The sequence below is a fragment of the Streptomyces sp. NPDC001068 genome, from assembly GCF_042897315.1.
Taxonomy (GTDB): domain Bacteria; phylum Actinomycetota; class Actinomycetes; order Streptomycetales; family Streptomycetaceae; genus Streptomyces.
The window spans coordinates 254,962-368,388 of the sequence record NZ_JBIAYD010000001.1 but is presented as its reverse complement, the minus strand read 5'-3'; the positions used below and the strand labels follow the sequence as shown (position 1 = coordinate 368,388).

Genomic DNA, 113,427 nt, shown 5'->3' with positions numbered 1-113,427 from the left:
CTTGCGGTTCGATCCGGCGCGGGAGCGACAACAGGGCGATCGTCTCTCGGCACGGCACCGGTCCATGGCGCGGTGGGTGTCATCACGGGGTGAGGCGGCCCTGGTGGATGCGGGTGCCCGCCTGCTTGAGGCGGTGCAGGACCGGGACGACGTCGACCCGGGTGACGGCGGACAGGGTGCCGACGGTGTCGGTGACGTAGGCGTAGAGGTCGTCCATGGTGCGGCAGGTGACGGTGACGAGGAGGTTCGCGGAGCCGGTGACGGCGGCGGCGAACGTGGTCCCGGGGTGGCGGGACAGCGCTTCCCCGGTGGCGTGGAGTTGCCCGGGGCCGACGGTGAGCCAGAGGTACGCGGTGGCGTGGAAACCGAAGCGGGCGTAGACCAGGTCGACGGCCAGGTGCAGGGCCTGTCCGCGGCGCAGTTCCTCCAGGCGGGCCGAGGCGCGGGCCTTGGACCAGCCGGTCGCGCGCGCCAGGTCGGCCACGCTGGTGCGTCCGTCGCGTGCCAGCGCCGCCAGCAGCGGGGCGTCGGCCTCGCCGAGCACCGCCTCGGTGCCGGAGCGGGGTTCTCGTGGCACGGGGGACCCGTCCCGGCGGTGCAGCAGGGCGATGTCGGCAGGGGTGAGGGGTTCGTCGAAGGCGCGCCATTTGGCGTCGGTGCCCAGGTGCATGTGGAGCACGGCGTACGCGTGGAAGCCCAGGACCTTGGCCGTCCGGGGGAGACGGTGCAGGACGGAGCCGTGGGGACGGGTGGGGTCGCTGCGGGTCTGGCAGACGATCTCGGATCCGCCGGAGGTGACGCTGACGTAGGCGGTGTCCTCGCGCGCGGCCAGAGCGTCGGCCAGGGCGTCGGCGGCGTCGGGCCGGCACTGGACCCGTACGAACCAGGTCTGGTCGCGTGTGCCGAGGTGCCCGGGCAGGGCGCGCACCCGGAGCGCTCCGTCGGCGACCAGGGCGCGGTAGCGCCGTGCGGCGGTCTGTTCCGAGACGCCCGCGACCTGGGCGACGGTACGGAACGAGGCGCGCCCGTCCTGGAGCAGGCATTGCACGATCCGCCGGTCCGTCTGGTCCATGGCGGAAGTATAGGTAGGTCTGGAAAGGTTCCATGGAAGTTCGTGCCGGATCCGCGGGCGTCTGCTGCCGGCTCAAGCGGACGCCCGGCACGGTGGGCGTCATGAGGCCGAGCGGGCCTGCGCCGAGGCGAGCGGCCCGGCGTCTTCCACGTTTCCTGCGAGGAGTTCGCGATGAGCGACGTACTTCCCGGCGGCACCCTGCGCCTGTCCGAGACCCTGACCGTGACCCGTGTCGGCTTCGGCGCCCTGCAACTGGCCGGACCGATGGCCTACGGGCCACCGCGCGACCGGGAGGAGGCGGTGGCCGTGCTGCGTGCGGTGGCCGAGGCGGGCGTCACGCACCTCGACACCAGCGACTACTACGGCCCGCACCTGGTGAACGGCCTGATCCGGGAGGCCCTGCACCCCTTCCGCGAAGACCTGCGCATCGCCACCAAGGTCGGGGCGCGCCGCACTCTGGACCGGGGGTGGCCGGCGGCGTTGTCGCGCCCGGAACTGGTGCGGGCCGTGCACGACAACCTCGATCACCTGGGCCTGGAGGTGCTGGACCTGGTGAACCTGCGCATGACCGACACCCTGGCGGCCGAGGACGTCGTCGAGCCGTTCACGGTGCTCGCCGAACTGCGCGAGCAGGGCCTGATCCGCAACCTGGGCGTCAGCAACGTCAGCGCGGAGCAGGTCCGCGCCGCCCGGCAGATCGCACCGGTGGTCGCGGTGCAGAACCACTACAACGTCGCGCACCGCGGGGACGACGCCTTGGTGGACTGGTGCGCCGAGCAGGGCATCGCGTTCGTCCCCTTCTGGCCGTTGGGCGGATTCCGGCCGCTGCAGGCCCAGGCCCTGGACCAGGTCGCGGACGAACTCGGCGCCACACCCCGTCAGATCGCGCTCGCCTGGCTGCTGCACCGCTCGCCCACGATGCTGCTGATTCCCGGCACCTCCACCCGCGCCCACCTCGCGCAGAACATCGACGCCGCGGCGATCCGGCTGCCGGAGCGGGCTCTGCGCACCCTCGACGCCATCGCCGCCGCGGCCCACTGACCACGGCCGCCGGGAGCCCGCGCGCGGTCGGCCGCCGATCTTCCGGAGAAGATGTTCGAGTACGGCTCCCGTGTTCGAGTGCGCGTGGCGGTCCCTTCACCCACAGGTGCGAGGGTCACCGCGTCTGCGGTGGTCACGGCATGGGTGGCCGTCCGGCCGGGCAGCACTGCGGCATCCGACGCCGTGTCCGCCATCGAGGGAGCGCACGTGAGCGATGTCGTCTTCACGGCCGATTTCACCTCCGCCCGCCAGTGGGTGGCCGGACGTTCCTGGGCCTATCCCGACGGCGGCCCCACCAACCCGGGCGACAACAAACTGGACCACCTCACCGCGGATCCGTCCTACTCCCGGACCGGGACGTTCCGTGCCACCCGCCGGAGCGACGGCTACTGGAACACCGGGCTGCTGACCACCGAGGGAAGCGTCGAGGGCTTCCAGGTCCGCACCGGTGACCAGCTCCGGGCCCGGGTCCTCCTGCCCACCGGGCTGGGCGCCTGGCCCGCGATCTGGACCTGGCGGGACGGCGGCAACGAGGTCGACGTCTTCGAGTACCACCCCGACAACCCCGACCTGCTGGAGCTCACCAACCACGTCCGCCAGGGACACACCTACCTCCACCATCCGGCGGTGCGTCCGGGCGGCGTCGTCGACCTGGGCGTGACCTTCGGCCGCCGCAGTGTCGTCTGGACGCTGAACGGCGCCCAGGTCTTCGCCGACGGACGGGGCGTCGGATCCGGCTGGTCCGCCTACCTCATCGTCAACCTCTCCGTCTGCGCGGGCCGCTACCACCCCCGCCCGGACCCCAAGGCCACCGAACTGTCCTACCGCGTGGAGAACCTGACGGTGCGGCGCTCCGTCGTCCCGCACGCGGCCGAATCCCTTGACGACGACGAGGCGGTGGACGGGACCGCCGACGAGACCGCGGCCGGGACGGGCGCGTAGCCGGAGCGGCCGACCCTCCCGACGGGGCCGAGCGCTGACTTCCCGACGGGGCCGAGAGCCGAGCCGCCGCAATGGGTCGAGTGTCGAGTCGCCGCACGGGGTCGAGTGCCCAGCCGCCGTCCGAGGTTGAGTACCGGCACGGGCGGAGCTGAGTAGCAGCGCGCACGCCCCGGCGCCCTCCGGTCCCCGAGGATGAGGACCATCCGCCGGGGATGAGGGCCATCCTCGTGGAGACCGGGAGACCCCATGCTCAGCCGCCTCGCCGCCGTCCTGCTGCCGACCGTCGGGAGACTCACCGTGACCGCCGACCCGGCCGCCGTCCTCGCGCCGGGCAGCATCATCGCCGTCAACCACACCTCCCTCGCCGATCCGGCCGTCGTGCTCGCCGCCCTGCGTCGCCTGGGCGCCGAGCCCGCCGTCATGGCGGCCGCCGGTCTGTGGCGGATCCCCCTGCTGGGCCGCGCGCTCACCCGCGAGGGGCACATCCCGGTGCACCGCGGCGACCGTCGAGCCGACCGCTGTCTCGACCTGTCCGCGGCCGCCCTGGGCGAGGGGCGCATGGTCCTCGTCTACGGCGAGGGCGGCCTCCCGCGCCGCACCGACTCCGCCGAGGCCGAGCCCGCCGCCTTCCGCGGCGGACTGGCGCGGCTGGCCGAACGCACCGGTGCCCCCGTCGTCCCGGTCGGCCAGGCCGGAGCCCGGCGCATCACCTCGGGCAGCACCGGCAAGCAGCTCGCCGGGCTGGTGACCGCACCGCTGCGCCGCCCGTCCCTGCACGTCCATGTCGGCGCGCCGATCACCCTGAGCGGCGGCCGGGCGGCGGGTACCGCGCAGGCCCACGGCGCGGTGACGGCCGCGTGGCGCACGGCGGCCGGACAACTCGCCTGAACCGTGCGCGTCCCCGTCGCGGTCAGCTCGTGGCCGCGGCCTCCCGCGCGATGTCCTCGAACCGGGCGTTCATGGCCTCGGCCAGTGCGTGGGCGGCGGTGAGCGGCCGCACCATCACCGTGAAGTCGTCGATCTTCCCGTTCTCGTCGAGGTGCAGGAAGTCGCAGCCCTGGAGTTTCCTGCCGGCCACCGTCGCCGTGAAGACGAGGGCGATGTCCCGGCCGTCGGGGTTCGCGATCTCCCGCACGTACGTGAAGTCCTCGAAGACCTGGGAGACCGCGCGCAGGATCGCCGCGGTGATCGCCTTGCCCGCGTACGGCTTGAAGGCGACCGGGCTGGTGAAGACGACGTCGTCGGCCAGCAGGGCGGCCGCGGCGTCCATGTCGTGGCTCTCGACGGCCTTGCGGAAGGGATGCATGGGTCCACCTCGCCTAGTCAAAAAATTGAGTAGGTGGATGGTAGCGTGCGGCCATGGCTCTGCGGAACGCTGTGATGGCCGCCCTCCTGGAGGGCGAGGCCTCCGGATACGACCTCGCGAAGGGATTCGACGCGACGGTCGCCAACTTCTGGGCGGCCACACCCCAGCAGCTCTACCGCGAACTGGACCGCATGGAGGCCGAGGGGCTGGTCACCGCGCGCGTCGTCGAACAGGAGCGGCGGCCCAACAAGCGGCTGTTCTCGCTGACGGAGGCGGGCCTGCGGGCGGTGCGCGCGTACATCGCCGAGCCGCCCGCCCGGCCCGCCGTGGTCCGGGACGAACTGCTGGTCAAGGTGCAGTGCGCGGACGCCGGTGACATCGAGGCGGTCCGTTCCGCCGTCGCCGGGCGGATGGACCTGGCCACCGCCAAACTGGCCCGCTACGAACGGATCCGCCGGCGGCTGCTCGCCGGACGCTCGGAGGAGGCGTACTTCGCGGAGGCGGAACGCGTCGGGCCGTACCTCACGCTGCTGCGCGGGATGTCCTTCGAGCGCGAGAACCTGCGCTGGGGCGAGCTGGCCCTGCGCAGACTGGAGGAACGGGCCGCCAGGAATGGACAACAAAGTGAGTAGCGGTCCGGACGGGACGCCCGGTACGCGGACGCCCCGTGCCGGAGCCGGGTTCAGCAGGTGGCGACCCCCGGCAGCCACGCCGGGCCCTTGATGTAGATGTTCGTCAGCCACGCCCCGTTGGTCAGCTTGGACCAGGCGTCGTTGGTGTAACCCTCGGCCGTGACCTTCTGGGCGTGCGACTGGCAGACCACGTTGACCGTCGTGGGCTGCGGGAAGTAGTCGACGACCCCGGCGTTCACGTTGGGCTCGCTGTGCGTGCGCACCCCGGTGCCCCAGGTCTGGAACGCCGTGCTGTCCCCGCTCGGCGGCGGCGGGGTGTCGCCGCCGCAGTCCGGGACACCGGGCAGTTCGGCCGGGCCCTTGATGTAGATGTTGGTCAGCCAGGAGCCGTCGGCGAGCTTGGACCAGATGTCGTTGGTGTAGCCCTCGGCGGTCACCGTCTCCGCGTGCTCCTGGCACTGCACCGAGACCTGCGTCGGCCCGGCGAAGGTGTCCACCGCGGACGAGTGCACGCTCGGCGTGGAGTGCGTGCGCACCCCCGTGCCCCAGGTCTCGAACGTCGTGCCGCCGTCGGCCGGCGGCGGCACCGGCGTACCCGAGGGGTTGACGCGGATCGCGCCCGCGTAGTCGCCGCCCGTGCGCACCGGGGCGACCCGGATGTGGGTGCCCGACTCGTACGCCTCGACCATCTGCCCGGCACCCAGGTACATGGCGACATGGTGGACGTGCCCGCTGCCCCAGAACATCAGGTCACCGGGGAGCAGCGGGGCGGTGCCCTGGGAGGCCGAGAAGCGGGCGACGGCCTGCGAGCTGTGGTACTGGTCGTCGGCCGTGCCGTTGAGCAGGTCCTGCCCGGTCGCCCGGTAGTACGCGTACCGCATCAGCCCCGAACAGTCGAAGCCCTTGCGCTCGCCGTCGTGCAGGCTGTCGGGGTCGGAACCGTCGTAGTAGCCGTACGTGGCACCGGGGGTGGCACCGTGCCCGCCGCCCCAGCTGTACCAGACGCCGATCTGCGAGCAGGCCGCGGCGACGGCGGCCTGCGCGGTTGCCGAGGCGCCGGAGGCCAGCACGCCGCAGGTCGTGTCCTGGGCGGTGCGCGGGGCGGCCGGGTGCGCGGTGGCCGCGTGTGCGGTGGCCGGGAGGAAGGAGATCAGGGCGATCGCCGCGGCGGCGGCGGACGCCCGGCCCGGTGTGGTGAGTTCGGAGATCCTCAAGGTGTACATCCTTGGTCGACGTGGAGCCGTGCGGGTGTACGGGGGTCCTGTGACCTGCCCGGGGCCGCGTCCCACCCCCGTCGGGACGCGGCCCCGGCGCTCAACCGGCCAGTAGGGCGCGCATCTTGGCCAGGGCCCGCATCCGGTTGCGCTGGACGGTGCCGCGATGCGCGCCGAGCCGTTCCCCGGCCGTGTCGTGGGTGAGGCCCTCCAGGTCGACGAGGATCACCGCGGCCGCCTCCTTCGGCGACAGCACGCTCAGCAGCGCGAGGGCGGTGGCCGAGGCCTCGTACGAGCCGAACCCGCCGTCCCAGCCCGCCTCGGGCAGCCGGTCGGTGGTCCGCTCCCGGCGGGAGGGGTGCAGCCAGGAGTCGCGCAACAGGTTCAGCGCGACCGCGCAGGTGTAGGCGTAGGGATGCGTCTGGTGCGCGAGGTTCTGGGCGCGGGCCCGCCGGGACAGGCGCAGGTAGGTCTCCTGCAGCAGGTCGTCGGCGTCGTGCGGGTTGCCGGTCAGGGCCAGCAGCCGCCTGCGCAGTCTGGGCATGTCGGCGGTGAAGGAGGCGTCGAAGTCGCCCGGGGACATGGCTGCCCGACCCGTCTCACCGGGCCCCTGCCCGGCCTTTCGCGTTCTCGGTACGGCTTCGCGTGGTTCCCGCGTACAGGTACCGCCGTGGCTTTCCATGGTCGTCCCCCGTCGGTCGTCCGTGGTCGTCGTGCTGGGTGCGGTGTTCGCGCTGAGTGTGGCGTTCGTGCCGGGTGCGGTGGCCGTGTCGAGTGCGGTGTTCGTCCCGGGCGCGGTGGTCGTGTCGAGCGAGCGGTTCGTGACGTCCGGCGTGTTCTCGGTGCCGGCACGCCGGTCACACGGGCCGGGCGCCGGGCGAGGCGGGCCCGTAACGGGCGGCCGGCGCGCCGCTCAGCAGGGCCCAGTACCGGTCGCCGTAGGACCAGTGCCACCACTCCGTGGGGTAGTTGACGAAACCGGCCGTGGTCAGGGCCCGTCCCATCAGCTCCCGGTTGGCGCGGGCCTCGGCGCCGATGCCCGCCGCCCCGGTACGGCAGGTGCCCGCGCTCTCCTCCGGGGTGGCGTTGACCTCCGTGCCCAGCGGCAGCTCGGTGCCGTCCGCGGTGCACAGGGTCACGTCCACCGCCCCGCCGCTGACGTGCGGCGCCACCTCGGGCGGGGAGATGTAGGCGCTGGCCAGCTCCCGGATCCGGTCCGGCGGGGCGTCGGGACGGGCCGCGCGCAGTGTCGCCGCGTACTCCTCGAAGTAGCGGCGCTGCAACTCGGGCGGCCGGTACCCCTCCACCACGAGGAACCTGATCCCGGTGGGCAGGAGCGACTGCGCCTCCAGCAGCCGGGCGAGGGCACCGGAGCGCAGGTGTGCGTAGCTGCCGTCCCGGTCCGCCTGGCGGCGGTCGAGCAGCAGGCCGGGACCGTCGCGCAGGTCGACCAGCGGTTCACCGCATTCCTGCTCGGCGACCGCCGCGACCCGGGGGTCGGAGAGCGTGATGATGTCCGTCACGCGGACAACGGTGCCCGGCGCCCCTGCAATTGCCCTGCAGGTTCTCTGCAAGCGCGCCACCAGGGCCTGCGTGGGACCGATCGGGCTACGACGGCCCGTCGGCCCGGTGCTCTTCGGCCTCCCGCGCGCCCGTCGACCGGAACACCTCCAGCGCCTGTGCCCGTGCCGCCCGCGCGGACTCCGGGTCGCCGTCCGCCGTCCACACCTCGGCCAGGTCCCACACGGTCCGCGCCCGCCACAATGGCAGCCCCAGCTCCGCCCAGAGGGCAGTCGCCCGCTCCAGCGGTTCCCGGGCCCCGTCGGTGTCCCCGGCCGCCAGCCTCGCCTGCCCGAGCGTGCGCAGCACCAGCGCCTCGCCGAAGCGGTCCTGCCGCTGCCGGGCCACCGCCAGGCAGCGCTCCAGCCGCGGCTCCGCCCGTTCCGTACGACCGGTGCGCAACTCGACTTTGGCCAACGACTGTTCGGTGTACATCGTGCCGAAGACGTCGTGCAGGCCGGTGAAGAGCCGCAGGGCGTCGTGCAACAGCCGTTCGGCCTCCGGGTACCGGCCCTCGGCCCGGTCGCACAGGGCCAGCGAACGCAGGGTGAGCCCCTCGCCGTGCCGGTCCTCGGCGGCCCGGTAGAGCGCCAGGCCGCGGGACAGGGCCGCCCGGGCCGGCCCGCCGCGCCCCTGCTCGCGGTGCACGTACCCGATGCCGTACAGCACGCGTGCCCTGGCACCGGTGTCGCCGTCGTCGCCGTACCGCTCCAGCGCGGCATCGAGGAGCTCCGACGCCTCGGCGTAGCGGGCCTGTTCGCGGCGTACGGTGCCCATCCCGGCCAGCGCCATCGCCGACCCCTCGGCCGAGCCCTCGCCGAACAGCCGCAGCGCGTCGGCGAAATAGGTGTAGGAGTCCTCGAACCTGTCCTGTTCGTAGCGGAGTTGGCCGAGACCGGCGAGCAGCCACGCCTCGCCCTCGACGTCCCCGCCGCGGCGCACCGCCGCCATGGCCGCGGTGTGCGAGCGGGACCAGGCGTCGAACTGGTTGTACAGCACCGCCGAACTCGCTATCAGAGCACCGGCGAGGTCCCGCGCTGCCCGTGCCATGCCGTGGTCGGCGCAGTGCGTCACGGCGGCCAGCAGCCCGGCCTGCTCGGCGGCGAACCAGGCCGCCGGCCGGGCGAGCAGCGCCTCCTCCGTCTCCGGGTCGAGGGGACGGACGGCCGCCGGTTCGGGGAAGTGCCGTACCGCACCGCCCGGGCCGCGGGCGGCCGCCTTGCGGGCCAGGTCCAGCCAGCAGCCGACGAGCCGCAGTACCGCGGCGGCACGCTCCTCGGCGCTCTCCTCGGACAGGCAGCGCTCGCGCGCGTGTTCGCGGGCGAGGTCGTGGATCCGGTAGCGGGCGAGCCCGGTGCCGTCCGTCCCGATCACGTCGACGAAGTGGCAGTCCACCAGCCGCTCGACGGCCTCCTCGGCCTCCTCGGTCCCCATGCCGAGCAGCGGCGCGGCGATCCAGGCCGCGAAGTCGGGCAGGTCCAGCAGTGCGAGGCGGCGCAGGGCCCGCTGCTCCTGAGGCCCGAGGTCGGCGTAGCCGAGTTCCAGGCTGGTGCGCAACTCCAGGTCCCCGGCGCTGAGTTCGTTGAGCCGGCGCTGCTCGTCGCGCAACCGTCCGGCGAGCCGGGCGGGCGCCCAGTGCGGGCGGGCGGCCAACCGGGCCCCGGCGATGCGTACGGCGAGCGGCAGCCGCCCGCACAGGGTGACGATCTCCGCGGCCCGCTCCGGATCCGCCCCGGCCCGCCCGGGGCCGGCCACCCGGCGGAACAGGTCGAGGGCCTCGGCCTCGTCCGGGACGGCGAGGTCCAGGTGGGCGGCGCCCTCCAGGGCCACCAGCCGGCGGCGGCTGGTGATCAGCACCGCGGAGCCGGGACCGGGCGGCAGCAGCGGCCTGACGGCCGCCTCGCCGGCCGCGTTGTCCAGGACGATCAGGACCCGCCGGTGCCCGATGTGGGTGCGGTACAGACCGGTCAGCTCCTCGACCCCGGAGGACACCGTGTCCGGGTCGACCCCCATCGCGCGCAGCAGCCGGGAGAGTGCGTCGGCGGGCGCCAGCGGCGTGGTGTCGGCGGCTCTCAGGTCCACGAACAGGCGTCCGTCGGGGAAGAGTTCGGCGGTGCGGTGACCGACGTGCACCGCGAGGGCGGTCTTGCCCATGCCGGAACGCCCGGAGATCACCCCGATCGGGGGCGCGGTCCGGCCGGGATCGCCGACGCTCCGCAGCAGTTCGGTGGCCCATCCGACCTGTTCGGCGCGGCCTACGAAGTCGGCGATGTCGGGCGGGAGATGGGAGGGCGCGGGCTCGGCCGCGCGCGGCGCGGGCGGAGTGCGGGCCGGCTGCCCGGTCCCCAGCACGCCCGTGTCACCGCTCAGCACCGCCTGGTGGACTGCGCGCAGCTCCGGGCCGGGGTCGATGCCCAGTTCGTCCCGGAGGACGGTTCGGCCCTCCTGGAAGACGCGCAGCGCGTCGGAGACCCGGCCGGCGCGGAACAGGGCGGTCATCAGCTGGCCGCGCGGCCGCTCCCGCAACGGGTGTTCGGCCACGTGCGCGAGGAGCGGGGCGATCGTGCCGTCCGCGCGGCCGAGCTCCAGCGCCAGCCCGAAGAACTCCTCCTGGGCGACCAGCCGCAACTCCCCGAGCCGGGCCGCCTCGATCCGCGCGAACGACTGGCCGAGACCTTCCAGCGCCTCCCGGCCCCGCCACAGCCCCAGCGCCTCCGCCAGCGCGTCGGAGGCCTCCTCGGGACGCCGGGCGGACCGCCCCGCCGCGAGGAGTTCCTCGAACCGGCGCGCGTCGACCCGGCCGGGGGCGAGGTCGGCGACGTAGCCCGGGGGCCGGGTGCGGATCACCTCGGCGCTGCCGACCCGGGCCAGCGCCCGGCGCACGGCCGAGACATGGGTGGCCACCAGGGCGCCCGCGGTCGCCGGGGCCTCCTCGTCCCAGACGAGGTCCACCAGGCGCTCGGTGGGGATCACCCGGCCCAGGTGCACGACGAGCGCGGCGAGGACGGCCAGCGGCCGGGAGCCGCCGAGCGGGGCCCGCCGGCCCCCTGCCCAGACCTCCACCGGGCCGAGCAGACGAACTTCGAACATCGGTCCCCGATCGCTCCTTGCGGATGCCGACAACGATATCGGCGGGGACCCTCCGGACCGGGCGGGGAACGGGTCGTCGTGACCGGATCCCGACGGCCCGTCAGATGACGCGGGACCCGCCGGGACGCCCGGTGGGCCGAACGGGCACCGGACCGCCGGGTCCGGCGGGGCGGGACCTGCCGGTTGCCGGAGTTGGCCGGTTTCTGTGCGTGTCCGCACCGGTCCCCGTACGTCAGACGGGTGCGCGGCAGCCCTCGTATGACCGTGCCCGCGGATCGGCCGCGAAATCCACCGCACCGGCGATCCGAGCGGGCCGCATGTCCTGCGGACACCCCGTCGGCGCGGTCGACGACCCGGGAACGCGACGCCGTTCAGCACAAGGCCGCCCCCTCGCGTTGCGCCGACTTTCACATCGGCGCCACCAGACCCTTCCCTGACGTTCGATGCCCTTGGAACACTCGCACCCGCGCACAATCCGCCCCGTTCCGGCCATCCCGCACGTCAGGATGAGAGGTCGCACACCCATGACCGAAGCAAACCGGCGCCGATTCCTCCAACTCGCTGGCGCCACGACGGCGTTCACCGCGCTGTCCGGCAGCATCCAGCGCGCCGCCGCGCTGCCCGCGAACCACCGCACCGGGTCGATCGAGGACGTCGAGCACATCGTCGTCCTGATGCAGGAGAACCGTTCGTTCGACCACTACTTCGGCACCCTCAGAGGCGTCCGCGGCTTCGGCGACCCGCGTCCGGTCACCCAGGGCGGCACGTCGGTGTGGCACCAGTCGAACGGCACCAAGGACATCCTGCCGTTCCACCCGGACGCCGACGACCTGGGCCTCGCCTTCATCCAGGACCTCCCGCACGGCTGGGCCGACACGCACACCGCCGTCAACAACGGCAAGTACGACAAGTGGGTCCCGGCCAAGGGCTCCACGACCATGGCGTACCTGAACCGGGACGACATCCCGTTCCACTACGCGCTCGCCGACGCCTTCACCATCTGCGACGCCTACCACTGCTCGTTCATGGGTTCCACCGACCCGAACCGCTACTACCTGTGGTCGGGGTACACCGGCAACGACGGCCAGGGCGGCGGCCCGGTCCTCGGCAACGACGAGGCCGGCTACTCCTGGACTACGTACCCCGAGCGGCTGGAGAAGGCGGGGGTCTCCTGGAAGATCTACCAGGACGTCGGCGACGGCCTGGACGCGGCCGGCGGCTGGGGCTGGATCCAGGACGCCTACCGGGGCAACTACGGCGACAACTCGCTGCTCTACTTCAAGCAGTACCAGAACGCCAAGCCCGGCGACCCGCTGTACGACAAGGCCCGCACCGGCACCGACGCCAGCAAGGGCGAGGGTTTCTTCGACCGGCTGAAGGCCGACGTCAAGTCCGGCAAGCTGCCCCAGATCTCCTGGGTGGTCGCCCCCGAGGCCTTCACCGAGCACCCCAACTGGCCCGCCAACTACGGCGCCTGGTACATCTCCCAGGTCCTGGACGCGCTCACCGCCGACCCCGAGGTGTGGGCGAGGACGGCCCTGTTCATCACCTACGACGAGAACGACGGCTTCTTCGACCACCTGATCCCGCCGTTCCCGCCGGCCTCCGCCGCGCAGGGCCGGTCCACGGTCGACCCGTCGCTGGACCTCTTCAAGGGCGACGCGAGCCACGCGGCCGGCGCCTACGGCCTCGGCCAGCGGGTCCCGATGATCGTCGTCTCCCCCTGGAGCAAGGGCGGTTACGTCTGCTCCGAGACGCTCGACCACACCTCGGTCATCCGGTTCATGGAGCGGCGCTTCGGCGTCCACGAGCCGAACATCTCACCCTGGCGGCGCACCGTCAGCGGTGACCTGACCGCCGCGTTCGACTTCTCCCGCAAGGACACCAAGCCGGTCAGGCTGCCGTCCACGGACGGCTACCGGCCGACGGACGGCGACCGCCACCCCGACTACGTGCCCACCCCGCCCGCCCACCCGGCGCTGCCCAGGCAGGAGCGCGGCTCGCGGCCCACCCGGCCGCTCAGGTACGCCCCCCAGGTGGACGCCTCACCGGACCCGGCGGACGGCCGGATCACCCTCACCTTCGCCTCGGGCGCACAGGCCGGGGCCGCCTTCCTCGTCACGTCCGACAGCCGCGCCGACGGGCCCTGGACCTACACCACCGAGGCCGGCAGGTCCGTCTCCGACACCTGGAACCCGGTGCGCCCGGACGGCTCGTACGACCTGACCGTGCACGGCCCGAACGGCTTCCTGCGCGCCTTCCGGGGCCGCGGCAAGGTGGCGGGACCGGAGGTCACCGCGCGGCAGCACGGCGACGACGTCGAGCTGACCCTCACCAACAGGGGCACCGGTACGGTCAGGCTGAGGGTGGCGGACGGGTACGGCGGCCGGGAGCGCACCTTCACGGTCCGCGCGGGCGCCACCGTCAAGCACATCGCCCACCTCAACCACAGCGACCAGTGGTACGACCTGACGGTCACCTCCGACACCGACGCGACCTTCCTGCGGCGGTTCGCGGGGCACGTGGAGAACGGACGCCCCGGGGTGAGCGATCCGGCGATCATCACCGAATGACAACAGGCTGGGAACGCATCGTGCGGACTGATCAGGTACCGGTCAGCCCGGGGTAATCTGCCCCGGTGACCACGCAATCGAACACACCTGCAGACTCGCACCCCGATCCGAACGGTGCGGCCCAGACACTCTTCACCGAGCCGGTCCTGGTGGTGAACCAGAAGGCCAAGCTGATCGAGCTGACCAACGAATACAAGGTCATGGACCAGCACGGCCGGGAGATCGGCTCGGTGGTCGAGGTCGGGCAGAGCGCGCTGAAGAAGATCCTGCGCTTCGTCTCCAGCCTCGACCAGTACATGACCCACCGGCTGGAGATCCGCGACGCGCAGGGACAGCCGCAGCTGCTGCTGACCCGGCCGGCGAAGATATTCAAGTCGCGGGTGATCGTGACGCGCCCGGACGGCTCGCAGGTCGGTGAGATCGTCCAGCAGAACATGATCGGGAAGATCAACTTCGCGATGATGGCCGGGGGCCAGAAGGTCGGCGCGATCAAGGCCGAGAACTGGCGCGCCTGGAACTTCGCGATCGTCGACCACGCCGACCAGGAGGTGGCCCGGATCACCAAGACCTGGGAGGGGCTCGCCAAGACGCTGTTCACCACGGCCGACAACTACGTGCTGCAGATCCACCACCAGCTGCCGGAGCCGCTGCGCAGCCTGGTCGTGGCGACCGCGCTGACCGTGGACACGGCGCTCAAGCAGGACTCGCGCGGCCTGGGCTGAGGTTCGGCGGGGGCAGGGGGCCGGGGGCGACCTGAGTGGCCCGCGGCGGTTCGGGCGGGCGCCGGGGCGGCCGCGGTTGCGTCTGCGTTGTGGCTGATCGCGCGGTTCCCCGCGCCCCTGACGGGATGATTCCCGTCAGGGGCCTCTTTCAGAGTGCCGTGAGGTGCTCGGTCCCCGGCTTCTGCCGGGGCAGCAGCGCCTGTTCCGCCGCCACCCGGGCCTCCTCCAGGGCCAGAACGGCGGCCACCGGGTGCTCGTCGTCGTCCGGTTCCACGATCCGGGCCGCCGCCGGGGTCACCCGGGTCAGCAGGATCACGCCGTAGGAGGCGAGGCCGGCGCCCGCCAGGGCGAGCAGGACGCCCGTCGCCCCGCCGTGCAGGCCCTGCCCCAGCAGGGTCAGGCCGATGACCGCCGCCGCCACCGGGTTGGCCAGGGTGACCACCGCCAGGGGCGCGCCCAGGCCGCCCCGGTAGGCCGTCTGGGAGAGCAGCAGGCCACCCACCGCGAACGCCGCCACCAGAAGCGTGACCACGATCACCTCGACGCTCAGCGCCGGTCCGGAGCGGTCCGTCGCCGCGACCGTCACCGTCTGGGTGAGGGCGGAGGCGACCCCCGACGCGAAGCCGGAGGCGGTCGCGTGCCGCAGGCCCGGACGGGCGCCGGGGCGCGAGAGGCCGCCGATCAGGACCGCGGTCGTACCGGCCACCGCGAGTGCCTCGGTGAGGCTCAGCACCCGATGGGGCGCCGGGCCGGACGCCGTGACCAGCAGGGCGGCCAGACCGAGCAGGGTCAGGGCGGTGCCCCGCCACTCCCGCGCGCTGACCCGGCGCCCGGCCACCCGCGCGCCCATCGGCACGGCCGCGACCAGGGTGAGTGCGCCCAGCGGCTGCACGAGGGTGAGCGGGCCGTATTTGAGGGCCACGACGTGCAGGAGGGCCGCGCCCGCGTTCAGGCCCACCGCCGCCCACCAGGCACCGGACCCGAGCAGTCGGACCAGACCCGTCCCGGCGCTCCTCGACGCGAGCCGCTCCTGGGCGACCGCGGCGGCCGCGTAGGCGACGGCCGACACCAGGGAGAGCAGGACGGCGAGCAGGGCCGCGGTGCTCATCGGCCCGCCCCTGCCAGTGCGGGCTCCTCGGAGACGAGCCGCGGGGTGCCGGTGCCGCGTCCGGCCGTGGTCGTCGTGCGGTGGGGCGGGTGGATGAGGGCCAGGGCGGCGCCGAGCATCACGGTGGCGGCGATCGCGTCCAGCCAGTAGTGGTTGGCGGTGCCCACGATCACCAGCAGGGTGACCGCCGGGTGCAGCAGCCACAGCCAGCGCCACCGGGAGCGGGTCGCCGCGATCAGGCCGATCGCCACCATCAGGGCCCAGCCGAAGTGCAGCGAGGGCATCGCCGCGAACTGGTTGGAGAGGTGGTCCCGGGCGGGCGGCCCGTAGACCGAGGGGCCGTACATCCGGGCGGTGTCGACCAGGCCGGTCGCGGCCAGCATCCGGGGCGGCGCCAGCGGGAAGGTGAAGGGGAGCACCAGGGCGGCCGCGGTGACCACGGCGAGGACCCGGCGGGCCCAGACGTAGTGCGCGGGCCGCTTCACGTAGAGCCAGACGAGGAAGCCCAGCGTGGCCGGGAAATGAATCGTCGCGTAGTAGGTGTTGGCGAGGTGGACGAGGGTGTCGCCGTGCAGCAGTGCGGACTGCACGCCGACCTCCGAGGGCAGGTCCAGCGTCCGTTCCAGGTCCCAGATCCGGTGGGCGTTGTGCAGTGCCTCGGTGGTGTGGCCGGTGGCCAGCTGCCGCCCGAACTTGTAGACGAGGAAGAGTCCCGCGACGAGCAGGAACTCACGGACCAGCGGTGGCCGGGCTATCGCCCCCGGCTCCGCTGCTGCCGGCTCGGACTGGGATCGCATCCCAGGCCCCCTCACTGACGGTGGTGCTGGAGCCCGGACGGTGGTCCGGACCCGTTTGGATCTCCTACGCGATACGCAAGCGTACCGATACGCGGCTGTACCGATACGCCACTGTACCGATACGGTCGAGTACCGGTACAGTGACGTATCGATAGACGTGGGCCACACTGGTTGTAGGTTTCCGCCCGGGCCGAACGGCGGGCGGGCAGCAGATGATCCGAACGTGATGCGCGAGTGAGGAGTAGGGCACATGACGTCGCAGGCCGCGGACGAACCGGAGACGGTCGCCGCCTCGCGCCGCTCCAAGATCACGCCGGAGCGTGAACGGGAGTTCTTCGACGCCGTGCTCGAACAGATCCGTGAGTGCGGCTACGACTCCGTGACCATGGAGGGCGTCGCCAGCAGCACCCGCTGCAGCAAGTCGACCCTCTACCGGCAGTGGAAGACGAAGCCGCAGTTCGTGGCGGCCGCGCTGCGGGCGACCCGCGACGTGCGCTTCGCCGGTGTCGACACCGGTTCGCTCGCCGGGGACCTGCGCGAGGTGGCGCGGGCCGCGGGGGACTGGTCGGGCAAGGACACCAAGCTGCTCTCGGCGCTCAGTCACGCCCTGCACTCCGACATGGAACTGGCCCTCGCGCTGCGCGAGGCGCTGGTCGGACCGGAGATCGCCGCGCTCCAGGAGATCCTGCGCCGCGGTGTCGACCGCGGCGAGGTGCCCGAGGGCCTGCCGGCGCTGGACTACGTGCCCGCCATGATGTTCGGCGTGCTGCGGGTACGGCCGGTGCTCACCGGCGAGTACGCCGACGCGGCCTACCTCGTCTGCTTCGTGGATGCCGTGGTGCTGCCCGCACTCGGACTCGCCCAGACCCAGGCCGCCGTCCACGGGATGACTGGACGGTGACCTGTTCGCGCCGCACCGTGGGGACGGGGGCGGCGCGCACCCCCCGGCCGGGTGGGGTTCCCCTTTGAGCGGAGGGGCGCTCCACCCGGCCGTTCGACGTCCCGGCGCCCCGACGGGTCAGACGGTCTGACCGTCGCCGCCGCCGGAGGACACCCTGATGCCCTGGGTGATCTCGTCGATGACCGACTGCTTCTGGCCGACGTCCACACCGAACCGCACGACCACGATCTGCCGGGCGTTCGAGGGCGACGGGAAGGCCAGCGACTCGACGTAGCCGTCCGAGCCCTTGCTGGTCACCGCCTTCCAGCGGACCAGGTAGCCCTTCTGCCCGGCCACGGTGACCGCCTTGGAGGCCAGCACCTCGTGCGAGGTGATCGAGCCGTACGTCTTGCCGCCGTACGACTCCGAGGCGTTGGCCGAGATGTCCGCCTTGGCGACCTCCTCGGCGGTGTCGCCCTTGGTGCCCAGCGCCAGCGCGGGCGCCGAGTAGGCACCGCCGGTGGTGCAGGACTGGGAGGTGTCGCCGGGGCACTTGTAGGAGTCGTCGGAGGTGATCTGGGCGCCGACGTTGATGACCTGCCCGGTCCAGCCCTTCGGTACCGGGATGCCGATGGCGTTGACGGAGTCGGACACCGTGCCGCCGCCCTGGACCTTGGGCGCCTCGGACTGACCCGGCGCCGGCGAGCCGCCGTCTCCGGAGCCGCCCGAGTCGGAACCGCCGGATCCCGAGCCGCCCGAGCCGCCGAAGGGGAAGCCCTGGCCGCCGTTCTGGCCCTCGGGGCCGCCCTGCCCGGAACCGCCGCTCTGCCCGCCCGGGTTCCGCTGCGAGGCCTGCCCGCCACCGTCGCCGTCGGCGGTGAGCGCCCACGCGCCCACCCCGATCGCGGCGAGGACCGCCACGGCGATCCCGACGGCCACGCCGGTGCGCAGCCCGCGCCTCCCGGTGGCCGGCGGCGCCGGGTAGCCGGGGTATCCCGGGTAGCCCTGGTATCCGGGAGGGCCCTGGTATCCGGCAGGCCCCGGGTACGCCGGGTATCCCGGATGCGTCTGGCGGGCCGCGTCGGCCGGGTCGGCGGTGCCGGCCGGGTCGGCCGTGTCTTCGGGGCGGGGCGAGGCCGGGTCGGGCGAGGCCGGGGGGTGCGTCGGGGGACCCCAGTCGGCACCCGACCCGGCGGGGCGGGTCCGCTCCGTCCACGCCTTGCCGTCCCACCAACGCTCACTGGCCGGACCGTCACTTGTCTGCCCGGGGTCGGGGTACCACCCGGGGGGAGTCACCTGCGTCATGCCCCCACCGTATGAGGCATCGGTGAAAGTCGGATGAGAGGATCCGGCGACTTTCGGATGAGTCACCTCGATGAACCGCCTCGGACCCGTCCCCCCTCACGTCCGCAAGGGGTGCCGTCCGGCGGTCGGTGCCGGTTCGCGGGCCGTGTGGGTCTCGGCGCGGGTGGTGTCCGGCGGTGTTTCGGTGACGCGGCTCGGCGACGGCGTCCCCGCGCCTGTCGTCGGTGTCCTCAGAGGGGGGTGATTCCGCCGCCGTGCCGCCCGAGTCCGTCAAGTCGGCTTATTTTGCCGGGTATTGACGGTCCGTTCGCTCGACAGAGGCAGGTCGGGGCCGTCACGCGTCGTTCCGGCGCACCCGCGGTCACCCGACACGGCAACAGCTGCCCGGACCGGCCGCCGGGCGGCCGACGAGGGGACTAGGCTCGTGGCCCGTACGTCGTTCGGGCGACTTGGGGAGGCAGCGGGATGACGGAGGACCAACTCCCGGAGGGCTCCGCCGCGCCACTCTGGGAGCGCGACACGGAGATCGCCGCCGTCACCGGCGCGCTCGACCTCCTGTGCGCGGACCGGACCACCTCCGGGCACGTGCTCGTCCTGCGCGGTGAGGCCGGGCTCGGCAAGACCGCGCTGCTGGCCGAGACGAGGCGCATCGCCGAGCGCCGTGGCTGCACCGTCTGGTCCGCCCGCGGCGGCGAGACCCTGCGCAGCGTCCCCTTCAACGTCGTACGGCAGCTGCTCCAGCCCGCGCTGGTCTCCCTGCACCCGGACGAGGCCCGCGAGTACCTCGGCGACTGGTACGACATCGCCGGCCCCGCTCTCGGCATAACCGACCCCGGCGGACGCCACGCCGACCCGCAGGGCGTCTGCGACGGATTGGTCGCCGCCGTCCGCCGGCTGGCCAGACGGGACTGGCCGCTGGTGCTGCTGATCGACGACGCGCACTGGGCCGACCAGGAGACCCTGGCCTGGCTGGCCGCCTTCGCGGAGCGCCTGGACGACCTGTCCGTGCTCGTCCTGGTCGCCCGCCGCCCCGGCGAGGTCAGCGGGGACAGCGCCCGCTACCTCGACACCGTGGCCGCCGCGGCCGCGACCCCGGTGCGCACGCTCAGCGCCCTCACCCCGGACGCCACCGCCGGACTCACCCTCGCCACCCTCGGCGCGCACGCCGACGCCCCGTTCTGCCGCGAGGTCTGGGCCGTCACCGGCGGCAACCCCTACGAGACCGTCGAACTCCTCGCCAAGGTCCAGGACAGCGAGGTCGAACCCGTCGAGGCCCGGGCCGGCGAACTGCGCGCCCTCAACCGGTCGGCCCGCGGCGGCGGACTCGTCACCCGCCTGGAGGGCCTCGGCATCGACGCGACCCGGTTCGCCTGGGCCGCCGCCATCCTGGGCACCGGCATCTCCGTCGACCTGGTCTCCCAGCTCGCCACCATGAGCGTGCCGGACGCCGAACGCTGCGCCGACCTGCTGCGCACCGCCCGCATCCTCACCGCACCCGACCCGGCCGGGTCCCGCCCGAACACCGGTGACCTGGAGTTCGTCCACCCGCTGATCGCCACCGCCGTCTACAACTCCATCCCCCCGGCGATGTGCACCGCCATGCACGGCATCGCCGCCCAGATCGTCATCGACGACGGCCGTGGCATCGCCGAGGCGTCCCGCCATCTGCTGAAGGTGCATCCGGACGACGACGAGGAACTCGTCCAGCAGTTGCGCGACGCGGCCAAGGAACACCTCGCCGTCGGCGCCCCGGACGCGGCCCGCCGCTGCCTCGAACGGGCCCTGGTGGAACCGCCGCTGCCCGAGGTCCACGCGCGCGTGCTCTACGAACTGGGTTGCGCCACCCTGCTCACCAAGCCCGCCGTCACCATCGGCCACCTGCGCAACGCGCTCGGCATGCCGGGCCTCGGCGGCGCCGAGCGCGTCGACGCCGTCTTCCGGCTCTCCCAGGCCCTCCTCCACAACGACCAGCTGGAGGAGGCCGTCCGCACGGTGGAGGCGGAGGCCGCCCGGCACGAGGAGGGCCCGGCCCGGCTCCGGCTCCAGGCCGTCCAGTTCATGTGGGAGGGGATCGCCGGCGAGCCCGTCTCCCCGCGCCGCTCCGAACGCCTCGGCGCGCTGGCCGACACCTGCACCGGCCGGGACAACTCCGAGCGAGCGCTCCTGATGCTGCGCGGCTTCGACCTCCTCGTCCAGGGCGAGAGCGCCGAGGAGGTCGTGGAACTGTGCGACCGCGCCCTGGTCAACGGCAGGCTCGCCCCAGGACTCGGCTGGACCGACACCGAGTGGGGCATCGAACTGCTGCTGATGCTCGCCAACGCCTACGTCTACACCGACCGTCTCGACCGCGCCGAGAGCCTCTACAACGAGGCCCTGCGCGCCTACGAGTCCGCCGGCTGGAGCGGCGGCCATCTCGCCCTCGCCCACGCCTACGTGGGCCTCGGACACCGCAGGCGCGGCCGGCTGCGGGACGCGGAGACGTCCCTGCGGGAGTCCCTGCGGATCGCCGAACGGGTCGGGCGCAGACTGCCCCTGTACTGGACCGCCACCTGCAACCTCATCGACACACTGCTCGCCCGCGGCCATGTCGATCAGGCCTGGGAGACGGCCGAACAGTACGGCTTCGCACCGCCGTACCCCTCCACGATCGTGATGCCGGACCCGCGGTCCGTGCGGGGCCGGCTGCTGCTCGCCGTCGGCCGTACGAAGGAGGCCGTCAACGAGCTGGAGGCCGCGGAGAAGGCTGCCGTCGCGCGCGGCCACTCCAACCCGGTGGTGGTGCCCTGGGCGCTCGATCTCGCCCGGGCCCTGGCGGTGGAGGACCCGACGCGGGCCGCGCGGCTGTCCACCGACGCCCGCCGGCAGGCCGAGCGGTTCGGCACGGACACGGCCATCGGAGAGGCGCTGCGGTGCGCCGCCGCGCTGGAGACCGGGCAGCGTCAGGTGCGGCTGGCCTCGCAGGCGGTGGCCTATCTGGAGGCGTCGCCGTGCCAGTACGAGCACGCGGCGGCGCGGGTGGAGTACGGGATCGCCGCGCGTTCGGTGGCCGAGCTGAACCGGGGTCTGTCGCTGGCCCGGTCGTGCGGGGCGGACGGGCTGGTCGCCCAGGCGCGGGAGATGCTGGACACGGGCCGCGGGCTGCGGTGAGGGGCGCGCCGCCCGGTCCGGGTGCCCGGGGGCTCCGTCGGGTTCACCCGTCGTCCTCCGCCAGCGCCCGCCGGGCCGTCGCGAACGCCGCGTTGGCCGCCGGGACCCCGCAGTACACGGCCGTCTGCAGCAGTACCGCACCGATCTCCTCCGGGGTGAGCCCGTTGCGCCGGGCGGCCCGCACGTGCATGGCCAGCTCGTCGTGGTGGCCGTACGCGACCAGCGCGGTCAGGGTGATCATGCTGCGCTCGCGGCGGGAGAGGGTGGGATCGGTCCAGATCTCGCCCCAGGCGTAGCGTGTGACGAAGTCCTGGAAGCGGGCCGTGAGCGGCGTCTGGCGGGCCTGTGCCCGGTCGACGTGCGCGTCGCCCAGCACCTCCCGGCGCACCGCCATGCCCAGCCCGGCCCCGCCGTCGAGATGCGGGCGGAGCGCGGTGAGGACGGCCTCGGGACACTGCGCGGGCGCCAGATGGGAGGAGTCGGGCAGTTCGACCAGCGTGGCCGTCGGCACCGCGTCCGCGATCTCCCGCAGATGCGGCGGCGGGGTCGCCGGGTCCTGACGGCCCGCGACCAGCAGGGTGGGTACGGCGATCTCGCCGAGCCGGTCCCGCAGGTCGAAGGCGCCCAGCGCGTCGCAGCAGGCGGCGTACGCCTCCGGGTCCGCCGTCCGCTGGTCCTCGACGAGACGCGGCACGGTGAAACCGGGCGTGAACCAGCGGCCGTCCGCGCTCTCCGCGAGCCACTCCACACCTTCCCGGCGTACCCGTGCGGCCCGCTCCACCCAGGGCTCCGACCCGTTGAAGTGGGCGGAGGAACAGATCACGGCGAGCGACTCCAGCCGTTGCGGGTGATGGACGGCCAGGTGCAGTCCGACCGCGCCGCCCAGCGACACCCCGGCATAGCCGAACCGCTCGGCGCCGAGCGAGTCGGCGAGCGCCAGCACCAGGTCCGCGAGGTCGCCGACGGTCGCCCCGGCGCTGATCAGGCCGGGGGCCGCGCCGCCGTGCCCCGGCAGGTTCCAGCGCACCACCCGGTGGCGGGCGGACAGTTCGGGCGCCACCGCGTCCCACAGCGCGAGGGAGGTGCCGAGCGAGGGCCCGAGCAGCAGCGGGGGAGCGGACGCGGATCCCTCGGTGCGGTGGTCGAGGAGGTCTTCGGTCAACGTCGCTCCAGTGCACGGTCGGTGAGGGCGCCGGCCCGGCCCGTGGCGTGGGCCGGGTCGGTCGCGCCTTCGAGGTCGATGTCCTTCAGTTCGGGCTCCTGTGCGAGGAGTTCGGGCAGGGCGCGGTTCTCGGCGCGCGTGCGGCGGGCGAGGCCGGTGAGCAGTTCCTTCGCGCGGGCCCGGCCGAGCACGGGGGCCAGTTCGGCGGACAGCCGCTCGGAGAGGATCAGCCCGCGGGTGAGGTCCAGGTTCCGGCGCATCGCCTCCGGGTGCACGCGCAGCCCCTCCGCCAGCTCCGCCGTGTCCCGGGCCGCGCCCCCGACGGCACGCAACAGGTCCCGCAACGGCTCCCACTCGGCGTGCCAGGCACCGGCCGGCCGCTCGTCCTCCGCGACCAGCGAGCCGTACAGGACGGCCGCGAGCTGCGGGGCCCGCCGGGCGGCGGCGACGACGAGGGTGGACCGCACGGGGTTCGCCTTGTGCGGCATCGCCGACGAACCTCCCCGGCCGCCCTCGGACAGCTCGCCGATCTCGGTACGGGACAGCGTCAGCACGTCCACGGCCACCTTGCCCAGCGCGCCGGCCGTGAAGGCGAGGCATCCGGCCAGGTCGGCGACGGGTGTCCGCAGGGTGTGCCACGGCAACAGGGGCGCGGTGAGGGCGAGTTCGCGTGCGAATACCGCGGGCAGTTCCGCGGCGCGTTCCCCGCCGTCCGCGCCGTACCCGTCGAAGGCCGCCAACGTGCCCGCCGCGCCTCCCAGTTGGGCGGGAAGCGAGCTTCTGACCCGCGACACCCGGTCCCGGGCGTCGAGGACCAGCGAACGCCAGCCGGCCGCCTTCAGCCCGAAGGTCGTCGGCACCGCGTGCTGGGTGAGGGTGCGGCCGGGCATCGGCGTGTCGCGGTGCTCGGCGGCCGACCGGGCGAGCGCCCGTTCGGTGCGTCCGAGGTCGGAGAGGACCAGGTCCAGGGTGCGGGCGGCGACCAGCATCGTCGCCGTGTCCATGATGTCCTGGCTGGTGGCGCCCCGGTGCACGTACGGCCCGTACTCCGTGCCGACCGCCTCGGTCAGATCGGCGACCAGCGGGATGACCGGATTGCCGCCGGCGCGGGCGCGCACCGCGAGGCCGGTGACGTCGAAGCGGGCCGGATCGGCCGCCTCCGTCACGGCCGCGGCGGCCTCGGCCGGGGCCAGCCCCAGGGCCGCCTGGGCCCGGGTGAGGGCGGCCTCCGCGTCCAGGAGGGCCCGCAGATAGGCGCCGTCGCCGGTCGCGGACGCGGCGGCGGACGCGGACCACCCGGGACCCAGGAGCCCGGTGTCGTCGTCGTGACCCACTGTTGTCACTGGAACTCCAGGAAGACCGTCTCGCCCTCGCCCTGAAGGCGGATGTCGAAACGGTAGGTCCCCGGGCCCTCCGCGGCGGCGATCAGCGTGTCGCGTCGCTCGCCCACCCGGGTGAGCAGCGGGTCGGCGGCGAGTGCCGCGTCGTCGCCCGGCAGGTAGATCCGGGTGAACAGGTGCACCAGCAGCCCGCGCGCGAACACGCACACGCCGAGACAGGGCGCGCTGTCGCCGCGGGCGCCGGGCCGCAGCGTCCGCACGTACCAGTGCCCGTCGGCGTCCGTCTGGATCCGCCCCCAGCCGGTGAACTCGACGCCGTTGCGGCCGAGATGGTCGCCGGTCGCGGCGTCGCGCCGCATCGAGCCGTCGGTCGTGGACAGGTTCCCGTCGGGGTCGGCGCCCCACACCTCCACGAGCGCGTCGGGCACCGGGGAGCCCGCGCCGTCGAGGACGTACCCGTGGACCGTGACCGTGTCGGGGTGTCCGAGGGGGGCGATGTCCTCGCCGCCGCGGAAGGGCAGCGCGTGGCCGTAGAACGGGCCGACCGTGTGCGAGGGGGTGGGCAGCACCTGCCGCGGGCCGTTCGTGTCGGTGTTGGTCATGGCCGGTCAGCGTCCTTCCTCGGCCCAGGTGGCGTACGGGCCGTCCAGCACGATGTCCCAGTGGTAGCCCATCGAGAACTCCGGCACGGACAGGCTGTGGTCGTAGGCCGCGACCAGGCGCCGGCGGGCCGCGTCGTCGGTGACCGACTGGAGGATCGGGTCGTGGGGGAACAGCGGGTCGCCCGGGAAGTACATCTGGGTCACGAGCCGCTGCGTGAACGCCCTGCCGAACACCGAGAAGTGGATGTGCGCCGGCCGCCACGCGTTGAGGTGGTTGCGCCAGGGGTAGGGGCCCGGCCGGACGGTGGTGAAGCGGTAGCCCCCGTCGGCGTCCGTGAGGGTTCGGCCGACACCGGTGAAGTTCGGGTCCAGCGGAGCGTCGTGCTGCTCCCGCCGGTGGGCGTAGCGGCCCGCCGAGTTGGCCTGCCAGACCTCGATCAGCTGGCCGCGGACCGGTCGGCCGTCCCGGTCCAGCAGCCGCCCGGAGACGGTGATCCGCTCACCGATGGGCTCACCGTCGTGCTGCCTGGTCAGGTCGCTGTCCGTCCCGGTGATGTCCCGCTCCCCGAAGGCGGGGGAGTGCAGTTCCACCAGCTCCGGATCCCGGGCGGTGTCGATGGCGACCGGGGGCCGGCCGGGATGCCGCAGGAGGGAGGACCGGTAGGGGGCGTAGTCCCGGCGGGGGTGGTGCTCGACGGGCGCGCCCTCGGCGACGCGCTTCTCGTAGGCGGCCCGTTCGGCGGCGATCTCGGCGTCGATGTCGGCCTGGGTGAGAGTCATGGGAGGTCCTGGGCCCCGTTTCGGTCGAGGAATTAATCAGGGCACTGAGTATTTCGGTGAGGTGTCTGTCACGCTGCCACCGCTCCATCCGCCCGTCAAGAGCAGGGATGACGGCAGACGGGTGGCCGAGTGCGGCCCGGCATCGAGGCGTATCGTTCAGTGCACCGATCAGTTCCGACCTTGGGGGCGCACATGGCCGCGGTGGACCTCACCACCCACCCCGGGCACCTGGCCCGGCGGCTGCAGCAGGCCCACCACCTGCTGTGGAACACGATGGTCTCGGAGGAGATCACCTCGCCGCAGTTCGCCGTCCTGAACGCGCTCGTCGCCGAGCCGGGGCTGGACCAGCGCACGGTCGGGGAGCGGGTCGGGCTGGACCGGTCGACCATCGCCGAGGTGATCGGACGGCTCGGCCGGCGGGGGCTGCTCGACAAGGTGCGCGACCCGCGGGACGGCCGCCGCTTCCTGCTGCGTCTCACCGACGACGGACTGCGCTCCCACCGCAGGCTCACGGTGCGCACCGCCCGGATGAACCAGGTCTTCCTGGCCCCGCTCTCGGCCGCCGAGCAGGGCCTGTTCCTCGATCTGATCCGCCGCGTCTCGGACGCGGCCGAGGGGCTGCGCGATCCCGGGGAGCCGCCCCTCCTCCCGCAGCCCTAGGCCTTCGCGAACACCACCCACACCTGACCGGTGGCGAAGGGCAGCGGGCTGCCGTCCGCCGCGGTGAACGCCGTACCGTCGGTGGCCGTCCGCCGGTTCCAGACGGCCTCGTAGGACCGCCCGTCCCGCAGTACCTCGGCCTTGCCCGTCCCCACCGTCTCGGTGTACGGCGTGGGGTTGCCGAGCACGTCGTGATAGGCGGAGGTGCGCACCCGCACGTGCTGCACCACGACCGTCGCGGCCGCGACCCGCGCGCCGGACGTGGTCCGGGCCGGGGTGCCGTCCATCGACACCAGCCACCGCTGCCGGGCGGCGGACCAGGTGAAGGTGAAGCGGGCCACCGGGTACCGCACGGTGCGGGTCGCGGTGACGGTGCCGCCGGACGGGGCCGGGCCGTACCGGAACCCGGTGGTGAGGGCCGCCCTGCCGGGGGCGCCGGACATCAGCCGGGCGGGGCGCAGGTACAGGTTGTGCGGGGCCGGCTTGTCGCCGCCCCGGTAGTAGGCGCCGGACGCGGTGTCCGGGGTCCTCGGCCGCAGCGGTGCCCCGTCGATCAGCGGGAGCAGCTTGCGCTGGGCGCCCGAGAAGGCGAGCGTCGGCCGGTCGAACTGGCGCAGCAGTTCCAGATCGGACTCGCGGGCGCTGCGCACCGGGCCGACGACCTCGGGCAGCGTGGTGGCGTACACCGCCATCAGCCGGCTGAGCCCGCCCTCCACCTGCTCCGCGTACACCACGTCGGCCGAGTCGAGCCCCGTCTGGGGGCGCGCCGCGGCGACGTTGTCGATCTTCACGGCCAGCACCGAACCGGTGCCGGCGCTCCGCCGCTCGTCCGGTGTCGCGCTGCCGTGCGGTGCGCGGCCGTCGTCCGAGGGGCCCTGCCGGGTGCAGCCGGCGGCGAGCGAAGCCGTCAGCGCGGCCGCGGCCACGGCGGCCGTCAGCACGGTCCGGCGCGTCGGCGCCCCGTGTCCCATGCCCACAGTTGCCACCCCGTTCGTCCCCTTGATTGTGTGCTCATCGGGTCACCGGTGGCCATACCCGGTCGAAACCGATCACGCACCGCCGGGACGACCGATCGGGGGAGAGGCCGGGAGGAGGGGGAGGGCTACGACCCGAGGATCTCCGCGAGGTCGTACCGCACCGGCTCCTCCAACTGCGCGTAGGTGCAGCTCTCCGGCGTACGGTCCGGGCGCCAGCGGCGGAAGCGGGCCGTGTGCCGGAAGCGGGCCCCGTTCTCCATGTGGTCGTACGCCACCTCGGCCACCCGCTCCGGCCGCAGCGGCACCCAGGACAGGTCCTTCTTGCCGGACCAGCGGCTCGGCGCGCCGGGCAGCCGGGCCGACTCGTGGGCCGCCTCCTCCGACCAGGCCGCCCAGGGGTGCCCGGTGACGTCGTCCATGCGCAGCGGCGCCAGTTCCTCGATCAGCTCCGCCCGGCGCTTCATCGGGAACGCGGCCGAGACGCCGACGTGCTGGAGGGCGCCCCGGTCGTCGTACAGGCCGAGCAGCAGCGAGCCGACCACCGGGCCGCTCTTGTGCAGGCGGTAGCCAGCCACGACGACGTCGGCGGTCCGCTCGTGCTTGATCTTGAACATGGCCCGCTCGTCCTGGCGATAGCCCAGCGTCAGCGGCTTGGCGACGACCCCGTCGAGGCCGGCGCCCTCGTACTGGTCGAACCACCGCCGGGCGATGTCCGGATCGGTCGTCGCCGGGGCCAGGTGGACCGGCGGGGTGACACCGGCCAGCGCCGCGGTGAGCAGGGCGCGGCGGTCGGTCAGCGGAACGTCCAGCAGGGACTCGTCGGCCAGTGCCAGCAGATCGAAGGCGACGAACGAGGCGGGCGTCCGCTCCGCCAGGGCACGCACCCGGGAGTCCGCCGGATGGATCCGTTCGCTCAGCGCGTCGAAGTCCAGCCGGCCCTCCCGTGCGATCACGATCTCCCCGTCCAGCACGCACCGCTCGGGCACCCGCTCCGCGAGCGCCGCCACCAGCTCGGGAAAGTACCTGGTCAACGGCTTGCCGGTGCGACTGCCGAGTTCCATCTCGGCGCCGTCCCGGAACACGATCGCGCGGAAGCCGTCCCACTTCGCCTCGTACTGCATGTCCGGCGGGATCGTCGCCACCGACTTGGCGAGCATCGGCTTCACGGGTGGCATCACCGGCAGATCCATGCCACGACTCTACGAGCGGACCCCGGGCACCGCGCGTCGCGCGGCACGCCTTTTCCCGGCACCCGTTGATCACAACATGGACACATGATCGGCACGGCGCCCACACGAACGGCATGATGCTCACTCGGTACACACGCTTCACGGGGGAACATCCATGCGTATCCGTACGACCGTCGCCGCCGCCCTGCTGCTGGCCGCGACCGCCACGGCCTGCACCGGCGGGGGCGTCGCCACCTCCGGGTCCGTCGCGTCCCGCCCGTCGGCCGACCCCAAGCCGCTCGCCCTCGGCTCCGGGCGGCACTGGAAGGACATCGACGGCGACGGCAGCCACATCAGCGCCACCACGTCCGCCGTCGGCTACACCCAGCCGGCCAAGGGCGTGCACCTCCCCACCAACCTCGCCGACTTCCCGGACTCCGAGTGGGCCGTGCTCGAGGTGAGGACCTGTGTCGACGCCGGCAGCACCAACGTCATCGTCGCCCAGTCCCCCTGGACCCTGCGGCTGCGGGACGGCACCGAGGTCAAGCCGCTCGGGCTCAAGGGGTACGGCGTGCCCGCGCCGACCTACCCGGTCTCGGCGGGCACGGTGCGGCCGGGCGACTGCCTGCGCGGGAAGATCACCTTCGGGATGGCCAAGGGCACCCGCCCCGACCGGATCGTCTACGACGTCCGGCGCAGGCCCGCCGTCACCTGGACCGTGCCGCGGTCCTAGAGTCGCGGTCCTAGAGCCCCGGTCCCGGAGCCCCGGTCCCGGAGCCCCGGTCCTGGAGTCACGGTGCTGGAGTCGCGGTCCGGGGTCGCTGTCCCGATGCCGCGGCGGCGGCCGATGCGCGTGGATCGGCCGCAACCGACGTGCGCGAGGCGGGTGGTGGGCCTACCGTGGCCGCATGGGCGATGCGGTGGAACTGGAGGTGGCCGGCCGGACCGTACGGCTGTCCAGCCCCGGCAAGATCTTCTTCCCGGAGCGCGGTTTCACCAAGCTGGACGTGGCCCGGTACTACGCGGCCGTGGCCCCCGGCATCCTGCGCGCCCTTCGCGACCGCCCCACCACCCTCCAGCGCTACCCCGACGGCGTCGAGGGCGAGTGGTTCTACCAGAAGCGCGCGCCCAAGGGCATGCCCGACTGGATCCCCACCGCCCACATCACCTTCCCCAGCGGCCGCACCGCCGACGAGATGTGCCCCACCGAGGAGGCCGCGGTGGTGTGGGCCGCCCAGTACGGCACCCTCACCTTCCACCCCTGGCCGGTGCGCCGCGCCGACGTGGACAGCCCCGACGAACTCCGCATCGACCTCGACCCGCAGCCCGGCACCGACTTCGCCGACGCCGTCCGCGCCGCCCACGAACTACGGTCCGTCCTCGACGAGTTCGGCGGGCTGCGGGGCTGGCCCAAGACCTCCGGCGGCCGGGGGCTGCACGTCTTCGTGCCCATCGAACCCCGCTGGACCTTCACCCAGGTGCGGCGCGCGGCGATCGCCCTGGGCCGTGAGCTGGAGCGCCGGATGCCGGACCGGGTGACGATCAAGTGGTGGAAGGAGGAACGCGGCGAGCGCATCTTCGTCGACTACAACCAGACCGCCCGGGACCGCACCATCGCCTCCGCCTACTCGCTGCGGCCCCGCCCCGACGCCCCGGTCTCCGCGCCCCTGCGCTGGGTGGAGGTCGACGACGTGCGGCCGGCCGACTTCGACCTCGCCACGATGCCGGCCCGCTTCGCCGAAGTCGGCGACGTGCACGCCGACATGGACGAGCACGCCTACTCGCTCGACGCACTGCTCGAACTCGCCCGCCGCGACGAACACGACCACGGACTCGGCGATCTGCCCTATCCGCCCGAGTACCCGAAGATGCCGGGTGAGCCCAAACGCGTCCAGCCGAGCCGCGCCCGTCCCGAACAGCCCTCCTGAACAGCGGACTTGAACGACGGGTCCCGCTTCGGCCGCCACGATGTCCCGCCCGGCGGGCACCCCGGCGTCCCGGCGCCCGGGGCTATGCTGATCGTCAGCCGCCGAGGAGGAGGGCCGAGGTGTCCGAGGCAGTGTCGCGCCCCACGCTGGAGGCCGTGGCCGCACGGGCCGGGGTGTCCCGGGCCACCGCGTCACGGGTGGTCAACGGCGGGGACGGGGTGCGCGAACCCCTCGTCGAACGGGTCCGCAAAGCGGTCGAGGAACTCGGCTACGTCCCCAACCAGGCGGCCCGCAGCCTGGTCACCAGACGGCACGACGCGATCGCCGTCGTCATCGCCGAACCCGAGACCCGGATCTTCACCGACCCCTTCTTCGCACTCCAACTCCGTGGAATCAGCAAGGAGTTGACGGCCCACGACAACCAGCTCGTGCTGCTGCTCACCGAGGGCCGGGACGACCACGCGCGCGTGGCCCGCTATCTCACCGGCGGCCATGTCGACGGCGCGCTCGTCTTCTCGCTCCATCTCGACGACCCGCTGCCCGGCCTGATCGAGGGCGCCGGAGTCCCCACCGTGTTCGGCGGCCGGCCCGGCTGGGGAGAGGGCACCGACAGCGCCGTGTACGTCGACTGCGACAACCGGGGCGGCGCCCAGGACGCCGTACGCCATCTCGCGGGCCTCGGCCGGACCCGGATCGCGCACATCACCGGACCCCTGGACCAGACCTCGGCCGCCGACCGCCTCCAGGGCTACCGGGACGTCATGGCGACCCTGGGGAAGGCCGATCCACGGCTGGTCGTGCCGAGCGACTTCACCCCGGCCGGCGGCGAACGCGCCATGGGCGAGCTCCTCGACCGCTGCCCGGACGTCGACGCCGTGTTCGCGGCCAACGACCTCACCGCGCTCGGCGCCCTGCGCGTGCTGCGCGAGCACGGCCGCCGGGTGCCCGAGGACGTGGCCGTGATCGGCTTCGACGACGTGCTGCCCGTCACCGGACAGACCGAACCGTCACTGACGACGGTCCGTCAGGACATCGAGGAGATGGGCCGGTTGATGGCCCGGATCCTGCTTGCCTCGCTGACCCGGCGCAACCCGGAGGCGGACGCGCCCGCCAGCGTCGTCCTGCCCACGACACTGGTACGGCGCGCCACCGCCTAGGCGTCCGCGTCTCAGCCCTGCTGCTCGCTCCTGATCACCGCGAACCGGGCGCCGTAGGGGTCCGCCAGCTTTGCCATCCGGCCCACGCCCTCCAGGGTGGTCGCCGGCATCCGCACCCTGCCGCCGGTCTGCTGCGCCTTCTCCGCCACCGCGTCCGGGTCCTCGACCTCGAAGTAGGGCAGCCAGTACGCGCCGATCTGCGCCTCGGCCGGATCCTCGGCCAGCGGCACCATCCCGCCGAACATCGAGTCGTCGTCACCGTCGGCCGGGTTGACGCAGGTGTAGGTGCCGCCGGGGAACGGAACTCCGGAGGTCTCCAGACCCAGCACCTTGTGGTAGAAGGCGGCCGCCGCCGCGATGTCCGGGGTGTACAGCTCCACCCAGCACAGCGAACCCGGATCGCCCGCCACCGCCACGCCCTTGGTCCGCCCGGGCTGCCAGATGCCGAAGGGCACCCCCGCCTGGTCGGCGAGGATCGCCAGGTGGCCCTGGCCCATCACGTCCATCGGCTGGGCGAGGACGCTGCCGTGCGCCTGCTCGGCGGTCTTGGCGGTGGCCTGCGCGTCCTCACTCTGGAAGTACACGCTCCAGCTCGGCGGGCCCTGTTCGGGGCTGGTCTGCATCCCGCCGGCGACCGTCCTGCCGTCCAGCTGGAAGAAGCCGTAGCCTCCGGCGTCCGGTCCCGCCGACTGGAACTGCCAGCCGAAGAGGCCGTTGTAGAAGGAGACGGCGCCGTCGATCTCGGGGGTGCCGAGGTCGATCCAGTTGGGAGCGCCGTTGACGAAACGGGTGGTGAGCATCTTCGCCCTCCTCGGAAGGGTCCCGTGCATTGCAGAGCCGAGTCTTGCACCGCCCACTGACAATCGCTGCCGGAGCGCGCCCGCAGGTACCCGGTTACCGTCGGTCACTTGACGGACCCGCCGAGTTTTGGTTCCGTTGCGCGCGCCGCCGTGTGCGGGCGTGGTGCCGACGCGCATGATCGAGGCTGGCGAGGTCCGTCCCGTCCTCGTTGAGCGGGCGTTGATCGAACGTTTTTCGCCGCCCGGCACGATCCTGACCATGCACTTCGACACCACCATCCCACCCCGCACGCCCGTCCCGGACTGGCATGCGCAGGCGCTGTGCGCGCAGACCGGTGCGGACTTCTTCTTCCCCGAGCCCGGCAGCTCGGTGCGCGAGGCAAAGCGCATCTGCGGTATGTGCGAGATGCGTTCGGCCTGCCTCGAGTACGCGCTGGACAACGACGAGCGCTTCGGCGTCTGGGGCGGCCTGTCCGAGAAGGAACGCCTGGAACTCAGGCGCGCCTCCCGCTGACCGCGGCCGCCCCGGAAAACATGCACCGCCACCTGCCGCGTCCGGTTACGATCACGGGACGCGTCCGGACGTAGCGCAGAGGCAGGCGCACCGCCTTGCCAAGGCGGACACGCCGGTTCGAATCCGGTCGTCCGGATCGCGTGCCGAGGTCCTGTAGAGCAGAGGCAGACTCGCCGTCATGGCATGACGGATACGCCGGTTCGAATCCGGCCGGGACCACGACAGGGCGGACACGGGGCGGCGGGACGGATGAACGAGGCGATCTCCGAGGCGGAACTGGCCGCCTTCCACGACGTGGTGGGGAAGCTGCGGGCGCTGCCCGTCGACGACCCGGTGCGACTGAACGCCGAGCAGGTCGCCGCCTCCTTCGCCCGCGACGGACGGCTGCGCCGCCGCAAGGCCCGCTCCACCGCGGTGTCGTCGGCGGACGCCGAGGCGATGACCGCGACCGCGACCGGCGCCCTGGACCGCCGCGAGGACGCACCGCTGGCCGTGCCCGGCACCGGAGGCGTCTTCCACAAGCCGCGCACCTGCTACGTCTGCAAGTCGCCCTACCGGCAGGTCGACGGCTTCTACCACCGGCTCTGCCCCGACTGCGCCGCCGACAACACCGCCCGCCGCGCCCTGAGCACCGACCTGGGCGGCCGCCGGGTGCTGCTCACCGGCGGCCGGGTGAAGATCGGCTTCCAGCTGGCCCTGATGATGCTGCGCGACGGCGCCGAGGTCCAGGTCACCTCGCGCTTCCCGCACGACACCGTACGCCGCTTCGAGGCCGCCCCCGGCAGCGCCGCCTGGCTCCACCGGCTGACCGTGCTCGCCGTCGACCTGCGTGACCCGCGCCAGGTGCTCGGCCTGTGCGAGGAACTTCGGCAGGACGCCGAGCCGCTGGACATCCTCGTCAACAACGCGGCCCAGACCGTGCGCCGGCCTCCCGAGGCCTACGCGCTGCTGGCCTCCGGGGAGCGGGCCGCGCTGCCCCCGGGCGCCCGGCCCGCCCCCGGCTTCACTCCGCTGCGCAGGGCCGCGGACGCGGCCGCGGCCCTGCCCGCCGCGCTGCGGGAGGCCGACGAGGCCGGGCTGCTGCCCGACCCCTCGCCGGAGAACTCCTGGTCCGCCCGGCTCGGCGGCCTCGACCCCGCCGAGGTCCTGGAGACCCAGCTGGTCAACGCGGTCGCCCCGGCGCTGCTCTGCGACCGGCTGCTGCCGCTGCTGCTGGCCTCGCCGCACCCGCGCCGGTACGTGGTCAACGTGACCGCGGTCGAGGGCCGGTTCGCCGTCCGCAACAAGATGGCCGGACATCCCCACACCAACATGGCCAAGGCGGCCCTCAACATGCTCACCCGCACCAGCGCCGCCGAACTCGCCGACCGGGGCGTCCACATGTGCGCCGTCGACACCGGCTGGATCACCGACGAGAACCCGGCGCCCAAGAAGGCCCGGATGGCGGGCGCGGGCTTCCGCACCCCCCTCGACGTCGTCGACGGCGCCGCCCGCGTCTACGACCCGATCGTGCGCGGCGAGGCAGGCGACCCGGTGTCCGGGGTGTTCCTGAAGGACTACCGGGAGGCCGCGTGGTGAGCGAGGAGCGGACGTTCGCCGGGGTGCCGCGGGTGGTGCCGCGCCCGGCCGCCGAACTCGCCCCGCTGCTCGACTGGCTGCGCGCCGGGCGCCCGGCGGGGGAGCGGCTGGACTTCACGGCCGGCACCGCGCTGCCGGACGGCCGCCTCGACCTGTGCAAGCAGGGCGTCGGCGCGGCCGGCGCCGCCCTGATCGCCGAGGCGCTGGGCGCCGGCCCCACTCCGGTCCGGCACCTGCTGCTCGGCACGGACGCGCTCGGCGACGAGGGCGCCGCCGCGGTGGCCGGGTCCGGCGGCGAGGTCGAGACGCTCTACCTCGGCTGCAACGGCATCACCGCAGGCGGCGCCTGCCGGATCGCCGACCAGCTGCGTGCCTCGCCCCAGGTCGTCACCGGCGTCTGGCTGAAGCGGAACCCGCTGGGCGCCGACGGCGGGCGGGCCGCCGCCGAACTCATCGAGTCCGCCCGCTCGCTGCGCACCCTCGACCTCGTCCAGACCGGGCTCGACCCGGCCGGTACGGCCGTGCTGGCGGACGCCCTGCTGGTGGCGGCCGACGGCGGACGCCGGATCGAACGGCTCTTCGTCGGCGGCAACCCGCTGGGCGAGGACGGCGCGCGGGCGCTGTCCGCCGTCGTCGCGGGCGGCGGGGTCGGCGAACTGTACGTGTCCGCCGCCCGGCTGGGCGACGCCGGTGCGCTGCTGCTGGCCGACGCCCTGGACCGGGCCCCCTACGGGCGCCTGTCCCGGCTCTCCGCCGCCAGCAACGGCATCGGCCCGGCGGCCGCCGCCCGTCTGGTGACGGCGGCGGCCTCGGCCGGGGTCACCCTGCTCGACCTCGGACGGGTCCGCGCGGCCGCCGTGCTCGCGGCCCCCGACAACCGGCTGGACCTGGCCGCCGCCGACACCATCGGGCACGCCCTGGCCGGCGCCCGACACCGCCTCGCCCATCTCGTGCTGACCCACACCGGCATGCGCAGCCGCGAGGCCCACCGCCTCCTCGACCACGCGGCCCGGGCCGGCACGGCCACCCGATACCGCCTCGGGGCCGGCATCGCCGCCAGCGTCAAACGCAGGCTGAACGACCTCAGCGCCCAGGTCCCGGCCCCCGCGGTGCCGGCCGACGTGGCCGCCGTACGCAGCGTGCACCGGACGGCACCGCCGCAGGGCTGACCCTCAGCTCCCGCGCATCTCCATGAACACCCGCATCCAGTAACGCTGGTGCTGCTCGGACGCCCCCACCAGGTACGTCGCGCGCAGCTTCGCCGGGAGCAGGACCGCCAGGCGGGTCACCACCGCCCGGTGCCTCTTGAGCTGGGACAGCTCCGCGTTGGCGAGGATCTGGTGCACGACGTCGCTGTCGTCACCGCCCTCCACGGAATGGGCGGCGGCGCGGCGCAGCCGGACCTCCCAGGCCCCGACGTCCCGGGCCAGTTCGCGCAGACCGGTGACCGGGCGGCCCCTGAAGCGGTCCACCAGGGCCGTCAACGAGACCGGCGCGAACTCGCCGTCGCCGAGGTAGACCATGCCCATCTCCAGCGGCAGGCCGTGCCGGTGCAGCTTGATCAGCCGCTCCAGCGTCCGCTTGGTGATCCAGGCCCGGCCCTCCTCGTCGATGTCGTGCTTCCACCACTCCAGGACCGTCTCCGCGTCCTGGCCGTACCGGGCGAGCAGCCACTCGTTCGCCGGGATGTCCTCGGGCTCGACCAGCAGCGAGGCGGTGAAACGGGTCGCCTGGGCGATGTTGTTCCTCGACACCAGCAGCTTGCGGCCCAGGTGGTAGGGCGGATTCTGCAGGGCTATCTGCGCGCGCAGGTTCTCGATCCGGCGTCCCGCCAGCGACCACTCCTGGGTGACCTCCATCAGTTTGGCGAACGCGGCCTTGTCCTTGGGCCGGTTGTACTCGTCCCAGACGATCGCCTTGGGGTCCGGACCCGTGAACGGCGCGGCCAGCAGGTTGTCCAGGGTGCCGTCCGGGGACGGGACCGGCGCGCACAGGTCCTCGACGTTCGTCACCGGCAGCGAGAAGTACAGGGCGTCCCGCCCCAGCCCCTCGCGCACGGTCTCCCGCACCAGTTCCGTCTTGCCGCAGCCCGGCGGCCCCTGGAGCAGCACCGTCCAGCGGTTGCGCAGCGCCGCCCGCACCACCTGCCGTACCGGGTCGGCGATGGTGGCCGGGTTGGCCACGCCCACGCCCGCCGCGATCCGGTCCAGGATCTCGGCGGTGCGGTTCTGCCCGGGACGGCCGTCCGGGCCGGGCTCGGCCAGCCGCAGCCGCTCGCCGTCGACCAGCGGCAGGCCCCAGCGCAGCGGGAAGCCCTCGCGCGCGTTGGCCAGCACGTGGTCCAGGGTGCGCGGCGACAGCAGTTCGCGCAGCGCGGGGGAGAGCGACGCCCACAGGGAGAACACCGGGCGCAGGTCCCACGGCCGGTACACGGCGGCGAGGTGCCGTCGCCACGAGGTGTCGTTCGCGGTGATCCGCAGCGTCACCATGCGGTCGAGGAGCGCCAGGTCACCCCGGCGGGCCGAGGTCTCCGACAGCGACTCGTTGTCGGTGAGGAACACGCCGACGCAGCCCAGGGCGCGCAGATCGTGCTCGCCCAGCGACCAGTTGCAGGCGACCTGCATCAGCTGTGACTGGATCGTGTCGCCCGCCTGCAGCGAGTCGTCGATGAGCAGCACGAACGGCCGGCCGGGCCTGAGCCGGCTCATCACCAGCTGGCGCAGCACCAGTTCGCCCGTGTGCGGGTCGCGGACGGGCGCGTTCACCAGCAGGTCGTCCGGGGTCAGATTGGCCGCCGGGACGTACACCAGCGTGGTGTCCGGGCGGGTGCGGGCCAGGTGCGAGAAGAACGTCGCCGTCTTGCCGATGCCATGCTCGCCGAAGATCTGACCGGTCTGCCGCATGTCGATCATCGCGTCGATGAACGACTCCAGCCGGGACGGCTCGGTCGCCGGTCGCTGGTCCGTGGTCGTCGTCCGTGTGCTCATCTACCGTGATCCCGTAGTGACGCGATGGCAGTCCATCGCGGGTGTGTGCCGCTCGGGCCAGTCGTCGCCGCCCTCGGTGATCAGCCAGATCCACTTCTCCGGCTCGGCCGGGGTGACCGGCGGCGCGTATCCGTCGGTCAGGACGACGACCGCGTCGGGGGTCACCTCGCAGCGTCGGCCCGCCACTTCGGTACGGCCCTCCACGTAGTCGGCCACCGCCTGGAAGCTGGTGCCGCCACCGCCGTACACGCGCTCGCCCGGTGCGAACGGCATCACCACGGCGTCGAAGGACAGCCAGTGCGCCGTCACGCCGTCGATCCGGCCGACGAGCCGGGTGAGCCAGTCGATCACCCGGCCGGGCATCGAGCCCGAGGTGTCGTAGGCGATGACCAGCACCTTCTCGCGGACCGGGCCGCGCCGGGCCAGCACCGGGTCCTGGCCGAGGGCGGCGAGCAGGGCGCCCCGTTTCTTCGGGTACACCAGCCGCTCGCCGTCGCGCAGCCGGGAGCCGAGGACGTCGACCAGCCAGCGCTGCCACCAGTCGACGGTGCCGGTGCGGCCGGTCTCGCCGCGCAGCATGCCCGCGCCCAGGTTCCCCCAGAGCTTCGCGGCCCGCGCCGAACCCTCCTGCGTGCGGTCCATGAGGTCGAGAAGTTCGCGCTCGGCGCCCGCGTGGCCGCGCCGGGCCGCCAGCAGCGAGTTGAGCAGCGCGGACGAGGTCACCGCGTCGACGGTCTCCTGGTCGGCGGGGATCAGACCGGTGACCAGGTGCGGGCACAGCGGCGGCGGCACCGGCGGGTCGCACATGCGCTTCAGTTCGCCGTAGATCCGCATGTCGGTCTCGGCGAACCGCTCGTACGCCAGCGGTTCCAGGCCGTGGGCCGTCAGGTCCGCCCGGTAGGCGTCGTACACCGTACGCGGATCGACCCCGGTCGGACGGCCGTCCAGCAGCGGCAGTTCGTCGCGGCCCAGGCGGACCAGCGCCACATGGTTGACGGAGACCTCGGCGGCGAGCGTGAACACCGGGTCCTCGCGCAGTTCCGGGTCGGCCAGCAGGTGGCGGTGCACCAGGTGCCGGGCCTCGTGGAACAGCACGAACTTGACGCCGTCCAGGCCGAGTCCGACGAAGAAGTCCGGGTTGTAGAGCAGCAGGCAGCTGCCGTCGCCCGAGGCGACCACGGCCGCCGTGTCGATCGCCGTCGTCGGGATCTGGTGCGCGCACTTCGAGTACAGCCACGACGCCACCGCCGACTCCGTCAGCCCGAAGTCCAGCAGCGCGGCCTCCTTCAGGCGCCGTGCCCGCGCGACCGTCTCCGGATCGGCCGGGCGGTAGGCCTCGAGCGCCCTGCGGTCGGTCAGATCGATCACCTGCGGGCGTGGCCGCCCCCGCTCTCCGTACCCCATGTGCAGTCCCCCGCCGCGCGGTTCCCCCGATCCTCCATTGGTACCAGCGGCCACTGACATCGGGCCAGGGCATTACGATCGGCCGCAAGGGCGGGGCCGTAGCGCAGAGGCAGGCGCACCGGTCTCCAGAACCAGAACACGCCGGTTCGAATCCGGCCGCCCCGCCCCCTCCTTCCCCGTGACCGACCGGTACGCCGCCACCCGGTGCCGGCCTAGGCGATGGCCCCGGCGGTCATGACCAGTTCCGCGGTGGTGCCGTGGAAGGTCCCGAGCAGCTGGGCCAGTACCGCCCAGGCCTCCTCGTGGCCGCCCAGGTGGTCCCGGACGAGCGGGCGCAGCCCGTCCTCGGCCTCGGCGATCCGGTTCGGGAAGATCACGTGTCCGCGGGAGAGCACCTTGAGCGCGTCCCGGGCGGGACCATGGTCCAACGCGTACTCGGCGGGACTGGTCGTGACACCGGCCTGCCGGACCCGGAAGGCGAACTTGCGGTGCGTCCCGAACTGGGCGCGCAGCGAGGGCGGGCAGTCCGGGCGGACCGCCAGGGTCCATCTGACGTAGCCGGGAAGCGAGTTCTCGCGGTCCGCCGCCGCGATCGTCCGCCAGTGCTCGTGCCGGTAGACCATGGAGGCCGACTGCCGCGCGGCCGCCATGGTGGTCGAGTCGCGCAGGGCCGCGACGAGGCCGAGGCGGGCGACCCGCCCGGGCACCGGCGGCCGTTCGTAGTCGTCGCGCAGGACCGGGTCGACCTCCACCGGGAGCACCCGGCCCGGACCGAACGGCACGCCCTCCAGAATGGCCCTGCGCAGCGCCGTGTCCCGCTCCGTGAGGAGTCGCCAGAGGACGGCGTTGAGTTCGGTGTCGTCCTCCTGGAGCATCCACAGCACCACCGCCGACGGCAGCCTCGGCAGTTCCCACGGAACGCGGCGCCGGGCCTCCCGCAGGTCCTCCGGTGCCGGCCGGGGCAGCCCGACACGCGCGCGTACCCGGTCGGCGTCCGCGGGGTCGATCAGGTCCAGCAGGAAGCCGACCGCCCGGCCGGCGGTGATGTCATCAGGCATGCGCGCATGATGCCGCAGGCCACCGACAGGGCGCACCGGGAAATCGGTGCGCCCCGCCGTCAGGGGTTCACGCCCCGGCGCGGGCCGCCATCCGGGCCTTGCGCGCGGCCAGCTTCTCGTCGAACTTCATGGCCTCCGCGTCCAGACCGCCCATGAACAGGCCGAGTTCCTCCTGGGCCCGCAGGCCCTCCGGGCCGAGCCCGTCGATGTCCAGGACCCTCAGGTGGCGCAGCACCGGCTGGATCACGTCGTCGTGGTGGATGCGCAGGTTGTAGACCTCGCCGATCGCCATCTGGGCGGCGGCCCGTTCGAAGCCGGGGATGCCGTGGCCGGGCATCCGGAACTCGACCACCACGTCCCGCACGGCCTGCATGGTCAGGTCGGGAGCCAGCTCGAAGGCCGCCTTGAGCAGGTTGCGGTAGAAGACCATGTGCAGGTTCTCGTCGGTGGCGATCCGGGCCAGCATGCGGTCGCAGACCGGGTCGCCGGACTGGTGGCCGGTGTTGCGGTGCGAGATACGGGTCGCGAGCTCCTGGAAGGCGACGTAGGCGACCGAGTGCAGCATCGAGTGGCGGTTGTCCGACTCGAAGCCCTCGCTCATGTGCGACATCCGGAACGCCTCCAGCTTGTCCGGGTCGACCGCGCGGGAGGCGAGCAGGTAGTCCCGCATCACGATGCCGTGCCGGCCCTCCTCGGCGGTCCAGCGGTGCACCCAGGTGCCCCAGGCGCCGTCGCGGCCGAACAGCGAGGCGATCTCGTGGTGGTAGCTGGGCAGGTTGTCCTCGGTGAGGAGGTTCACCACCAGGGCGATCCGGCCGATCTCGGTGACCTTGGACTGCTCCTTGCCCCAGGCCTCGCCGTCCTCGAAGAAGCCGGGGAAGTTCCGGGCGTCGGACCACGGCACGTACTCGTGCGGCATCCAGTCCTTGGCGACCTTCAGATGGCGGTTCAGCTCCTTCTCGACCACTTCCTCCAAGGCGTACAGCAGCCGCGCGTCGGTCCAGGCGGACGAGCTGCCGAGGGAGGGAGAAGTGATCGTCACGAGAACTCCAGGGGGACGCCGAACAAGAGCGGATGAACGGGAGAGGACCGGCGAGCGGTGCCGGAAACCTACGTGATCGTAGGCTACGAATCCGTAGGTTACGAAGCCGTAGGTTAAGTGCGCTGTAAAGACCGCTGATCAGGTGCCGTGCACAGGCGAATCGGGACATGCCAAGCAGCCCCGGGACCCGCAGGTCCCAGGGCCGGGGGAGTGAGGCGATCACCCGGTCAGACGTACAACTCCCTTAGCCGCACCGAGAGGCACGTCACACAGCCTTCGAGCTTCTCGAACTCGGAGATGTCCACCGTGACCACGTCGTGGCCCAGATCGGTGAGCAGTTCCGCCGTCTTCGGGGCGCTCGCCGACATCAGCACCTTGCCGCTGCCCAGCAGCACCACATGGGCTCCGGCCTCCTCGGGCACCGCCAGGAAGCCGGGGAACAGCGAGGGCCGGTCCACGTGCGGGATGTGCCCCAGAACCGTTCCGTCGGGCAGCGCGGTCACCGCCGACTTCAGGTGCAGCACCTTGCTCACCGGCACCGCGACGACCCGCGCGCCCAGCGGCTCGAACACCGCCCGCAACTGCTGCACGCCGGCCGCGTTGGTCCGCCCGCCGCGGCCGACGTAGAGGGTGTCGCCGACCTTGAGGACGTCGCCGCCCTCCAACGTGCCCGGCTCCCAGATCCAGTTCACCGAGCAGCCGAGGCGGGCGACCGCCTCCTCGACCCCGGCGGTCTCCGCGCGGCGCGACTCGGCGCCGGGCCGGGTGATCAGCGCGACGTTCCTGTACATGACGACGGTGTCCTCGACGAAGACCGAGTCGGGGCAGTCGTCCTCCGGGTCGACCTCGACGGTCTCCCAGCCGTGCGCGCGCAACGTCTCGGTGTACGCGTCCCATTGGTCCTGGGCGAGCTCGACGTCGACCTTCTCCCGCTCGATGTGCGTCACCAGGCCTTCGGCGAGGCGCGGGCCGGGGCGGCGGACGAGGGCCTTCTTGCTGGGCACGACGGGTCTCCGGGGTCGACGGGTGGGTCCGGCGCCCGTTGCGCGGGCGCCGGACCGCCATCATGCAGCGCGGTCCGGTGTGGACAAAACCCTCGTTGTCAGGCTGTGCCCCTCCTGAGACTCGCCACCTCCTGCGGTGTGGTGCCGGTCAGCTCCCCGTCCGCCATCAGCAGCCACCGGGTGATCCCGATCGACTCCAGGAAGGGGAGGTCGTGACTGGCCACGACCAGGGCGCCCTGGTAGGACTCCAGGGCCGTGGTGAGCTGCCGCACGCTCGCCATGTCGAGGTTGTTCGTCGGCTCGTCCAGCATCAGCAGCTGCGGGGCCGGCTCGGCCAGCAGCAGCGCCGCGAGCGCGGCCCGGAAGCGTTCGCCGCCGGAGAGCGTGGCGGCCCGCTGGTCCGCGCGGGCGCCCCGGAACAGGAAGCGGGCCAGCCGGGCCCGGATCCGGTTGTTGGTGGCGCCCGGCGCGAACCGGGCCACGTTCTCGGCCACGGTCAGCTCCCCGTCGAGCACGTCCAGGCGCTGCGGCAGAAAGCGCAGCGGCACGTGCGCGCGCGCCTCGCCCGCCACCGGCGCCAGCTCCCCGGCGATCGTGCGCAGCAGCGTCGTCTTGCCCGCGCCGTTCCGTCCGACCAGCGCGATCCGCTCCGGACCGCGCAGGTCGAGGATCCCCTTCACCCGCGAGCCGTGCGCGAGTTCCAGGTTCTCCAGGGTCAGCACGTCGCGGCCCGGCGGTACCGCCGTGTACGGCAGTTCGACGCGGATCTCGTCGTCGTCCCGTACCGCCTCCACGGCTTCGTCCAGACGCTCCTTCGCCTCGCTGAGCCGCTCCTCGTGCATGATGCGGTGCTTGCCCGCGGACTCCTGGGCGGCCCGCCGGCGCGCCCCCATGACGATCTTCGGCTCGCGTTTCTGCTCGTACATCTTCTGCCCGTACCGCTTGCGGCGGGCCAGTTTGACCTGGGCGTCGGACAGTTCGCGCTTCTGTTTGCGGACGTCGGCCTCGGCGACCCGCACCATGCGCTCGGCGGCCTCCTGCTCGACGGCCAGCGCCTCCTCGTACGCCGAGAAGTTGCCGCCGTACCAGGTGACCTCCCCGGCCCGCAGGTCCGCGATCTGGTCGACCAGGTCGAGGAGTTCACGGTCGTGACTGACCACGATCAGCAGGCCGGGCCAGGACGCGACGGCCGCGTACAGCCGCCTGCGGGCGTACAGGTCGAGGTTGTTGGTGGGTTCGTCGAGCAGCAGGACGTCGGGGCGCTCCAGGAGCAGTGCGGCCAGCCGCAGCAGCACCGACTCGCCGCCGGAGACCTCCCCGACGGTCCGGTCGAGCCCGATGTGGCCGAGCCCGAGCTCGCCGAGGGTGACCAGGGCGCGTTCCTCGACGTCCCAGTCGTCGCCCAGCGCCTCGAACTGCGCCTCGGACGCGTCGCCGGCCTCGATGGCGTGCAGCGCGGCCCGGCGGCCGGCGATGCCGAGCGCCTCCTCGACGCTCAGCGCGGTGTCCAGCGTGACGTTCTGCGGGAGGTAACCGACCTCGCCGGCCACCTTCACGGTGCCGTCGGACGGGGTGAGCTCACCGGCGATGAGTCTGAGCAGGGTGGACTTCCCCGATCCGTTGACGCCGACGAGACCGGTACGGCCGGGGCCTACGGCGACGTCCAGGCCGTCGAGGACGGGCGAGCCGTCGGGCCAGGAGAAGGAGAGGGACGTGACGGTGACGGAAGCAGACATGGGCGCCTCGCGGTTGCTTGCGGTGTCGGGGACGGACGCGTGTCGAGACACCGCGGAACAGCAGCCGGGCGGCCAGGGGGAGATGCCTGTGCCGAGGGAAGGCTCGCACGCCGAGGTCGAACGCCACGGACACACCTCACGGGTGTGACGCGGTGTCTCGAATCACTCAGACGAGCAACGTCCTTCTCCAATCGACGGCAGCAGAAGCGTCACCCAAGGTAGGAGACCCCCACCGGGGTGTCAACGCGATTTACGGCGCCTCCCCCCGCAGGTGGGGACGGGTCAGCAGGTGTCCCGCATCAGCTCGGCCAGGCCGTGGTCCAGATCCAGCCGGAGGTGTTCCAGGTCGGCCGGCACCAGGTCACCGGTCGCCTCCAGGAACCGCCTGATCTCACCCGTGAGCACATGGATGACGGCGGTGCCCTCGGGGGCGTGGAACTCCAGCACCGTGCGGTCGTAGCCGTAGGGCCGCACCCGGACGTCCCCGCTGCCCTCGGGGGCTTCCAGGCCGGCCGCGAGCAGGTCGCGGGAGAACGTCCAGCAGACGTCGACGCCCTCCAGGGTGGCCGGGGCCGGGAAGGTCATGCGGACCGCGAAGGGATCCTCGCTGTCGTAGCACAGGCTGGCGGGGATGCTCGGCATCCGCGGCGACGCGGCGACCAGGCGGGCCTCTACGGGCTGCTCGATGACAGTGGACAAGGCCTTGCTCCCTAGCGGCGACTGGACGAATTTCCCGGGCGTATAAGACCTGGCACTGGGAGAGACGACGGAACCGCCCGATCCGTGCACGCGGAACGCCAGTGACCTCTGTCACCGGGCTCATTCACACCCGGGGCTTACCCGGCCCGGGCCGGCCGGGCCCTCTGGACGGCACCGGTCCGGTGGGCTAACTTCCCGCGCCATGAGGCGCTCGGGGAGTACGCGACGGTCAGGACGGACGGGACGCAGGAGCCGGACGGTGACGGTGGGGGTGGTGTGCGCGGCCGCGCTGGCCGCCCTGACGGCGGGGTCCGCGCACGCCGCGGCACCCGCACCGCGCTGGGCGGTCAAGGACACCGGCACACCCGACGTGCGGTTCCGCGGCCTGGCCGCCGTCGACCGCCACACCGCGTGGCTGGCCGGCACGGGCGGCACCGTGCTGCGCACCACCGACTCGGGGACCACCTGGCGGAACGTCTCCCCGCCGGGCGCGGCCGACCTGCAGTTCCGGGACGTCGAGGCGTTCGACGCGCGCCACGCGGTGGTACTGGCCATCGGCGAGGGCGAGGCGTCCCGCGTCTACCGCACCGACGACGGCGGGGCGACCTGGACCGAGTCGTTCCGCAACGCCGACCCGGCCGCCTTCTACGACTGCATGACCTTCTTCGACCACCGCCACGGCCTCGCCATGAGCGACCCGGTGAACGGGAAGTTCCGCATCCTGGCCACCGGCGACGGCGGCCGCTCCTGGCGGGTGCTGCCCGACGCCCGGATGCCGGCCGCCCTGGACGGGGAGGCGGGCTTCGCCGCCAGTGGCCAGTGCCTGGTCGCCTCCGGACCGAAGGACGTCTGGCTGGCCACCGGCGGCGCTGCGCACGCGCGCGTGCTGCACTCCGCCGACCGCGGCCTGACCTGGACCGCCACCGACACGCCCGTCCCGGCCGGCGACCCGGCCCGGGGCGTCTTCGCCCTCGCCTTCCGCGACCGCACCCACGGCCTCGCGGTGGGCGGCGACTACCGCCCCGACCAGCCCTCCCCGCGGGCCGCCGCCGTCACCCGGGACGGCGGCCGCACCTGGCAGACCGCGACGACCCCGCCGCCCGCCTACCGCTCCGGCGCCGCCTGGCTCCCGCACAGCCGCACCACCGCGCTCTCCGTCGGCCCCACCGGCACCGACCTGACCACCGACGGCGGCCGCACCTGGCGCACCGTCGACACCGGTTCCTACGACACCGTCGACTGCACCCCGGACCTGAGCTGCTGGGCCGCGGGTGAGCAGGGACGGGTGGCACGTCTGGAGCGCTGACACGCGGGTACCCGGCGGCGGCACCCACCGAGGGACGCGAAGGGACGCGGAGGGAGTGACCATGCCACGCGGATCCAGCCCCAAACGGGAACGCCAGTACGAGCACATCAGGGAGAGCGAGCTCGACCGGGGCCAGAGCGAGGAGCGCGCCGAGGAGATCGCGGCGCGCACCGTCAACAAGGAACGCGCCCGCGCCGGCGAGTCCGAGTCGGCCGGTCGAACGTCCCTCCGGGACATGTCCTCCGGCAGGCGCGGCGGCAGGCGCTCGCACAGCGGCGCGGCGGGCCCGACCTACGACCAGCTCTACGAAGAGGCGAAGCGGCGCGGCATCAAGGGCCGCTCGGACATGGACAAGGCGCAGCTGCGGCGCGCTCTGGACGACAGGAAGAGCTGACCCGCCCGTCCCGTGCCCCACCGGGCGGGCCGTGCGGGCGGCCGTGCCTCGGGTCCACCGGCCTCCGCCGGGACCCGTGGCCGCACGCGCGCGTGGCGGGCCGTACGCTCGTGCCCACCATGACGACCGTACGCGTACCCGCCGGCTGGCCCGCGACCGAGGAAGCGGCGCTGGCCGTGCAGGACGAGCTGCGCGGACGGGTGGTCCTCGGCGAGCCGGGACCCCCGCCCGGCACGGGCCATGTCACCGGAGTCGACGTGGCCTACGACGACGGGCGGGACCTGGTCGCGGCGGCGGCCGTCGTGCTGGACGCGGCGACCCTGGAACCCGTGGCCGAGGCGACCGCCGTCGGACGGGTCTCCTTCCCCTACGTGCCGGGACTGCTCGCCTTCCGCGAGATTCCCACCGTACGGGCGGCCCTGGAGGCCCTGCCGTGCCCGCCGGGCCTGGTGGTCTGCGACGGCTACGGCCTCGCCCACCCGCGCCGCTTCGGCCTCGCCAGCCACCTCGGCGTCCTCACCGGCCTGCCCACCGTCGGCGTCGCCAAGAACCCCTTCACCTTCGCGTACGACGACCCGGGCGCGGCGCGCGGCAGCCACGCCCCGCTCCTCGCCGGTTCCGAGGAGGTCGGGCGGGCGCTGCGCACCCGGGACGGCGTCAAGCCGGTGTTCGTCTCCGTCGGCCACCGGGTGAGCCTGGACAACGCCTGCGCCCACACGCTGGCGCTCACCCCGCGCTACCGCCTGCCGGAGACCACCCGCCGCGCGGACGCGCTGTGCCGCAGGGCACTGCGCCAGGCCCTGGGCTGAGTACCCGTACCGAGTACCGGTCCTGAGTATCCGTACGGATGCGGACGCCCCGGGCCCGGCGGCAGGCTGGCCCGCATGACCACACACCGTGCGCCCAAGCCCCCGGCCGACCCCGCCCAGCCCGTCGAGCGCGCCGTCAACGCGGTGCTCGTCCTGGCCGTGGTGGCGGGGTTCGCCTGGATCGTCGGGATGTTCTGCACGGTTGTGGCCTGGTCCTGAGCCGGTGCCGCGACCGGAAAGGTCCACCGGCTCGCCTCTCCGGGCACAGCGCTAGCGGACGGCTGCCACCCGGAAGCCGATTCCGGCCGCGCGCAGCCGCTCGATCAGCGCGTCGCCCATCGCCTGTGCCGTGGTGACCTGGCCGGCCGTCGCCGGCAGGTCGTCGAAGGCGAGGGAGAGCGCGGCCTCGGCGAACATCTTCGCCGTCTCGCCGTAGCCGGGATCGCCGCCCGAGACCTCCGTGAAGACCCGCCGCCCGCCGCCCTCGCCGACGAACCGGACCCGGAACCAGCTCCGCGCCCGCTTCTCCTCGTCGGGCCCCTCCCCGGGCCTGAGCCGGTCCGACAGCCAGCGCCGGGCGGGGGCCAGCTGGGCGGCCGCGGCCACCGCGCCCACCGCCGCGACCCCGCCGAGCGCCATCGGAAGGTGCCGGACGGCCGCGTAGTGCCGGTAGCGGAAGTCGGGGCCGTAGCGGTCCAGCGCCTTGGCCGAACGGCGCACGATCTGCGCGTCGATGGTGGGCAGCGGCAGCGCCCAGGCGTCGATCTCCCCGGCGAACCGGGGCGGGCCGGCGGGCGCGGTCGCCCGCCGGTTCAGCAGCCGGGGCTCGTACCGGGCACGGTCCCGCGCGGCGGCGATCATCTGCCGAGGGCGGGCGAACTGGTCGAGGACCGAGGCGAAGGTGCCGCCGGAGAAGGTCGCGTCGGCGGTCACGAAGCCGTCCACGGTCAGCGGTACGCCCTCGGGCAGCTGGCGGACGGTGAAGTAGGCGCCCAGGTCGTGCGGGACGGAGTCGAAGCCGCACGCGTGCACCAGCCGGGCCCCGGTCTCCCGCGCGCGTGCGTCGTGCCGCACGTAGGTCAGGTCGACGAACTCGGGCTCCCCGCACAGGTCCAGGTAGTCCGCGCCGGTGTCCGCGCAGGCCTCGACCAGGTCCTGGCCGTAACGGCCGTAGGGGCCGACCGTCGTGGCCACCACGCGCGCCTGCTCGGCGAGGGCGCGGACGGTGGCGGGCTCGGCCGCGTCGGCGCGCAGCAGCCCGACCTCCGTGCCGGCCGGCAGCCGCTTGCGCAGCGACTCCAGCCTGCGCTCGTCCCGGGCCGCTATCGCCCAGCGAAGCCCCTGGGGCGCGTGGGTGGCGAGGTAGTCGGCGGTGAGTTCGCCGACGAAGCCGGTGGCTCCGAAGAGCACGATGTCGTAGGGACGGTCCGTCGTCTTCAGCCTGCTCATGACACCTCTCGGTCGCGCAACCCGTGCCGTTGTCGGTGGCTGAGGCTAGCGTGAGGAGTGCTGACACATCCCCACCGGGTAGTGTGACTAAGCGCTTGCTCTTCCGCCCTTGTGCCGGGTGGAACGTGTTCCTAGCATCATCGGTGTGACATCGGATGTGTCAATGACTGGGGGCGGCATGATCATGGCAGGGACGCCAGGACACGGCCCGCTCTCCGGCGTGCGCGTGGTCGAGCTGGCCGGCATCGGCCCGGGCCCGTTCGCCGCCATGCTCCTGGCCGACCTGGGCGCCGACGTGGTCCGCGTCGACCGGCCCGGCGGCCCGGGACTCGCGATCGACCCGGCGTACGACGTCACCAACCGCAACAAGCGCTCGGTGCTCGTCGACCTCAAGGCCCCGGACGGACCCGCCCGCGTCCTCGACCTGGCCGAGCGCGCCGACATCCTCATCGAGGGCAACCGCCCCGGCGTCGCCGAACGGCTGGGTGTCGGTCCCGCCGACTGCCACGCCCGCAACCCCCGCCTGGTCTACGGCCGGATGACCGGCTGGGGCCAGGAGGGACCGCTGGCCCACCGCGCGGGCCACGACATCGCCTACATCGCCGTCACCGGCGCCCTCGGCATGATCGGCCGCCCCGACGAGCCCCCGGCCGTCCCCGCCAACCTGCTCGGCGACTACGCGGGCGGCTCCCTGTACCTCGTCGTCGGAGTGCTGGCCGCGCTGCACCACGCGCGTGCGACCGGCGCGGGCCAGGTCGTGGACGCCGCCATCGTGGACGGCACCGCGCACCTCGCCGCGATGATCCACGGCATGGTGGCCGCCGGCGGCTGGCAGGACCGGCGCGCCGCCAACCTCCTGGACGGCGGCTGCCCCTACTACGGCACCTACGAGACCGCCGACGGCGGCCACATGGCGGTCGGTGCCCTGGAGCCGCAGTTCTACGCCGAGTTCCTGCGGCTGCTCGGCGGCCTGGACGACCTGGCCGACGCCCGCAAGGACTGGACCCGCTGGGGCGAGCTGCGCGAGCGGGTCGCAGCCCGCTTCAAGGCCCGCACCCGCGAGGAGTGGACGGCCGTCTTCGAGGGTTCCGACGCGTGCGTGGCCCCAGTGCTCTCCCTGGGCGAGGCCCCGCACCACCCCCACCTCGTGGCCCGCGGCACCTTCACCGACCACGGCGGCATCACCCAGCCGGCCCCCGCCCCCCGTTTCTCCGCCACCCCCACGGCCGTACGCACCGCCCCCGCCCGGCCGGGCGCGGACACCGTCGAGGTGGCCCGCGACTGGGCCGTCCCCGCCCTGCTCGACGACGGCGCGGTGCCCGCCGCTCCGGACGACGACGCCGCGATCCCCACCCTCCCGGACGACGACAAGGACACCGTCTGATGGAGCTCCCGACCTTCGGCCGCGTCCGCGAGCGCGTCGCCGCCTGCCGCGAGGCGGGCGTGACCACGCCGGACGTGACCCCGCCGGCCCCGACCCCACCCGCCTGGTCGAGACAGTGAAGAACCGGCTCCGAACCGCGAAGAACCGGCTCTGCCCCCAGCCCCCAACCCTCGTTGAAAGGCCTGTCAGTGAGCACCGAAGCGTACGTGTACGACGCGATCCGCACCCCGCGCGGCCGCGGCAAGGCGAACGGCGCCTTGCACGGCACCAAGCCCGTCGACCTGGTCGTCGGTCTCATCCACGAGATCCAGAGCCGTTTCCCGGGCCTCGACCCGGCCGCGATCGACGACATCGTGCTCGGCGTGGTCGGCCCGGTCGGCGACCAGGGCTCGGACATCGCGCGGATCGCCGCGATCGCCGCCGGACTGCCCGACACCGTCGCCGGCGTGCAGGAGAACCGCTTCTGCGCCTCAGGCCTGGAAGCCGTGAACATGGCCGCCGCCAAGGTCCGTTCCGGCTTCGAGGACCTCGTCCTCGCGGGCGGCGTGGAGTCCATGTCGCGGGTGCCGATGGCCTCCGACGGCGGCGCCTGGTTCAACGACCCGATGACCAACCTGGCCACCAACTTCGTGCCGCAGGGCATCGGCGCCGACCTCATCGCCACCATCGAGGGGTTCTCCCGGCGGGACGTCGACGAGTACGCGGCGCTCTCCCAGGAGCGCGCGGCGGCGGCCGTGAAGGAGGGCCGCTTCGACCGGTCCGTGGTCCCCGTGACCGACCGCGCGGGCCTGGTCGTCCTCGACCACGACGAGCACCTGCGCCCGGGCACCACCGCCGACTCCCTGGCCAAGCTCAAGCCCTCCTTCGCCGACATCGGCGAGCTCGGCGGATTCGACGCCGTCGCGCTGCAGAAGTACCACTGGGTCGAGAAGATCGACCACGTCCACCACGCGGGCAACTCCTCCGGCATCGTCGACGGCGCCTCCCTGGTCGCCATCGGCTCGAAGGAGATCGGTGAACGCTACGGCCTCACCCCGCGCGCCCGGATCATCGCGGCCGCCGTCTCCGGCTCGGAGCCGACCATCATGCTGACCGGCCCCGCCCCCGCCACCCGCAAGGCGCTCGCCAAGGCCGGGCTGACCATCGACGACATCGACCTGGTCGAGATCAACGAGGCGTTCGCGGCGGTCGTGCTGCGCTTCGTCAAGGACATGGGCCTGTCCATGGACAAGGTCAACGTCAACGGCGGCGCCATCGCGCTCGGCCACCCGCTCGGCGCCACCGGCGCGATGATCCTCGGCTCCCTCGTCGACGAGCTGGAGCGCCAGGACAAGCGCTACGGCCTCGCCACCCTGTGCGTGGGCGGCGGCATGGGCATCGCCACCATCGTCGAGCGCGTCTGAAAACCCCAGCGGAAAACAAGAGACCTCACGGAGACCCTCACATGACCGAGAGCACCACCATCCGCTGGGAGAAGGACGACACGGGTGTCGTCACCCTGGTCCTGGACGACCCCAACCAGTCCGCCAACACCATGAACGCCGCCTTCGTCGAGTCCCTCGCCGCGGTCGCCGACCGCCTGGAGGCCGAGCGGGACTCGATCCGGGGCATCGTCTTCACCTCCGCCAAGAAGACCTTCTTCGCCGGCGGCGACCTGCGCGACCTGATCCGGGTCACCCCCGAGACCGCCCAGGACCTCTTCGACGGCGGCCTCGCCATCAAGCGCAACCTGCGCCGGATCGAGACCCTCGGCAAGCCGGTCGTCGCCGCCATCAACGGCGCGGCTCTCGGCGGCGGTTTCGAACTGGCCCTGGCCTGCCACCACCGCGTCGCCCTCGACACCCCCGGCACCAAGATCGGCTGCCCCGAGGTCACCCTCGGTCTCCTCCCGGGCGGCGGCGGAGTCGTCCGCACCGTCCGGCTCCTCGGCATCGCCGACGCCCTGCTGAAGGTCCTCCTCCAGGGCACCCAGTACAACGCCCGCAGGGCCCAGGAGAACGGCCTGGTCCACGAGGTCGCCGACAGCCCCGAGGACCTCCTCGCCAAGGCCCGCGCCTTCATCGACGCCAACCCCGAGTCGCAGCAGCCCTGGGACAGGCCGGGCTACCGGATCCCCGGCGGCACGCCCGCCAACCCCAAGTTCGCCGCCAACCTGCCCGCCTTCCCGGCGAGCCTGCGCAAGCAGACCAACAACGCCCCCTACCCGGCGCCGCGCCGCATCCTCGCCGCCGCCGTCGAGGGCAGCCAGGTCGACTTCGAGAACGCCCAGGTCATCGAGGCCCGCTACTTCGTTGAGCTGGCCGCCGGGCAGATCTCGAAGAACATGATCCAGGCGTTCTTCTTCGACCTCCAGGCCGTCAACTCCGGCGCCAACCGGCCCAAGGGCGTCGAGCCCCGCAAGGTCACCAAGGTCGCCGTCCTCGGCGCGGGGATGATGGGCGCCGGCATCGCCTACTCGTGCGCCCGCGCGGGCATCGACGTCGTCCTCAAGGACGTCTCCGACGAGGCCGCCCGGAAGGGCAAGGCCTACTCCGAGAAGCTGTGCGCCAAGGCCGTCGCCAAGGGCCGTACCAGCCAGGAGAAGGCGGACGCGCTGCTCGCCCGGATCACGACCACCGGGGACCCGCAGGACCTGGCCGGCTGCGACGCGGTCATCGAGGCCGTCTTCGAGGACACCTCGCTCAAGCACAAGGTGTTCCAGGAGATCGAGGCGGTCGTCGCCCCCGACGCCCTGCTCTGCTCCAACACCTCCACGCTGCCCATCACCGCCCTCGCCGAGGGGGTCGAGCGCCAGCAGGACTTCATCGGCCTGCACTTCTTCTCGCCCGTCGACAAGATGCCGCTGGTCGAGATCATCAAGGGCGAGCGCACCGGCGACGAGGCCCTGGCGCGCGCGTTCGACCTGGTCCGGCAGATCAACAAGACGCCGATCGTCGTCAACGACTCGCGCGGCTTCTTCACCTCCCGGGTGATCGGCCACTTCATCAACGAGGGCGTCGCCATGGTCGGGGAGGGCATCGAGCCCGCCTCCGTCGAGCAGGCGGCGGCCCAGGCCGGCTACCCGGCCAAGGTGCTCTCCCTGATGGACGAGCTGACGCTCACCCTGCCGCAGAAGATCCGCCGCGAGTCGAAGCTGGCCGTCGAGGAGGCCGGCGGCACCTGGACCGCGCACCCCGCCGAAGCGGTCATCGACCGCATGGTCGACGAGTTCGGCCGCCCCGGCCGCAGCGGCGGCGCCGGCTTCTACGAGTACGGCGAGGACGGCGGGCGCGGTGCCCTCTGGCCGGGCCTGCGCGAGCACTTCACCGAGCCGGGCCGTGAGATCCCGTTCCGTGACATGCAGGAGCGGATGCTCTTCGCCGAGGCGCTGGACACCGTCCGCCTCCTGGAGGAGGGCGTCCTGACCTCGGTCGCCGACGCCAACATCGGCTCGCTCTTCGGAATCGGCTTCCCCGGCTGGACCGGCGGTGTCCTGCAGTACATCAACGGCTACGACGCCCACGGCGGGGCGGAGGCCGGTCTGCCCGGCTTCGTGGCACGCGCGCGTGAGCTGGCCGCGACCTACGGCGACCGCTTCACCCCGCCCGCCCTGCTGGTCGAGAAGGCGGAGCGGGGGGAGACCTTCACCGACGCCCGCTGACCGGTCAGGACCGGTCGGTCCGGGTCAGTCGGGTCCCGGCCCTCCCTCCTGAGGGCCGGGACTCCTGAGGGCCGGTGCCGGCGAGCCACTGGTGCACTTCGTGCCGGAGCGACCGCTGGAACGCGGTCAGCAGCGCCTGCACCACCAGCGGCTGCACATGGGCGGACAGCGACCTCGCGTCCTGCTCGGTCCGCTCCGCGACCTCGGCCCGGAACAGCTGGGACAGTGCGTGGGCGGCGGCGCGCGAGTGCTCGATCAGCACCGTGCGCGCGTCCAGGATCGCCTTCTCGGACAGCGGCAGGTCCAGGAGCTGCACGGCCAGCCGGAGCAGGCCGGGGTCGAAGCGGTAGCCGTCCCCGTCGGGCCGTACGACGTCCATCGCGACGAGCCGCTCGACGTCCCCCTCGTCCAGGTGGCGCCCGGCCCGGCGGCGCAGTTCCCCTGCGCTCGCCGTCTCCTCGGTGTCCGGGGACCACGACGCCACCACGGCCCGGTGGATGGCCAGGTCCTGGTGGCTCAGTCCGGCCGGCAGCCGGTGCAGGTAGCGCTGGATCGCCGCCAGGGTCATGCCCTGGTTCTGCAGCTCCTCGATGAGCGCCAGCCGGGCCAGGTGCACGGGACCGTAGTGGCCCACCCGGCGGGCGCCGATCACCGGCGGCGGCAGCAGTCCCTTGGTGCCGTAGAACCGGACCGTGCGGACCGTGGTGCCGGCCCGTGCGGCCAGTTCGTCGATCGTGAGCGCGGAGTCCCCGGACTCGCTGTCGGTGTCGGTCGTCATGCGCAGCAGTATCGCTGTCACAGCGGGGCTGTGACACCGGAACAGCCATGCCATGGATGATCATTTGTTCGTTAAATATTCACCTACATGACATGATCCTCATCTTGTGAGAAGTGCCGCTGTGTGACGTGTGCCATCGCATACGGCCGGACGGCCGGGGGAAGGTGGCTCCTTGGTCCGTGCCAGAACCGAGCGCGCCGACCGAGTACGTCCGGACACCCGAGCGCGACCCGCTCGGGCGCACCAGAGAGTGGAACCACCTGTGAGCAAGAACGCCGTGGACACGGCACAGGCCGTCGCCACCCGGACCGACGCGGCACAGACGCCCGCGGACGCGGGCGACGCCGGCTACAGCAAGGACCTCAAGGCCCGCCACGTCAACATGATCGCCATCGGCGGCGCGATCGGCACCGGCCTCTTCCTCGGCGCCGGCGGACGCCTCCACAACGCGGGCCCGGCGCTCGCCCTGGCCTACCTGGTCTGCGGGATCTTCGCCTTCTTCGTCGTCCGCGCCCTCGGCGAGCTGGTCCTGTACCGCCCGTCGTCCGGGTCCTTCGTGTCGTACGCGCGCGAGTTCCTCGGCGAGAAGGGCGCCTACGTGGCCGGCTGGATGTACTTCCTGAACTGGTCGACCACAGGCATCGCCGACATCACCGCGATCGCGCTCTACACGCACTACTGGTCCATGTTCACCAGCATCCCCCAGTGGACGCTCGCGCTGATCGCCCTCGCCGTGGTGCTGGCGGTGAACCTCATCTCGGTGAAGATCTTCGGCGAGATGGAGTTCTGGTTCGCGATCATCAAGGTCGCGACCCTGGTCGGCTTCATGCTGATCGGCATCTTCCTGCTGGCCACCCAGCACAAGGTCGACGGCCGGACGCCGGGCCTGGACGTCATCAACGACCACGGCGGTGTGCTGCCGCACGGTCTGATGCCGGTCGTCCTCGTCATGCAGGGCGTGATCTTCGCGTACGCGGCCCTGGAGCTGGTCGGCGTCGCGGCGGGCGAGACCGCCGAGCCGGAGAAGGTCGTCCCGCGCGCGGTGAACTCGATCATGTGGCGCGTCGGCATCTTCTACGTCGGCTCGGTCGTCCTGCTCGCGCTGCTCCTGCCCGGCTCGGTGTACTCCGCCGACCAGAGCCCCTTCGTGACCGTGCTCTCCAAGATCGGGATCTCGGGCGCCGGCGACGTCATGAACCTGGTGGTCCTGACCGCCGCGATGTCCTCCCTCAACTCCGGCCTGTACTCCACCGGCCGCATCCTGCGCTCGATGGCGGTGGCCGGCTCGGCCCCGAAGTTCACGGCCCGCATGAACCGCAGCCAGGTCCCCTACGGCGGCATCCTGCTGACCTGCGCGGTCTGCGTGCTCGGCGTCGTCCTGAACTACCTGATGCCCAGCCAGGCCTTCGAGATCGTGCTGAACGTCGCCTCCCTCGGCATCATCAGCACCTGGGTGATCATCATGCTCTGCCACCTGGTCTTCGTCCGCCGCGCGAAGGCGGGTCTGGTCGACCGCCCCTCGTTCCGCCTCCGCTTCAGCCCGGTCACCGAGATCGTCACGATCGCCTTCCTGCTGGCCTGCCTCGGCATGATGTGGAACGACGCGGAGGTCGGCCGCAAGACCCTCCTGCTCATCCCGGTCATCGCCGTACTGCTGGTGGCGGGCTGGTTCGGGGTCCGCCGCAGGGTCTTCCGGGCCTCGGACGACGAACTGTCGGCGCTCACGAAGTAGCGGCCCCGAGCCGCTGTCAGTGGCATCGCCTACGGTGGCGTCATGTCGGAGATCACTTACATCCGGGGTGACGCCACCGCGCCGGCGGGCAAGGGCGTGAAGGTGATCGCCCACGTCTGCAACGACATGGGGGGCTGGGGAAAGGGCTTCGTGCTCGCGCTCTCGCGCCGCTGGCCGGAGCCGGAGAAGGCCTACCGAGCCTGGCACCGCGACCGGGCGAAGAACGGCTTCGCCCTGGGCGCGGTCCAGCTGATCCAGGTCGACCGCCACCTGTGGGTGGCCAACATGATCGGCCAGCACGGCACCAGAACCGGCAGCAAGGGCGTCCCGGTCCGCTACGAGGCGATCGGCACGGCCCTGACGGAGCTGGCCGACGAGGCACTCGCGCTCGGCGCCTCCGTCCACATGCCCCGCATGGGCTGCGGCCTGGCGGGCGGCAAGTGGTCCCGCGTGGAGCCCCTGATAAGCGAGCGGCTCGCCGGACGGGGAATCCCGGTCACCGTGTACGACCACGGCCAGGACAGCGCCCCGTAAGGGGCGCCGGCGGTACCCCCGGCCGAAGGTGGGGGAGGAACTGCGCGGCCGGCCACCACCGGCCCGCAGCCCCCCGCTCACCGCACCCGCTCAGTGCACGTCGTTCGTGGCCTCGATCTTCTTCCAGGACCTCGGCTGAACGGGCGCCCCCGCAGTCCTGAGCGCGGCAGCCGCCGGCTTCGTCGGCTCGAACAGCCACGCGTCGAACAGCCCCGACAGCGACTTCCCGGACACCTTCTCGGCGTACCCCTCGAAGTCGGCCACCGACGCGTTGCCGTACGCGTGTTCCTTCGGCCAGCCCTTCAGGATCCGGAAGAAGGCGTCGTCCCCGACCGCGTTCCGCAGCGCCTGCACGGCCAGTGCCCCGCGGTCGTAGACGGCGATGTCGAACTGGTCGTCCGGACCGGGGTCGCCCGGCTTGACCGTCCAGAACGCGTCGTCGGCCGGATGCGACGCGTACACGTAGTCGGCCAGCTCCTGCGTCGTGCCCTCGCCCTCGTGCTCGGACCACAGCCACTGCGCGTACCGGGCGAAGCCCTCGTTGAGCCAGATGTCCTTCCAGCCCTTGAGGGAGACGTCGTCGCCGTACCACTGGTGCGCCAGCTCGTGCACCACCACGGAGGTGTTGGAGCCGTTCGCGAACTGCTTGGGGCTGTAGTACACGCGGGTCTGCGTCTCCAGCGCGTACCCCGTCGTCGTGTTCGGCACGTACCCGCCGGCCGAGCTGAACGGGTACGGCCCGAAGTAGCCGGAGAGCCAGTCCACGAGTTCCCCGGTGCGCTCCACGCTCGCCCGGGCCGCCCCGTCGTTGTCGCCGAGGTCCTTGCTGTAGGCGTTGACGACCGGCACCCCGCCCTCGGAGGTGCTCGTCGTGATGTCGAACCTCCCCACGGCCAGGGTGGTCAGGTAGGTCGCCTGCGGCTTGTTCTGACGCCAGTTGTAGCGGGTCCAGCCGCGCTGCGAACTGCTCGACTGGAGCAGCCCGTTGGAGATGACCTGGGTGCCGTCCGGGACGGCGACCGAGACGTCGTAGGTCGCCTTGTCGAGCGGGTGGTCGTTGCTGGGGTACCACCACCAGGCGGACTCGGGTTCGTCCGCCGCCACCGCCCCGTCGGGCGTGCGGTGCCAGGTGCTGAAGCCGTACGCGCTCTTCGTGGACGGCACCCCGCTGTAGCGGACCACGACCGTGACCGGCGTGCCCTCGTCCAGCGGCGACGCCGGGGTGACGACCAGTTCGTGCTGCCCGGACGTGGTGAAGGCGGCCTTCGCGCCGTTGACCCGCACCTCGCTCACGTCCAGCAGGAAGTCCAGGTCGAAGCTGGACAGGTCCTGCGTGGTCCGCGCCAGGATCGTCGCCGTACCGGAGAGCTCGTCGGTGGCCGGCTGGTACTGCAGACGCAGGTCGTAGTGGGAGACGTCGTAACCGCCGTTGCCGTAGTACGGGTAGTAGGGGTCGCCGATGCCCGGCGCGCCGGGGCTGTGGCTCGCCGCCGACGCCGGGATCGCCAGCAGGAGGGAGGCGGCCGCGAGGGCGCCCGGCGCGAGGATTCTGCGGTGCACGAGAACTCCAGGTCGGTAGGGGGCCGAGGCGCCCCCGCCACGCCCGGGCGGGAACGCCAAGTCGATGGAGCACGAGAACTGTTCGGAGCCTATTCAGTCCCTGTGACCCCTGAGCTGTCCACGGCCCCTGCTGTCACACGATCGCCATTCGGCCGCAACGAGTCCTGTCGGCCCCTCAGATGCCGTCTTTTGCGCAGCAGTTGACGGGGGTAGCGTCCGCCGCATGCCGAAACGTACGCGCTTCACGATCTGGAGACCGTTCGTCGTCGCGGTCGTCGCAGCCCTGACGGCCGCCTTCCTCAGCCCGGTCGCGGCCCAGGCGGCCGGTACGGCCCCGCGCGAGAGCCGGCCGGTCTACTCCTACGCCGACGCCATCCGCGAGGCCGTCTGGGTGGACACCGGCCTCGACTCCGACGGCGACGGGAGGACCGACCGGGTCGCCGCCGACATCGTCCGGCCCGCCGAACCCGCCGCGCAGGGCCGCAAGGTGCCGGTCATCATGGACGCCAGCCCGTACTACTCCTGCTGCGGCCGCGGCAACGAGAGCCAGCTCAAGACGTACGACGCCGCCGGGAACGTCGTCCAGATGCCGCTGTTCTACGACAACTACTTCGTGCCCCGCGGCTACGCCTTCGTCGGTGTCGACCTGGCCGGCACCAACCGCTCCGACGGCTGCGTCGACGTCGGCGGCCGCTCGGACATCCAGTCCGCGAAGGCCGTCGTCGACTGGCTGAACGGCCGCGCCAAGGCCTACAGCAGCCGCACCGGCGGCACCGCCGTCAAGGCGGGCTGGACCAACGGCAGGACCGGCATGATCGGCAAGAGCTGGGACGGCACCATCGCCAACGGCGTCGCCGCGACCGGCGTCAAGGGCCTGAAGACGATCGTCCCGATCAGCTCCATCTCCTCCTGGTACGACTACTACTTCGCCCAGGGCGCCCCGCTCTACGACTCCGGGCCCGACTGGCTGGCCGGCGCGGTGGAGAGCGACGACGCCTACGCCAGGTGCGGCGCCGTCCAGCAGAAACTGGTCGACGGCGCCCCGCGCACCGGCGACTGGACCGGGCTGTGGACCGAACGCGACTACGTCAAGGACGCGGCCAAGGTGAAGGCCAGCGTCTTCCTCGTGCACGGCATGCAGGACCTCAACGTCCGCACCAAGAACTTCGGCCAGTGGTGGGACGCCCTCGCCAAGAACGGCGTCCAGCGCAAGATCTGGCTCTCCCAGACCGGGCACGTCGACCCCTTCGACTACCGGCGCGGCGCCTGGGTCGACACCCTGCACCGCTGGTTCGACCACGAACTCCTCGGCTACGACAACGGCATCGACCGCGAGCCGATGGCCGACGTCGAACGCCACCCCGACCAGTGGACGACCTCCGCGCTCTGGCCGCCGCGCGGCACCGCGGCCACCACCCTGCGCCCCGCCGCCGGCACCCAGCAGGGCGTGGGCACCCTCGGAACGAAGCGGGGCTCCGGCACCGAGACGTTCACCGACGACCCGGCGCAGAGCGAGACCGACTGGGCGGCACAGCTCGCCACCGCGACCGCCGACAAGGCCGGATTCCTCACCGCGCCGCTCATCCGCGACCTGCGGCTGTCCGGCTCCTCCACGGTCACGGTCACCGCCACCCCGACCACCTCGACGGCCCACCTGACCGCCGTCCTGGTCGACCTCGGCCCCGACACCATCCGGGACTACGCCGACGGCGCCGAGGGCATCACCACCCTCACCGACCGCACCTGCTGGGGCGAGAGCACGGCCGGTGACAGCGCCTGCTTCCTGAAGACCGCGGCGAAGACCAAGGCCGTGGACTACACCGTCCTCAGCCGCGGCTGGGCCGACCTCGGTACCTACGCCGACCCCGGCCACGGCGTCCCGCTCACCCCGGGCCGGAAGTACACGATCACCCTCGACCTGGCGGCCACCGACCACGTCGTGCCCAGGGGACACCGCCTGGCGCTGATCGTCGCGGGCACGGACAAGGACCTCATCGACCCGCCGTCCACGACGCCGACGCTCACCCTGGACCTGTCCCGCACCTCGGCCAGGGTGCCGCTCGTCGGGGGAGCGGACGCGTTCGCCCGCGCGACCTCCGGGCGCTGGACCGCTCCCCGGGCGGGCGACCTGACCGGGTTGCGCGTCCCGCGTACCGCCCAGCGGATCCCCGCGAGCTGACCGCTCAGGCGGCCGGGCCCAGGTCCACCAGCCCGGCCGCCTCACGGGCACAGCCCCAGGCCACCGTGACCCCGGCCCCGCCGTGCCCGTAGTTGTGCACCAGCACTCGCCCGTCCGGCAGGAGTCCACGCTCCAGCCGGACGGCGTCCCGGTACGGCCGCAGTCCCACCCGGTGCGCCAGCACCCGGGCCCCGGCGATCTCCGGCCGCACCGCAGCGCAGCGCGCCACGATCCCGGCCGCGGCGTCCGGGTCCGGCTCCAGCGACCACGCGTCCTCGTGCGCGGTGCCCCCGAGCAGCAGCCCACCCGGCTGCGGGAAGAAGTAGGCCGAAACACCTTCCTCGGCGCCTCCCGCGGTCCCCCCGCCGGCCTTGTCCACGGAGGTGTACCAGGTGTCGATGCCCGGGTTCTCCACCACGACCAGCTGCCCGCGCACCGGACGGACGGCCGGATCGGGAACCAGCGAACGGGCGCCGAGCCCGGTGCAGTTCACCACGACCGCCGCGGGTACCTCGGCCAGCCCGCTCACCACCCGCTCCTCGACCGAACCGCCCGCCCTCTCCAACCGCTCCCGCAGCCAGGCGAGATGGACCGGCATGTCGATCAACGGCAGCCGCGCCGCGATCCCTTCGGCCGTCTCGGCCAGCCCCGGCACCCGAGCCGCCCACGGACCCAGCCCGTCCAGCCGCAGCCCGTCGTGTACACCCTCGACCAGGCGTACGCCCGTGCGCTCGGAATCCGCCGCCGACCGCGTGTACACGGCGAGGGAGTCCAGCGCCCAGTCGCCGACCAGCCGCTCCGGCTCGATGCGGTACGGCCACCACAACGCACCGGCGACCGCCGAGGTCGTACGCCCGCCGCTCTCCCGCGCCCAGACCCGCACCCGGCGCCCGCTCTCGGCCAGCACCACCGCCGTGGTCAGCCCGACGACCCCGCCGCCGACCACGATCACCTCGTCACTCAGCTCACGGTCCATGCCGGGACGCTAGCCGAACATGTCATGGAGCGCTCAGACCGGTGCGCGCTGGGGATACTCACAGCATGTCTGCCGCATACGCGACCTTCGGCCTGGCCCCGGCGACGCGCGCCGGCGGCGTCCGTGCCGACGGTGGCCACCAGGTCCACCGCGACTTCGTGGACTTCGTCGTCGACGGGTATTCGCTGCTGCGCCGGCTCTCCGACCTGGACGCCGTCTCCCCGCTCGCCTCCGACATCCCGCCCGCCGTCCTCACCGCCCAGGTCCGCGGCCTGCTGCTGGAGTCCGAAGCACCCCTGCCCGGCGGCCGGTACGTCATCTACGGCTGCCCCGAGTGCGAGGACCTGGCCTGCGGCGCGGTCACCGTGGTCATCGAGCGGGACGGCGACGACTACGTCTGGCGGGACTTCGCCTGGCAGACCGGCGAACGGGCCGACCTGGAGCTCAACGGCTACCACGGCATCGGCCCGTTCCGCTTCCCCGGGTCCGGCTACCGTGAGGCCCTCGGCGCCCTCCTCCGGGACCCCGGCCCGCCGCACGGGCGCCGGGTCCTGCTGATCGGCCCCCGCGCCGGCCTCCTCGGCAGACTCGCCGCGGCCCTGCGCGCCATCGGCATCGGGGCCGACATCACCGCGGACACCGAGGGAGTCATCGCCGAGGAGCTGCGCGGCTACGGCGCCGTGGCCTTCGGACCCCGGGCGGGCGACACCGAGCGGGCCGCGGTACGCGCCGACTTCGACCGCGCCGGGGCGCCGGTCGCCCACGTCGAGGGCCTCGCCCCGATCGTCCCGCTCCTGGTCGCCCAGATCGAGCAGGCCCTCGACCGCACCCCGCTCCCGCAGCGCCGGCTGACCCGCCTGACCGCCGCCGACGGCACGGCCGGCGTCGAGGTCGCCTCGACCTGCCGGGTCCGGCTCACCGCCTACCGCCTGGACCGGCTCTCCCGCCCGCGCGCCCAGGAGATCTTCGACGGCGTCCTGGAACCCGGCAGCCACCGCATCCCCCTCGACGGCAGGTCGGCCCGGGGCGGCGTCCATGTCGTGGCCCGCACCGCGGGGAGCGTCCTGGTCGCGGCGGACGCGCCCCGACCGGCACCGGAGCAGGGCTGAGGGTGTGCTCCCCGGCGCATTAGGATCGGCTTCCTGATGACTGCCACCCTCGTCGCCAAGAACCTCGCCGCCGGGCACGGCGACCGCTCCCTCTTCGCCGGGCTCGACCTCGTCGTCGCGCCCGGCGACGTGATCGGGCTGGTCGGTGCCAACGGCGCGGGCAAGTCCACCCTGCTCCGGCTGCTCGCCGGACTCACCGCCCCCGAACAGGGCGAACTGCGCCTCTCCCCACCGACCGCGGCCGTCGGCCACCTGCCCCAGGAGCCGGACCGCCGGCCGGGGGAGACCGTGCGGGCGTTCCTCGCGCGCCGCACCGGCGTCGCCGAGGCGCAGCGGACGATGGACGAGGCCACCCAGGCCCTGGTCGACGAGGCGCCGGGAGCCGACGACGCGTACGCCACCGCTCTGGAACGCTGGCTCGGCCTCGGCGGCGCGGACCTGGACGAACGGGCCGAGGAGGTCGCCGACTCCCTCGGGCTGGCCGTCGACCTCGACCAGCCGATGACCTCCCTGTCCGGCGGCCAGGCCGCCCGCGCCGGGCTCGCCTCCCTGCTCCTGTCCCGCTACGACGTCTTCCTGCTGGACGAGCCGACCAACGACCTCGACCTGGACGGCCTGGAGCGCCTCGAACGCTTCGTGACCGGCCTGCGCGCGGGCACGGTCGTCGTCAGCCACGACCGTGAGTTCCTCACCCGCACGGTCACCAAGGTCCTCGAACTCGACCTCGCCCAGCGGCAGATCAACCTCTACGGCGGCGGGTACGCCGCCTACCTGGAGGAACGCGAGACGGCCCGCAGGCACGCCCGCGAGGACTTCGAGGAGTACGCCGACAAGAAGGCCGCCCTCCAGGACCGCGCGCTGATGCAGCGCTCCTGGATGGACAAGGGCGTCAAGAACGCCCGGCGCAAGGCGGGCAACGACAACGACAAGATCGGCCGCAAGTTCCGCAGCGAGGCCAGCGAGAAGCAGGCCGCCAAGGCCCGCCAGACCCAGCGCATGATCGAACGCCTGGACGTGGTCGAGGAACCGCGCAAGGAGTGGGAGCTGCGCATGGAGATCGCGGCGGCCCCGCGGTCCGGTTCCGTCGTGGCCACCCTGCGGGACGCGGAGGTACGGCGCGGCGACTTCGCCCTCGGACCGGTCTCCCTGCAGATCGACTGGGCCGACCGGGTCGCGGTGACCGGCGCCAACGGGGCCGGCAAGTCGACGCTGCTCGCCGCCCTGCTGGGCCGGGTCGCGCTGGACGCGGGGCACGCCGCGCTCGGCTCCGGAGTCGTGGTCGGCGAGGTCGACCAGGCGCGCAAGCTCTTCCACGGCACCGAGGCACTCCTGGACGCCTTCTGCGCGGCCGTCCCGGACACCGAGCCGGTCGAAGTCCGCACCCTGCTCGCCAAGTTCGGTCTCAAGCAGGACCATGTCCTGCGCTCCGCGGCCACCTTGTCACCGGGGGAGCGGACCCGGGCCGCGCTGGCGCTGCTCCAGGGGCGAGGCGTCAACCTCCTCGTCCTGGACGAGCCGACGAACCACCTCGACCTGCCCGCGATCGAACAGCTGGAGTCCGCCCTCGACTCCTACGAGGGCACGCTCCTCCTGGTCACCCACGACCGCCGCATGCTGGACGCGGTCCACGTGACCCGCCGCCTGGAGGTCTCGGCGGGCAAGGTGACGGAGCGCTAGCCGAGCGCGTGACCGGGGTTCTCTCGGGCCCGCTCACGCACCCCGGCGGGTCGGCGGTCGTGCGGACATGGACAAGGGCCCGTCGCCCACCCCGTACCCGCATGCCCCGAACGCTGGACAGCGATCACGGCATGCGCACGGACCGGGCGACGAACCGACGGACCCTCTGAGTCCTCCGTCCACCGCCCGGATCCCCGCACGGGACGATCAGCGCTTCCCCTTCTTCCCGCCGTCCAGCAGCCCCGCCCGGCGCAGAGCGTCGGCCATCGCGCTGTTGGCCGGCGCCGGCGCCTGGCGTGCTCCGCCGCCCTGGGCCTGGCCGCCGCGCCCGCCGCCCTGCTGCCGCTGCTGCGGGGGCCGCCCGCCGCGCTGGCGCCGTTCGCCGCCCTCGGCCTGCCGGCCGCCGCCGCCCTGCGGTGCCGCCTCGTCGTCCAGCCGCAGCGTCAGCGAGATCCGCTTGCGCGGAATGTCCACCTCGAGGACCTTCACCTTGACGATGTCGCCCGGCTTCACCACGTCCCGCGGGTCCTTGACGAAGGTCTTGGACAGCGCGGAGACGTGCGCAAGACCGTCCTGGTGGACGCCGACGTCGATGAACGCGCCGAACGCGGCCACGTTGGTGACGACCCCCTCCAGGACCATCCCCGAGGACAGGTCGGAGATCTTCTCGACGCCCTCCTTGAAGGTGGCGGTCTTGAAGGCCGGACGCGGGTCGCGGCCCGGCTTCTCCAGTTCCCTGAGGATGTCGCCGATGGTCGGCAGACCGAACTTCTCGTCCACGAAGTCGCCCGGCTTCAGCGAGCGCAGCACCCCCGTGTTGCCGATGAGGGCGGCCACCTCCTGGTGCGAGGCCTTCACCATGCGCCGCACCACCGGGTACGCCTCGGGGTGGACGCTCGACGCGTCCAGCGGGTCGTCGCCGCCCCGGATGCGCAGGAAGCCCGCGCACTGCTCGTACGCCTTCGGGCCGAGCCGCGCCACGTTCTTCAGCTGGCCCCGGGAGGTGAACGGGCCGTTGGTGTCCCGGTGCGCCACGATGTTCTCGGCGAGTCCCGAGGTGATGCCGGAGACCCGGGACAGCAGCGGCGCCGACGCGGTGTTCACGTCCACGCCCACGCCGTTCACGCAGTCCTCGACCACCGCGTCCAGCGAACGGGACAGCTTCATCTCGGACAGGTCGTGCTGGTACTGGCCGACACCGATGGACTTCGGGTCGATCTTGACCAGTTCGGCCAGCGGGTCCTGGAGCCGGCGGGCGATGGAGACGGCGCCGCGCAGCGACACGTCCATGTCCGGCAGCTCCTGGGAGGCGAACGCGGAGGCCGAGTACACGGACGCCCCCGCCTCCGACACCATCACCTTGGTGAGCTTCAACTCCGGGTGCTTGGTGATGAGTTCACCGGCGAGCTTGTCGGTCTCGCGGGACGCCGTGCCGTTGCCGATCGCGATCAGCTCGACGGCGTGCGCGGTGGCCAGCCGGGCGAGCTTGGCGATCGCCTCGTCCCACCGGTTGGCCGGGACGTGCGGGTGGATGACGTCGGTGGCGACGACCTTGCCGGTGGCGTCGACGACGGCGACCTTCACGCCGGTACGGAAACCGGGGTCCAGACCCAGCGTCGCGCGGGTGCCGGCCGGGGCGGCGAGCAGCAGGTCGCGCAGGTTCGCGGCGAAAACGTCGACCGCCTCGTCCTCGGCGGCCGTGCGCAGCCGCAGCCGCAGGTCGATGCCGAGGTGGACCAGCAGGCGGGTGCGCCAGGCCCAGCGGACCGTGTCCGTCAGCCACTTGTCGCCCGGCCGGCCCCGGTCGGCGATCCCGAACCGGTGGGCGACGATGCCCTCGTACGACGACGGCCCCTCGGTCGCCTCCTCCGGCTCCAGGACGAGGTCGAGGACCTCCTCCTTCTCGCCGCGCAGCATCGCCAGGACGCGGTGCGAGGGGAGCGCCGTGAACGGCTCGGCGAAGTCGAAGTAGTCGGCGAACTTGGCGCCCGCCTCCTCCTTGCCGTCCCGCACCTTCGCGGCGAGCCGGCCGCGTACCCACATGCGCTCGCGCAGCTCACCGATGAGGTCGGCGTCCTCCGAGAACCGTTCGGTGAGGATCGCGCGGGCGCCGTCCAGGGCCGCCTGCGCGTCGGCGACGCCCTTGTCGGCGTCCACGAACGCGGCGGCCGCGGCCTGCGGTTCCACCGTGGGGTCGCCGAGCAGGCCCTCGGCCAGCGGCTCCAGGCCGGCCTCCCGCGCGATCTGCGCCTTGGTGCGCCGCTTCGGCTTGTACGGCAGGTAGATGTCCTCCAGCCGGGCCTTGGTCTCGGCGCCGCGGATCTGCGCCTCCAGTTCCTCGGTGAGCTTGCCCTGCTCGCGCACCGAGTCCAGGATCGCCGTCCGGCGCTCCTCCAGCTCCCGCAGATAGCGCAGCCGCTCCTCGAGCGTGCGCAGCTGCGCGTCGTCGAGCATCTCGGTCGCTTCCTTGCGGTAGCGGGCGATGAAGGGCACCGTCGAACCGCCGTCGAGCAGCTCCACGGCAGCCTTGACCTGCCGCTCCCGTACGCCGAGCTCCTCGGCGATCCTGCCTTCGATGGACCCTGGAACCAGGAACCCGGGTGTCGTCACGATCCCGTACCGCCTTCTCCACTGAGGTTGCGCGGCAATTGTGGCAGGTGACACCGACAACCGGGCCCCAGGGCACCGTTCCGCGACACGAAGTCGCCGCGGCGACGCTCAGCCGGCCGTTTTCACCCCTTGCCGACCAGATCGGCCGGAAAGGCGCCCGCGGCGAGCGCGGCCCCCGCGAACCCCTTGGCCAGCTCGGTCAGCCGGGCCACTCCGTCGGCCCCCAGATGTTCGTACGGCGCCCGGTCCAGCCGGTCGGTCTCCGTCTCGATCTCCGCCCGCAGGGCCGCTCCCGCCTCGGTCAGTTCGCCCGCCCCGTCGAGCAGCCCGCGTTCCCGCAGCCGCCCGGCAGCCAGGTCCCAGTCGTCCCGGCTCCAGCCGCGGGTGGCCAGCACCCACTTCGGGGTCATGCCCTTGCCGGTCGCCGTGTGGGTGACCACCGCCTCCAGCCCGTCCAGGCCGGCCGAGAGCAGTACCGCGAGGTGCCCGTCGCCGCGGTGCTCGCGCAGCAGCGTGGCCGCGTACCAGTAGGCGAGGTGCGGCTCCTCGGGCATCGGCAGGTCCGCGTGTGCCGCGTACAGCGGGCGGCCGGAGCGGGAGCAGGCCTCGGTGGCGCGCAGCGCGAGCCGGGCCGCCTCGGCCATGTGGGCGGAGGCCACCGCGTCGGCGCCGAGCAGCCGCCGCATCGAGGCGTCGACGGCACGCGCGCGTGCGGCGAGCACGTCGGCGGGCGAGGCGGTCTCCCAGACGGCCGGGACGTGCCGGGCCACCAGGTCGTACTTGTAGTTGTAGAACGTGGCCGTCACCGTGCCGGGCCCGACCGGTCCGAGCGCGGCGGCCCGCACCGCGAAGTTGACGGCCCGCGGGTGGGTCACCCCGAGCGCGGCCAGTTCCTCGGCCAGTTCGGGGCTGAAGAAGTGGGTCGCGTGCAGGGAGTTGAGCAGGGTGTGGCAGCGGCGGCCGGCGCGCGGCTCCAGGACGGCAGTGGTCATGGCGAGCACGTTACCGACTGGTCGGTACGGACTCCAGTGTCATGCGCCTCCTGACCGTACGGTGTTCGGCGCGCGATGGCAGGAAAGGTGGGAAGCCCGTCATTGCGGCCGTCGCACGGCCCGCGAACAATCGAGACATGGCGCAGCGAACCGTTCTCGTCGTCCTCTTCGACGGTGTCCAGAGCCTCGACGTCACCGGCCCGGTGGAGGTCTTCACCGGCGCCGAGGTCCAGGCCCCGGGCAGCTACCGCGTCCGTACGGCCTCCCTGGACGGCGCGCCCGTGCGCACCTCCAGCGGGCTGACCGTCGTACCGGACACGACGCTGGCGGGCGCGCCCGGCGCGGACACGCTCCTGGTGCCCGGCGGTCAGGGCACCAGGAGCCCCGATCCGGCCCTGGTCGACTGGCTGCGCGCGCACGGGCCGCTCACCGGACGGCTCGTCTCCGTGTGCACCGGCGCCGTCCTGCTGGCCGCGGCCGGGCTCCTGGACGGCCACCGCGCCACCACCCACTGGGCGTACTGCGACAAACTGGCCCGCGACCACCCGGCCGTCGACGTGCGCCCCGACCCCATCTACGTCCGGGACGGCCGGATCGCCACCTCGGCCGGTGTCACCTCCGGCATCGACCTGGCGCTGGCCCTCGTGGAGGAGGACCTGGGCCGGGCCGTGGCTCTCACGGTCGCCCGGCACCTGGTGGTGTTCCTGCGCAGGCCCGGCAACCAGGCCCAGTTCAGCGTCCAGCTCGCCGCCCAGACCGCCCGGCGCGCTCCGCTCCGGGAGGTCCAGCACTGGATCACGGAGCACCCGGACGGCGACCTGAGCGTCGAGGCCCTGGCCGCCCGCGCCATGCTCTCGCCCCGCCACTTCGCCCGTGCCTTCCGGTCCGAGACCGGCACCACGCCCGGCCGCTACGTCGACCGGGTCCGCCTCGAACACGCGCGCCGGCTCCTGGAGGACACCGGCGACGGCGTCGAGGAGGTTTCCCGCGCCAGCGGCTACGGCACCCCCGAGGCGATGCGCCGGGCCTTCCTCAGGGCCCTCGGCGCGACCCCCGCCGAATACCGGCGCAGGTTCAGTCCCGCGCTCCTCGGCCGACCCCGATAGGAGAGCCATGCAGATCGCGATCGTCCTCTACGACCGTTTCACCGCCCTCGACGCCGTGGGGCCCTACGAGACCCTGGGCCGGCTCCCCGGCTCCGAGACCGTCCTCGTCGCCGAGGAGACCGGCCCGGTCCGCAACGACGACGGCGGCCTCGCCCTGGTGGCCGACAGGACCCTCGCCGAGGTGCCGCACCCCGATGTACTGGTCGTCCCCGGCGGCCCCGGCCAGACCCCGCAGATGGCGAACCGGACGCTGCTCGACTGGATCCGCACGGCCGACGCCACCAGCACCTGGACCACCTCCGTGTGCACCGGCTCCCTGCTGCTCGCCGCCGCCGGCCTCCTCGACGGGCGCCGCGCCACCTCGCACTGGCTGGCGCTGGAGGAGCTGCGGAGGTTCGGGGCCGACCCGACCGGGGAGCGGGTCGTCACCGACGGCAAGTACGTCACCGCGGCGGGCGTCTCCTCCGGCATCGACATGGGGCTCGCCCTGATCGGCCGGATCGCCGGGGACGCCGTCGCCCAGACGGTCCAGCTCGGGATCGAGTACGACCCGCGGCCGCCCTACGACGCGGGCTCGCCTCGGCGGGCGCCCGCCGAGGTCGTCGAACTGCTCCGCTCCAGGAGCCGGTTCATCCTCGGCCGGGAACAGCCCAGCTGAACCGCGGCTCGCGGCGTTCCAGGAACGCCGCGACGCCCTCCGCGGTGTCGTCGCTGCGCCGCGCCTGCTCGGTCCAGTGGTGGTCACGGTCGGTACGCCCGTTCGCGAACTCCTTGGCCGCAGCCTGGGTCAGTTGGGAGCGCGTCACCAGGATCCGGGTGAACTCGTCCACCCGTGCGCTCAGTTCGCCCTGGGGCAGCACCTCGTCGACCAGGCCGGTGCGCAGCGCCCGCTCCGTGCCGATCAGCTCGCCGGAGAACAGCAGGTACTTGGTGGCGGCGGGACCCACCAGGGACGCCAGCCGGCGGGTGGAGGAGGCCGGGTAGACGATCCCGAGCTTGGCCGGGGTCACGCCGAACAGGGCGCCTTCCTCGGCGAAGCGCAGGTCGCAGGCCGCGGCGAGCTGCGAGCCGCCCCCCACGCAGTGCCCGCGGACGGCGGCGAGGGTCGGTTTGGGGAACGCGGCGAGAGCCTCCTCGGCGGCGCAGGCGAGGGACTGCGCCTCGGCGGCCGAGCCCTGGAGGGTGGAGATGTCGGCACCGGCGCAGAAGGTACCGCCCGCGCCGCTCAGCACCAGGACCCGGACGTCCGGGTCGGCCGACAGCTCGTCCAGGAGGGGCGGCAGGGCTCGCCACATCGCCGCGGTCATCGCGTTGCGTTTGACCGGGTTGTGGATGACCACCGTGGCCACGGCACCGGTGACCTGGTGGGAGAGGTGGGGCTCCATGGCCGGGATGCTATCGGCGGGACGGGGCCCGGGATCGGCGCGGTCCCGCCGCGGGTGTTCCCCAGGTGTTGCAGTACAACCGTAATAGTGCGTGAAAGCGGCATTCCTGGAACAGGACCGGTCTCTCGGCCGACCTTGTCATACGCCGACGGTCAGAACCGTTCGATAGTTGCTGACTTGTGTTCAGTCATCCGGGGTGGCGGGGGTCGTTGCCAACACTCGTCGTGTGGTGACAATCGAGCGCGAGGGTGGCGACCGGACGATGGAGAACCACGGGCGTGGGCACGACCCGCGTCCAGAGGAAGGCGGTCCTCCGGGTCCGGACCCGCTGCCGTACGAAGGAGTGTGGCGGTTCACCGCCCCCGCCGTGGACGCCTCGGTCCCGCAGGCGCGGCGCGCCGTACGGGACCTGCTCCAGCGCCAGGGCGTCCCCGTCTCGGAGGACCTGGTGTACGGCCTGTTGCTGATCGTCTCCGAACTGGTCACCAACGCGGTCAAGCACGCGGCGCTGCTGTCGCCGGTGCTCGCCGTCGAGGTCGCCGTCGGTGCCGAGTGGGTGCGGGTGTCGGTGGAGGACAACCACCCCTACCGCCCGACCGCCCTGGAGGCCGACCACGGCCAGACCGGCGGCCGGGGGCTGCTCCTGGTGCGGGAGGTGGCCAGGGAGGCGGGCGGAGTCGTGGACGTGGAGCACACGTCGAGCGGCGGCAAGGTGATCTGGGCCGCCCTGCCGCTCAAACCCGCGGCGCTGCCGTAAGGCCGCTCACCAGCCCGCGGACGGGCCCGTCAGCTCCCTGATCGCCGGACGGGCCGCGTCCAGCACGGTCATGAACCACGCCGAGAAGGGGTCCCGCGCGTGCCGGTCGGCCAGCTCGGCGGCCGTCACGAAGGCGGTCTCGCCGACCTCCTCGGGGTCCGGCGCGAGCGGCGCCTGCACCATGCCGACGAACAGGTGGTTGTACTCCTGCTCGACCAGTCCGGAGGCGGGGTCCGGGTGGTTGTACCGCACCGTGCCCGCCTCGCCGAGCAGGGACGGGGAGACCCCGAGCTCCTCGAAGGTGCGGCGGGCCGCCGCCGCGAACGGGGCCTCGCCCGGGTAGGGGTGACCGCAGCAGGTGTTGGACCACACACCGGGGGAGTGGTACTTGCCGAGCGCCCGCTGCTGGAGCAGGAGTCTGCCCTGTTCGTCGAAGAGGAAGACGGAGAACGCCCGGTGCAGCTGCCCGGGTGGCTGATGCGCGGCCAGCTTCTCCGCGGTCCCGATGGTCACACCCTTCTCGTCGACGAGTTCAAGCAAGATCGCGTCAGTGGTGCCCTTCGACGTGCTGTGCGTCGCGGTGGCAGGTGTGATCGGCATACCCATCCTTCGCCTCGGTCTTCGTACCAAGTCTGCCGTACGAATCCGACACTCCCGGCACTTCCCGGCACGGGCACGCCGGAAGAGGGACCCGGTGGTTGATCGTGCCCTACGGGTGCGAAAGGGAACCGCCCGGGGGTGTCGAACACCAGGACGCCGGGGGACCCCGGACCGATGCGTTCCGCCGCCCGCGGCCCCGTCCGGGCCGCGGTCAGTGGCAGAGCCTGGCCTCGTGCTCCGCGTGTCCGCCCGGTTCCAGCTGGAAGGTGCAGTGCTCCACGTCGAAGTGATGGCCGAGACAGCCCTGCAGCTCGTGCAGCATCTTCTCGTGGCCGATGGCGTTCAGCACGTCCGAGCGGACCACGACGTGCGCCGACAGCACCGGCATCCCCGAGGTGATCGTCCACGCGTGCAGATCATGGACGTCCAATACGCCGTCCAGCGCCAGGATGTGCGACCGCACCTCGGCCATGTCCACGTCCTTGGGCGCCGACTCCAGCAGGACGTCCAGGGTCTCGCGCAGCAGCTTGACCGTCCTCGGCACGATCATCAGGCCGATGACCAGTGAGGCGACCGGGTCGGCCGCCTGCCAGCCGGTGGTCAGGATCACCGCGGCCGAGACCAGCACCGCCAGCGAGCCCAGCGCGTCGGCCGCCACCTCGAGGAAGGCGCCGCGCACGTTCAGGCTCTCCTGCTGGCCGCGCACCAGCAGGGTGAGGGAGATCATGTTGGCGACCAGACCGATCAGACCGAACACGATCATCACGCCGGCCTCGGTGTCCGCGGGCGTCAGGAACCGCTGGACCGCCTCGTACAGCACGTAGCCGCCGACGCCGAGCAGCAGCAGACAGTTGGCCAGGGCGGCCAGGATCTCGGCGCGGGCGTACCCGAAGGTGCGGTTGGTGCTCGCCGGGCGGTTGGCGAAGTGGATCGCCAGCAGCGCCATGCCGAGGCCGAGCGCGTCGGTCGCCATGTGGGCCGCGTCCGCGATCAGCGCGAGCGAGTCGGCCAGCAGTCCGCCGACGATCTCGACCACCATCACCCCGAGGGTGATGGCGAGCGCCACCCGCAGCCGCCCCCGATAGGCGGCGGCGGCCGTGCCGGTGGTCGGCGCGTGGGTGTGCCCGTGGCCGTGGTCGTGCCCTGCCCCCATGGGATACGCCTCCTCTTTGCGCCCGGGATCACAGTGAACTACGGGTGGGGGGTATCCGGCAACGCGGCAGTGAACACCGTTGTCATGTGCCCTGACCTGCGTAAACGAATCCCAGGTCAGGGCCTCCCCGGTCATCCGACGCGCGTGCGCGGACGTCCCGGGTGGCTCCTCGGGGCCCGCCGGAGCCGCCGCGCCGGTGTCCCCGATGACCGTTCTGTGCGCGCGGTTTGTGGGCCGGGGCCCGGATCACGGATGATGATCTCGGCAAAGGCCGGGGCAGAGCGGGTCGTCCGTATCGTGAACGGCCGGTGAACAAGCATCCCTCACCATCCGATAACCTCTGCCGAATGCCGCCCGGGGGCCGCCAGGTACACCGCGCCCCACCAAGCAGTAGACCGGCGCACCGGCGCCGGCACCCAGGGAGTGAGTTCGGTTGCGGACCGCCATCGTCACCGGCCAGCCGGTTCCCGGATCCTCGTTGGAGAGCGATCTGCGGGAGCTCGGCTTCGAGGTGTCCACGGCCGCGGACGGCGCCGACACCGCGGCCCTCCTCGCGGCCGTGCCCGCCGACCGGCGGGTCGCGGTCGTCGACGCCCGCTTCGTCGGCCACCCGCACGCCCTGCGCCTCGGCCTCACCGACCCGCGCTTCCCGCTCGCCGCGATCCCCGGCGCCGTCACCGCCCAGCCGGCCGGCCGCCAGGCGCTGAGCCGGGCACTCGCCCGGGAGGCCGAGGCCGGCGGCGGCACCGTGCTCGCCGTCGACGGCCTGGTCACCGCGCTCGACGCCGACGTGCACCGCCCCGAGCTGGGCAGTCTGGTCGCCGCCGTCCCCGACGACCCGCAGGCCCGCAACGAGGCGCGGCAGGCCGTCGCCGCCGTGGACGACGAGGCCGTCCGCCTGAAGTCCGCGGTGAAGTCCCGGGACGGGTTCTTCACCACCTTCTTCATCAGCCCCTACTCCCGGTACGTCGCCCGCTGGTGCGCCCGGCGCGGACTGACCCCCAACCAGGTCACCACGGCCTCGCTGCTCACCGCCCTGATCGCGGCGGGCTGCGCGGCCACCGGCACCCGCGCGGGGTTCGTCGCGGCGGGCGTCCTGCTGATCGCGTCCTTCGTGCTGGACTGCACCGACGGCCAGCTCGCCCGCTACTCCCTGCAGTACTCCACGCTCGGCGCCTGGCTGGACGCCACCTTCGACCGGGCCAAGGAGTACGCCTACTACGCCGGCCTCGCCCTCGGCGCGGCCCGGGGCGGCGACGACGTGTGGGCGCTCGCCCTCGGCGCGATGATCCTGCAGACCTGCCGGCACGTGGTCGACTTCTCCTTCAACGAGGCGAACCACGACGCCACCGCCAACACCAGCCCGACCGCCGCCCTCTCCGACAAGCTCGACAGCGTCGGCTGGACGGTCTGGGTGCGCCGGATGATAGTCCTGCCCATCGGTGAACGATGGGCTCTCATAGCCGTCCTGACCGCGGTGACGACCCCGCGGATCACCTTCTACGTGCTGCTCGTGGGCTGCGCCCTCGCCGCCACGTACACCACGGCCGGACGGGTGCTGCGGTCCCTGACCCGCAAGGCCAGGCGCACCGACCGCGCCGCCGGCGCGCTGGCCGACCTGGCCGACAACGGCCCCCTCGCCCGGCTCCTCTCCCGCGCCCTGCCCGCCCCGCCCGGCCTCCCGCTCCTGGTGGCCCTCGCGGGAGTGGCGGTTCTCACCGTCTCCCTCTTCTCCGGCGTGACCTGGGCCCCGGTCGCGGGCGCCGCCGTCTACGCGCTGACCTCCGGCCTGGCCCTCGCCCGCCCGCTCAAGGGCGCCCTCGACTGGCTGGTCCCGCCCCTGTTCCGGGCCGCCGAGTACGGCACCGTCCTCGTCCTCGCAGGCAAATCCGGGGTGAACGGAACCCTTCCCGCGGCTTTCGGCCTGGTGGCCGCCGTCGCCTACCATCACTACGACACGGTGTACCGCATCCGCGGCGGCGCCGGGGCGCCGCCGGCCTGGCTGGTGCGCGCCGTCGGGGGGCAGGAAGGGCGAACGCTGCTGGTCACCGTGGTGGCCGCGGCGCTCACCGGCAGGCAGTTCGAGGTCGCGCTCACGGTCCTGGCCGTGGCCGTGGCCGGGCTGGTGCTCGTCGAGAGCATCCGCTTCTGGGCGTCCGCAGGGGCGCCCGCCGTACACGACGAAGGAGAACCCGCATGATCGGCCTCGTGCTGGCGGCCGGCGCCGGACGGCGTCTGCGCCCCTACACCGACAGCCTGCCCAAGGCGCTGGTGCCGGTGGGGCCCGCCGGGATAGAGGACTCGATCACGGTGCTCGACCTGACCCTCGGCAACTTCGCCGAGATCGGCCTGACCGAGGTCGCGATCATCGTCGGCTACCGCAAGGAGGCCGTCTACGAGCGCAAGGCGGCCCTGGAGGCGAAGTACGGCCTCAGCCTCACCCTCATCGACAACGACAAGGCCGAGGAGTGGAACAACGCCTACTCCCTGTGGTGCGGCCGTGACGCCCTCAAGGACGGCGTGATCCTCGCCAACGGCGACACCGTGCACCCGGTCTCCGTCGAGAAGACGCTGCTCGCCGCCCGCGGCGACGGCAAGCGGATCATCCTCGCCCTGGACACCGTGAAGTCCCTCGCCGACGAGGAGATGAAGGTCGTCGTCGACGCCGGCAAGGGCATGACGAAGATCACCAAGCTGATGGACCCGGCCGAGGCCACCGGCGAGTACATCGGCGTCACCCTCATCGAGGGCGACGCCGCCCCCGAGCTCGCCGACGCGCTGAAGACGGTCTGGGAGAGCGACCCGCAGCAGTTCTACGAGCACGGCTACCAGGAGCTGGTCGACCGCGGCTTCCGGATCGACGTGGCACCCATCGGCGACGTGCCGTGGGTGGAGATCGACAACCACGACGACCTCGCCAGGGGACGGGAGATCGCGTGCCGGTACTGACCAGGCTGATCCCCTCACCGGTCGTCGTGGACATCCGCCCGGGTGCCCTCGACGACCTGGCCGGGGTCCTCGCCGACGAGCGCATCTCGCACTCCGGCCGCCTCGCCGTCGCCGTCAGCGGCGGATCCGGCGGCAGGCTGCGCGAGCGCGTCTCGCCGAGCCTGCCCGGCGCGACCTGGTACGAGGTCGACGGCGGCACCCTCGACGACGCGATCCGGCTGGCCGGCGAGATCAAGGCCGGGCACTACGACGCGGTCGTCGGGCTCGGCGGGGGCAAGATCATCGACTGCGCCAAGTTCGCGGCGGCGCGGGTGGGGCTGCCCCTGGTCGCCGTGCCGACGAACCTCGCGCACGACGGCCTGTGCTCGCCCGTCGCCACCCTCGACAACGACGCGGGCCGCGGCTCCTACGGCGTGCCGAACCCGATCGCGGTCGTCATCGACCTCGACGTCATCCGGGAGGCCCCGGCGCGCTTCGTGCGCTCCGGCATCGGCGACGCCGTCTCCAACATCTCGGCGATCGCGGACTGGGAGCTGTCCCACCGCGTCAACGGCGAGAAGATCGACGGTCTGGCGGCCGCCATGGCCCGGCAGGCCGGCGAGGCGGTGCTGCGCCACCCCGGCGGCATCGGGGAGAACGAATTCCTCCAGGTGCTCGCCGAGGCGCTGGTGCTCAGCGGTATCGCCATGTCGGTGTCGGGCGACTCCCGCCCGTCCTCCGGCGCCTGTCACGAGATCAACCACGCCTTCGACCTGCTGTTCCCGAGGCGTGCCGCCAGCCATGGCGAGCAGTGCGGGCTCGGCGCGGCCTTCGCGATGTACCTGCGCGGAGCCCACGAGGAGTCCGCGTTCATGGCCGATGTGCTGCGCCGGCACGGACTGCCGGTGCTGCCGGAGGAGATCGGCTTCACCGTGGACGAGTTCATCCGGGTCGTCGAGTTCGCCCCGGAGACCCGGCCCGGCCGCTACACCATCCTCGAACACCTCGACCTCAAGACCGACCAGATCAAGGACTTCTACGTCGACTATGTCAAGGCCATCGGTAGCTGAACTCCGTCCGGTCGTGCACCCCGCTGGGGTCAAGGACCGGCGCAGCGGTGAGCACTGGATGGGGCGCCTCTACATGCGCGAGGTGTCCCTGCGGGTGGACCGCTACCTGGTGAACACCAGGGTCACCCCCAACCAGCTCACGTACCTGATGACCCTCTTCGGCGTGCTCGCGGCCCCGGCCCTGCTGGTGCCGGGGATCACGGGCGCCGTGCTCGGCGTGGTCTGCGTCCAGATGTACCTGCTGCTGGACTGCGTGGACGGCGAGGTCGCCCGCTGGAAGCAGCAGTACTCGCTGGGAGGGGTCTATCTCGACCGGGTGGGCGCGTACCTGACCGACGCGGCCGTGCTCGTCGGCCTCGGACTGCGCGCCGCCGACCTGTTCGGCACCGGCCGCATCGACTGGCTGTGGGCCTTCCTCGGCACCCTGGCCGCGCTCGGCGCGATCCTGATCAAGGCCGAGACCGACCTGGTCGGCGTCGCCCGGCACCAGGCCGGGCTGCCGGTGGTCAAGGAGGCCGCCGCCGAGATGCGCTCCTCCGGCATGGCCCTGGCCCGCCGGGCCGCCGCCCTGCTCCGGTTCCACCGGCTCATCCTCGGCATCGAGGCCTCGCTGCTGATCCTGCTCCTCGCCATCGTGGACCACGTCCGCGGCGACCTGTTCTTCACCCGCCTGGGCACCGCCGTGCTCGCCGGCATCGCGCTCCTGCAGACCCTGCTGCACCTGGTCTCGGTCCTCGCGTCGAGCAGGTTGCGATGAGCGCCGGGCTGAAGGTCGGCGCGGTCGTCATCACCATGGGCAACCGGCCCGACGAACTGCGCGCCCTCCTCGACTCGGTCGCCAAGCAGGACGGCGACCGGGTCGAGGTGGTCGTCGTCGGCAACGGCTCGCCGGTCCCGGACGTCCCGGACGGCGTCCGCACCATGGAACTGCCCGAGAACCTGGGCATCCCCGGCGGCCGCAACGTCGGCATAGAGGCCTTCGGCCCGAGCGGCCGCGACGTCGACATACTGCTCTTCCTGGACGACGACGGCCTGCTCGCCGAGCACGACACCGCCGAGCTGTGCCGGCAGGCCTTCGCGGCCGACCAGCGGCTCGGCATCATCAGCTTCCGGATCGCCGACCCGGAGACCGGGCAGACCCAGCGCCGGCACGTGCCGAGGCTCCGGGCCGCCGACCCGATGCGCTCCTCCCGGGTCACCACCTTCCTGGGCGGCGCCAACGCCGTCCGCACCCAGGTCCTCGCCGAGGTCGGCGGCCTGCCCGACGAGTTCTTCTACGCGCATGAGGAGACCGACCTGGCCTGGCGCGCCCTGGACGCCGGCTGGATGATCGACTACCGCTCCGACATGGTCCTCAACCACCCCACCACGGCGCCCTCCCGGCACGCGGTGTACCACCGGATGGTCGCCCGCAACCGGGTGTGGCTGGCGCGCCGCAACCTGCCCGCCCCGCTGGTCCCCGTCTACCTCGGGGTGTGGCTGCTGCTGACCCTGGTGCGCCGCCCCTCCCGCCCGGCCCTGCACGCCTGGTTCGCCGGTTTCCGTGAGGGCTGGACCACCCCCTGCGGACCCCGTCGGCCCATGCGGTGGCGCACCGTGTGGAAGCTCACGCGACTGGGCCGACCTCCGGTGATCTGAGAAGCTCGAAGGTGCGTGTCCGCGTTCCCGGGGGTCGTCCCGGCGCGCGGACGCCCCCGGGAACGTGTCCCATGGCGGATACGTGCGACCTCCGGTAGCACAATTTCGTAAGACGAACGTAAGACGAAACCGAGGACGAAGGCTCCACCCTTGAGTGAGACAACGCATGACGTCGGAATCGCGGTGAGCGCGGTGCCGTCGCCCGACGAGGGCCTCACGGCGGCGCAGCTGGCCGCCAGGTACGGGCTCACGGTGAGCGGCGCACGGCCCTCGCTCGTCGGGTACGTACGCCAGCTCTGGGGACGCCGGCACTTCGTCCTGGCCTTCTCGCAGGCGAAGCTCACCGCCCAGTACAGCCAGGCCAAGCTCGGCCAGCTCTGGCAGGTGGCCACCCCGCTGCTGAACGCCGCCGTGTACTACTTCATCTTCGGCGTCATCCTGCACGCCAGCCGCGGCATGTCCCAGGACATATACATCCCGTTCCTGGTCACCGGCGTCTTCACCTTCACCTTCACGCAGAGCTCGATCATGACCGGCGTCCGCGCGATCTCCGGGAACCTGGGCCTGGTGCGCGCGCTGCACTTCCCGCGCGCCGCGCTGCCGGTCTCCTTCGCGCTCCAGCAGCTCCAGCAACTGCTGTTCTCGATGATCGTCATGGTCGCCGTGGTGATCGGCTTCGGCACCACCCCGGGGCTGTCCTGGCTGCTGGTCCTGCCGACCCTGGTGCTGCTGTTCCTGTTCAACACCGGTCTGGCGATGATCGTGGCCCGGCTGGGCGCCAAGACGCCCGACCTGGCCCAGCTGATGCCGTTCGTGCTGCGCACCTGGATGTACATGTCCGGTGTCATGTTCTCCATCAGCAAGATGATGGAGCACCGGCCGGAGTGGGCGCGCCTGCTCCTGCAGGTGAACCCCGCGGCCGTCTTCATGGACCTGATGCGCTTCGCGCTCATCGACGGCTACGGCTCCGAGAACCTCCCGCCGCACGTCTGGGCCGTCGCCCTGGCCTGGGCGCTGGTCGTCTTCGCCGGCGGGTTCGTGTACTTCTGGAAGGCGGAGGAGCGGTACGGCCGTGGCTGAGCTGAACGACACCGAGCGGCAGCAGGGGGAGCGGATCCCCACGGTCATCGCGGAGGACGTGCACATCGTCTACCGCGTGAACGGCGCCAAGTCCGGCAGGGGCAGTGCGACGGCCGCCCTCAGCCGCATCGTCAGGCGCGGCTCCGACGAGGCGGCGCGCGGCGTCCGCAAGGTGCACGCCGTGCGCGGGGTGTCCTTCGTCGCCTACCGGGGCGAGGCGATCGGCCTGATCGGTTCCAACGGCTCCGGCAAGTCGACCCTGCTGCGGGCCATCGCCGGCCTGCTGCCCGCCGAGAAGGGCAGGGTCTACACCAACGGCCAGCCCTCGCTGCTCGGCGTCAACGCCGCCCTGATGAACGACCTCACCGGCGAGCGGAACGTGATCCTGGGCGGCCTGGCCATGGGCATGTCCCGGGAGCAGATCAGGGAGCGCTACCAGGAGATCGTCGACTTCTCCGGCATCAACGAGAAGGGCGACTTCATCACCCTTCCCATGCGCACCTACTCCTCCGGCATGGCGGCCCGGCTGCGGTTCTCCATCGCCGCCGCCAAGGACCACGACGTCCTCATGATCGACGAGGCGCTGGCCACCGGTGACGCGGCGTTCCGCAAGCGCTCCGAGGCCCGGATCCGCGAGCTGCGCGAGCACGCCGGCACCGTGTTCCTGGTCAGTCACAACAACAAGTCGATCCGGGACACCTGCGACCGGGTGCTGTGGCTGGAGCGCGGCGAGCTGCGCATGGACGGCCCGACCGAAGAGGTGCTCAAGGAGTACGAGAAGTTCACGGGCAAGTAGCCCAGCGCGGTCCTGTGCTCCCCGGGCCCCGCCGGAACCTTCCGGCGGGGCCCGGCGTCTGCAAAGGAAACGTCAACTCCGGCCCGCCTTAGGAATCTTGACGCCAATCGGTGTGTTGTTGTGATCTGCGGGACACCCCGACGAACCTCCATGCGTTGTACAACGTAAGCTGTACCGGTCCCGGAAAGCGGCAAGTGGGGCGATAATGCGCGACACCCTCGGCCGGGCCGCCCCGCGGATTGCCGGGCGGCGTGTCCGAAATAGTGTGTATTGGGTCGGCAGTGTAGAACGGGAGATGTGACGGCAATGGCTACGGAAACTCCCCAGCTCAACGCAGGCCACGCCGTCCCGGCCCCGGGCAGCGAACGGTGACGGCGAGCACCCCGGCGCGCACCGGGGACGCCGAGAGAGGCACCCTGGACAAGGCCGCGGACGAGAACTTCCCGGTGGCCCCGTTCTTCCTGCCGAGAGCCTGGCGCGACGACCTGATGGCGGTGTACGGCTTCGCCCGCCTCGTCGACGACATCGGCGACGGCGACCTGGCCCCCGGCGGCGCCGACGCCCGGCTGCTCGGCGTCGACCCGGAGGAGGCCGAGGACCGCGTGGTCCTCCTCGACGCCTTCGAGGCCGACCTGCGCCGCGTCTTCGACGGGACCCCGCACCACCCCCTGCTGCGCCGGCTGCAGCCCACGGTCCGCCGCCGCGACCTGGCCCCCGAGCCGTTCCTCGGGCTGATCGCCGCCAACCGTCAGGACCAGCTGGTCAGCCGGTACGAGACCTACGACGACCTGGTCGCCTACTGCGAGCTGTCCGCCAACCCGGTCGGCCGCCTGGTCCTCGCCGTCACCGGCACCTCGACCCCCGAGCGGATCCGCCTCTCGGACTCGATCTGTACCGCACTCCAGATCGTCGAACACCTCCAGGACGTGGCCGAGGACCTCGGCCGCGACCGGATCTATCTGCCCGCCGCGGACATGAAGCGCTTTCATGTCCAGGAGGCGGACCTCGCCAGGAAAACCACAGGCGCATCGGTGCGTGCACTGGTTGCATATGAAGCACAACGCGCCCGCGATCTCCTGAATGAAGGCGCCCCCCTGGTGGGTAGCGTCCACGGCAGGTTGAAGCTGCTGCTTGCGGGGTTCGTGGCGGGGGGAAGGGCGGCGATCGCGGCGATCGCCGCCGCCGAATACGACGTACTTCCCGGCCCGCCCAAGCCCGGCAAGGGCCGGTTGCTGCGTGAGGTGGGCGTGACTCTGCGAGGAGAGGGGTGATCCGGACCGTGGACTCTCCCAGACCTGTGTCCGCACCGGTACTCGCCGCCTACAGCTACTGCGAGACGGTCACCGGACAGCAGGCACGGAACTTCGCCTACGGCATCAGGCTGCTGCCCGCGCCCAAGCGGCGCGCGATGTCGGCGCTCTACGCGTTCTCCCGGCGCGTCGACGACATCGGGGACGGCGTGCTGGCCGACGACGTGAAGGCCGCCCGGCTGGAGGACACCCGGGCGCTGCTCGCCCGGGTCCAGGACGGCGCGGTCGGCGAGGACGACACCGACCCGGTCGCGGTCGCCCTCGCGCACGCGGCCCAGGTCTTCCCGATCCCGCTGGGCGGCCTGGACGAGCTGATCGACGGCGTGCTGATGGACGTGCGCGGCGAGACCTACGAGACCTGGGACGACCTCAAGGTCTACTGCCGCTGTGTGGCCGGTGCGATCGGCCGGCTCTCACTCGGCGTGTTCGGCACCGAACCAGGGGCGCGCGGCGCCGAGCGCGCGCCGGAGTATGCCGACACGCTCGGGCTCGCACTCCAGCTGACCAACATCCTCCGGGACATCCGCGAGGACGCCGGGAACGGCCGTACCTACCTGCCCGCCGACGATCTCGCCAAGTTCGGCTGCGCGGCCGGGTTCCACGGGCCGACCCCGCCGGAGGGCTCGGACTTCGCGGGCCTGGTCCACTTCGAAGTGCGGCGCGCCCGTGCCCTGTTCGCCGAGGGCTACCGGCTGCTTCCCATGCTCGACCGGCGCAGCGGCGCCTGCGTCGCCGCGATGGCCGGCATCTACCGCCGGCTGCTCGACCGCATCGAGCGCGAGCCGGAGGCCGTGCTGCGCGGCCGGGTCTCGCTGCCCGGACGCGAGAAGGCGTACGTCGCGGTACGCGGCCTGTCCGGTCTCGACACCCGGCGCCACGTCTCCCGCCGGACCGTCAGGAGGCGCGCCTGATGGACAAAGTGGGCCAAGCTGACGCCACCGGAGGAAAACGGCAGGCAACCCTCCGGCGCGGCGCGGCGTCCCTGACTGCGACGGCCCGCCGTGCCCCGTTCCACCGGCACGGCGGGCGGGCAGGGGAGGCTGCACGATGACCGACGGCACGCGATCCGAACGGACGCACGACGACACCCCGTCCGGGCGCACCGCCGTCGTGATCGGCGGCGGCCTGGCCGGTGTCACGACCGCACTGGCGCTCGCCGACGCCGGGGTGCGGGTGACGCTGCTCGAAGGCAGGCCACGCCTCGGCGGGCTCGCCTTCTCCTTCCGGCGCGGCGACCTGACCGTGGACAACGGCCAGCACGTGTACCTGCGTTGCTGCACCGCCTACCGCTGGTTCCTGGACCGCATCGACGGCGCGGCGCTGGCACCGCTGCAGGACCGGCTCGACGTACCCGTGCTCGACCTCGCGAAACCGGAGGGGCGCCGCCTCGGCAGACTCCGCCGGGATCCCCTGCCGGTGCCCCTGCACCTGGGCCGCAGCCTCGCCTCCTACCCGCATCTCTCGTTCGCCGAGCGCGCCGCGGTGGGCAGAGCCGCTCTCGCCCTCCGAGCACTCGATCTCCACGATCCCGCCCTCGACGCACAGGACTTCGGCAGCTGGCTGGCTGCCCGAGGCCAGTCGGCGCGGGCCATCGAGGCACTGTGGGACCTGGTGGGGGTCGCCACCCTCAACGCGGTGGCCCAGGACTCCTCCCTGGCGCTCGCCGCGATGGTGTTCAAGACCGGTCTGCTGTCCGACCCGGGCGCGGCCGACATCGGCTGGGCCCATGTGCCGCTGGGTGAACTCCACGACCGGCTGGCCCGCAAGGCGCTCGACTCCGCGGGCGTGCGCACCGAAGTCCGTACACGCGTCACCTCCGTCTCCTTCAACGAGAACGGGACGTGGAGCGTTCAGGTTCCCGGCGAGACGCTCACCGCCGACGCCGTGGTGCTCGCCGTGGCCCAGCGCGAGGCGTACGACCTGCTGCCCGAGGGCGCCCTGGACGCCCCGGAGAACCTCCTGGAGATCGGCACCGCGCCGATCCTCAACGTCCATGTGGTCTACGACCGTACGGTGCTCACCAAGCCGTTCTTCGCGGCGCTCGGCACCCCGGTCCAGTGGGTGTTCGACCGCACCCACGCCTCCGGGCTGCGCGAGGGACAGTATCTCGCCCTCTCCCAGTCGGCGGCACAGGACGAGATCGACGCGCCCGTGGCCGCCCTGCGCGAGCGCTACCTGCCCGAACTGGAACGGCTGTTGCCCGGTGCGCGCGGCGCCGTGGTCGAGGACTTCTTCGTGACCCGGGAGCGCACCGCGACCTTCGCTCCCGCCCCCGGCGTCGGGCGGCTGCGGCCCGGCGCCCGCACCAAGGCACCCGGCCTCTACCTGGCCGGAGCGTGGACCGCCACAGGGTGGCCCGCGACCATGGAGAGTGCGGTCCGCAGCGGTGTGAACGCGGCCGACGCCGTGCTGCGCACCCTGGGCCGGCCCCGCCCCCGCCACCTCTTCGAGTTCGAGGAGGCGGCGTGACGCCCGACCAGCAGGCGGCAGGTCCCCGCACCCCCGGTACCGCAACAAGAGGAGAAACTGTGCCCACTGTGCCACCGGCCGAGACGGCTGCCGACGCGGTGGACGTGACCGCGCTCCTGGAGCGCGGCCGGACCCTTGCCACCCCGGTACTGAAGGCGGCCGTCGACCGCCTGGCGTCCCCGATGGACACCGTGGCCGCCTACCACTTCGGCTGGATCGACGCCGAGGGCAACCCCGCCGACGGCGACGGCGGCAAGGCCGTGCGGCCCGCGCTCGCCGTACTCTCCGCCGAGGTCACCGGCGCCGGCCCCGAGACCGGCATCCCCGGCGCGGTCGCCGTCGAACTCGTCCACAACTTCTCGCTGCTGCACGACGACCTGATGGACGGCGACGAGCAGCGCCGCCACCGGGACACCGTCTGGAAGGTGCACGGCCCCGCGCAGGCCATCCTGGTCGGCGACGCCCTCTTCGCCCTCGCCAACGAGGTGCTGCTGGAACTGGGCACCGTCGAGGCCGGCCGGGCCACCCGCCGTCTCACCGCCGCCAGCCGCGCCCTGATCGACGGCCAGGCCCAGGACATCTCCTACGAGCACCGCGACCGGGTCAGCGTCGAGGAGTGCCTGGAGATGGAGGGCAACAAGACCGGCGCGCTGCTCGCCGCCTCCAGCTCCATCGGCGCGGTGCTCGGCGGTGCCGACGACCGCACCGCCGACACCCTGGAGAAGTACGGCTACCACCTCGGACTCGCCTTCCAGGCCGTAGACGACCTCCTCGGCATCTGGGGCGACCCGGAGTCCACCGGCAAGCAGACCTGGAGCGACCTGCGCCAGCGCAAGAAGTCCCTGCCGGTCGTCGCCTCGCTCGCGGCCGGCGGACCCGCCTCCGAGCGGCTCGGCGAGATCCTCGCCGCCGACGCCAAGAGCAGCGACTTCGAGAACTTCTCCGAGGAGGAGTTCGCCGCCCGCGCCGCCCTGATCGAGGAGGCGGGCGGCCGGGAGTGGACCGCCGAAGAGGCGCGCCGTCAGCACGCCATCGCCATCGAAGCCCTGCACGCCGTCGACATGCCCGACCTGGTCCGGGCGCAGTTCACGGCGCTGGCCGACTTCGTCGTCGTACGAAAGAGATGATCACTATCGGTCGAATAGCCCTCGCGTAGTCGCCGGCCGGTGCGAGCGCGCAACCAGCACCGGCCGACGGCGGACCCGCAGCAGAACGATTTCGTACGACTGCACGAAGGGGAAGCCATGACAGCGACGACCGACGGAAGCACCGGGGCCACCCTGCCGCCCCGCGCTGCCTCGGCCAGCACGGACCGCATCACCCCCGCGGCGACCGGGGTGAAGGAAGCCGCCGAACGCGCCATGCTGCGCGCCACCGACCATCTGCTCGCCCGGCAGGACGCGCAGGGCTGGTGGAAAGGTGACCTGGAGACCAACGTCACCATGGACGCCGAGGATCTGCTGCTCCGTCAGTTCCTCGGCATCCGCGACGAGGCCACGACGGCCGCCGCCGCGCTCTTCATCCGCGGCGAGCAGCGCGAGGACGGCACCTGGGCCACCTTCTACGGCGGCCCGGGCGAACTCTCCGCCACCATCGAGGCCTACGTCGCCCTGCGACTGGCCGGGGACGCCCCCGACGCGCCCCACATGGCGAAGGCGTCGGCCTGGATCCGCGAGCGCGGCGGAATCGCCGCCGCCCGGGTCTTCACCCGGATCTGGCTGGCCCTGTTCGGCTGGTGGAAGTGGGAGGACCTGCCCGAACTCCCGCCGGAACTCCTGTACTTCCCCAAGTGGTTCCCCCTCAGCATCTACAACTTCGGCCAGTGGGCGCGGCAGACGATCGTGCCGCTCACCGTGGTCTCGGCCAAACGCCCGGTGCGCCCGGCGCCCTTCCCGCTGGACGAACTGCACACCGACCCGGCCGACCCCAACCCGTCCCGGCCGCTGGCCCCGCCGGTCAGCTGGGAGGGCCTGTTCCAGCGGCTCGACAAGGTTGTCCGCGGCTACCGCAAGGTCGCCGTGCGCAGAATCCGCGGCTCCGCGCTGAGGTCCGCCGCCCGCTGGATCATCGAGCGGCAGGAGAACGACGGCGCCTGGGGCGGGATCCAGCCGCCCGCCGTGTACTCGGTGATCGCCCTCCACCTGCTCGGGTACGACCTCGAACACCCCGTGATGCGTGCGGGCCTGGAGTCGCTGGATCGTTACGCCTTGTGGCGCGAGGACGGCTCCCGGATGATCGAGGCCTGCCAGTCGCCGGTGTGGGACACCTGCCTGGCGGCCATCGCCCTCGCCGACGCCGGCCTGCCCGCCGACCACCCGCAACTGGTCAAGGCCGCCGACTGGATGCTCGGCGAACAGATCGTGCGGCCCGGCGACTGGGCCGTCAAGCGCCCCCAACTGCCGCCGGGCGGCTGGGCGTTCGAGTTCCACAACGACAACTACCCCGACATCGACGACACCGCCGAGGTGGTCCTCGCGCTGCGCCGGGTCAAGCACCACGACCCGGAACGGATGGAGAAGGCCATCGGGCGCGGGGTGCGCTGGAACCTCGGCATGCAGTCGAAGAACGGTGCCTGGGGCGCCTTCGACGTCGACAACACCAGCCCGTTCCCCAACCGGCTGCCGTTCTGCGACTTCGGTGAGGTCATCGACCCGCCCTCGGCCGACGTCACCGCGCACGTCGTGGAGATGCTCGCCTTCGAGGGCATGGCCCACGACCCGCGCACCCGGCGCGGCATCGACTGGCTGCTGGCCGAACAGGAGCCGGACGGCTCGTGGTTCGGACGCTGGGGCGTCAACTACGTCTACGGCACCGGCTCCGTGGTGCCCGCGCTCACCGCGGCGGGGCTGCCCGCCTCGCACCCGGCGATCCGGCGGGCGGTGACCTGGCTGGAGCGGGTCCAGAACGAGGACGGCGGCTGGGGCGAGGACCTGCGCTCCTACAAGTACGCCGGCGAGTGGAGCGGCCGTGGCGCCTCCACCGCCTCCCAGACGGCCTGGGCGCTGATGGCCCTGATCGCGGCCGGGGAGAAGGACGCCAAGGCCGTCGAGCGGGGCGTGCGGTGGCTCGCCGAGACCCAGCGGGAGGACGGCTCCTGGGAGGAGCCGTACTTCACCGGCACCGGGTTCCCCTGGGACTTCTCCATCAACTACCACCTGTACCGCCAGGTCTTCCCGCTCACCGCGCTCGGCCGTTACGTCCACGGCGAGCCGAGGCCCGAGGTCGAGAGGAGCTGAATGAGCACCACGCCCGCTCCCGCTCCGCTGCTGATCGCCTGCGCGCTCGGCATCGAGCATCTCGCCCTGCGCGCCGGCGAACGCGGCGGCGCGGACGGGCCGGTCACCGTGGCGCGCACCGGTATGGGGCCCAGGGCGGCGGAACGGTCCGTCACCCGGCTGCTGGCCGACCCGGCGCTCGCCGGCGCCGCCGTCCTGGCCACCGGCTTCTGCGCGGGTCTGGCCCCCGGGATGCACCCCGGCGACCTGGTCGTCGCCGAGGAGACCCGGGACCCGCGTGGCAGTGTCCCCTGCGTCGGCACCGAACTGCTCGTGAAAGAACTGGTGCGGACCCTGCCCGGCCGCACCGTCCACACCGGCCCTGTCACCGGCTCCGACCATGTCGTCCGCGGAAACGAACGGTCCGACCTGCTCGCGACCGGCGCGATCGCGGTCGACATGGAATCGGCGGCCACGCTCCTGAGCGCCGTACGCACGGGCGAACGCCCCGTTGCGGCCGTCAGGGTGGTCGTGGACGCTCCTGAACATGAACTCGTCCGGATCGGCACGGTGCGCGGTGGAATATCTGCTTTCCGCGTTCTTCGATCCGTTCTTCCGGCTTTTTTCGAATGGCACCGTTCTTTGCTGCTCCCCCGGAGGTGAGCCAGATGGCCATGCCGCTGCGTCAGTCCATCAAGGTCGCGACTTACTTGGCTGAACAGAAGCTTCGCAAGCGGGACAAGTTCCCGTTGATCGTGGAGCTGGAACCGCTCTTCGCGTGCAACCTGAAGTGCGAGGGCTGCGGCAAGATCCAGCACCCGGCGGGTGTGCTCAAGCAGCGCATGCCGGTCGCGCAGGCCGTCGGGGCGGTGCTGGAGTCCGGAGCGCCGATGGTGTCCATCGCGGGCGGTGAACCCCTGATGCACCCTCAGATCGACGAGATCGTGCGCCAGTTGGTGGCGAAGAAGAAGTACGTCTTCCTGTGCACCAACGCCATGCTGCTGCGCAAGAAGATGGACAAGTTCACGCCCTCCCCGTACTTCGCCTTCGCGGTGCACATCGACGGGCTGCGGGAGCGGCACGACGAGTCCGTGGCCAAGGAGGGTGTGTTCGACGAGGCGGTGGCGGCCATGAAGGAGGCCAAGCGGCGCGGCTTCCGGGTGACCACCAACTCGACCTTCTTCAACACCGACACCCCGCAGACCATCATCGAGGTGCTCAACTTCCTCAACGACGACCTCAAGGTCGACGAGATGATGATCTCGCCCGCCTACGCCTACGAGAAGGCCCCCGACCAGGAGCACTTCCTCGGCGTGGCACAGACCCGCGAGCTGTTCAAGAAGGCCTTCGCGGGCGGGAACCGGCGCAAGTGGCGGCTCAACCACTCCCCGCTCTTCCTGGACTTCCTGGAGGGCAAGGTCGACTTCCCGTGCACGGCCTGGGCGATCCCGAACTACTCGCTCTTCGGCTGGCAGCGCCCCTGCTACCTGATGAGCGACGGGTACGTGCCGACCTACCGCGAACTCATCGAGAAGACCGACTGGGACAAGTACGGCCGGGGCAAGGACCCGCGCTGCGCCAACTGCATGGCGCACTGCGGCTACGAGCCGACCGCCGTCCTGGCCACCATGGGGTCCCTCAAGGAGTCGCTGCGCGCCATGCGCGAGACGGTCAGCGGAAACCGGGAGTGACCCCATGACCGCCATCTCCCTGGGCCTTCCGGAGGTCCCGGCCCGGCCGGTCGCCGAACGGCGCGCCTCGCGGCAGATCCACGTCGGGGCGGTGGCCGTCGGCGGCGGCGCCCCGGTGTCGGTGCAGTCGATGACCACGACCCGTACGTCGGACATCGGCGCCACCCTCCAGCAGATCGCCGAGCTGACCGCGTCCGGCTGCCAGATCGTCCGCGTCGCCTGCCCCACGCAGGACGACGCGGACGCGCTGGCGACGATCGCGAGGAAGTCACAGATCCCGGTGATCGCGGACATCCACTTCCAGCCGAAGTACGTCTTCGCGGCGATCGAGGCCGGCTGCGCGGCGGTCCGGGTCAACCCCGGCAACATCAAGCAGTTCGACGACCAGGTACGGGAGATCTCGCGGGCCGCGAAGGACCACGGCACCCCGATCCGGATCGGCGTCAACGCCGGTTCGCTGGACCGCCGGCTGCTCCAGAAGTACGGGAAGGCGACCCCCGAGGCGCTGGTGGAGTCGGCCCTGTGGGAGGCGTCCCTCTTCGAGGAGCACGACTTCCGGGACATCAAGATCTCCGTCAAGCACAACGACCCGGTCGTGATGATCGAGGCGTACCGGCAGCTCGCCGCCCAGTGCGACTACCCGCTGCACCTCGGCGTCACCGAGGCCGGCCCCGCCTTCCAGGGCACCATCAAGTCGGCCGTCGCCTTCGGCGCGCTGCTCTCCCAGGGCATCGGCGACACCATCCGGGTGTCGCTGTCCGCCCCGCCCGCGGAGGAGGTCAAGGTCGGCATCCAGATCCTGGAGTCCCTGAACCTCCGGCAGCGGCGCCTGGAGATCGTCTCCTGCCCGTCCTGCGGCCGGGCCCAGGTCGACGTCTACAAGCTGGCGGACGAGGTGACGGCCGGCCTGGAGGGCATGGAGGTCCCGCTGCGGGTCGCCGTCATGGGCTGCGTGGTGAACGGTCCCGGCGAGGCGCGCGAGGCCGACCTCGGGGTCGCCTCGGGCAACGGCAAGGGCCAGATCTTCGTCAAGGGCGAGGTCATCAAGACCGTCCCCGAGTCCAAGATCGTGGAGACCCTGATCGAGGAGGCGATGAAGATCGCCGAACAGATGGAGCAGGACGGCGCCGGGTCCGGGACACCCGCCGTCACCGTGAGCTGAACAGCACGACCGAGAGGGGGCCGAGCGTGACCATCCTGGAGACCATCCGGCAACCACGCGACCTGAAGGCGCTGTCCGAGGCGGAGCTTCGTGAACTGTCCGAAGAAATACGCGAGTTCCTGGTGCATGCGGTCGCCAGGACCGGTGGTCACCTCGGCCCCAACCTGGGGGTCGTGGAACTGACCGTCGCACTGCACCGGGTCTTCGAGTCCCCGGTGGACCGCATCCTCTGGGACACCGGTCACCAGAGCTATGTGCACAAGCTGCTGACCGGCCGTCAGGACTTCTCCAAGCTGCGCGGCAAGGGCGGCCTGTCCGGGTACCCCTCGCGCGACGAGTCCGAGCACGACGTCATCGAGAACAGCCACGCCTCCACCGCGCTCGGCTGGGCCGACGGCCTGGCCAAGGCGCGCCAGGTCCAGGGGGAGAAGGGCCACGTCGTCGCGGTGATCGGCGACGGCGCGCTGACCGGCGGGATGGCCTGGGAGGCGCTCAACAACATCGCGGCCGCCAAGGACCGGCCGCTGATCATCGTCGTCAACGACAACGAGCGCTCCTACGCCCCGACCATCGGCGGGCTCGCCAACCACCTGGCCACACTGCGCACCACCGACGGCTACGAGCGGGTGCTGGCCTGGGGCAAGGACGTGCTGCTGCGCACGCCGATCGTCGGCAACACCCTCTACGAGTCCCTGCACGGCGCCAAGAAGGGCTTCAAGGACGCCTTCGCACCGCAAGGCATGTTCGAGGACCTCGGCCTCAAGTACGTCGGCCCGATCGACGGCCACGACATCAAGGCGGTCGAGTCGGCGCTCAGGCGCGCGAAGCGCTTCCACGGTCCGGTGCTCGTGCACTGCCTCACCGAGAAGGGCCGCGGCTACGAACCGGCCCTCGCCCACGAGGAGGACCACTTCCACACCGTCGGCGTGATGGACCCGCTCACCTGCGAGCCCCTCGCACCGTCCGGCGGCCCGTCCTGGACCTCGGTGTTCGGCGACGAGATCGTGCGGATCGGCGAGGAACGCGACGACGTCGTGGCGATCACCGCCGCCATGCTGCACCCGGTCGGGCTCGGCAAGTTCGCCGCGCGCTTCCCCGACCGGGTCTGGGACGTCGGTATCGCCGAACAGCACGCGGCGGTCTCGGCGGCCGGCCTCGCGACCGGCGGGGTGCACCCCGTCGTCGCGGTCTACGCCACGTTCCTGAACCGGGCCTTCGACCAGTTGCTGATGGACGTGGCGCTGCACCGCTGCGGGGTGACGTTCGTCCTGGACCGGGCGGGTGTCACCGGAGTCGACGGCGCCTCCCACAACGGCATGTGGGACATGTCGATCCTCCAGGTCGTGCCCGGCCTCAGGATCGCCGCCCCGCGCGACGCGGAGCAGCTGCGTCTGCAACTGCGTGAGGCGGTCGCCGTGGACGACGCGCCCACCCTGGTGCGGTTCCCGAAGGAGTCGGTGGGCCCGGAGATCCCGGCGGTCGACCGTGTCGGCGGGGTGGACGTGCTCAGCCGCGACACGGACGCCCAGGTGCTGCTGGTCGCGGTCGGGGTGATGGCGCCGGTCTGCCTGCAGGCCGCGGAGCTGCTCGCCGACCGCGGGATCGGCTGCACGGTCGTGGACCCCCGGTGGGTCAAGCCGGTGGACCCCGCGCTGCCGGTCCTGGCGGCCCAGCACGAGCTGGTGGCCGTCGTCGAGGACAACAGCCGGGCGGCCGGCGTCGGCGCGGCGGTCGCGCTCGCCCTCGGCGACGCCGAAGTGGACGTGCCGGTGAGGCGGTTCGGGATTCCCGAGCAGTTCCTGGCGCACGCCAAGCGCGGGGAGGTGCTCGCCGACATCGGGCTGACACCGGTGGAGATCGCGGGGCGCATCGGAGCGAGCCTCGCGGGGCGGGGGGCCGAGCGCGCGTCCGGGGGCGCCGCGGAGGGCCGTACGGCGGGTGCGGCGCCGTCCGGGTCGAGCGTGCAGTTCCCCGCACCCCTGCGGGGCGCCACAGCCGAGAGCGCTGTCGTCGACGGCGCCTACAAGGAGAAGCGATGAGCACGGAGTTCGACCTCGGCGCACTGCTGGCCGAGCGTGGCGGTGAGCGGTACGAACTGCATGCCAGGTACCTGAACCACCAGCTTCCTCGCATGCTGCACACCATCGGCTTCGACAAGGTCTACGAGCGGGCCGAGGGCGCACACTTCTGGGACGAGGACGGCAACGACTACCTGGACATGCTCGCCGGGTTCGGGGTGATGGGCCTGGGCCGCCACCACCCCGTCGTCCGCAAGGCGCTGCACGACGTCCTGGACGCCCAGCTGGCCGACCTCACCCGGTTCGACTGCCAGCCGCTGCCCGGACTCCTCGCCGAGCGGCTGCTGGCCCACAGTCCCCACCTGGACCGGGTGTTCTTCGGCAACAGCGGCACCGAGGCAGTCGAGACCGCGCTGAAGTTCGCCCGCTTCGCCACCGGCAGACCCCGCGTCCTCTACTGCGACCACGCCTTCCACGGCCTGACCACCGGCTCGCTGTCGGTCAACGGCGAGGACGGCTTCCGGGACGGCTTCGCCCCGCTGCTGCCCGACACCGCCGTGCCCCTCGGAGACCTCGACGCCCTGGCACGCGAGCTGAAGAAGGGCGACGTCGCCGCGCTGATCGTCGAGCCGATCCAGGGCAAGGGCGTGCACGAGGCGCCGCACGGCTACCTGCGCGGCGCCCAGGAGCTGCTGCACAGGCACAAGGCCCTGCTGATCGCCGACGAGGTGCAGACCGGCCTCGGCCGCACCGGCGACTTCTACGCCTACCAGCACGAGGACGGCGTCGAGCCGGACCTGGTGTGCGTGGCCAAGGCGCTGTCCGGCGGCTACGTACCGGTGGGCGCGACCCTCGGCAAGGACTGGATCTTCAAGAAGGTCTACTCGTCCATGGACCGGGTCCTGGTCCACTCGGCGAGCTTCGGCGCCAACGCCCAGGCGATGGCGGCCGGACTGGCCGTCCTGTCCGTCATGGAGAACGACCGGATCGTCGCGAACGCCCGGTCGGTGGGGGAGCTGCTCAGGTCCCGGCTCACCGAACTGGTCGACAAGTACGAGCTGCTCGCCGACGTGCGCGGCCGGGGCCTGATGATCGGCATCGAGTTCGGCAGGCCCGGCTCCCTGAAGCTCCGCAGCCGCTGGACCATGCTCCAGGCGGCCCGCAAGGGACTGTTCGCGCAGATGGTGGTCGTACCGCTGCTGCAGCGGCACCGGATCCTCACCCAGGTCTCCGGCGACCACCTGGAGGTCATCAAGCTCATCCCGCCGCTGATCGTCGACGAGAGCGACGTGGACCGGTTCGTCGCCGCGTTCACCGACGTGATGGACGACGCCCACAGCGGGGGCGGCCTGATGTGGGACTTCGGCAAGACCCTCGTCAAGCAGGCGGTGGCCAACCGCTAGCCTTTGCCTCTGAGGCAAAAAAATTGCCGCGGAGGCAAATCTGCGGCTGAATGGAGGCATGGAAGCCTCCGAGCACGAGCGCGCGGGCGGTCCGGCTGAGGACCTGCCCGCCGTCGCTCCGCAGCTGCGGTCCCTGCGCCGCCGCGCGGGCCTCACCCTGGAGGCCGCGGCCCGCGACGCCGGACTGTCGGCCGCCCATCTCTCCCGGCTGGAGACCGGGCAGCGCCAGCCCTCGCTGCCGATGCTGCTCGCGCTCGCTCGTGTCTACAGTACGACGGTCTCGGACCTGCTGGGAGAGACCGTGGCCGACCGGGACGCGATCGTGCGCTCCGGCGACATGGAGCCGACCCGCGCGGGCGGCTGGACGTACTGGCAGGCCGGGTCCTCCGGCCGCGGTATGCAGTCGCTGCGCGTCCGGGTGCCCCACGGCTCCCAGGGCGACATCGTGCGCGTGCACCCCGGCGAGGAGTGGCTGTACGTCCTGCAGGGGCGGCTGCGGCTGCGCCTCGGTGACACGACCCACGTCCTCGCGCCCGGCGACAGCGCCCACTTCGACTCGCTGACCCCGCACCGCCTCGCCGCCGAGGACCACGACGGGGTCGAGCTGCTGTTCGTCCACACCCTGCTGCAGAGTCCCACGGCCGCGCTGTGCCTGGGCCCGATCACTGGAGAGCCGCTGTGAGCAACATCGAGGAGAAGTTCCCCCGGGCCCTGTGGGTCCGGCTGATCATCTACATCGCCGTCGGGCACGTCTTCGCCGCGTTCCTCTACCTGCTGTTCGCCGTGGGCGGCAAGGGCTGAGCGCCCGCGTCACCGCCCGGCCTCAGTCCAGGAGCCGCTCCCGCAGCCGCTCGCGGGTCTCGGGGGCGAGCTTCAGGCCCTGCTCCAGGTAGGTGTCGACGTCACCCCACGTCTCCTCGATGCTCTCGAAGGCGGCGGCCAGATACTCCGCGCGGGCGTCGAAGAGCGGGCTCAGCAGCTCCATCACCTCGGCGCTGTACGCGTCCCCGCCGCCGCTGCGCCGGACCTGGTAGCGGCGGTGCTTGGCGTTGGACTCCAGGTAGTCGGCGAGGATCGCGTCCCGCTCCACGCCCAGCGCGAGGAGCGTCACGGCTATGGAGACGCCCGCGCGGTCCTTGCCGGCCGCGCAGTGCATCAGCGCCGGGACACTGTCCTCCGCCAGGTCGTGCAGCACACGTGAGTGCTCGTCGGTGCGGTCCCTGACGATCTGCCGGTACGAGGCGACCATCCGGGCCGCGGCCTTGCCGTCGCCCAGGAGCCCGTGCAGCTGCTCGGTGTCGCCCTCGCGGACCATCGTCCAGAACTCGGCGCCGTGCGCCGGGTCGGTCAGCGGCAGGTTCAGGTTCCGCACGCCGGGCAGCTCGACGTCCGGGCCCTCCAGCTTCCGGTCGGCCGCGTTGCGGAAGTCGAAGACCGTGTGCAGGCCGAGGGAGGCCAGGAACTCCGCGTCCTGCTCCGTCGCGTGCGCGAGATGCCCGCTGCGGAACAGCACACCGTGCCGGACCCGGCGCCCGTCCACGGTCGGCAGCCCGCCCACGTCGCGGAAGTTGCGGACACCGGCCAGCTCGGGCTCGGTCGACGGGACCTGCTGCGTCACGGGGGGCTCCTCCCGGCGGCCCCGCCGGCGCTGCTCGTCGACGGGCACTGGATCGACCATACGACATCGGTTTCCACGGGCAATGAGTTGTCCACAGGCGTTGCCTCCGAGGCCCGCGACCTCGATGATGTTGGTGCTTGAGCGGATCTGTTGGCACCTGTGTGAGGTTTCTCGTGGTGGACATCGCCGAAAACGGTCGTACCTGGCTCCTGTCGGGCCCGGGCAGCAGCTACGCGCTGTACCTCACGGAGGACGACGAGCTGCTCCACCTCCACTGGGGCCCGAGGATCGGGCTCGCCGACGCCGAGGAGCTCGGCACCCGGGCGCTGCCCGGCTACTGGCCGTTCGAGTCCCCGCTGGACGGCCGCGAGGAGTACCCCGTCGAGGGCGGCCCCCGCTTCGTCCGCCCCGCGCTGTCCGTGCGCACCGAGGAGCGCCGCGGCACCGAGTGGACCTTCGAGTCGTACGAGACGGAGGGCGACGCCTCCGACCAGGAGCTGCGGCTGCGCTTCCGGGACGCGGAGATCCTCATCACCCTGCACTACCGGATGCGCGGTGACGTCGTCGAGCGCTGGGTGACCGTCGACAACCAGGCGGACATACCCCTGGAGCTGCTGCGCGCCGACCCGGCCGCCTGGACGCTCCCCGACCGCGAGGGCTGGCGCCTCTCCCAGCTGCACGGCCGCTGGGCCGCCGAGTCCCGCCTCGCCCGCGCCCCCCTCACCTACGGCGAGAAGGTGATCGGCAGCCGCCGCGGCCACACCGGCCACCAGCACCTGCCCTGGGTCGCCCTGGACACCGACGCCACCGAGGAGCGCGGCGAGGTCTGGGGCTGCGCGCTGGGCTGGTCCGGCTCCTGGCGCATCGCCGTCGCCCAACTCCCCGACGCGCGCGTGCAGATCACCGGCGGCGCCGGCTACGACGACTCGGGCCTGCTGATGCTGGCCGAGGGCGAGTCGTACACCAGCCCGGTCTTCGCGGGCCTGTGGACGGACGGCGGCTTCGGCGGGGCCAGCCGCGCCTGGCACGCCTACCAGCGGGCGTACGTCATCCCGGACGCCGAGCGGGACCGGCCGGTGCTGTTCAACTCCTGGGAGGCCACCACCTTCGACATCTCCGAGGAGCAGCAGGCCACCCTCGCCCGCCGGGCGGCCGCGATGGGCGTCGAGCTGTTCGTGGTCGACGACGGCTGGTTCGGGGCCCGCACCAGCGACCGCGCCGGCCTCGGCGACTGGACGCCCAACCCGGACCGCTTCCCCCAGGGCCTCAAACCCCTCGCGGACCACGTGCACGCCCTCGGCATGCAGTTCGGCATCTGGGTCGAGCCCGAGATGGTCAACCCGGACAGCGACCTGTACCGCGCGCACCCCGACTGGGTGCAGTACCAGCAGGGGCGCAGGCGCACCGAGCTGCGCAATCAGCTCGTCCTCAACCTCGCCCGCGAGGACGTCCGGGAGTACCTCTGGGAGCAGCTCGACACCCTGCTGTCCAGCGCCCCGATCGACTACGTCAAGTGGGACTTCAACCGCTGCTTCACCGACGCGGGCTGGCCCGGCGAGCCCTATCCGCAGCGTTTGTGGGTGGACCACGTCCGCGGGCTGTACGCCCTGCTCGACCGGATCCGGGCGGCCCACCCGGACGTGGCCGTCGAGTCCTGCTCGGGCGGGGGCGGGCGGATCGACCTCGGGATCATGAGCCGTACCGACGAGGTCTGGACGTCGGACAACACCGACCCGCTGGACCGGCTCGCCATCCAGCACGGCTTCAGCCAGGTCCACCCGGCCCGGGTGATGTCCGCCTGGGTCACCGACAGCCCCAACCACCAGCTCAACGGCCGGGTCAGCAGCCTGCGTTTCCGCTTCGTCAGCTCCATGGCCGGGGCTCTCGGTGTCGGCGGCGACCTCTCGCGGTGGACCGAGGAGGAACTGGCCGAGGCGGGCCGCTGGGTGGAGCTCTACAAGGAGATCCGTCCCCTGGTGCAGCGCGGCGACCAGTTCCGGCTGCGGCCGCCCACCGGCGGGCTCAGCGCGGTGCAGTACACGCTCGGCGACGAGACCGTGGTCCTCGCCTGGCTCCAGGCCCAGAGCTACGGCGAGCCGATGCCGGCGCTGCGGCTGCGGGGGCTTGATCCGACGGCGTCGTACGAATGCCTTGAATCGGGTGAAAAGTATCGTGGTGCCGTTCTGCTGCACCACGGGCTGCGCACGGAGCTGCGGGGCGACCTGGACGCGACGGTCATACGACTTCGTCGCATCTGAGCGGTATGCCCGAATTAGCTTCATTATCACAACTGAACCTGGAATAAGCGGACGTGGCGTGACGTGCGTGAGGAGGGTCATATTCGTGACCGTCCGTCGCACGTCATGTTCACGTAATGCCGATATTTTTCAAGGGAATCGGAAAAGGGCGGACGGGTGGAATTCACGGAGGGTGACCGCTAATTCCCGTATCGGATCAAGTGAAACTCCGGCCGCCGGAAACCGTCCCTTGTCCCGGCGCGTCCCGCTCGCTTACGTTCGCCCCACATCCGGACGGAACGCCGAATCCTGCCGCCGCCCGGAGTCCCCACACACACTCACCCGTGCACGGCAGGAGCGGGGGACCCACCAGGTATGACCGCCTGTTCCGGTTCCCGGGACGGCTAGGGGTGTAGTCACGTCCTCCCGCGTGGCCGGGCAGCTCCAGCCCGAACCCGACAGCTCACCTCGCAGGCGCCGGAGAGGAATGCGTCATGCCCGCGAAGGGTAAGCACCGCCGCCCCAAGTCCCAGCGATTCACCCGCTCGATGGCTGTCGCCGGAACCGGTGGTGCGGCGCTGGCTCTGCCGCTCATGGGTGCCACCGGCGCCCACGCGGCCACCACGCAGTCCGTCTCCGAGAAGACCACCCAGTCGCTCCCGGCCGTCGCGAAGTCGGCCGCGCGCAAGGCTCCGGCCCACAAGTCCGCCGTGCAGGACTCCGGCACCGGGAATTCCACCCACCGCGTCTACACGGTCGTCTCCGGCGACTGCCTCTCGGAGATCGCCCGTGAGCACCAGGTCGACGGCGGCTGGCACCGGCTCTACGACGACAACCGGCAGGCGGTCGGCGACGACCCCTCGCTGATCCACCCCGGCCTCAAGCTCACGCTGGGCGGCCGGCACGCGGCGACGCACACCCCGGGTTCCGACTCCCGGTCCCGGACGTGGTCCCACTCCTCCGGCCGCACCGCCCACTCCGCGCCCTCCGCCCCGCAGTCGTCGAACGAGGCGTCCTCCGGCGCGGCCTCCTCCGGGGCGTCGACGACGGCCGGCACCTCCACGACGACCGTCTCCGGATTCGGCCTCCCGGTGACCGGTGGCGTCCTCGGCACCGGCTACCACGTGGCCGGCAGCATGTGGTCCAGCGGCTACCACACCGGCGTCGACTTCGTCGTCCCGACCGGCACCCCGGTCAAGGCGGTCGGCACGGGCACGGTCGTCACGGCGGGCTGGGGCGGCGCCTACGGCAACCAGGTCGTCGTCAGGCTCGCCGACGGCTACTACGCGCAGTACGGGCACCTCTCCGCGCTCTCCGTCTCGGTCGGCCAGACCGTGACCGCGGGCCAGCAGATCGGTCACTCCGGGGCCACCGGCAACGTCACGGGCCCGCACCTGCACTTCGAGATCCGCACCACTCCGAGCTACGGCTCGGACATCGACCCGGTCGGCTACCTCCGTGGCAAGGGCGTGCCCGTCGGCTGAGACGCCCCCCGCCGATCAGGCACGCACCGCCAAGGCCGGACCCCGATCCAGGGGTCCGGCCTTCGGTGATCGTCACGTCAACATCGCTGCCCAGAGCCTTATTCCGACCTTGGTGAAGTATTTAGCCGTGTCTTATCTCACCGCTCGTCAACCCCTTATTACGGTCGCGTAGGTCACAGCCCAAGGTGAATCATGGCCCGACGTGGCAGACGATTCGAAGAGTGACAATGCATCAGTGATCGGGTCGTACGTGGCGGTGGGGGACAGCTTCACCGAGGGCGTCGGCGACCCCGGCCCCGACGGGGCGTTCGTCGGCTGGGCGGACCGGTTCGCGGTCCTGCTGTCGGACCGGCGGCCCGAGGGCGACTTCGAGTACACCAACCTCGCGGTGCGCGGGAAACTGCTCGACCAGATCGTGGCGGACCAGGTGCCCCAGGCCCTGGAACTCGCCCCGGACCTGGTCTCCTTCTGCGCCGGCGGCAACGACATCATCCGCCCGGGTACCGACCCCGACGAGGTGGCCGAGCGGTTCGAGCGGGCCGTGGCACGGCTGACCGAGGCCGTCGGAACGGTTCTGGTGACCACCGGGTTCGACACCCGTGGCGTACCCGTCCTCAAGCACCTGCGCGGCAAGATAGCCACCTACAACGGCCACGTCCGAGCCGTCGCCGACCGCTACGGCTGCCCGGTCCTGGACCTGTGGTCCCTGAAGACCGTCCAGGACCGGCGGGCCTGGGACGGCGACCGGCTGCACCTGTCTCCCGAGGGGCACACGCGCGTGGCGCTGCGGGCCGGCCAGGTGCTCGGCGTCGAGGTCCCGGCCGATCCGGACCAGCCGTGGCCGCCGCTGCCGCCCCGCGGCACCCTGGACATCCGCCGGGACGACGTGCACTGGGCCCGTGAGTACCTGGTGCCGTGGATCGGGCGCCGACTGCGCGGCGAGTCGTCGGGCGACCACGCGACGGCCAAGGGGACGCTCTCCCCGGACGACATCAAGATGCGCATCGCCTCCGTGGCCTGAGGCGGTACGAGCGGAAGGGAGCGGCCCGTTCGCGGGCCGCTCCCCGGCGGCCTAGGGCCCCTCGTGCGTACCCAGTTCGCGCGCGAGCGCCTCGTCGACCCACTCCTGGGCCCGGGAGCGCGAGAGGGCGCCCGGGTAGGACGTGAGCTGCACCGCGAGCCCGTCGAGCAGGGCGGTCAGCCGCAGCGCCGCGGCCGCCGGGTCGGGGCAGCGGAACTCGCCGGCGGCCACCCCTTCGGCGATGACCTCGGCGATCGCCGCCTTCCACTGCTGGTCCAGCTCCTTGGTGACCTCCCGCAAAGCGGGTTCGCGCAGTGCCACCGCCCAGCCCTCGATCCACAGCCGCCAGCCCTTGGCCTGCCCGGTCGGCGCGTACCAGCGCACCGCCGACCGCAGCCGGCGCGACGCCGACGTACGGCGGTCCAGCAGCTTGCGCAGATGCGCCAGGTCGTCCTCGGCTGCGTAGGCGAAGGCCGCGGCGACCAGCTTCTCCTTGGTCGAGAAGTGGTAGAGCACCAGCGCGTTGCTCACGCCCAGCGCCGAGGCGACATCGGCGATCCGTACCGCCGCCACACCCCGCGCCTCGATCTGCTCGATGGCCGCCCGCAGCAGTTCCTCACGCCGCTGGGCCACGCTCAACCGCACTCTCGCCACGCGGTCACCCTATGCGGTCCCGCCCCCGCGCGTGTCGCCGTCCCGTTCCAGCGGCAGCCGCATGAGCGTGAGGTCCAGCCGGCGGCCGAACTTGACGCCCACCTCCCGGACCGTGCCGGCGTGCTCGAAGCCGAACCGCCCGTGCAGGCGGACCGAGGCGGTGTTCTCCGCCTCGATGCCGGCGATCATCACGTGGTGCCCGGCCTCGCGCGCCGCTGTGATCAGTGCCCCCAGCAGCGCGGAGCCGACGCCGAGGCCGTGCCGCTCCGCGCGGACGTAGACGGAGTCCTCCACCGTGTGCCGGTAGCCGTCCAGCTCGCGCCACGGGCCGTACACCGCGAATCCGGCCACCTCGCCCGCCACTTCGGCCACCAGGGCCGAACCACGCGTCAGATGGGAGGCGAGCCAGGCCGCGCCCTCGGCGGGAGTCTGCGGGGTCGAGGTCCACAGCGCCGTCGAGTGCTCGATCGCGTCGTTGCGGATGGCGCGGACGGCCTCCGCGTCACCGGGCCGGGCCGGACGGATCACGACCGCCGCGCCGTTCTCGTATATTGGATCCATGTCCAACATAGTAGATCCGTCGGCGGACTCCCTGGCGGCCCGGATCGCGGCCCGGGTCCGCACCGAGCGGGAACGCCGCCGCTGGACCCTGGCCCAGCTCGCGGACGCCTCCGGTGTCTCGCCCGCGATGATCAGCCGGATCGAACGCGGCGAGAGCAGCCCCACCGCCGTCGTCCTCGGCAAGCTGTCCGCCGCGTTCCAGATCGGCGTCGCCTCCCTGCTGGCTCTCGCCGAAGGCGGACCGGACGCCATGGCCGGACCCGCGGCCGGCGCGGCGGGCGTGCGGCGCGGTCCCGACGCGGCCGAGTGGTGCGATCCCGGCACCGGCTACCGGCGGCGGCAGATCACCGGACCGCGCTTCCCGGCGGAGATCGCCGAGATCCGCCTGCCCGCCGGAGCCCGGGTGCCCTACCCGGCCGCCGCCTTCGCCTTCGTACGGCAGCTCGTCTGGGTCCTCGACGGCCGCCTGACCTTCCACGACGGCGAAACGGTCCACGAACTCGACGCCGGCGACACCGTCGAACTCGGCCCGCCGGCGGAACGGGTCTTCGCCAACACCACCGACGCGGAGTGCCGCTACGCCGTCGTCCTCACCCGCGACGCCCGGCCCTGAGCGCGGCGCCCGCCGGTCCGGCCCCTCAGCGGTACCAGCCGAACCGCTCCGCGATCACCGGCAGCCGGTCGGCCACCAGGGCGTGGGCCGCGGCGCGCGGGGACGTGCCGTCGGACTCCGCGCGGTCCAGCATCAGCTCCACCAGGTCCCGCATCGAGCGGCGGATGTGGGCGAACGCCTCGTCCGCGTCCGGGCCGATGTCGCCGAACAGGGTCCACCACCACCACGCGTTCGTGCCGGAGTTCACCACCACGTCCGGCAGCACGGTCACCCCGCGCGCCGCCAGCCGCTGTTCCGCCCCGGGCAGTACGGGCATGTTCGCCGCCTCCACGAGCCAGCGGGCGGTGACCAGGTGCTCGTTGGCCGCGTCGACGACGTACGACACCGCCGCCGGAACCAGCACCTCCGCGTCGGTGGCCAACCAGGCGTCACCCGGCAGTTCGAGATCACCGGGGCGCAGTACCGCGCGGTCGACCGTGCCGTACGCGTCCCGCGCGCGCAGCAGCGTCTCGACGTCCAGGCCCGCCGGATTGGCGATCGTGCCCTTGACGTCGGCGACGGCCACCACCGTCAGCCCCGCGCGGGCGAGGAAACGTGCCGTGGCCCCGCCCATCGTGCCGAGCCCCTGTACCGCGACCCGCGTCTCCGAATGCGGCACCCCGGCCCGGTCCAGGGCCGCCAGCGCAGACTCGGCGACCCCGCAGCCGCCGACCAGCTCGTCCAGGCCGATCCCGTCCACCTCGATGGCGAAGGCGTCCGCCAGTCGCCGCCGGGCCGCCGCCTCGTCGTCCAGCAACGGGTACACGGCCTGGATCGAGGAGACCAGACCGGCCTCGGCGGCCGCCCGGTCCACCAGGTCCTGGGTCAGCCCGAGGTCCTCGCCGGTGGTCCACATGCTCTCGACGTACGGCCGCATGGCACGCAGGTAGCGGACCAGCAGCGGGTACGCCTCCGGGTCCTGCGGATCGCAGTCGACGCCGCCCTTGGCGCCGCCCAGGGGGACGTAGCGGCCCTCGGGGTTGTAGTGCAGGGCCTCCTTCATCGTCATGCCGCGCGCCAGCCCGGTGACCTCCTCCAGGGTGCAGCCCGGCCGCATCCGCAGACCGCCGCTCGCCACGCCCCGAACCAGCCGGTCGACGACCAGGAAGCCCTGCCGGCCGGTGACGTGGTCGGTCCAGACGAGAGACATCAGCGGAGTGGCCATGGTGGCTCCCGAGAGGTTCGTGAAGGAAGGTGCTACTGAACAGTGAGTCAGTATCTGGAGCTGGGTGGCAGGGTGTCAACGCCGACCACCCGAGGCGCCGACCATAATGGAGAACCTCGGCGACACCACTGGAGGTACCGTGACCCGTTTGCGTTCCCTGAGCTCCGGGCTCCGCATGCCGCGGCCCGCTGCCTTCGGCGTGGACCCCAGCGGTGAGCGCATGGCCCGCATCCAGGGCTCCCCGCACTTCAAGGACGGTGTCTTCCAGAACCCGGGCGGTACCGCCCGCACCCGCCCCTCGGGCTCGATGCTCGAGTTCGCGAAGATCTACTTCGAGAAGGAGCAGCGCGTCCGCCGCGCCCCCCGGGGCACCGTGCCGGTGCACGCCACCACCGTCGCCGACCTCGCCCGGCCCGCCGCGAGCGGGCTGCGGGTGACCTGGATGGGGCACTCCAGCGTGCTCGTGGAGATCGACGGACACCGTGTCCTGTTCGACCCCGTCTGGGGCGAGCGGTGCTCCCCCTTCCCGTTCGCCGGGCCCAGGCGGCTGCACCCGGCCCCGGTGCCGCTGAACGCGCTCGGCCCGGTCGACGTAGTGGTCATCTCGCACGACCACTACGACCACCTCGACCTGCCCACCATCAAGGCGCTGGCCGGCACGGACACCCTCTTCGCGGTGCCGCTCGGGGTCGGTGCCCATCTCGAACACTGGGGCGTCGCCGCCGACCGGCTGCGCGAACTGGACTGGCACGAGGAGACCGAGGTCGGCGGGCTCTCCCTGACGGCCACCCCCGCCCGCCACTTCTGCGGCCGCGGGCTGCGCAACACCCAGCACACCCTGTGGGCGTCCTGGGTCGTCGCGGGCGAGCGGCACCGTGTCTTCCACAGCGGTGACACCGGCTACTTCGAGGGTTTCAAGGACATCGGCGCCGACCACGGGCCCTTCGACGTCACGATGATCCAGATCGGCGCGTACAGCGAGTTCTGGCCCGACATACATATGACGCCCGAGGAGGGCCTGCGCGCCCACCTCGACCTGCAGGGTGGCGGCCCGCACGGAGTGCTGCTGCCGATCCACTGGGGCACCTTCAACCTCGCCCCGCACGCCTGGGCCGAACCGGGGGAGTGGACGAAGGACGCGGGCGACGGGGCCGCCCAGGCGGTGGCGCTGCCGCGCCCGGGCGAGCCCTTCGAACCGTCGGGCAAGCTGCCCGTGGACCGGTGGTGGCGGGCCGTCTCGGCGCCGGTCGCCCGGCCGTGGCGCTCCGCCGCCCCGCAGCGGGCGGAGTCCGGACAGCAGGACCTCGGCCTGGCCGGCGAGGCGGCGGCGCCCGGTGCGGACGATCTCGTGAAGTGAGGTCGGCGCCGGTGCGGCGCCGACGCCCACCTGCCGAACGGGACTTGCACCGCTCCGAACCGCTCCGGTTGAACCGGTCCTGAACTGCTCCGGCGCTTCCGCGCCCGAGGCCGTGCGTTCGCCGGTGGCGGAGGCCGCGCCCGGTGTCCCGCACTCGACCACGAGGACCGGTCCGACCTCCGAGGCCCTCGGCCACGACCACGAACGCTCCGCCGACCGCGAGCCGGACGCGCGCCGCGCCTCCGGTTCTTCTGTCACCCGTCCACGAGCCGGATTGCGCCGCGCCTCCGGTTCTTCTCTTCCGCGCCGCGTCCACGAGCCGGACTCGCGCCGCGCCTCTGGTTCTTCCGCGACGCCCACGACGTGTCCCGCCGCGATGTGTGGATCAGACATGTGCTTGCCGAACACCTTGCCGTCGAGTCGAGTCGAGTCGAGTCGAGGCGAGGCGAGGCGAGGCGAGTCGAGGCGAGTCGTGGCGAGTCGAGCCGAGCCGCGACCGCGCCGAGGTCGCCTTCGTCGTCGGCCGCGTGGCCGTGCCGTGACATGCCGTGCCGGAGACGGTGTGCGGGGGCCGAGGAAAAAAATTCGTCACTTTGGGTGATGTTCTGCGGGGCGATGACCGGGTGGCGGCGGGGTGTGGCGGACCGTCCTGTCGTCCCGCCGCGCTTGCCGAGGGGGTGTGGGCCGATGCCCGGTGAGGGGTGCGTGGAGTCGGTCGTCGGGCTCCTCTTCTTCTCTGTCTGACTGTTTGTGAGCAGGTCGTATCGGAGATTGGCCGTTCCGGGGTGAGGGGCCGGCGGGAGTTATCGGTCCTCCGTGCGACGGCTCATACCAGAGCGGGACCATCTCCGGGTGACTTTGTCAACTGCCCACCGCACATGATGCGTTGGCGACTACTGTGAGTGTCCGTCGGGCGACACGGGGCCGAATTCTTTTGCGGTCCCCTCGGCCGGCACCGCTAGGGCGCCCGCCCGGCTCGCGCGGCCCGCGTGAGCAACTCAGGCCAGACGGACCAGTACGAGGACGCAGATGTCTCACCTCCGCGCACCGGCCGTCCGACCCGACCGCCGTGAGGGCGGCCGGCACGGACGGCCGGTCGCCCGACCCGTTCCCGCGCTGCCCGAGACCCACATACGGCCTCAGCTGATGCGCCTCGCCGTGCTGCCGCCGGTCGCGGTGGCCCTCAGCGGCTGCGCGGCGGTCCTGTTCACGGTGCGCTCCACCGGGGCCCGGCCCAGCCTCACGCTGCTGACCGTGCTGACCGGATCGGTCTCGGTGACGGCCGCCGGCATCGTGATCGCCGCCGTGGCCGCGGGCCGTGCCGCCCGCTCGGTCAGCGAGCGCGTCGGCATGCTCCGTCGCAACGCCGCCCGCGGCGAGGCGGAGCTGCTGGCCCTCGTCGACACGCTGCGCCGCGGCGAGGTCCCGCCCCAGCGCAAGTCGCGCGGTGGACCGCCCGCGGACGCCGACGACTTCGAACTGCTCGCCGCGGACCTGTCCCGCGCGCACGACGGCGCCGTCACCGCCGTCGTGCAGGCGGCCCAGCTCTCCAGCCAGGCCGGCAGCGAACAGAAGCTGGAGGTCTTCGTCAACCTGGCGCGGCGGCTTCAGTCCCTCGTGCACCGGGAGATCTCGATCCTCGACGAGCTGGAGAACGAGATCGAGGACCCGGACCTCCTCAAGGGCCTCTTCCACGTCGACCACCTGGCCACCCGCATCCGACGGCACGCCGAGAACCTCGCCGTGCTCGGCGGCGCCGTGTCCCGACGGCAGTGGAGCAACCCCGTCTCCATGACGGAGGTGCTGCGCTCCGCCATCGCCGAGGTCGAGCAGTACTCCCGGGTCAAACTGGTCCCGCCGATCGACGGTGAACTGCGCGGGCACGCCGTCGCCGACGTCATCCACCTCCTCGCCGAACTCGTCGAGAACGCCACGGTGTTCTCCGCCCCGCACACCCAGGTGCTGCTCCGCGCCAACCTGGTCACCTCCGGCCTCGCCGTCGAGGTCGAGGACCGCGGGCTCGGCATGCCGGTCGGCGAGCAGGCCGGCATGAACGACCTGCTCGCCGACCCCGACCAGGTCAACGTCGCCAGCCTGCTGGCCGACGGCCGCATCGGCCTCTTCGTCGTCTCCCAGCTCGCCCGCCGCCACGGGATCGACGTCCGCCTCCAGAGCAACATCTACGGCGGGGTGCAGGCCGTCCTGGTCGTACCCCAGAGCCTGCTGGGTTCCGCCCCGGGCGTCCCCGGGGTGGAAGGGCAGCCACGCGAGCAGGTCGCCGAGGGCGCCGGGGCCGTGACGCGGGCGCCGGGCGGAACCGGGATCCCGGAGGACGCGTACGGCGTCCTCGCCACCCCGGGGGGCGCGACCTTCGACGGGCGGCACGCGCCCCAGGCGGCGCCCGTTCCCGCAGGCGGCGGGCGACGCCGGCACGCACAGCCCGGGGCCGCGCCGGCACCGCTGCCGGTACGCACCCAGGAGACCCGGCACACCCCGGCCGAGGCGCTGCCGGGCATCCGCCCCGAGGACCGGACGGCGGTCGCCGAGCACGCGGGTGCCCCGCCCGTCCCGCGCGTCGGAGCGGTGCGCGGGACCATGGGCAAACCCCAACTGCCGCGCCGCCGCGCGCAGGAGCACATCGTCCCGCAGCTCCGTGGCGGCCCGGCACCCCGCCAGGACAACGAGGTGCCGGCCGGCCACGACCCCGGTCTGATGGCAGCCTTCCAGCGCGGCATCGGCCTCGCGGAGGCCCAGCAGCACCTGGACGGCCCACGGGAGGCGTCCCCGCTCACAGGGCCGAGCGGCATGGGCGTCACTGACATGGGCCTCGTCGAGCCGCGCGGTGACAGCGGTCCCGGCGGGACGCGGCCCGGGACGGGCGCCGGGGATGCGGCGAGCAGCGCGTCCCACGCCACGCACGCGGACGGCTTGCATATGGACTTCGCACACACGGAGGCCACGCACACGGAGGCCACCCACATGCAGGCCACGCACATGCAGGCCACGCACACGGGCGTCATGTACAGGGAGACCACGCCCATGGGCACCGTCCACGGTGCGGCACCACACCAGGAGCCGGCATTCCATGAGCAGGCATTCCATGAGCAGGCACTGCCTGGGTCGCCCGATCGGGAGGCCGGGCACATGGATCCGGCCTACACATCCCAGGACCAGTCGGCGCGGGACCGCATGGCGTCGGATCCCACGGTGGGTGAACACATGGCGTCGGATCCCACGGTGGGTGAACACATGGCGGGTGACCACCTGACTGGTGACCACGTGGCCGGTGACCACGCGACGGTCGACCACATGGGAGCCGGCCACATGGCTGTCGATCACCTGGGCGTGGGCCGAATGGTCACGGATGACTTGGCCCCGGACCACATGGGTCCGTCCCACACCCCGGTCCTCGGACCGATCCACAGCTCCGACTTCAACGCCCGGCCGGACGGGAGCGCGGCGGCCGGATGAACAGCAGCGTCTCGACACCCACCCCCACCCCCACCGCTCCCGAAGACCTTCGTACCCCAAGGAGTCGATCCACCATGGCGAGCGATGTGCCGACCGCCCAGGTATCCGACCTCGACTGGCTGATGAGCGGCCTCGTCCAGCGCGTACCCCACACCACGAGCGCGGTGCTCCTGTCCTGCGACGGATTGGTGAAGTCCGTCCACGGACTCGACCCGGACAGCGCGGACCACATGGCCGCGCTCGCCTCCGGCCTCTACTCGCTCGGGCGCAGCGCGGGCGTCCGCTTCGGCGACGGCGGGGACGTCCGTCAGGTCGTCGTCGAACTCGACTCGACGCTGCTGTTCGTCACCACCGCCGGATCCGGCACCTGCCTCGCCGTGCTGGCGGGCCGGGAGGCCGACGCCGCGGTCCTGGGCTACGAGATGGCGATGCTCGTCAAGAGCGTCCGCCCCTACCTCGTCACCGCGCCCCGGCAGCACGCCGTCGAACCCACGGCGATGAGGCCTTGAGGGTGGCGGCAGCCGGCGACGGGCCGTGGCTGGACGACGCGGCCGGACGCCTGGTGCGCCCGTTCACGGTCAGCAACGGCCGCACCGAGCCCAGCATCGCCTTCGACCTGCTGTCGCAGGTGATGGCCACCGGGACCACCCCCCTCGGCTATCTCGGCCCGGAGCACGCGCAGGCCCTCGACCTGTGCAGAGCACCCGTTTCGGTCGCCGAGATCGCCGCGCACCTCAAGCTGCCGGCCGTGGTCACCAAGGTGCTGCTCTCCGACCTCGTCGACTGCGGGGCGCTGACCGCCAAGCCCCCCGAATTCCACCACAACCCCACTGACCGGTCTCTTCTGGAGGCAGTGCTCGATGGACTACGACGACAGCTGTGACCCCTTCCCCACCGCGCTGAAAATCCTGGTGGCCGGTGGGTTCGGGGCCGGCAAGACCACCTTCGTGGGCGCGGTCAGCGAGATCGCGCCGCTGTCCACGGAGGAACTCCTCACCACGGTGAGCGCCGCGACCGACAATCTCGAGGGCATCGAGAACAAGGTCGAGACCACCGTGGCCATGGACTTCGGCCGCATCACCCTGGACCCCGAACACGTGCTCTACCTGTTCGGCACGCCGGGGCAGGAGCGGTTCTGGTTCATGTGGGACGAGCTGTCCGAGGGCGCGCTGGGCGCGGTCATCCTCGCCGACACCCGCCGTCTGGAGGACTGCTTCGCGGCCGTCGACTTCTTCGAGGAGCGCGGCCTCGGCTTCATCGTGGCCGTCAACGAGTTCGACGGCTCCTACCGCTACGACCCCGAGGAGGTGCGTGCCGCCATCGACCTCGACCCGGAGGTTCCGGTGGTCCGCTGCGACGCCCGTATCTCCAGCTCCGGCGTCCAGACCCTGCTCACACTCGTCCGCCATCTCATCGCCCACGCGCCGGTCTCCGCCCCGAGCCATGGCGCCCACATGTGAAGTCCATACACCCCATACGGAGCCCATATATGACCCACCTCCACAGCGGCGGAGCCCGCCCATGAGGTACGACCCATCGCGTCCCGCCGGTCGTCTGCTGCTCACGCCGGAGGACAAGGAGGCGCCCGTGCGGACCCTCCGCCTCGGTCAACTGGGCCTCGGCGAGCACCGCGACCCGGAGCTCGACGCCTACGCGGACCGGCTCGCCGAGGTCACGGGGACGCCGTACGCCATGGTCAACTTCGTCGGCGAGAACCGGCAGTTCTTCGCCGGGCTGCACCTCCCGCTCGTGCCACCGCCGGTGCTGAAGCCCGACGGCACGACACCGGTCCTCGGCCGTGAGCTGGCCCGCGACCACGGGTTCTGCCCTCATGTGGTGGTCCGGCGCAAGGCGTTGGTCCTGGAGGACGTCTGCGACTACCCGCGGTTCGCGGGCAATCCGGTGGTCGACGAGTTCGGCATCCGTTCCTATCTGGGCGCCCCGCTCATCGACAGCACGGGGACGGCGCTCGGCACCCTGTGCGTGGTGGACGTCGTGCCGCGGCCCTGGGGGCGGCCGGGTCTGGAGACCATCAAGTCGTCGGCGGCGGAGCTGGTGGCCCGCATCGAGCGACGCGAGGCGGACGGGCTGCCGCTGCTGTGACGGCGGGAACGGGTCCCTCGCTAGCCGACCGGTCTAGTACCCCGGTATCCTGGTCGTATGGGACGGACCAGTGACGCCAAGCGCAAGATCCTCGACGCCGCCTGCTCGCTGATCGAGGGGCGCGGCTACTCGGCGCTGGGGGTGGCCGAGATCTGCAACGTGGCCGGGGTGCCGAAGGGGAGCTTCTACTACTTCTTCGAGTCCAAGGAAGCGCTCGCGCTGGCGGTCGTGGACGAGCGCTGGGCGGCTCAGGAACGCGCGTGGACGCAGGTCCTGACCGGAGCGGCGGAGCCGCTCGAGAGGCTGCGGCGGCTGTTCGAGGAGACGGAGGCCGGGCAGCGCGCCGTCCAGGAGGGCTGCGGCACGGTGGCGGGCTGCCTGTTCGGGAACCTCTCCCTGGAGCTGAGCAACCAGACCGAGGCGGTCCGTGCGCGGCTCCAGGAGATCTTCGACGCGCAGGTCGACATGGTGGAGTCCGTCATCGTCGAGGCTCGCGCGCGCGGTGAGGTCGGTGTCACCGACACCCGGGAGGCGGCGCGGGCGGTGGTGGCCCAACTGGAGGGCCAGGTGATGTTCGCCAAGCTGTACAACAGCACTGGGCGGCTGACCCCCCTGTGGCAGAACTGCCGCGCCCTGCTCGGCGTACCGGCGACCTGACAGCGGAGGACGGGCGCGGGGCGGAGTGCGGCCGGCGCGGACGTGTGGGGCGGGCGCGGACGTGCGGGCCGGGCGCGGACGCGCGGGGTGGGTCCTAGGAACGTGTGGCCTCGGCCGGTCGGCCCTGTCGTACCGGCGGTGTGTGGTCCGCCTCCATGTGGTGCGGGAAGCCGATGCGCAGCACACCGGCGGCCGCGGCCGCGGTGAGGACCACGAGGGCGGCGAGCAGCAGGGCCTGGTGGTAGCCGTGGCGCAGCAGTGGGGCGACGGCCAGTGGCCCCAGGATCTGGCCCACGGAGTATCCGGCGGTCAGCAGCGCGACGGAGCGCGGAAAGCGCAGATGCGCCCCCGTGGCCAGCGCCAGGGTGCTGACGCCCAGGAACGTGGCGCCGAAGAGCACCGCCGAGCCGAGGGCCGCGGCCGTGCTCCCGGCCACCGCGGGCAGGGCGATCCCGGCCGCCTGGATCATGAGCGCGCAGAGCAGCAGCCCGGGTCGGGACCACCGCCGTCCCAGACGCGCCCACAGCGCCGAGGACGGCACGGCGGCGAGGCCCACCAGCACCCAGGCGCCGCTGCCGACCCAGCCGGGGGAGCCCTGGCCGATGGCCGCGACCAGGAAGGTGCCGGCGACGATGTAGCCGACGCCTTCCAGGAAGTAGCTGACGAACAGGGCGCCGAACCAGCGGTGGGTGCGGGCCGTGGCCCGGGTCCCCGGCACCGGGGCGGCGGGGGTTTCCTCGGGCCGCAGGTTCCATGAGGCCGCGGCCAGCGCGGCGGCGAGCGCGGCGGCGGCCCACCAGGCGGCCCGCCAGTCGGCGACCGGCCGCAGGGCCAGCACCAGCAGCCCGGACAGCGCGATGCCGGCGCCCACCCCGCCGAAGGCCCACCCCGGCAGGTGCGGGGGGTGCGCCCGCAGGTGGTGCAGCAGGGAGGCGACGGCGACGACGAAGATCAGCGCGCTGGCCGCCCCGGCCAGCAGTCGCAGCACCTCCCACAGCACGGTGCTGTGGGTGAGCGGCATCGCGGCGAGCGTGGCGGTCAGTGTGACCAGGGAGCCGCGCAGCACGGCACGCGACCGGACCAGCGCGGGGGCCAGGGTGCCGGCGAGCGCGCCGACGAGGTATCCGACGTAGTTGGCGGTCGCGAGGTTCGCTCCGGCGCTCGCCGACAGGCCCGCCTGGGCGTGCATCAGCGGCAGGATCGGGGTGTAGACGAAACGGCCCACGCCCATGCCCGCGGCGAGTGCGGCGCCGGCGGCGGCGACATGGGTCCAGGGAGACGGGGCGGTCACCGGGTGCCGTCCACCGGGCCCGGGTCGTTGGGGTGGGGCTGCAGCGGGGTGACGGTCACCGTCATCCACGGACGCAGCGGCAGGGTGCCGAGCACCTTCTCGTCGAGTTCCGCCTCGTCGGCGGCGCACCAGATGCCGATGCTGCGCAACTCGCCGACGGGGCGCCACAGCCGGGCCAGATGACCGGCCGCCGCCAGTTCCCCCGCCCGGACCGCCTCCGCGGCGCGCCGCCGGTCGACCTCCTCCTGGGCCGTACCCTCCGGGATGGTGGTGGTGATCTCGACCAGGAACTCTCGCACGATGTGCTCCCTTTGCTCTCGGTAGTTCCAGCCTGCTCCCTCGTCGGCGCCGGTGCCACGACCGGTTGTCTCGCTGCTGGGAGGTGTGGCCTCCCACCGCGCGTAGCATGGCGCGCGTGGAACTGCGCCAGCTGCGGTACTTCGTCGCCGTCGCCGAGGAACTGAACTTCGGCCGGGCCGCGCGTCGACTGCTCATCGCGGGCCCCTCGCTCTCGCAGCAGATCAAGGCGCTCGAACGGGACCTGGGCATCAGGCTGTTCGACCGGGACCGCCGCGCGGTCTCGCTCACCCCGGCCGGCGCCGCCCTGCTGCCGCACACCAGGGACCTGCTGGAGCGGGCCGACGACCTCAGGCGCCGCGCCGGTCTCCTCTCCGGTTCGCAGGCGGTACGCATGGGGTACGTGAACTGGCTTCCCCAGGACCTGGCGGCGCGGACGGCCGCGGTGGCGCGGGTGCACGTGGACGCCTGGGTGGCGCCCTCGCACACCCAGGCCGCGCGGGTCGCCGACGGCAGTCTGGACCTGGCCGTGTGCTGGGTGCGCTCCGAGGACCTCCGGCGGCTCGGGCTGCGGGCCCGGCTGCTCGGCGCCGACCGCCTCTACGCGGTGGCCAAGGGCACGCGGACCGAGGACGTGCCGGCCGGGGAGACCGACGTCCTCATCGACGACGACATCACCTCCTGGGCCTCCTGGAACGAGTACGCGGAGGAGCTGACGAGGTCGGTCGGTGCCCGTGCGGTGCGCATCTCCGACGGCGCGGTCACCGGTCCGGCCTTCTTCGACCACGTCCGCCGCTGCACCCGCCCGGTCCTCAACTCGCCCAAGGGGCAGACCGTGCCGCTCCCGCCCGACCTGGTCCGCAGGGAGATCGTCGCGCCGAAGGTGTACTGGACGTGGTCGCTGGTCCGGCGGGAGAGCGAGGACCGTGCCGCGGTCCTCGGCGTCGTCGACGCCCTGTGCGAGGGGGTCGGCGATCTCGGCATCCACGCGGACGACGCCTGGCTGCCTCCCGGCGATCCGTACGCTCCTCCCGGCTGAGGCCCGGCTGAGCCCGGCTGAGCCCGGCTGAGCCCGGCTGAGAGGCACAGCCTCCCAGCCGGGAGGAAGATGGTCGTGGCATTCCGTGCCGGCCCGCCCTACCTTCAAATAGTCGACCGGTCGGCTAGTGACCGGTCATCCACTACGGAGAAGGTCACCATGAGCAAGCAGAACCAGAAGGTCGCCATCGTCAGCGGTGCCTCGCAGGGCATCGGCGCCGCCCTCGTCGAGGGCTACCGCAAGCTCGGCTACGCGGTCGTCGCCACCTCGCGGACCATCGCCCCCTCCGAGGACGCCGGCGTACTGACCGTCCAGGGCGACATCGCCGACCCGGCGACCGCCGAGCGGGTCGTCGCCGCCGCGGTCGAGCGGTTCGGCCGGATCGACACCGTGGTCAACAACGCGGGCATCTTCGTCGCGAAGCCCTTCACCGACTACACGGCAGCCGACTACGCCGCCGTGACCGGCATCAACATGGACGGTTTCTTCCACCTCACCCAGCAGGCCCTGCCGCAGCTGCTCGCCCAGGGCGGCGGTCACATCGTGAGCGTCACCACCAGCCTGGTCGACAACGCGGACGCCCGGGTGCCCTCCGTCCTGGCGTCGCTGACCAAGGGCGGTCTGCAGTCCGCGACCAAGTCCCTGGCCGTCGAGTACGCCACCCGGGGCATCCGCGTCAACGCGGTGTCGCCCGGCACCATCAAGACCCCCATGCACCCGGGGGAGAGCCACGAGTTCCTCGCGGCGCTGCACCCGGTGGGCCGGATGGGTGAAGTCGACGACATCGTCGACGCGGTGCTCTTCCTGGAGAACGCGCCCTTCGTCACCGGCGAGATCCTCCACGTGGACGGCGGCATGAGCGCCGGCCACTGATCCGCCGACCGCTCTGACGAACCGTCACAACATTGAACGAGGAACGGACAT

General features: G+C 72.5%; 101 protein-coding genes, 3 tRNA genes, 1 pseudogene and 1 riboswitch (1 of these 106 only partly in view). Of the genes and pseudogenes, 67 read left to right on the top strand and 38 right to left on the bottom strand.

Features of this window, described 5'->3' with window-relative positions:
- Nucleotides 1-82: 82 nt before the first annotated feature.
- Nucleotides 83-1,072 (bottom strand): Lrp/AsnC family transcriptional regulator, encoded by a 990-nt coding sequence (locus tag ACFY3I_RS01675; protein WP_390858860.1) that lies wholly within the window; start codon nt 1,070-1,072, stop codon nt 83-85.
- 171 nt (nt 1,073-1,243) lie between these two features.
- Between ACFY3I_RS01675 and ACFY3I_RS01670 the strand changes: the two genes are divergently transcribed.
- The 3 genes from ACFY3I_RS01670 to ACFY3I_RS01660 all read left to right on the top strand — a co-directional run bounded on the left by ACFY3I_RS01670 (nt 1,244) and on the right by ACFY3I_RS01660 (nt 3,943).
- A complete protein-coding gene (locus ACFY3I_RS01670) occupies nt 1,244-2,113 on the top strand; it encodes an oxidoreductase (RefSeq protein ID WP_390858859.1) in 870 nt (289 codons plus the stop codon).
- Nucleotides 2,114-2,320: 207 nt separating this feature from the next.
- Nucleotides 2,321-3,055 (top strand): beta-glucanase, encoded by a 735-nt coding sequence (locus ACFY3I_RS01665; protein ID WP_390858858.1) that lies wholly within the window; start codon nt 2,321-2,323, stop codon nt 3,053-3,055.
- A gap of 246 nt (nt 3,056-3,301) precedes the next feature.
- On the top strand, nt 3,302-3,943 hold the full coding sequence (locus tag ACFY3I_RS01660; protein ID WP_390858857.1) for a lysophospholipid acyltransferase family protein: 642 nt from the start codon (nt 3,302-3,304) through the stop codon (nt 3,941-3,943).
- Nucleotides 3,944-3,965: 22 nt separating this feature from the next.
- Here the strand turns inward: ACFY3I_RS01660 and ACFY3I_RS01655 are convergent, their stop codons facing one another.
- Nucleotides 3,966-4,361 (bottom strand): nuclear transport factor 2 family protein, encoded by a 396-nt coding sequence (locus tag ACFY3I_RS01655; RefSeq protein ID WP_365294210.1) that lies wholly within the window; start codon nt 4,359-4,361, stop codon nt 3,966-3,968.
- Between the two features lie 53 nt (nt 4,362-4,414).
- On the opposite strand from ACFY3I_RS01655, the gene ACFY3I_RS01650 reads away from it, so the two are divergent.
- The gene (locus tag ACFY3I_RS01650) at nt 4,415-4,993 is read left to right on the top strand and encodes a PadR family transcriptional regulator (protein WP_390858856.1); all 579 of its coding nucleotides are present in this window, start codon (nt 4,415-4,417) and stop codon (nt 4,991-4,993) included.
- A gap of 50 nt (nt 4,994-5,043) precedes the next feature.
- Here the strand turns inward: ACFY3I_RS01650 and ACFY3I_RS01645 are convergent, their stop codons facing one another.
- From ACFY3I_RS01645 to ACFY3I_RS01630, 4 genes are all read right to left on the bottom strand, one after another.
- Nucleotides 5,044-6,201, bottom strand: a complete 1,158-nt coding sequence (locus ACFY3I_RS01645) for a C40 family peptidase (RefSeq protein WP_390859409.1) — start codon at nt 6,199-6,201, stop codon at nt 5,044-5,046.
- A 106-nt stretch (nt 6,202-6,307) separates the two neighbouring features.
- Complete coding sequence (locus ACFY3I_RS01640; protein ID WP_365294207.1) at nt 6,308-6,790, bottom strand: RNA polymerase sigma factor; 483 nt, start codon at nt 6,788-6,790, stop codon at nt 6,308-6,310.
- A 274-nt stretch (nt 6,791-7,064) separates the two neighbouring features.
- Complete coding sequence (locus ACFY3I_RS01635) at nt 7,065-7,730, bottom strand: M15 family metallopeptidase (RefSeq protein WP_390858855.1); 666 nt, start codon at nt 7,728-7,730, stop codon at nt 7,065-7,067.
- An 85-nt stretch (nt 7,731-7,815) separates the two neighbouring features.
- Nucleotides 7,816-10,857 (bottom strand): BTAD domain-containing putative transcriptional regulator, encoded by a 3,042-nt coding sequence (locus ACFY3I_RS01630; RefSeq protein WP_390858854.1) that lies wholly within the window; start codon nt 10,855-10,857, stop codon nt 7,816-7,818.
- Between the two features lie 524 nt (nt 10,858-11,381).
- Here ACFY3I_RS01630 and ACFY3I_RS01625 point away from each other — a divergent pair.
- Together ACFY3I_RS01625 and ACFY3I_RS01620 are read left to right on the top strand one after the other, a co-directional pair.
- Nucleotides 11,382-13,430, top strand: a complete 2,049-nt coding sequence (locus tag ACFY3I_RS01625) for a phosphocholine-specific phospholipase C (protein WP_390858853.1) — start codon at nt 11,382-11,384, stop codon at nt 13,428-13,430.
- Nucleotides 13,431-13,495: 65 nt separating this feature from the next.
- A complete protein-coding gene (locus ACFY3I_RS01620; protein WP_390858852.1) occupies nt 13,496-14,152 on the top strand; it encodes an LURP-one-related/scramblase family protein in 657 nt (218 codons plus the stop codon).
- A gap of 148 nt (nt 14,153-14,300) precedes the next feature.
- Here ACFY3I_RS01620 and ACFY3I_RS01615 read toward each other — a convergent pair whose 3' ends face one another.
- A complete protein-coding gene (locus ACFY3I_RS01615) occupies nt 14,301-15,260 on the bottom strand; it encodes a hypothetical protein (RefSeq protein WP_390858851.1) in 960 nt (319 codons plus the stop codon).
- Nucleotides 15,257-16,057, bottom strand: a complete 801-nt coding sequence (locus tag ACFY3I_RS01610; RefSeq protein WP_390858850.1) for a phosphatase PAP2 family protein — start codon at nt 16,055-16,057, stop codon at nt 15,257-15,259. Before ACFY3I_RS01610 ends, ACFY3I_RS01615 begins: the two co-directional genes overlap by 4 nt.
- Nucleotides 16,058-16,307: 250 nt before the next feature.
- On the opposite strand from ACFY3I_RS01610, the gene ACFY3I_RS01605 reads away from it, so the two are divergent.
- Nucleotides 16,308-16,958 (top strand): TetR/AcrR family transcriptional regulator C-terminal ligand-binding domain-containing protein, encoded by a 651-nt coding sequence (locus ACFY3I_RS01605; protein ID WP_365294194.1) that lies wholly within the window; start codon nt 16,308-16,310, stop codon nt 16,956-16,958.
- Between the two features lie 117 nt (nt 16,959-17,075).
- On the opposite strand, the gene ACFY3I_RS01600 is transcribed toward ACFY3I_RS01605, so the two are convergent.
- Nucleotides 17,076-18,242, bottom strand: a complete 1,167-nt coding sequence (locus tag ACFY3I_RS01600) for a DUF2510 domain-containing protein (protein WP_390858849.1) — start codon at nt 18,240-18,242, stop codon at nt 17,076-17,078.
- Between the two features lie 465 nt (nt 18,243-18,707).
- On the opposite strand from ACFY3I_RS01600, the gene ACFY3I_RS01595 reads away from it, so the two are divergent.
- Nucleotides 18,708-21,389 (top strand): ATP-binding protein, encoded by a 2,682-nt coding sequence (locus ACFY3I_RS01595; protein WP_390858848.1) that lies wholly within the window; start codon nt 18,708-18,710, stop codon nt 21,387-21,389.
- A gap of 43 nt (nt 21,390-21,432) precedes the next feature.
- Here the strand turns inward: ACFY3I_RS01595 and pcaD are convergent, their stop codons facing one another.
- The 4 genes from pcaD to pcaH are packed head-to-tail and all read right to left on the bottom strand — an operon-like array spanning nt 21,433 to nt 25,273.
- Nucleotides 21,433-22,551, bottom strand: a complete 1,119-nt coding sequence (gene pcaD, locus ACFY3I_RS01590) for a 3-oxoadipate enol-lactonase (protein ID WP_390858847.1) — start codon at nt 22,549-22,551, stop codon at nt 21,433-21,435.
- Complete coding sequence (gene pcaB / locus ACFY3I_RS01585; protein WP_390858846.1) at nt 22,548-23,894, bottom strand: 3-carboxy-cis,cis-muconate cycloisomerase; 1,347 nt, start codon at nt 23,892-23,894, stop codon at nt 22,548-22,550. The genes pcaD and pcaB overlap by 4 nt, the downstream gene beginning before the upstream one ends.
- A complete protein-coding gene (gene pcaG, locus ACFY3I_RS01580) occupies nt 23,891-24,493 on the bottom strand; it encodes a protocatechuate 3,4-dioxygenase subunit alpha (RefSeq protein WP_390858845.1) in 603 nt (200 codons plus the stop codon). Before pcaG ends, pcaB begins: the two co-directional genes overlap by 4 nt.
- Before the next feature lie 6 nt (nt 24,494-24,499).
- Nucleotides 24,500-25,273, bottom strand: a complete 774-nt coding sequence (pcaH, locus tag ACFY3I_RS01575; protein WP_390858844.1) for a protocatechuate 3,4-dioxygenase subunit beta — start codon at nt 25,271-25,273, stop codon at nt 24,500-24,502.
- 192 nt (nt 25,274-25,465) lie between these two features.
- Here pcaH and ACFY3I_RS01570 point away from each other — a divergent pair, with 192 nt between their 5' ends.
- Nucleotides 25,466-25,933, top strand: a complete 468-nt coding sequence (locus ACFY3I_RS01570) for a MarR family winged helix-turn-helix transcriptional regulator (RefSeq protein ID WP_390858843.1) — start codon at nt 25,466-25,468, stop codon at nt 25,931-25,933.
- Here ACFY3I_RS01570 and ACFY3I_RS01565 read toward each other — a convergent pair.
- Together ACFY3I_RS01565 and ACFY3I_RS01560 are read right to left on the bottom strand one after the other, a co-directional pair.
- Nucleotides 25,930-26,904, bottom strand: coding sequence for a DUF3048 domain-containing protein (locus ACFY3I_RS01565; protein WP_390859408.1), 975 nt, complete (start codon nt 26,902-26,904; stop codon nt 25,930-25,932). The genes ACFY3I_RS01570 and ACFY3I_RS01565 overlap by 4 nt on opposite strands.
- Before the next feature lie 131 nt (nt 26,905-27,035).
- A complete protein-coding gene (locus tag ACFY3I_RS01560; protein WP_390858842.1) occupies nt 27,036-28,100 on the bottom strand; it encodes an ATP-dependent DNA ligase in 1,065 nt (354 codons plus the stop codon).
- A 154-nt stretch (nt 28,101-28,254) separates the two neighbouring features.
- On the opposite strand from ACFY3I_RS01560, the gene ACFY3I_RS01555 reads away from it, so the two are divergent.
- The 3 genes from ACFY3I_RS01555 (at nt 28,255) to ACFY3I_RS01545 (ending at nt 31,164) form a co-directional block, all read left to right on the top strand.
- The gene (locus ACFY3I_RS01555; protein WP_390858841.1) at nt 28,255-28,812 is read left to right on the top strand and encodes a hypothetical protein; all 558 of its coding nucleotides are present in this window, start codon (nt 28,255-28,257) and stop codon (nt 28,810-28,812) included.
- 175 nt (nt 28,813-28,987) lie between these two features.
- Nucleotides 28,988-30,007 carry a non-homologous end-joining DNA ligase gene (ligD, locus tag ACFY3I_RS01550; protein WP_390858840.1) on the top strand — a complete coding sequence of 340 codons (1,020 nt, stop codon included), beginning with the start codon at nt 28,988-28,990 and terminating at the stop codon, nt 30,005-30,007.
- Nucleotides 30,008-30,126: 119 nt separating this feature from the next.
- A complete protein-coding gene (locus ACFY3I_RS01545) occupies nt 30,127-31,164 on the top strand; it encodes a LacI family DNA-binding transcriptional regulator (RefSeq protein ID WP_390858839.1) in 1,038 nt (345 codons plus the stop codon).
- An 11-nt stretch (nt 31,165-31,175) separates the two neighbouring features.
- Here ACFY3I_RS01545 and ACFY3I_RS01540 read toward each other — a convergent pair whose 3' ends face one another.
- On the bottom strand, nt 31,176-31,964 hold the full coding sequence (locus ACFY3I_RS01540; RefSeq protein WP_390858838.1) for a VOC family protein: 789 nt from the start codon (nt 31,962-31,964) through the stop codon (nt 31,176-31,178).
- Between the two features lie 220 nt (nt 31,965-32,184).
- Between ACFY3I_RS01540 and ACFY3I_RS01535 the strand changes: the two genes are divergently transcribed.
- The 5 genes from ACFY3I_RS01535 to ACFY3I_RS01515 all read left to right on the top strand — a co-directional run bounded on the left by ACFY3I_RS01535 (nt 32,185) and on the right by ACFY3I_RS01515 (nt 35,225).
- Complete coding sequence (locus ACFY3I_RS01535; RefSeq protein ID WP_365294244.1) at nt 32,185-32,478, top strand: WhiB family transcriptional regulator; 294 nt, start codon at nt 32,185-32,187, stop codon at nt 32,476-32,478.
- 64 nt (nt 32,479-32,542) lie between these two features.
- Nucleotides 32,543-32,614, top strand: a tRNA-Gly gene (locus ACFY3I_RS01530).
- Between the two features lie 11 nt (nt 32,615-32,625).
- Nucleotides 32,626-32,697: transfer RNA gene (locus ACFY3I_RS01525), tRNA-Ala, on the top strand.
- A gap of 30 nt (nt 32,698-32,727) precedes the next feature.
- The gene (locus ACFY3I_RS01520; RefSeq protein WP_390858837.1) at nt 32,728-34,056 is read left to right on the top strand and encodes an SDR family NAD(P)-dependent oxidoreductase; all 1,329 of its coding nucleotides are present in this window, start codon (nt 32,728-32,730) and stop codon (nt 34,054-34,056) included.
- Complete coding sequence (locus tag ACFY3I_RS01515) at nt 34,053-35,225, top strand: ribonuclease inhibitor (RefSeq protein WP_390858836.1); 1,173 nt, start codon at nt 34,053-34,055, stop codon at nt 35,223-35,225. The genes ACFY3I_RS01520 and ACFY3I_RS01515 overlap by 4 nt, the downstream gene beginning before the upstream one ends.
- 3 nt (nt 35,226-35,228) lie before the next feature.
- On the opposite strand, the gene ACFY3I_RS01510 is transcribed toward ACFY3I_RS01515, so the two are convergent.
- Both ACFY3I_RS01510 and ACFY3I_RS01505 read right to left on the bottom strand, forming a co-directional pair.
- The gene (locus tag ACFY3I_RS01510; RefSeq protein ID WP_390858835.1) at nt 35,229-37,043 is read right to left on the bottom strand and encodes an AAA family ATPase; all 1,815 of its coding nucleotides are present in this window, start codon (nt 37,041-37,043) and stop codon (nt 35,229-35,231) included.
- Complete coding sequence (locus ACFY3I_RS01505) at nt 37,044-38,447, bottom strand: hypothetical protein (protein ID WP_390858834.1); 1,404 nt, start codon at nt 38,445-38,447, stop codon at nt 37,044-37,046.
- 90 nt (nt 38,448-38,537) lie between these two features.
- Between ACFY3I_RS01505 and ACFY3I_RS01500 the strand changes: the two genes are divergently transcribed.
- Nucleotides 38,538-38,613: transfer RNA gene (locus tag ACFY3I_RS01500), tRNA-Trp, on the top strand.
- A gap of 46 nt (nt 38,614-38,659) precedes the next feature.
- Here ACFY3I_RS01500 and ACFY3I_RS01495 read toward each other — a convergent pair.
- From ACFY3I_RS01495 to ACFY3I_RS01475, 5 genes are all read right to left on the bottom strand, one after another.
- Nucleotides 38,660-39,505, bottom strand: coding sequence for a hypothetical protein (locus ACFY3I_RS01495; protein ID WP_390858833.1), 846 nt, complete (start codon nt 39,503-39,505; stop codon nt 38,660-38,662).
- 67 nt (nt 39,506-39,572) lie between these two features.
- Complete coding sequence (locus tag ACFY3I_RS01490) at nt 39,573-40,547, bottom strand: acyl-ACP desaturase (RefSeq protein ID WP_365294158.1); 975 nt, start codon at nt 40,545-40,547, stop codon at nt 39,573-39,575.
- 227 nt (nt 40,548-40,774) lie between these two features.
- Nucleotides 40,775-41,551: a dimethylargininase gene (gene ddaH / locus ACFY3I_RS01485; protein ID WP_390858832.1), complete on the bottom strand. Its 777-nt coding sequence runs from the start codon at nt 41,549-41,551 to the stop codon at nt 40,775-40,777.
- Between the two features lie 98 nt (nt 41,552-41,649).
- Complete coding sequence (locus tag ACFY3I_RS01480; RefSeq protein ID WP_390858831.1) at nt 41,650-43,287, bottom strand: ABC-F family ATP-binding cassette domain-containing protein; 1,638 nt, start codon at nt 43,285-43,287, stop codon at nt 41,650-41,652.
- Between the two features lie 282 nt (nt 43,288-43,569).
- Nucleotides 43,570-43,986: an SsgA family sporulation/cell division regulator gene (locus ACFY3I_RS01475; RefSeq protein ID WP_390858830.1), complete on the bottom strand. Its 417-nt coding sequence runs from the start codon at nt 43,984-43,986 to the stop codon at nt 43,570-43,572.
- A 274-nt stretch (nt 43,987-44,260) separates the two neighbouring features.
- Between ACFY3I_RS01475 and ACFY3I_RS01470 the strand changes: the two genes are divergently transcribed.
- The 4 genes from ACFY3I_RS01470 (at nt 44,261) to mmpA (ending at nt 46,714) form a co-directional block, all read left to right on the top strand.
- Nucleotides 44,261-45,292, top strand: coding sequence for a WD40/YVTN/BNR-like repeat-containing protein (locus tag ACFY3I_RS01470; RefSeq protein WP_390859407.1), 1,032 nt, complete (start codon nt 44,261-44,263; stop codon nt 45,290-45,292).
- Nucleotides 45,293-45,353: 61 nt separating this feature from the next.
- Nucleotides 45,354-45,686, top strand: coding sequence for a plasmid stabilization protein (locus ACFY3I_RS01465; protein ID WP_390858829.1), 333 nt, complete (start codon nt 45,354-45,356; stop codon nt 45,684-45,686).
- A 119-nt stretch (nt 45,687-45,805) separates the two neighbouring features.
- The gene (locus tag ACFY3I_RS01460) at nt 45,806-46,495 is read left to right on the top strand and encodes an endonuclease V (RefSeq protein WP_390858828.1); all 690 of its coding nucleotides are present in this window, start codon (nt 45,806-45,808) and stop codon (nt 46,493-46,495) included.
- Nucleotides 46,496-46,570: 75 nt separating this feature from the next.
- Nucleotides 46,571-46,714, top strand: a complete 144-nt coding sequence (gene mmpA, locus ACFY3I_RS01455) for a morphogenic membrane protein MmpA (protein ID WP_390858827.1) — start codon at nt 46,571-46,573, stop codon at nt 46,712-46,714.
- A gap of 51 nt (nt 46,715-46,765) precedes the next feature.
- Here the strand turns inward: mmpA and ACFY3I_RS01450 are convergent, their stop codons facing one another.
- Nucleotides 46,766-47,944 (bottom strand): saccharopine dehydrogenase family protein, encoded by a 1,179-nt coding sequence (locus ACFY3I_RS01450; RefSeq protein ID WP_390858826.1) that lies wholly within the window; start codon nt 47,942-47,944, stop codon nt 46,766-46,768.
- A gap of 178 nt (nt 47,945-48,122) precedes the next feature.
- Between ACFY3I_RS01450 and ACFY3I_RS01445 the strand changes: the two genes are divergently transcribed.
- From ACFY3I_RS01445 to ACFY3I_RS01435, 3 genes are all read left to right on the top strand, one after another.
- Complete coding sequence (locus ACFY3I_RS01445; RefSeq protein WP_390858825.1) at nt 48,123-49,328, top strand: CaiB/BaiF CoA transferase family protein; 1,206 nt, start codon at nt 48,123-48,125, stop codon at nt 49,326-49,328.
- A gap of 188 nt (nt 49,329-49,516) precedes the next feature.
- The gene (locus tag ACFY3I_RS01440; RefSeq protein WP_365294143.1) at nt 49,517-50,731 is read left to right on the top strand and encodes an acetyl-CoA C-acetyltransferase; all 1,215 of its coding nucleotides are present in this window, start codon (nt 49,517-49,519) and stop codon (nt 50,729-50,731) included.
- Nucleotides 50,732-50,772: 41 nt separating this feature from the next.
- The gene (locus tag ACFY3I_RS01435; protein ID WP_390858824.1) at nt 50,773-52,968 is read left to right on the top strand and encodes a 3-hydroxyacyl-CoA dehydrogenase NAD-binding domain-containing protein; all 2,196 of its coding nucleotides are present in this window, start codon (nt 50,773-50,775) and stop codon (nt 52,966-52,968) included.
- Between the two features lie 4 nt (nt 52,969-52,972).
- On the opposite strand, the gene ACFY3I_RS01430 is transcribed toward ACFY3I_RS01435, so the two are convergent.
- The gene (locus tag ACFY3I_RS01430; RefSeq protein ID WP_390858823.1) at nt 52,973-53,746 is read right to left on the bottom strand and encodes a MerR family transcriptional regulator; all 774 of its coding nucleotides are present in this window, start codon (nt 53,744-53,746) and stop codon (nt 52,973-52,975) included.
- Nucleotides 53,747-54,008: 262 nt separating this feature from the next.
- Between ACFY3I_RS01430 and ACFY3I_RS01425 the strand changes: the two genes are divergently transcribed.
- Nucleotides 54,009-55,478 (top strand): amino acid permease, encoded by a 1,470-nt coding sequence (locus ACFY3I_RS01425; protein ID WP_390858822.1) that lies wholly within the window; start codon nt 54,009-54,011, stop codon nt 55,476-55,478.
- Between the two features lie 42 nt (nt 55,479-55,520).
- Complete coding sequence (locus tag ACFY3I_RS01420) at nt 55,521-56,012, top strand: macro domain-containing protein (RefSeq protein WP_390858821.1); 492 nt, start codon at nt 55,521-55,523, stop codon at nt 56,010-56,012.
- A gap of 90 nt (nt 56,013-56,102) precedes the next feature.
- On the opposite strand, the gene ACFY3I_RS01415 is transcribed toward ACFY3I_RS01420, so the two are convergent.
- The gene (locus ACFY3I_RS01415; protein ID WP_390858820.1) at nt 56,103-57,572 is read right to left on the bottom strand and encodes a M1 family metallopeptidase; all 1,470 of its coding nucleotides are present in this window, start codon (nt 57,570-57,572) and stop codon (nt 56,103-56,105) included.
- Nucleotides 57,573-57,795: 223 nt separating this feature from the next.
- Between ACFY3I_RS01415 and ACFY3I_RS01410 the strand changes: the two genes are divergently transcribed.
- On the top strand, nt 57,796-59,751 hold the full coding sequence (locus ACFY3I_RS01410; RefSeq protein ID WP_390858819.1) for a Xaa-Pro dipeptidyl-peptidase: 1,956 nt from the start codon (nt 57,796-57,798) through the stop codon (nt 59,749-59,751).
- Between the two features lie 4 nt (nt 59,752-59,755).
- Here ACFY3I_RS01410 and ACFY3I_RS01405 read toward each other — a convergent pair whose 3' ends face one another.
- Nucleotides 59,756-60,727, bottom strand: coding sequence for an FAD-dependent oxidoreductase (locus ACFY3I_RS01405; protein WP_390858818.1), 972 nt, complete (start codon nt 60,725-60,727; stop codon nt 59,756-59,758).
- Nucleotides 60,728-60,792: 65 nt separating this feature from the next.
- Between ACFY3I_RS01405 and ACFY3I_RS01400 the strand changes: the two genes are divergently transcribed.
- Entirely contained in the window at nt 60,793-61,836 is a 1,044-nt protein-coding gene (locus ACFY3I_RS01400) for an oxidoreductase (RefSeq protein WP_390858817.1), read from the top strand.
- 36 nt (nt 61,837-61,872) lie between these two features.
- Nucleotides 61,873-63,513 (top strand): ABC-F family ATP-binding cassette domain-containing protein, encoded by a 1,641-nt coding sequence (locus tag ACFY3I_RS01395; RefSeq protein WP_390858816.1) that lies wholly within the window; start codon nt 61,873-61,875, stop codon nt 63,511-63,513.
- A 207-nt stretch (nt 63,514-63,720) separates the two neighbouring features.
- On the opposite strand, the gene ACFY3I_RS01390 is transcribed toward ACFY3I_RS01395, so the two are convergent.
- Both ACFY3I_RS01390 and ACFY3I_RS01385 read right to left on the bottom strand, forming a co-directional pair.
- Entirely contained in the window at nt 63,721-66,123 is a 2,403-nt protein-coding gene (locus ACFY3I_RS01390; RefSeq protein WP_390858815.1) for a Tex family protein, read from the bottom strand.
- 122 nt (nt 66,124-66,245) lie between these two features.
- Complete coding sequence (locus tag ACFY3I_RS01385) at nt 66,246-67,115, bottom strand: hypothetical protein (protein ID WP_390858814.1); 870 nt, start codon at nt 67,113-67,115, stop codon at nt 66,246-66,248.
- Nucleotides 67,116-67,252: 137 nt separating this feature from the next.
- Here ACFY3I_RS01385 and ACFY3I_RS01380 point away from each other — a divergent pair, with 137 nt between their 5' ends.
- Entirely contained in the window at nt 67,253-68,221 is a 969-nt protein-coding gene (locus ACFY3I_RS01380) for a GlxA family transcriptional regulator (RefSeq protein ID WP_390858813.1), read from the top strand.
- 7 nt (nt 68,222-68,228) lie between these two features.
- On the top strand, nt 68,229-68,879 hold the full coding sequence (locus ACFY3I_RS01375) for a DJ-1/PfpI family protein (RefSeq protein WP_365294114.1): 651 nt from the start codon (nt 68,229-68,231) through the stop codon (nt 68,877-68,879).
- On the opposite strand, the gene ACFY3I_RS01370 is transcribed toward ACFY3I_RS01375, so the two are convergent.
- A complete protein-coding gene (locus ACFY3I_RS01370; RefSeq protein WP_365294112.1) occupies nt 68,851-69,606 on the bottom strand; it encodes an enoyl-CoA hydratase/isomerase family protein in 756 nt (251 codons plus the stop codon). The two genes, ACFY3I_RS01375 and ACFY3I_RS01370, sit on opposite strands and share 29 nt — an antisense overlap.
- A gap of 262 nt (nt 69,607-69,868) precedes the next feature.
- Here ACFY3I_RS01370 and ACFY3I_RS01365 point away from each other — a divergent pair, with 262 nt between their 5' ends.
- Complete coding sequence (locus ACFY3I_RS01365) at nt 69,869-70,363, top strand: ATP-binding protein (RefSeq protein WP_365294240.1); 495 nt, start codon at nt 69,869-69,871, stop codon at nt 70,361-70,363.
- A 6-nt stretch (nt 70,364-70,369) separates the two neighbouring features.
- Here the strand turns inward: ACFY3I_RS01365 and idi are convergent, their stop codons facing one another.
- Both idi and ACFY3I_RS01355 read right to left on the bottom strand, forming a co-directional pair.
- The gene (gene idi / locus ACFY3I_RS01360; RefSeq protein ID WP_365294109.1) at nt 70,370-70,963 is read right to left on the bottom strand and encodes an isopentenyl-diphosphate Delta-isomerase; all 594 of its coding nucleotides are present in this window, start codon (nt 70,961-70,963) and stop codon (nt 70,370-70,372) included.
- A gap of 211 nt (nt 70,964-71,174) precedes the next feature.
- On the bottom strand, nt 71,175-72,116 hold the full coding sequence (locus ACFY3I_RS01355) for a cation diffusion facilitator family transporter (RefSeq protein ID WP_365294107.1): 942 nt from the start codon (nt 72,114-72,116) through the stop codon (nt 71,175-71,177).
- Nucleotides 72,117-72,549: 433 nt separating this feature from the next.
- Between ACFY3I_RS01355 and ACFY3I_RS01350 the strand changes: the two genes are divergently transcribed.
- The 20 genes from ACFY3I_RS01350 (at nt 72,550) to ACFY3I_RS01255 (ending at nt 93,697) form a co-directional block, all read left to right on the top strand.
- Nucleotides 72,550-74,316 carry a DUF5941 domain-containing protein gene (locus ACFY3I_RS01350; protein WP_390858812.1) on the top strand — a complete coding sequence of 589 codons (1,767 nt, stop codon included), beginning with the start codon at nt 72,550-72,552 and terminating at the stop codon, nt 74,314-74,316.
- Nucleotides 74,313-75,065 (top strand): phosphocholine cytidylyltransferase family protein, encoded by a 753-nt coding sequence (locus ACFY3I_RS01345; RefSeq protein ID WP_365294105.1) that lies wholly within the window; start codon nt 74,313-74,315, stop codon nt 75,063-75,065. Before ACFY3I_RS01350 ends, ACFY3I_RS01345 begins: the two co-directional genes overlap by 4 nt.
- Entirely contained in the window at nt 75,053-76,114 is a 1,062-nt protein-coding gene (locus ACFY3I_RS01340) for an iron-containing alcohol dehydrogenase family protein (RefSeq protein ID WP_365294103.1), read from the top strand. The genes ACFY3I_RS01345 and ACFY3I_RS01340 overlap by 13 nt, the downstream gene beginning before the upstream one ends.
- A 13-nt stretch (nt 76,115-76,127) precedes the next feature.
- Entirely contained in the window at nt 76,128-76,871 is a 744-nt protein-coding gene (locus ACFY3I_RS01335; protein WP_351314593.1) for a CDP-alcohol phosphatidyltransferase family protein, read from the top strand.
- Entirely contained in the window at nt 76,868-77,752 is an 885-nt protein-coding gene (locus ACFY3I_RS01330; protein WP_365294100.1) for a glycosyltransferase, read from the top strand. The genes ACFY3I_RS01335 and ACFY3I_RS01330 overlap by 4 nt, the downstream gene beginning before the upstream one ends.
- 150 nt (nt 77,753-77,902) lie before the next feature.
- Nucleotides 77,903-78,832: an ABC transporter permease gene (locus ACFY3I_RS01325; RefSeq protein WP_365294098.1), complete on the top strand. Its 930-nt coding sequence runs from the start codon at nt 77,903-77,905 to the stop codon at nt 78,830-78,832.
- On the top strand, nt 78,825-79,628 hold the full coding sequence (locus ACFY3I_RS01320; protein WP_390858811.1) for an ABC transporter ATP-binding protein: 804 nt from the start codon (nt 78,825-78,827) through the stop codon (nt 79,626-79,628). The genes ACFY3I_RS01325 and ACFY3I_RS01320 overlap by 8 nt, the downstream gene beginning before the upstream one ends.
- A 368-nt stretch (nt 79,629-79,996) precedes the next feature.
- Nucleotides 79,997-80,899: a squalene synthase HpnC gene (gene hpnC, locus ACFY3I_RS01315; protein WP_390858810.1), complete on the top strand. Its 903-nt coding sequence runs from the start codon at nt 79,997-79,999 to the stop codon at nt 80,897-80,899.
- On the top strand, nt 80,896-81,849 hold the full coding sequence (gene hpnD, locus ACFY3I_RS01310) for a presqualene diphosphate synthase HpnD (RefSeq protein ID WP_365294091.1): 954 nt from the start codon (nt 80,896-80,898) through the stop codon (nt 81,847-81,849). The genes hpnC and hpnD overlap by 4 nt, the downstream gene beginning before the upstream one ends.
- A complete protein-coding gene (locus ACFY3I_RS01305; RefSeq protein WP_365294089.1) occupies nt 81,849-81,989 on the top strand; it encodes a DUF6380 family protein in 141 nt (46 codons plus the stop codon). Before hpnD ends, ACFY3I_RS01305 begins: the two co-directional genes overlap by 1 nt.
- Nucleotides 81,986-83,407, top strand: a complete 1,422-nt coding sequence (hpnE, locus tag ACFY3I_RS01300) for a hydroxysqualene dehydroxylase HpnE (RefSeq protein WP_390858809.1) — start codon at nt 81,986-81,988, stop codon at nt 83,405-83,407. Before ACFY3I_RS01305 ends, hpnE begins: the two co-directional genes overlap by 4 nt.
- On the top strand, nt 83,404-84,534 hold the full coding sequence (locus ACFY3I_RS01295; protein WP_365294085.1) for a polyprenyl synthetase family protein: 1,131 nt from the start codon (nt 83,404-83,406) through the stop codon (nt 84,532-84,534). Before hpnE ends, ACFY3I_RS01295 begins: the two co-directional genes overlap by 4 nt.
- Before the next feature lie 117 nt (nt 84,535-84,651).
- On the top strand, nt 84,652-86,643 hold the full coding sequence (gene shc, locus ACFY3I_RS01290; protein WP_390858808.1) for a squalene--hopene cyclase: 1,992 nt from the start codon (nt 84,652-84,654) through the stop codon (nt 86,641-86,643).
- Nucleotides 86,644-87,285, top strand: a complete 642-nt coding sequence (locus ACFY3I_RS01285) for a 1-hydroxy-2-methyl-2-butenyl 4-diphosphate reductase (protein WP_365294081.1) — start codon at nt 86,644-86,646, stop codon at nt 87,283-87,285.
- 5 nt (nt 87,286-87,290) lie between these two features.
- Nucleotides 87,291-88,313, top strand: a complete 1,023-nt coding sequence (gene hpnH, locus ACFY3I_RS01280; protein WP_365294079.1) for an adenosyl-hopene transferase HpnH — start codon at nt 87,291-87,293, stop codon at nt 88,311-88,313.
- Between the two features lie 4 nt (nt 88,314-88,317).
- Nucleotides 88,318-89,475, top strand: coding sequence for a flavodoxin-dependent (E)-4-hydroxy-3-methylbut-2-enyl-diphosphate synthase (ispG, locus tag ACFY3I_RS01275; RefSeq protein WP_390858807.1), 1,158 nt, complete (start codon nt 88,318-88,320; stop codon nt 89,473-89,475).
- 26 nt (nt 89,476-89,501) lie between these two features.
- Complete coding sequence (dxs, locus tag ACFY3I_RS01270; RefSeq protein ID WP_390858806.1) at nt 89,502-91,514, top strand: 1-deoxy-D-xylulose-5-phosphate synthase; 2,013 nt, start codon at nt 89,502-89,504, stop codon at nt 91,512-91,514.
- A complete protein-coding gene (locus ACFY3I_RS01265; RefSeq protein WP_390858805.1) occupies nt 91,511-92,896 on the top strand; it encodes an aspartate aminotransferase family protein in 1,386 nt (461 codons plus the stop codon). The genes dxs and ACFY3I_RS01265 overlap by 4 nt, the downstream gene beginning before the upstream one ends.
- Before the next feature lie 58 nt (nt 92,897-92,954).
- Nucleotides 92,955-93,578 (top strand): XRE family transcriptional regulator, encoded by a 624-nt coding sequence (locus tag ACFY3I_RS01260; protein WP_365291519.1) that lies wholly within the window; start codon nt 92,955-92,957, stop codon nt 93,576-93,578.
- On the top strand, nt 93,575-93,697 hold the full coding sequence (locus ACFY3I_RS01255) for a DUF6126 family protein (protein ID WP_123972047.1): 123 nt from the start codon (nt 93,575-93,577) through the stop codon (nt 93,695-93,697). The genes ACFY3I_RS01260 and ACFY3I_RS01255 overlap by 4 nt, the downstream gene beginning before the upstream one ends.
- A 22-nt stretch (nt 93,698-93,719) precedes the next feature.
- Here the strand turns inward: ACFY3I_RS01255 and ACFY3I_RS01250 are convergent, their stop codons facing one another.
- Nucleotides 93,720-94,514, bottom strand: coding sequence for a tyrosine-protein phosphatase (locus tag ACFY3I_RS01250; protein ID WP_390858804.1), 795 nt, complete (start codon nt 94,512-94,514; stop codon nt 93,720-93,722).
- 173 nt (nt 94,515-94,687) lie between these two features.
- On the opposite strand from ACFY3I_RS01250, the gene ACFY3I_RS01245 reads away from it, so the two are divergent.
- The 3 genes from ACFY3I_RS01245 to ACFY3I_RS01235 all read left to right on the top strand — a co-directional run bounded on the left by ACFY3I_RS01245 (nt 94,688) and on the right by ACFY3I_RS01235 (nt 99,256).
- Nucleotides 94,688-96,772: an alpha-galactosidase gene (locus ACFY3I_RS01245; RefSeq protein ID WP_390859406.1), complete on the top strand. Its 2,085-nt coding sequence runs from the start codon at nt 94,688-94,690 to the stop codon at nt 96,770-96,772.
- Nucleotides 96,773-97,080: 308 nt separating this feature from the next.
- A riboswitch (cyclic di-AMP (ydaO/yuaA leader) is annotated at nt 97,081-97,241 on the top strand.
- Between the two features lie 4 nt (nt 97,242-97,245).
- Entirely contained in the window at nt 97,246-98,235 is a 990-nt protein-coding gene (locus tag ACFY3I_RS01240; RefSeq protein ID WP_390858803.1) for a peptidoglycan DD-metalloendopeptidase family protein, read from the top strand.
- 235 nt (nt 98,236-98,470) lie between these two features.
- The gene (locus ACFY3I_RS01235; protein WP_365291513.1) at nt 98,471-99,256 is read left to right on the top strand and encodes an SGNH/GDSL hydrolase family protein; all 786 of its coding nucleotides are present in this window, start codon (nt 98,471-98,473) and stop codon (nt 99,254-99,256) included.
- 51 nt (nt 99,257-99,307) lie between these two features.
- Here ACFY3I_RS01235 and ACFY3I_RS01230 read toward each other — a convergent pair whose 3' ends face one another.
- Together ACFY3I_RS01230 and ACFY3I_RS01225 are read right to left on the bottom strand one after the other, a co-directional pair.
- Complete coding sequence (locus ACFY3I_RS01230; protein WP_390858802.1) at nt 99,308-99,910, bottom strand: TetR/AcrR family transcriptional regulator; 603 nt, start codon at nt 99,908-99,910, stop codon at nt 99,308-99,310.
- Nucleotides 99,911-99,919: 9 nt separating this feature from the next.
- On the bottom strand, nt 99,920-100,471 hold the full coding sequence (locus ACFY3I_RS01225; RefSeq protein WP_390858801.1) for a GNAT family N-acetyltransferase: 552 nt from the start codon (nt 100,469-100,471) through the stop codon (nt 99,920-99,922).
- Here ACFY3I_RS01225 and ACFY3I_RS01220 point away from each other — a divergent pair.
- Nucleotides 100,470-101,084 (top strand): helix-turn-helix domain-containing protein, encoded by a 615-nt coding sequence (locus ACFY3I_RS01220; protein WP_390858800.1) that lies wholly within the window; start codon nt 100,470-100,472, stop codon nt 101,082-101,084. The two genes, ACFY3I_RS01225 and ACFY3I_RS01220, sit on opposite strands and share 2 nt — an antisense overlap.
- A gap of 25 nt (nt 101,085-101,109) precedes the next feature.
- Here ACFY3I_RS01220 and ACFY3I_RS01215 read toward each other — a convergent pair whose 3' ends face one another.
- On the bottom strand, nt 101,110-102,288 hold the full coding sequence (locus ACFY3I_RS01215) for a Glu/Leu/Phe/Val dehydrogenase dimerization domain-containing protein (protein ID WP_390858799.1): 1,179 nt from the start codon (nt 102,286-102,288) through the stop codon (nt 101,110-101,112).
- Nucleotides 102,289-102,394: 106 nt separating this feature from the next.
- Here ACFY3I_RS01215 and ACFY3I_RS01210 point away from each other — a divergent pair, with 106 nt between their 5' ends.
- The 7 genes and pseudogenes from ACFY3I_RS01210 to ACFY3I_RS01180 all read left to right on the top strand — a co-directional run bounded on the left by ACFY3I_RS01210 (nt 102,395) and on the right by ACFY3I_RS01180 (nt 109,876).
- Entirely contained in the window at nt 102,395-103,645 is a 1,251-nt protein-coding gene (locus ACFY3I_RS01210; RefSeq protein ID WP_390858798.1) for an MBL fold metallo-hydrolase, read from the top strand.
- A gap of 1,029 nt (nt 103,646-104,674) precedes the next feature.
- Nucleotides 104,675-106,450, top strand: a pseudogene (locus ACFY3I_RS01205) (ATP-binding protein); the annotation flags it as partial.
- Nucleotides 106,451-107,190: 740 nt separating this feature from the next.
- Nucleotides 107,191-107,625 carry a roadblock/LC7 domain-containing protein gene (locus ACFY3I_RS01200; RefSeq protein WP_365291501.1) on the top strand — a complete coding sequence of 145 codons (435 nt, stop codon included), beginning with the start codon at nt 107,191-107,193 and terminating at the stop codon, nt 107,623-107,625.
- 2 nt (nt 107,626-107,627) lie between these two features.
- Nucleotides 107,628-107,999, top strand: a complete 372-nt coding sequence (locus ACFY3I_RS01195; RefSeq protein WP_365291499.1) for a DUF742 domain-containing protein — start codon at nt 107,628-107,630, stop codon at nt 107,997-107,999.
- Entirely contained in the window at nt 107,977-108,576 is a 600-nt protein-coding gene (locus ACFY3I_RS01190) for an ATP/GTP-binding protein (RefSeq protein ID WP_390858797.1), read from the top strand. The genes ACFY3I_RS01195 and ACFY3I_RS01190 overlap by 23 nt, the downstream gene beginning before the upstream one ends.
- 61 nt (nt 108,577-108,637) lie before the next feature.
- The gene (locus ACFY3I_RS01185; protein WP_365291497.1) at nt 108,638-109,219 is read left to right on the top strand and encodes a GAF domain-containing protein; all 582 of its coding nucleotides are present in this window, start codon (nt 108,638-108,640) and stop codon (nt 109,217-109,219) included.
- A gap of 57 nt (nt 109,220-109,276) precedes the next feature.
- Entirely contained in the window at nt 109,277-109,876 is a 600-nt protein-coding gene (locus tag ACFY3I_RS01180) for a TetR/AcrR family transcriptional regulator (protein ID WP_390858796.1), read from the top strand.
- 94 nt (nt 109,877-109,970) lie between these two features.
- Here the strand turns inward: ACFY3I_RS01180 and ACFY3I_RS01175 are convergent, their stop codons facing one another.
- Both ACFY3I_RS01175 and ACFY3I_RS01170 read right to left on the bottom strand, forming a co-directional pair.
- Nucleotides 109,971-111,107 carry a YbfB/YjiJ family MFS transporter gene (locus tag ACFY3I_RS01175; RefSeq protein WP_390859405.1) on the bottom strand — a complete coding sequence of 379 codons (1,137 nt, stop codon included), beginning with the start codon at nt 111,105-111,107 and terminating at the stop codon, nt 109,971-109,973.
- Between the two features lie 56 nt (nt 111,108-111,163).
- Nucleotides 111,164-111,466, bottom strand: a complete 303-nt coding sequence (locus ACFY3I_RS01170) for a muconolactone Delta-isomerase family protein (protein WP_365291493.1) — start codon at nt 111,464-111,466, stop codon at nt 111,164-111,166.
- A 107-nt stretch (nt 111,467-111,573) separates the two neighbouring features.
- Between ACFY3I_RS01170 and ACFY3I_RS01165 the strand changes: the two genes are divergently transcribed.
- The 3 genes from ACFY3I_RS01165 to ACFY3I_RS01155 form a co-directional block, all read left to right on the top strand.
- Nucleotides 111,574-112,503, top strand: a complete 930-nt coding sequence (locus ACFY3I_RS01165) for a LysR family transcriptional regulator (RefSeq protein WP_390858795.1) — start codon at nt 111,574-111,576, stop codon at nt 112,501-112,503.
- A 159-nt stretch (nt 112,504-112,662) separates the two neighbouring features.
- Nucleotides 112,663-113,376 (top strand): SDR family NAD(P)-dependent oxidoreductase, encoded by a 714-nt coding sequence (locus tag ACFY3I_RS01160; protein WP_390858794.1) that lies wholly within the window; start codon nt 112,663-112,665, stop codon nt 113,374-113,376.
- A gap of 49 nt (nt 113,377-113,425) precedes the next feature.
- Nucleotides 113,426-113,427 carry a 2-nt sliver of a YybH family protein gene (locus tag ACFY3I_RS01155; RefSeq protein ID WP_390858793.1) on the top strand. It continues 370 nt past the right edge of the window, so just 2 of its 372 coding nucleotides fall inside the window; only part of the start codon is in view: it crosses the right edge, with 2 bases visible at nt 113,426-113,427; the stop codon falls past the right edge of the window.

Coding starts and splice junctions, on each gene's coding strand:
- ACFY3I_RS01670 (WP_390858859.1), top strand. CDS start 1,244: ATGAGCGACGTACTTCCCGGCGGCACCCTGCGCCTGTCCGAGACCCTG.
- ACFY3I_RS01675 (WP_390858860.1), bottom strand. CDS start 1,072: ATGGACCAGACGGACCGGCGGATCGTGCAATGCCTGCTCCAGGACGGG.
- ACFY3I_RS01630 (WP_390858854.1), bottom strand. CDS start 10,857: ATGTTCGAAGTTCGTCTGCTCGGCCCGGTGGAGGTCTGGGCAGGGGGC.
- ACFY3I_RS01435 (WP_390858824.1), top strand. CDS start 50,773: ATGACCGAGAGCACCACCATCCGCTGGGAGAAGGACGACACGGGTGTC.
- ACFY3I_RS01410 (WP_390858819.1), top strand. CDS start 57,796: ATGCCGAAACGTACGCGCTTCACGATCTGGAGACCGTTCGTCGTCGCG.
- ACFY3I_RS01210 (WP_390858798.1), top strand. CDS start 102,395: ATGGAGAACCTCGGCGACACCACTGGAGGTACCGTGACCCGTTTGCGT.
- ACFY3I_RS01605 (WP_365294194.1), top strand. CDS start 16,308: ATGACGTCGCAGGCCGCGGACGAACCGGAGACGGTCGCCGCCTCGCGC.
- ACFY3I_RS01380 (WP_390858813.1), top strand. CDS start 67,253: ATGGCGCAGCGAACCGTTCTCGTCGTCCTCTTCGACGGTGTCCAGAGC.
- idi (WP_365294109.1), bottom strand. CDS start 70,963: ATGCCGATCACACCTGCCACCGCGACGCACAGCACGTCGAAGGGCACC.
- ACFY3I_RS01660 (WP_390858857.1), top strand. CDS start 3,302: ATGCTCAGCCGCCTCGCCGCCGTCCTGCTGCCGACCGTCGGGAGACTC.
- ACFY3I_RS01375 (WP_365294114.1), top strand. CDS start 68,229: ATGCAGATCGCGATCGTCCTCTACGACCGTTTCACCGCCCTCGACGCC.
- ACFY3I_RS01610 (WP_390858850.1), bottom strand. CDS start 16,057: ATGCGATCCCAGTCCGAGCCGGCAGCAGCGGAGCCGGGGGCGATAGCC.
- hpnH (WP_365294079.1), top strand. CDS start 87,291: ATGGCCATGCCGCTGCGTCAGTCCATCAAGGTCGCGACTTACTTGGCT.
- ACFY3I_RS01165 (WP_390858795.1), top strand. CDS start 111,574: ATGGCGCGCGTGGAACTGCGCCAGCTGCGGTACTTCGTCGCCGTCGCC.
- ACFY3I_RS01480 (WP_390858831.1), bottom strand. CDS start 43,287: ATGTCTGCTTCCGTCACCGTCACGTCCCTCTCCTTCTCCTGGCCCGAC.
- ACFY3I_RS01510 (WP_390858835.1), bottom strand. CDS start 37,043: ATGAGCACACGGACGACGACCACGGACCAGCGACCGGCGACCGAGCCG.
- ACFY3I_RS01185 (WP_365291497.1), top strand. CDS start 108,638: ATGAGGTACGACCCATCGCGTCCCGCCGGTCGTCTGCTGCTCACGCCG.
- ACFY3I_RS01540 (WP_390858838.1), bottom strand. CDS start 31,964: ATGCTCACCACCCGTTTCGTCAACGGCGCTCCCAACTGGATCGACCTC.
- ACFY3I_RS01430 (WP_390858823.1), bottom strand. CDS start 53,746: ATGACGACCGACACCGACAGCGAGTCCGGGGACTCCGCGCTCACGATC.
- ligD (WP_390858840.1), top strand. CDS start 28,988: ATGGGCGATGCGGTGGAACTGGAGGTGGCCGGCCGGACCGTACGGCTG.
- ACFY3I_RS01505 (WP_390858834.1), bottom strand. CDS start 38,447: ATGGGGTACGGAGAGCGGGGGCGGCCACGCCCGCAGGTGATCGATCTG.
- ACFY3I_RS01640 (WP_365294207.1), bottom strand. CDS start 6,790: ATGTCCCCGGGCGACTTCGACGCCTCCTTCACCGCCGACATGCCCAGA.
- ACFY3I_RS01560 (WP_390858842.1), bottom strand. CDS start 28,100: ATGGATCTGCCGGTGATGCCACCCGTGAAGCCGATGCTCGCCAAGTCG.
- ACFY3I_RS01600 (WP_390858849.1), bottom strand. CDS start 18,242: ATGACGCAGGTGACTCCCCCCGGGTGGTACCCCGACCCCGGGCAGACA.
- hpnE (WP_390858809.1), top strand. CDS start 81,986: ATGACCGACGGCACGCGATCCGAACGGACGCACGACGACACCCCGTCC.
- ispG (WP_390858807.1), top strand. CDS start 88,318: ATGACCGCCATCTCCCTGGGCCTTCCGGAGGTCCCGGCCCGGCCGGTC.
- ACFY3I_RS01345 (WP_365294105.1), top strand. CDS start 74,313: ATGATCGGCCTCGTGCTGGCGGCCGGCGCCGGACGGCGTCTGCGCCCC.
- ACFY3I_RS01400 (WP_390858817.1), top strand. CDS start 60,793: ATGTCTGCCGCATACGCGACCTTCGGCCTGGCCCCGGCGACGCGCGCC.
- ACFY3I_RS01370 (WP_365294112.1), bottom strand. CDS start 69,606: ATGGAGCCCCACCTCTCCCACCAGGTCACCGGTGCCGTGGCCACGGTG.
- ACFY3I_RS01445 (WP_390858825.1), top strand. CDS start 48,123: ATGATCATGGCAGGGACGCCAGGACACGGCCCGCTCTCCGGCGTGCGC.
- ACFY3I_RS01175 (WP_390859405.1), bottom strand. CDS start 111,107: ATGGGCGTGGGCCGTTTCGTCTACACCCCGATCCTGCCGCTGATGCAC.
- ACFY3I_RS01160 (WP_390858794.1), top strand. CDS start 112,663: ATGAGCAAGCAGAACCAGAAGGTCGCCATCGTCAGCGGTGCCTCGCAG.
- ACFY3I_RS01220 (WP_390858800.1), top strand. CDS start 100,470: ATGTCCAACATAGTAGATCCGTCGGCGGACTCCCTGGCGGCCCGGATC.
- ACFY3I_RS01650 (WP_390858856.1), top strand. CDS start 4,415: ATGGCTCTGCGGAACGCTGTGATGGCCGCCCTCCTGGAGGGCGAGGCC.
- ACFY3I_RS01355 (WP_365294107.1), bottom strand. CDS start 72,116: ATGGGGGCAGGGCACGACCACGGCCACGGGCACACCCACGCGCCGACC.
- ACFY3I_RS01285 (WP_365294081.1), top strand. CDS start 86,644: ATGAGCACCACGCCCGCTCCCGCTCCGCTGCTGATCGCCTGCGCGCTC.
- ACFY3I_RS01200 (WP_365291501.1), top strand. CDS start 107,191: ATGGCGAGCGATGTGCCGACCGCCCAGGTATCCGACCTCGACTGGCTG.
- ACFY3I_RS01595 (WP_390858848.1), top strand. CDS start 18,708: ATGACGGAGGACCAACTCCCGGAGGGCTCCGCCGCGCCACTCTGGGAG.
- ACFY3I_RS01465 (WP_390858829.1), top strand. CDS start 45,354: ATGCCACGCGGATCCAGCCCCAAACGGGAACGCCAGTACGAGCACATC.
- ACFY3I_RS01460 (WP_390858828.1), top strand. CDS start 45,806: ATGACGACCGTACGCGTACCCGCCGGCTGGCCCGCGACCGAGGAAGCG.
- pcaG (WP_390858845.1), bottom strand. CDS start 24,493: ATGACCAACACCGACACGAACGGCCCGCGGCAGGTGCTGCCCACCCCC.
- ACFY3I_RS01615 (WP_390858851.1), bottom strand. CDS start 15,260: ATGAGCACCGCGGCCCTGCTCGCCGTCCTGCTCTCCCTGGTGTCGGCC.
- ACFY3I_RS01180 (WP_390858796.1), top strand. CDS start 109,277: ATGGGACGGACCAGTGACGCCAAGCGCAAGATCCTCGACGCCGCCTGC.
- ACFY3I_RS01305 (WP_365294089.1), top strand. CDS start 81,849: ATGGACAAAGTGGGCCAAGCTGACGCCACCGGAGGAAAACGGCAGGCA.
- ACFY3I_RS01190 (WP_390858797.1), top strand. CDS start 107,977: ATGGACTACGACGACAGCTGTGACCCCTTCCCCACCGCGCTGAAAATC.
- ACFY3I_RS01385 (WP_390858814.1), bottom strand. CDS start 67,115: ATGACCACTGCCGTCCTGGAGCCGCGCGCCGGCCGCCGCTGCCACACC.
- ACFY3I_RS01495 (WP_390858833.1), bottom strand. CDS start 39,505: ATGCCTGATGACATCACCGCCGGCCGGGCGGTCGGCTTCCTGCTGGAC.
- ACFY3I_RS01330 (WP_365294100.1), top strand. CDS start 76,868: ATGAGCGCCGGGCTGAAGGTCGGCGCGGTCGTCATCACCATGGGCAAC.
- pcaH (WP_390858844.1), bottom strand. CDS start 25,273: ATGACTCTCACCCAGGCCGACATCGACGCCGAGATCGCCGCCGAACGG.
- ACFY3I_RS01260 (WP_365291519.1), top strand. CDS start 92,955: ATGGAAGCCTCCGAGCACGAGCGCGCGGGCGGTCCGGCTGAGGACCTG.
- ACFY3I_RS01405 (WP_390858818.1), bottom strand. CDS start 60,727: ATGGACCGTGAGCTGAGTGACGAGGTGATCGTGGTCGGCGGCGGGGTC.
- ACFY3I_RS01625 (WP_390858853.1), top strand. CDS start 11,382: ATGACCGAAGCAAACCGGCGCCGATTCCTCCAACTCGCTGGCGCCACG.
- ACFY3I_RS01565 (WP_390859408.1), bottom strand. CDS start 26,904: ATGGGACACGGGGCGCCGACGCGCCGGACCGTGCTGACGGCCGCCGTG.
- ACFY3I_RS01655 (WP_365294210.1), bottom strand. CDS start 4,361: ATGCATCCCTTCCGCAAGGCCGTCGAGAGCCACGACATGGACGCCGCG.
- ACFY3I_RS01555 (WP_390858841.1), top strand. CDS start 28,255: ATGCGTATCCGTACGACCGTCGCCGCCGCCCTGCTGCTGGCCGCGACC.
- ACFY3I_RS01225 (WP_390858801.1), bottom strand. CDS start 100,471: ATGGATCCAATATACGAGAACGGCGCGGCGGTCGTGATCCGTCCGGCC.
- ACFY3I_RS01395 (WP_390858816.1), top strand. CDS start 61,873: ATGACTGCCACCCTCGTCGCCAAGAACCTCGCCGCCGGGCACGGCGAC.
- ACFY3I_RS01365 (WP_365294240.1), top strand. CDS start 69,869: ATGGAGAACCACGGGCGTGGGCACGACCCGCGTCCAGAGGAAGGCGGT.
- ACFY3I_RS01215 (WP_390858799.1), bottom strand. CDS start 102,288: ATGGCCACTCCGCTGATGTCTCTCGTCTGGACCGACCACGTCACCGGC.
- ACFY3I_RS01420 (WP_390858821.1), top strand. CDS start 55,521: ATGTCGGAGATCACTTACATCCGGGGTGACGCCACCGCGCCGGCGGGC.
- mmpA (WP_390858827.1), top strand. CDS start 46,571: ATGACCACACACCGTGCGCCCAAGCCCCCGGCCGACCCCGCCCAGCCC.
- ACFY3I_RS01450 (WP_390858826.1), bottom strand. CDS start 47,944: ATGAGCAGGCTGAAGACGACGGACCGTCCCTACGACATCGTGCTCTTC.
- ACFY3I_RS01265 (WP_390858805.1), top strand. CDS start 91,511: ATGAGCACGGAGTTCGACCTCGGCGCACTGCTGGCCGAGCGTGGCGGT.
- shc (WP_390858808.1), top strand. CDS start 84,652: ATGACAGCGACGACCGACGGAAGCACCGGGGCCACCCTGCCGCCCCGC.
- ACFY3I_RS01520 (WP_390858837.1), top strand. CDS start 32,728: ATGAACGAGGCGATCTCCGAGGCGGAACTGGCCGCCTTCCACGACGTG.
- ACFY3I_RS01240 (WP_390858803.1), top strand. CDS start 97,246: ATGCCCGCGAAGGGTAAGCACCGCCGCCCCAAGTCCCAGCGATTCACC.
- ACFY3I_RS01570 (WP_390858843.1), top strand. CDS start 25,466: ATGGCCGCGGTGGACCTCACCACCCACCCCGGGCACCTGGCCCGGCGG.